Raw genomic sequence first — 115,343 nt, 5'->3', positions numbered from 1 at the left:
ATTTTGCCGCCATATTGACCTATTTCATCCGTTTGAAACAACCGGGTATTGATTACAAAATGACTTAAAACTTAAAAGGTTATTTATAGAAATATAAATAACCTTTTTTAATGATAAATTTGGATATGATTAATTAAAAATCACACTTGAGTAATTTTACGATACAGATGATGATTATATTTGATTCTTTTTTGCTTTATAGGTAACAATAGCACCAATAATAAAGGGGTAGGAATATCTTTATGGAAAACACTAAAATCGTTGCTTGTATTGATCAATCTACCTATTCTGCCTATGTTACAGATTATGCAGCTTGGATTGCTAATTCAATAAAGCAACCCTTGGAATTGCTGCATATTGGCGATTGCCCTGTACCGTCAAGTCAGATTGATGTTAATAAAAAAACACCTCGTAGAGTGCTTTTAAACACTTATTATGAACGTGCTTTGGCAACAGGAATAGACCCTTCCCTTGTCGAGATTCACGAGGAATATGGATATTTTAAAGATAAAATTATTGAGTATGAAGCCAATATAGAATTACTAATTCTGGGTCGCCGTGGAGAAGACACGCAAAAACATCAAGAGATTATTGGAAATAGTTTAACACAAATTATCCGCACACTTCACAAGCCCATTTTGACAATTGCTGAAGAATTTAAAGCACCACAAAATAGCATGTTGGCTTTTAGTGGCAGTAATATTTCTAAACGTTTGGTTCAATATTTAGCAGAAAAAAAACTGTTTTCATCTATTCCGTTGTATTTGGTTATGTCAGGAAAGCAAACTGAAGGACGCCAAGAAGAGCTCAACTGGGCACATAAAACCTTAGAACAAGCTGGATATAAAGTGATTTCCTCTTTTATCTTAGGAGGGGGAAATATTGAAGATACTGTTATTCGTACCGTACAAGAACAATGTATTGATATTTTATTTATGGGTGCATTTGAAAATCACTCTTTATATAATATGATTTTTGGCAGTAAAACAGTTGATTTACTAAAATATTTAAATATTCCTATCCTTCATATGCATTAAAGCTATATTTATCATGTTGCGTATTACTTAATAAGCAAACCACTTCTATAGTAATTCGCAACATGTTTAATAAAATCTTCCATATCTTTATTCTCTTGAACCAAACGATTAATAGAACGCCAGTCTGGTTTTTCTTTAAAATGAGCAGGAATTAAAATACTGCTTTCTGACGGATTTTCTGTAATTAAATTAATCACACCAATCCCATGCAAAGAACATAACATCCGTAATTCTTCCTCTGTATCTTTCCCCTCAATAGCAGCACAAACTAAATATCCATAATTTGCCCAACTAGAGTTACTAACACTTTGAAAAAAATCCGCTCTGATTGTTGACATTGTAATTGTCTTTTTTACTTCAAACGCCCAAAGATGCAGCATATCCCCACCCCCTGCTTGCACACAGCTTTGAACAAAATAATCCCATTGATCAGGGATAGGTTGCATTGCCACAATATCAGGATGTAACCATTTATTCGCATGCTTTCCTTTACTATTCTTAGATCTTTTTTCATCTAAACGTTTGGTAATTAATCCCATTTGCTCCAAATATTGACACAACAAAGAGTACATTTCTTTTTCAGATAATATTACCGTTTTTGATTGTAACTCCTCCTCTTGTTCTTCAACATCTTGTTCAGGAAGAGTAAATTCAACATCCGTTAAACCAAAAGAAAACCAATACTTCCTTGGTCTTGGCTGATTTTGGATTTCTATTACTGGATATTTCGACAGCATTGTTGTTGCACGAGATCCAATTTCAGCAACAATTTGATTTACGAAAGCCGCATCTGTCACAAATTTTTGGCGGCTATTTTGACGTTTCAACGTATAAAATTCAGGATATTGTGCAATTAATGCTTCGGCGATTTCTCTGGCCGTAAAACGTTGATTAGGATGTGATTTTAAGAAAGTAACAATTTTTCTAACCTGAGAAGAATTTTCCATATCTAAATCTCACCTAATTATTTACAGCTATATTTGTTGAACCATACTCATTTTATTATCTTCAAGACAAGTAATAAAATTACTTATTTTACCAATCAAAGCTACCGTAAAAAAGAACAACAGCACCAATTTTTTATATCAAATATCAGAATACTTTTTTTGTTAAACCACCATCAATTACTAAATTCGACCCTGTAATAAATTCAGCTTGTTGGCTGGCCAAGAATAAAACACTGGACGCAACGCTTTCTGCTGTAACCATTTTACCCATAGGATTTTTCTTAAGGCATTCTTGGAAGAAATCTGGATTTTCTGTTTCAATTTTATTCCAAATTCCTCCTTTAAAATAAACATTTCCAGGGGAAACCATATTCACACGCACATTGTCATTTGCTAATCTCAACGCCAGAGATTTTCCGTAATGATTTAATGCCGCTTTTAATGAACCATAAGGTTCAGAGAACCCATCTATTTCAACCGCAGAAACCGTAGAAATAATAATAATATTTCCACTTTTCTGTTTAGTTAGATAAGGAACGGTCGCATTCATCAAAGCAATATTACCAAACAAATCAATATCAGCAGCTTTTTTCCAAGTTTCCAAGTCAGAACCAGAGGCAAGAGCGCTGACATTAGAAACAACAATATCAATACCGCCCATTTCTTTATGCGCTTGATCAATCCAAGTTTTGATTTGCTTAGGGTCAGATATATCAACGACTGCTCCACGTGCTTTGTTACCCAAAGCCGCAACCGCTTCATCAATTCCTTTTTGTTGGCGTGCGCAAATATAAACTTCGGCACCCTCAGCAATAAATTGTTGTGCAATCGCAAACCCAATGCCTTTGGATCCACCGCTAATAACTATTTTTTTATTTTTTAAACCTAGATCCACAATAAATATCCTTACTTATTTATTTAAACACACAAAATAAAATATTTTCATTAAATACACTTTAAAAACAAAGCGTTTTTCTTTACAAATAATATAACTCAAGAAAAATAACTTTTCTATTTGTCATTTAAAGCTTTTATCAATGTTCACACCCATTCATGTTGCACAAACTTTACTGAAAATCCGTCAAAACAACCCTTTGATTCATAATATTACCAATATGGTTGTTATGCAGTTCACCGCGAATATATTACTATCGCTGGGGGCTTCTCCTGCAATGATTAATGCCAAGGAAGAAGTGCAAGAGTTTGTGCAGAAGGCCAAAGCATTGGTTATCAATCTTGGAACCATATCGGCTCCACAAGCCCAAGCCATATTACTTGCAGTTAAAACAGCATCTGAACATCAGATTCCATGGGTCATGGACCCTGTTGGTGTTGGGGCTTGTACATATCGTTCACAAATAGCTGTCGAACTCCTAAACTACCACCCTACGACTATTCGTGGCAATGCTTCAGAAATTATTGCTTTGTATCATTATTATACAAAACAAGTAACACATCATACTGGACATGGAGTGGATAGTAAAGACCAGCCTGAGCACGCTTTAGATGCCGCTAAAAAACTAGCATTATCCTGTCAAACCATAGTATCCATCAGTGGACAAACAGATTATATCACCAACGGTCATCAAACGATTCAAGTTAAAAATGGTCACGTCATGATGACCAAAGTCACTGGTGTTGGATGTAGTGCTTCGGCCATTACCGCTGCCTGTTTGGCAATAGAGCCTGATGCGCTGGCGGCCTCTGCACATGCCATGGTTTTAATTGGCACAGCAGGGGATATCGCCATGAAACAAGCCAAAGGACCAGGAAGTTTGCAAATCGCTTTACTTGATACGCTTTATCTTTTAAATGAAGAGCAACTGCTACATTATGCAAAAATTCAACTCGCAAAAGAAGGCTAATCTTCTTTACATTCACAAAGCGGTCAAATGTTATTTAGCACCCAAGCATTTTTAATCTTATTTTTACCATTGGTTTTGATTGCTTTTTATAATTGTGTAAAAATCAAAATTTTAAGGCAGTTGGTGTTAATTTCAGCTTCATTACTCTTTTATGGAATATGGAACTGGCATTTTGTACCTTTTCTAGTTTTGCTTACTTTTGTCAACTGGATTATTGCCTGTCAATATGGCAAGAATATACAAAAAGGCTGGCTAACGGGTGGGGTAATTTTAAACCTTGCGATGTTGGGATTCTTTAAATACGCCAATTTCTTTGCTGAAAATATCGATGATCTCTTTGGTATTCACCATACCACTTGGAATATCATCATGCCTTTAGGGATTTCCTTTTTTGTTTTTCAAAAAATTTCCTATTTAGTCGACCTTAGGCGTGGCAATAAGCATATTTATAATCTTATTGATTTTTTTGAATTTGTTACTTTCTTTCCTCAACTGATTTCTGGTCCTATCGTTCGTCATAACGAAATTATTCCTCAGTTTGAAAAGAATCCTATTAATCCTCAACTGTGGGAAAATATCAGTAAAGGTCTTTGCTTAATCCTGATTGGTTTGGTCAAAAAAGCAGGAATTGCCGAGAGTATTGCCATGACCTGCAATCCTTTATTTGATCAGGCAGCTTCGGGGCAAATCTTGAACATGACCGAAGGGTGGGTTGCAGCGATCGCTTATAGTTTACAAATCTTTTTTGATTTTTCAGGCTATTCCGATATGGCAATTGGCACCGCATTATTATTCGGATTGCAACTTCCTTATAATTTCAATGCCCCCTATCAATCACATAATTTACAAGAATTCTGGCGGCGTTGGCATATGACTTTATCACGTTTCCTAAGAGATTATCTTTATATTCCATTAGGGGGAAACCGATGTGGTCCTATTCGACAAAGTGCTAATCTTATTACCACGATGTTACTTGCTGGATTATGGCATGGTGCTGGGTGGAGTTTTGTCGCATGGGGAGGTATGCACGGCATTGGATTAACTATCAACCATGCATGGAAAAAAGTAGTACCTTTCAGTTTCCCTCGACACATTTCATGGATTATTACACTATTATTCTTATCATTTAGTTGGGTGCTCTTTCGTGCAGAAAATTTTTCAACAGCGTCCCATATCTGGCAATCTATGATTGGTATGAATGGATTTGGTACCTATAATATCCGTCATAATATCGTCTTTTATCTTGCTATCCTACTCGTATTATTTTGTCCCTCTAGTCAGAATTTAATCAATAATTACTTACGCCCTTCTAAATGGATTGCCATTATCGGAGGTATTGCTTCGGCTTATTTTATTCTTTTGATTGGGGGACGCATTCCTGATGCCTTCATCTACTTCCGTTTTTAATTCTTGGCGAAAATTTGCTTTGTTTTTCTTAGGTTTTACAATAGGGCCTATCTTTTTAATCTGGTTATTTATCATTATCGTTGATCCATGGGGGATGTTACCCTTTTCTCCTCCATTTCATCGAATTCCAATCTCAACCAATGCAAGATATAGCTTTCCTGCACTAGCAATAAACCAGGAATTTGATTCCGCAATTATTGGCACCTCTACCAGTCGCCCTTTACAACCTCAAATTCTTGATAAAGCTTTTAATACACATTTCGTCAATTTATCCATGAATGCCTCTACACCATGGGAGCAAGAAAAGATTTATAATCTTTTTTTAATGCATCATTCCCATCCAAAAATGGTTATATTTAATACTGACAATATTTGGTGTTTTGGAGATCCAGAATATGCAAGCAGGCCTTTGCCTCTTTGGATGTATGAAGGCTCACCATGGATAGGCTATTTAAAAATGGCTAACCAATACGCGCTTCAAGAAGCAGCTAATCAATTTGCTTGGCTTATTGGTTTTAAAAAACAACGTTATGGGTCAGATGGATATACCCCTTTATTACCAGCATCTTTTGTTTACGATCCTCAAAAAGTCAATAAAACCTTTTCTGAATGGGTTCAAGCTGACAACTCTTTACCTAATGGGAGGACCCCTGTTCAGCCTGCTTTGCCCAGATTACAACATATGATCAATAAACTTCCCAAAGAAACTGCTAAAATCATTATTATCCCTCCTTTCTCTGAAGAGTTTTACGGAAATTCAGGTGGATGGACAGATGTCAGTTGGAAAGCATGTAAAGCAAATTTAGGCAATCTTGCCAAAAAAACACCCAATATGATCGCTATAGATTTTGCCTTACCCAATCATTTTACACAAAAACGCACCAGCTTTTGGGATCCTATCCATTATCGTGACTTTACTGCAGAAATGGTCATGAATGGAATTCTTCAAGCCGTTTTACATCACCAAGAGCTTCCTAATAATGAAAGCAAAATTTTGGGACAGAGCCAACCCTAGTGATTTAACGCATCCAGCATATCAGGGATAGAAATAATATGTGATCCCCATGCTGGTGGCTTATTTTCAGCTTCAGAATTACTGCGTGTAATCACGCATTCATAAGATAAATCTGCAACCATAGCAATTTGTCGATAACACCATCTTAACAATGTATGAGGCATTAATTCTATAATTTTTGTACCTGGCTTACAAAAAACTGTATTCGCAAGGCCTGCACCATGAGCACCAATAATATATTCTGCATGAGCAAATAATAAGGCCTGTTCATCAAATGATAAATATTCTAACTGAATAATTGCAAAACCATTTTGTTCTAAAAAAGAAACAAGTTCATCTTCATTATGCAACTTACGATTACAAGCTTCCCTGCGATCAATATAAAAACGTTTTGGAAAAGAAATACCCTCTGTGTATAACGAAGAGGAAATTTCTCGAAAAAAAGAAATCACACCAGAATGCGTATATCCAGCAAATACACTCACCGCTTTCCAAGGGAAAATGACTTTTTCCACCTCAAAGGACTGTCCCCATTGTACTCTGACAATATCAATATTCCGATCCCCAAAAACTTGGTTAATCGCAAGCTTAAATGCACGGGATTCAACATCTGTTAAATGATAAGGGATCAGAATGCCATCCATCATTTCCGCTTCTGAGGAATTAATTTGAAAAAGCTTTCCTATATTCATAATCAAACAATGATAATAATTATCTTGATTAGAAGATAATAAGGACAGCCAACACCCTAACAACTTTTTTTTAGGTTTTAAAATCGCAATCTCTCTTTGTTTATTGGCGTATTTAAACAAGTCCAAGGCTGATTGCGCATGGTCAAAACTGTCCGCAACCATCCGTCCACTTTTCGTTTGCAATAGTCCGCTTTCAGAACTAATAACAGCATCTTTAAACAAAAAATTATAAGCGATATGTTTGCAGGGAAATTCGTTATCCCACTCATCTGGTAGCGAAAATTGTTGTAAACGACGATATGAAAACGAAAAATCTGGTTTTACCCATTCTTTATCATCATGAATTTCTCTGATCACTGTCACCTCTGAATCAAAATGAGGTGGATTCAATCGAAATATAGGTGAAAAAGGCAAGTAATCAGTCATATCATCGTCCAAAATTTAAATCCTAAATCAGACCTTCAGCTTTAAACGCTGCAATGACGCCTGAATCTTTTTCCATTCTCTCTTCAAATTTTTGCAAATTTGTCAAAGCCGATAAATCTATTTTCAAACGTTTCGCCCACGTTAATGTCATGAATAAATAAGGGTCAGCAACACTGCGAAAACCTGCAATCCACTCTTTACCATTTAATTGATCGTTCGCTTGTGTATATAATTTTTGTAAACGTGTACGTGCACCTTTATCCAAAGCAGCGATCACCGTCTCGTCAGAACTATATTTTTTTCCACCAAAAATCAGCGCAAAAGCAGGATGCACATCAGCATTTACAAATGCAAGCCAGCGCAGAGCTTCAGCTTTTTGTTTTAAACTGCCATCTCCTAATAATTTAGCTTCAGGAAAAGATTCCGCAATATAGCTTAAAATAGCAACATTTTGCGTTAAAACAAAATCTCCATCAACCAGAACGGGAATTTGCCCCATAGGATTCAACTTTAAAAATTCTGGATCTTGTAACAGTTCTGGGGTAACATTTTCAGCTTCAAATTTTGCTTTAGCCCAATATAAAGCAATATGACCAGAAGTAGAACATGCACCAGGTTTGGTATATAATTTCATTATCAGTTTTTCCTTTTTAAAAAAAGCCATCCCATCACTATAAAAAGGAATCTAACGGATTAACAAGTCATTTTTCTTGGAAAAAGAACGCTTCATCAAAAATACACCTAAACCCGCAGAGGCTATAAATAAAATCGCACTCATAACAATTTGCCCTGTATGGCCAATTCTGACCCCACCACCAAGCAACACGAAAACAATCGTTTGTGGCATACTTCCTAAAAAAGTTGCCCCTAAAAAAGGAAGCCAACCAATTCCAACTACACCCGCAGTAGTATTTAAAACAACAGACGAGCCAATAGGCATTAAACGACACATAAGCACCGCATTAAATGGGTTTTTACGAATAAAATTATTTATTTTTTTTAATTTAGAATGTGCCAAATATTTTGCGCCCCAATCTTTACCCAGCCACAAAGCCCAACTGTATGTTGTTATCGCCCCCACAATCGTAGCAATCGTAGCATATAAAAAACCCAGCCAAAATCCATAGACAACCCCAGCTGTTAAGCACACAACTTGCCGTGGAAACCCTATTGCACACATCAAAATCGCAATCAGCAAGAATATAATCTGTCCCTTGGCACCTCTTTGCAGCATATGATGGTCACTAAGAAAAAAATCCAACCCATGAAAATATCGTGCAAAAAAAGCAACCAGAGCAATTCCAACCACCATTAATACAGGTTTATAAAATTGTTTGATCAATGAAAGCTGTTTTGTTGACTGTAATTGACTATTCATGACCTATCTTTAAATTATTATTTAAAAAAGCTCGACTTGCTAAAAATTGTTTATAAGACTAAAAATCAAATAAGGATATTTTTTTATATAAACGATCTCTTATAACCCTTATGAAGATAATTCTCTAGCCATGCAATACAATAAATCCATATCAAACTGGTTATTTTTTATTTGTTTCATGCTGCTTTGCATGATTGCCCTTGGAGGATATACCCGTCTTACAGGATCAGGATTATCCATCATGGATTGGAAACCTGTTACGGGGATGTTGCCTCCATTAAGCCATTCTGAATGGGTAAGGCAATTTGAGCTCTATAAAACCATTCCGCAATATCAAATCCTAAATAATGGTTTTGGTCTAGATGGATTTAAACAGATTTTTTGGGCAGAATGGAGCCACCGTTTCCTGGGTAGGCTCATTGGATTTGTTATTCTTATCCCTTTGATTTACTTTATTATCAAAGGTGCAATCACTAAAAAACTAGCTCTATTAATGTGTCTTTTCATTGTTTTGGGTGGATTACAAGGGGGAATTGGTTGGTTTATGGTGCATTCTGGATTTGAAGCAAATAGCACCGCCGTTGAACCCGTTCGACTTGTATTACATTTATCCTGTGCTATTGCGCTATATATCGCTATTTTATGGACAGGTTTAAACGTAAGAAATCCAGAACCAGACCAAAGTCTAGATAAAATTACAACAAAATCTATTCGAACCTTATTATGGATTGATATCGTTTTAATTTGCTTCACAATTGTTGCTGGTGGATTTACCGCTGGAACACATGCTGGGCATTCTTTTAATACATTTCCACTAATGAATGGCCATCTGGTTCCAACTGATTATGCCTCTCTATCTCCATTTTTAGTTAATTTTATAGAGAATATTGCGGCTATTCAATTTAATCATCGCCTATTGGCAACGATAACTGTGATCATGATCTTTGTAACTTTGTTTATTGGCCTAAAGTCAGGATCTTCAAAATCTATTAAAGACTCGATTATGATGATGGGTTGGGCGGTTCTTATTCAATATGCTTTGGGTGTTACAACATTATTACTGGTTGTGCCTGTATGGGCGGGAACTGTACATCAAGCATTTGCAGTTATTCTATTGACAACCTTAATTATCGCCCTACATCGAACACGAGTATCAAAACAAATCTCGGCCTAATCACTCTATTCTTTTATCATAAAGGTAATCTTCATGACTGACCCTATTAATGCGCTTGCTATGACAGATGAGTTATTTTTCAATGGTTCATCCAGCCAACTGGATCGTGAGCAAACTGAAAAATCTGTTCATGACACATTAAACGGTATGGATGATGGGGAGTTATTTCTGGAATATTGTGAAAGTGAGATGATCTCTATTGATGATGGGACTATTCGCACGGCAACGACCGATATTACCTCAGGTTTTGGATTACGATCAGTTCTAGAGACAGAAACAGGCTTTGCACATTCAAATGAGCTTAATGATCAAGCCTTAAAACGTGCAGGTGAAACCGTCAGTCAACTTAAAATGGGACGCAGTGGCACAATGTCGGAAAATCCCATTGCAACAAACCAGCGTCTTTATCATCCAGAAAATCCTTTGCAACAAGGAAGCTTTTCTGCCAGAGCACATTTACTTCACGAAATTGATAATTATGCACGCAGCAAAGATAACCGTGTTGTGCAAGTCAGCGCCTCTATTTCTGGGGAATGGCAGGCTATTCAAATTATCCGTGCCAATCAATTTAGAACAGCTGATATTCGTCCGTTGGTGCGTTTAAATGTATCTGTAATTACCGAAGAAGATGGACGTAGAGAAATTGGTTCTTATGGATGTGGTGGGCGTTATGGATATGATGAAATTACCCAAGAATCTCTTTGGAAGGCCGCAGTTGATGAGGCTTTACATCAATCTTTAGTAAACCAACAAAGCAAACCTGCCCCTGCTGGGGAAATGGACGTGGTTTTAGGCGCAGGATGGCCTGGTATTTTACTTCATGAAGCCATTGGTCATGGACTGGAAGGTGATTTTAACCGCAAAGGGACCTCTGCGTTTGCTGGTCTGATGGGACAACGGATTGCTGCTCCTGGTGTAACCGTTATTGATGATGGTACAATTAATCAACGTCGTGGTAGCCTCAGCATTGATGATGAAGGCACCCCAACTCAGCGCACAACATTGATCGAGGATGGTATTTTAACAGGTTTTATTTATGATCGTTTAAATGCTCGATTAATGAATAAACAATCTACAGGCAATGGTCGCAGGCAATCTTTTGCCTATACCCCTATTCCTCGAATGACAAATACATTTATGCTGGCTGGTGATGCATCACTTGATGATATGATTTCTAACACAAAACGTGGTATTTATGCGGTTAATTTTGGTGGTGGGCAAGTCGATATTACCTCTGGTAAATTTGTGTTCTCTACATCAGAAGCCTATCTCATCGAAAATGGTAAGGTAACTCATCCCGTTAAAGGGGCAACCTTGATTGGTAATGGCCCTGATGCCTTGACTAAAATTACCATGATTGGGAATAAGATGGAACTCGATAGAGGGGTTGGTACTTGTGGTAAAGCAGGACAAGGCGTTCCTGTTGGTGTTGGTCAACCTGCATTGAAAATGTCTGGCCTAACCGTTGGTGGAACTGATCTTTAACCGTCTTCTATAATCACAGCCTGTCCCCGTGTAAGGTCTAAAACACGATCATATAATGCTACATAAGTATCTTCGGGGACAGTAATTTTCATTTCTACTTCTGCACCAAACTCTTCACTAATAATTTGGGCATCATATTCGACTATCCGCGCTTTGAGTAAAGCATGATCGGAAAAAGAACATAAAATGCTTGCTGTTTTTTGTGGAATATATTCTGCACGGGGTGCTTGCCGCAAACATTCCGCCGCTGTGCCACCATAAGCACGAATTAATCCCCCAGCCCCCAGTTTTATCCCACCAAACCATCGAATCACTAAAATCAAAACCTGATCAAAATTTTGTTTTTCAATAATTTGTAAAATAGGACGACCTGCTGTTCCAGAGGGCTCTCCATCATCATCACTGCGATATTTCTGTCCAATTCGATATGCCCAACAATTATGTGTTGCCTCTGGCACCCTCAACTTTTGCAACCACTCCTGTGCTTGTTCTTCAGACGCAACAGGAACTGCATGAGCAAGAAAGATACTTTTTTTAATCTCTTGCTCATATTGATAAGGTTCAATCAATCGATAAATCGTATTATCACTCATAATAATTTAGTAACATAGAACAAAGCAAAATAAAATGCGCTATGATATATCTATAAACTAGCTATGTCCTATGAATCGATAATATTTTTTAGTAGCTTTTCCCCAGCAAAAACATCACCTGGATATAATTGTGCATTATAAAAAGCTTGGCAAATCAGTTGATCAAAAAACTTTATACTTTCTTCTTCAGAGTGTTCTTGAGCATATATTCTTTTCATAAAGAGCTTTAATGTTTCTAACAGAATTGTATTTTCAGCTAAAGACTGATCATTACTTTTTAGCCAAAATTTCTGCCCTGCCTCATTCTCAGGGCTAGGTCCAAACAACCCACCGCCTCGTTCTAGTTGTTCATTAGTATATTGAGCAAGCTCTGTAATTTTAGTAAATTGTTTCATCTAAATTCATATATATAGTTATATTATTTTCTATATAATACTAAATATAGATATTATTGTCTATATAGTAAAATTAAACTATGATATCAATTTTACAAAAATATACCTCTCTATTTAGTTATTTTATTAATGAACATTCCTTCAAATACCCCCACTTTTAAACAACTCATCCAATATCCAGGTCTGTTAGCAGCTATTTTTGGTCGTACTTTTTCCTCTCTTGCTTTGCAAACCTTATCCGTTGCTATGGGATGGCAAATCTATGACCTGACCCACAGTGCCGCCGCCCTTGGATTCGTTGGATTGGCAATGTTTTTTCCTTTGCTGATCTTGGTTTTACCAGCAGGACATATGTCGGATCGGTTTAATCGTAAAAATATTGTCGTGATCTGCCTCATTATCGAGGCACTCTGTGCCATAATTTTAGCATGGGAGTCTTTTCATAATAAATTAACCCCGACTTTAATGTATATAATCTTGATTTTATTTGGTTGTGCACGGTCTTTTGAAATGCCGTGTCAGAAAACATTTTTAGTTAATATTGTTCCAACAAATTATTTCCCTCAAGCCACAGCTCTTTCGTCCTCTTTATTTCAAACCGCTTCGATCTTAGGCCCAGCGGTTGGAGGGATTTTATATGGATTTGGTGCTGATCTGACTTATATCGTTTGCACAGTCAGTTTTTTATTAGCTGCCATCGCAACATTTACCATTCAATTTAAACCCATCCAAAAAACACCCATGCCTTTATCTATTAAAAATCTTTTTGGAGGTATTAGTTTTATTTTTTCTCGACCTCGCGTATTAGGCGCTATCTCACTAGATTTATTTGCAGTTTTATTAGGTGGAGCCACCGCTATGCTGCCTATTTATGCCAAAGACATCCTTCATTGTGGGCCTGTTGGATTGGGGATTTTAAAAGGATCCTCTGCAATTGGTGCTTTGTTAATTGCAACTTATTTAACCAAATACCCAATCCAACGTAATGCGGGTAAAAAAATGTTTGTTGCTGTTTTTATCTTTGGCATAGCTACGATTATTTTTGGTCTTTCAACTAATTTAACTTTATCTGTTATCTGTCTAGCCGCTTTGGGGGGGGCGGATGTCATCAGCGTTGTTGTGCGTAGCACATTAATTCAACTTTTAACCCCTAATGATATGTTAGGACGTGTTTCTGCGGTTAATATGGTCTTTATTGGATCTTCTAATCAATTAGGCGAATTTGAAAGTGGAATGCTTGCTGAAGTTGTAGGCCCAGTCAATAGCGTTGTTATAGGTGGAATAGGCACCATTATCATTGCCTGTTTCTGGATAGTCTTATTTCCTTCTTTACGCAAAGTTGATCGGTTGGATAATTTAAAAACTGATTAATCTTTGAACAAATATCACAAACAAGCTTGATTTTTTACTCAGATAATTTATGGTTTTTGTAACAAGAGTTAAAAGACCATTTAAATAACTGCAGTCATTTTCAATTAAATTTTATATTAACTCATACAAATACCTTTTTTTCTTTTCCTATCAGGAAGCATATTCATGAAGCTGATTATACGTTCTTTTTTGATTATTTCGGTTATGTTGGGTATCACTAGTTTGAATTCCAGCTATGCTCAGAACACTGCAACAGATACAACAAAAAAAAATTCTTCTGCTGCTACTCCTTCTATTTTTGTTAATACTCCTGATACCACCACACAACCCCAACTCGACGCAATGACCAAAAAGCTTAGAAATATCAGCAAAACATTGCAGTCTATGGAAAAATCAGAAGATCGTAATGCGTTTAAAAATCTTTTAAGCCAAGTCCAAGATATTTCAATTACAGCAAGCGATCTGATTAAAATGTTACAGCCTCGCTTGGCTGGATATACTCAAGCTCTTCAAACGTTAAAATCTACAAATGATTCAACAACAGATGCAACCACTCCTAAACCAGATGATAAAAAAAAACCTGTTGATAACGACAACTTAGAAGTTAACAACTATCAACAATCCTTAGTTAAAAACCGCCATGACTTGCAATCAAAAATTCAACAAGCAACCATTATTCAACTCGAAGCAAATAGCCAAATTTCTCAAATACAACAATCCATAGAAAATATTCAACAAGTCCAACTTTTTACACATCTTCCGTCCCCACTATCTGGCGATTTTTGGCATCAAATAGGTCTGTATCATCAAGCTGATCAAACACGCATCTCTAATATATATACAGATTTTAGCAGTTTATTTTCCCAAACATGGAGTAATGGAACATCAAGTCGTTTACAAATGCTTGGAGGGATTTTAGGGGCATTACTCATTATCTTTTTGGCTCGCCCTCTTACCGAAAAGTTAATCACAAAACTTGTGGAAAAAATAATACCCCCTACACGCCTCAGGCGCAGTTTGATGACATTATGTGCTGCTATATTATCTTCTATTACCGCAGGTGTGTCTGCCACTGTTATTTTTACATCATTAGGGTATCAAGATAGTGTCAATCATTCTGCCTTTGAATTTTCACAGCATATTATTCACCAACTTTATTTTTGTGGATTTATTTTAGGATTATATCGTGGTTTTTTAGCTGTCAAAAGCCCTCAATGGAGATTATTGCCTATTGGCGATAAAACTGCAAAAGCCATTAATATTTTACCAATCATATATGCAGCAATCGTGTTCATGTTAGGCGTTGTTAATTATATTAATACTACCAGTGGAGTTAGTGTTTTTGCACAACAATTATGTAATGGGTTTTTCACAATTACTGCTGCATTATTATTCTTAGCTATTCCAATTAAATTGCGCCAAATAGGCTCTGAACGATTAACTACAGGAGCTAGTCCTGGGTTGGGATTTTTCTTTGTTGCTATTGCTCTGCCTATTTTTTGTATTATTTGTGTCATTACAGTACTTACAGGCTACATCTATCTTGGTTTTTCAATGGCTGTCTGGTTAAACTGGGTTGCTCTTGTATTCAGCACCTTAACCCTATTAAAAATTCTGCTCATTGATATCACGAACTTATTTTTTGATCCTGATCGTTGGGTTGGACAAAAAATACGATTATTAGGTATTAAGCCTCAAAGTATGGAGCAACTTGCAACAGTAATCACCGGGGCAATTACAGTCTTAACAGTGTTACTGATTATTGCATCATTCGTATCACCTGGAAACTTTGACCTTGTCTTATTTGCCCAACATTTATCTCTTATTTTACAAACACAACAAATAGGAAATATAACAATTTCCTTTGGCTCTATCGCTCAGGCATTTGTTATATTTATAGTAAGTATTTACTGTATTCGTCTTATCCGGAACTGGCTTAATGAGAAATTATTTCCTAAAACAACCCTAGATCATGCAACACGTAATTCAATTGATACTATTTTTAATTATTGCTGCTGGATTATTGTTGCTGTTGTTATTTTATCTACCCTAGGGGTAACAACACAAAATATTACATGGATTGTCAGTGCATTATCCGTAGGTATTGGTTTTGGTTTACAAGCTATTGTTCAAAACTTTGTTTCTGGCTTAATTTTATTAGCAGAGCGACCTGTCCGCCTTGGGGATACGGTTACCGTTGGAGGAGTTAAGGGAACGGTTAAAAGTATTAAAGTTCGTGCAACAGAAATACAACTTAGTGACTTTTCAACCCTAATTGTTCCAAATTCTCAACTTATTACAACATCAGTTCAAAATTCAACACGAAGCCGCCATATGGGACTAATTTCCATCAAACTACCTGTTATTGCTCCAAAACAGATGGAACAAGCCAAATTACTTATTTTAGATATTATGAATAATCATCCTGAAGTCGTTGAAACCCCCAAACCTAGCGTATTGGTTGACAGTATTACTGAAATTGCTTTGGTTATTTCTATTACCTGTTATGTTAATCCAACCAGCAGTACAGATGGGGTAAAAAGCGATATTTTATCAGAATATCTAAATGAAATAAGCAAAATTACCACAAAAGATCCCGTGGAGAAACCCGCACCCGAAGAATCCCTTGCATCTGAAAAAAAGTGATCTATAAGAGAAAATATTCAAGAACAACATGGAAAAATATAACCAAATAATATTTTTCCATTTTATGACATCAAAGTAAAATTATGCATCTTACTGAATCTCTTCCCTTATTACATACTTTTACAAGCGTTTCTGGCAGTTTTTTATTTGCATTTCTTGCATTAATTCCTATTGCTGATCCGCTTGGCTCTTGTCTCATTTTTTATCAAGTCACTGAAGAACGAGAGGATGCAGAACGTCGACTTTTAGCCAAAAAAATTGCAATCTATGCCTTTATGATATTAGCATTTTCAATATTTATTGGTGAATTTGCGCTTCGTTTTTTTGGAATTAGTCTTCACGCAGTTCGTATTGCTGGGGGATTAGTCATTGCAGTTCGAGCATGGTCATTACTCAATGCGCCTGAACAAAATGCCGATCGTAAACAAAAAGAAGCTGAACAGGGTGGACGTACGATGGCGTTACCTAATGGATTGGATGCGGCATTCTTTCCATTGACCATGCCTTTTACAATTGGCCCAGGCTGTATCGCAGTCGCTATTTCACTAAGCTCTTACAGACCTGCTGAAAATATTACCAAAATATTTAACTTTTACAGTGGATTGCTTTTGGCGGTTATCTTTGTATGTCTTATTATTCTTTTAGCATATACATTTTGTGATAAAATCATGAAAGTACTTGGAAAATCCAGAGCACGTATTTTATCACGATTAGCTGCACTTGTTTTACTGTGTATTGGTGTACAAATTGTTGGTACTGGCATACAAGGGTTCTTAATGCCTATTTTCCATCAACCGTAGATTCTTAAAAATGATTATCTTACAAAATTTACTATATGTATTTTTTGTAAGATAATGCTTTTACTTTAATATTTCTTTTACTTTCTGCCTCAGCGCAAATAAAATATCTTCCTGAAAATATGGATTCTTTTTTGCCCAAGCCAATGTTCTCCACGAAGGGTGAGGCAGAGGGAAAAAATCAGGTAAATAATCTTTATAATTCTTAACTCGATCAGTTACCGTGCCCTTTCCCAAAATATAATTTTGTGCATAAGAACCAACCAATAATGTTAATTTCAACTCTGGTAATTGTTGAAGTATTTTATCCCTCCATCTTGGTGCACACTCTTTTCGTGGAGGTAAATCGCCACCATTTTTGCCTTTTCCAGGATAACAAAACCCCATCGGAACAATTGCAATCAAAGCATCATTATAAAACATTTGACGATCAATCTGTAACCACTCTCTTAACCGATCTCCAGAAGGATCATTAAATGTAATGCCACTTTCATGCGCCAGTGTTCCTGGAGCTTGACCAGTAATCAATAAACGTGCTTTAGAAGATCCAACTTGAAGAATAGGTTTTGGCCCCAAAGGTAACCCTTCACAAAAATGGCAAGCTCTTACCTCTTGTAATAACTTTTCTAATGCACTCATTTACTTATCTCCCGTTAGATTTCATCCTTTAAAACTTGCTCTACAAATTGTGGTACAAGTTGTGTTGCAGGCCCCAACTTACTTTCATTAAAACATGTTGTTCCTGCCGAAGGTTCTAGGTTTAATTCTACTGTTTTTGCATGCCCCGAAGAAGCCATTTGTACAAAACCAGCTGCTGGATAGACAACCCCCGAGGTTCCAATCGATACGAAAAGATCACATGATAATAAGGCTGATTGAATTTTATCCATGTCGTAAGGCATTTCCCCAAACCATACGATATCAGGACGCAATTTTTGCTGACCACAATGTGGGCAAGGCGTATCTATAAAACAATCGTGTTGCCACTTGATTTTGGCATCACATCCTCGGCACCATAATTTATATAATTCACCATGCATATGATATAATTTTTTACTACCCGCCCTTTCATGCAAATCATCAATATTTTGTGTAATGATGATTAACTCTGCATCTATTTTCTTTTGCTCAATGGCTTTTTCTAATTCTGCCAAAGCAATATGAGCAGCATTAGGCTGCACATTGGGTAAATCATTACGTAATTTATTATAAAATTCATGTAATTTTTGAGGGTTTCTTTTAAATCCTTCTGGCGTGCAAACTTCCTCCATACTATACTTGGCCCAAATTCCATTTGCATCTCGAAAAGTATCCAAACCAGATTCTTTACTGACCCCAGCACCTGTTAAAATAACTATTTTTTTCATCATTTCCTCCACGAAAATGTCATATAATGTTATTATAATCATTTACAGATACTTAAAAAACACATTAAATAGCTTTTTAACAATTGCTGTAGCAAATAGATTTTTACTAGGACTGAGATTTGTCAAATGCGCTTTAAATTTTTTAAACGTTCAAAAAAAGTTGCCATTATAACAGGCGCAACAGGTGGTTTGGGCAAAGACCTAGTCAAGCATTTGTCGAATGAACACTATCGGATCATTATGGTCGCAAGAAATATCAAACAACTTGAACAAATTTCATTACATTATGGTAAAGAAGTTACAGGTTGTCTATGCGATATTTCACATAATAATGAAATTGCCTATTTATGTAATGATATTCGTTCTCGTTTTGGACAAATTGATGTCTTAATCCATAGTGCTGGAACCATTTGTCCAGGCCCTCTTGAAATGCAAACCGATCAAATGATTGCTGATCAAATTCAAGTTAATCTGACAGGAGCCATTCTCATTACCAAAGGGTTGCTACCTTTAATGAAACGCAATAGCTCAATTATTTTTATTAATTCTCTAGGGGGAATATTACCCCTCAAACATAGCACTTTATATTCTGCTAGTAAATTTGGCCTGCGAGGATTTGCTTTGGCTTTGTCAATGGAGCTAAGGCCCAAACGTATTTATGTGTCCTCTATTTTCCCTGGGGCAATTGAAACACAAATGCTACATCGCGAAATGAAATGTGGTGGCTCTATACTCAACTTCTGCTCTCCCCCTCTTTCAACCGAGGCTGTTTGCTTAACTGTCCTGAAAGCTATTCGGCAAAAAAAATTAGAATATTTCCTTCCAAAATGGAGTGGACTGCAAATAAAACCTTTAATGATGCAACCTTCTTTACTTAAATTTATAATGCCTTTATTAGAGAGAATTGGTCGAAAAGGTCAAAAAGCATGGCAAGAGCAACAACTTATCTCTCCTCCCAAAAAGTAAGTCTTTGTAAAAACTGATTGCGCAATTGGGGTGAACCTTTTACATGTAAAGTTTCATCCTCATTATTTTTCTAATCAAGAACGATCTTTAAAAATGAACGATACACAGCAAGAATCATTTAATCCCCCTCAAATCGATTTAAAAAAATATATTCGCTCTATTCCTGACTATCCAAAAAAAGGAATATTATTTTATGATATTTCAACATTATTAAGAAATGCAGATGCATGGCAAATTGCTGCTGCACGTATGGCCAACGGTGTTGCTAAATGGAATCCAGATTTAGTCGCTGGCATTGAATCCAGAGGATTCGTTAGTGCTTCTCCATTGGCATCTGCTCTTGGATGTGGCATGATTATGATTCGTAAACCAGGCAAACTTCCTGGAAAAACAATCTCTTTGAATTATGACTTAGAATATGGGCAAAACTGCCTTCATATCCAAGAAGATGCTGTTAAACCAGGCCAACGAGTTGTAGTTGTTGATGATTTATTAGCGACAGGTGGTACTTTACAGGCCTCTATTGAGCTATTACGCAAAGTCGGTGCCGAGGTTGTTGGTGCAGCTGCGTTAATTGAATTAAAAGGATTAAAGGGACGCGAAAAAATTGACGTCCCTTTACATTCTGTAATTATCTATGAATAATGAAGCGTAATAAGAAAGTGTTTATACTTTCTTATTTTTTTCAATAAAGTTTTCCAACCAATGAATTGTATATTCACCAGCTTGGAATTCTTTATCTGCAAGAATTCTTTGCTGTAACGGAATAGTTGTCTTTACCCCATCAATCGCAATTTCACCCAGAGCACGTTGCATACGTGCAATTGCAGAAGGGCGATCTGGAGCATGAACAATTAATTTAGCAATCATACTGTCATAATATGGTGGAATCGAATATCCAACATATAAAGCACTATCTAAACGCACCCCGAGCCCGCCAGGAGCATGAAAAACAGCAATCTTACCTGGGTTAGGTGCAAATGTTTCAGGATCCTCTGCATTGATACGACACTCAATAGAGTGCCCTTGCAATTTAATATCCTCTTGCTTCACACTCAACTTTTCACCCGCAGCAACCCGAATTTGTTCTGCCACGAGATCAACGCCAGAAATAAATTCGGTAACAGGGTGCTCTACTTGCAAACGTGTATTCATTTCAATAAAGCAAAAATGACCATCTTGGTATAAAAATTCCAAGGTTCCCGCGTTACAATATCCAAGTTCACGCATTGCATTGGCAGAAATTTCTCCAATAGATTTGCGTTGTTCATCGTTTAACGCGGGAGAAGTTGCCTCTTCTAATACTTTTTGATGTCGACGTTGTAAGGAACAATCACGCTCACCTAGATAAACAACATTACCATGTTTATCAGCCATGATTTGAATTTCAATATGACGCGGTTTATCGAGATATTTCTCCATATAAACCTCATCATTACCAAATGCCATTTTAGCTTCTGTTCGAGCAACCTGCCATGCTTCTTCCAGTTCGGCTGCAGTATGGGCAACTTTCATCCCACGTCCACCACCACCAGCTGTTGCTTTAATCAACACAGGATAGCAAATTTCTTCAGCAATATTTTTTGCCTCAGCAATATCTTTTAATGCACCAGGAGACCCAGGAACTAATGGAACATTAAATTGCTTCATCGTTGTTTTAGCTTGAATTTTATCGCCCATCGTCCGGATATGTTGTGAAGAGGGACCAATAAAAACCAACCCATGTTCTTCTACAAGCTCTGCAAAATCAGCATTTTCCGACAAAAAACCATACCCAGGGTGGATGGCTTCTGCGCCCGTTACCATTGCAGCAGACAAAATAGCGGCTTTATTTAGATAGCTTTCGCTAAGCGCAGGCGGTCCAATACAAACACTTTCATCAGCAAGACGAACATGCATTGCATCTGCATCTGCTGTTGAATGAACAGCCACTGTTTTAATACCCATCTCTCGACAGGCTCTTAAAACACGAAGCGCAATTTCACCACGATTGGCGATTAAAATTTTTGAAAACATTATTTTATTCAATTACTGCCAAAGCTTCACCATACTCAACAGGATCACCTGATGAAACAAGAATATTTGTAATCTTACCTGTTTTATGGGCTCTGATCTGATTAAATGTTTTCATTGCTTCAATTAACAAAATGACTTGTCCTGACTGCACGTGCTGGCCAACAGTCACAAAAGGAGGGGCTGATGGGTCAGGTGTTAAATACGCAACACCAATCATTGGACTTAGAACTGCACCAGGATCTTTAGATAAATCCTGAGGTTGTTGTAATGATTGTGCTGGAACATCCCCAGCAACAGATACTGCGCCAACTGGAGCAACAACAGTGTTGCCACTCAAGTTTCTTGCAACACGAATCCTTTGATCCTTTTCTGCAATTTCAATTTCACTTAAACCGGTTTCGGTTAAAATATCAGCTAGAGCACGAATAACTTCGGCATCGACGAGCAGCTTGCTCATTAATTGTCCTCTTCTAGAATAAGATCAGCCATCGCAGCCAAGGCCAGGGCATATCCTTGCAGACCTAGTCCACAGATAATTCCTGTTGCTGCATGCGAAACATAAGAATGATGTCGAAAGGATTCTCGACGATAGATATTTGAAATATGTACCTCTATAACTGGTAATTCAACAGATAGTAACGCGTCCAAAACTGCAATAGAAGTATGGCTATATGCTCCGGCATTAATAATAATCCCTTTTGCTTTACCCCTACACTCTTGTATCCAAGATACTAGCTCTCCCTCGTCGTTCGTTTGACGAAAATCAATTGCAATCTCAAGCTGCTCTGCATTTTGAATACAAATTTGCTCTACATCATCCAAGGTTGCGTTCCCATATATTTTAGGTTGGCGCATTCCCAGCATATTCAAATTTGGTCCGTTCAAAACATATACAAGCGGTAATTCCATCACCAGTTACACTTTCAGATAAATTATATCCTCACTAAATATAACGACTTCATTTAATAGGCAACTGTTAAGATTACACCAAATTAAACTTTGGTTAAACTCTATATTTTACTTTGTTTCATTATTTTTCTAACATTTTTGTAAGCTTTGATGCTGCGTTCTTTTAACAGCTTATTTATCACACTTCATAAGAACCCCCTTAACAATTCATTTTTTTGCCACTATATTGTTGTTTTATGATATAATTATAACTTTAATAAATGAATATAACAGTTTAGAAAGTTTTACTGATATAATCCTCAATAGGATTTATAAAGGTAAACAGAGAGAAAAATGCGACGACATTGTACAAAATTATTAGGTCTTTGCTTAATGACTGGAATTGGATTCCAGGCTGCACAACCGGCGCAGGCACATACAGAAAATAAACTTACCAACAAAAGTGCCTTTCGTAAAATTATTAAGCACCCGAAGAAAAAAGCTAAGACACACCGTATTCGCCATTATCAAGTTTCATCTCAAAATGATGCAAATGCTGAACCAGAATCTCAAAATAATACCTATCATTTAGATGATACTCAAGCCGAGACCGGCACTGCCAGCTGGTATGGAGGGCGTCATAACAAAACAAGAACAGCCTCCGGCAGACAATTTAATAGCAAACAAATGACCGCAGCACACCCGACACTGCCATTGGGAACCAAAGTATTAGTTCGCTCTGACGATAGTGGTAATGCTGTTGTCGTAACGATTAATGATAGAGGCCCTTATAAAGGCAATCGTATCATTGATTTATCCAAAGCGGCCGCAGCTAAAATTGGAATGGTTCATAAAGGAACTGCTCACGTAACCATAACCCCACTTGACAATACAGAAGTGGCAATGGCTCCCGAATAACCAACAATCATACTTATAAGTATGATTGCCTTTTTTTAAAACAGTCTCACCTAGTTTCCCTTAGGTTGAGGCTTTTTTAATGACATATTCCTCTATTTTTGAATTAAACTGCGCACCAAGCAAAATAACATAGCAAGAAACCCAGAACCACATCATAATAGCAGCAATAGTGCCCAAAGGACCATAAGTACTGGTAAAATTAGCTAGATGTGCAACGTAAAAAGAAAAACCAAAAGCAGATAACAACCATAAAAGAGTTGATAATATTGCCCCTGGCAAAATCCATCTCCAAAAAACCAATTTGCGACAAGGTCCAAAACGATAAAATAATGAAAATGTCCAAATTACGAAAAATATAACAACAATATTACTAACTGTTCTTGCGATATTGATTACTGGAAAGTAATCATCAAGATTAGGAAAATAATTCATAATATCGTAAAAAACATTCAACGGTAACAATTTCACAATAGCTGGGACCGCAACGACAATAGCCAAAGTCAAAGATGTTCCCAGAATCGCACAAAAGGTCAAAGATAATGCTAGAATCTGAAATTTAAAAAAATTTCTTGCCTCTTTTTGATCATAAGCCACATTTAATCCTGTAATTAACCCTTTAGTTCCTACAGCAGAGGCCCACAAAGCCAATAGAATTGAAATGCCTAATTGTATCGTTAATGTAGAATCTGTTTGATCCACAATATTATGAATCATTTGCTGTAAAAAATTATAAACTGATGGTGGCAAAAAATGTTGTAAAAACTCTAATTGTGGCTCAACGGTTTGTGGGTCAAAAACTAACCCATACATTGATATCAAACTACTAATTGTGGGAAACAATGAAAGCGTTGAAAAAAATGCACATCCTGCCGCAACCAACATAGATGGACCGTTAATCAATGTCTTAATTGTATTCACTATAATCGTATACCAACCGCGAAAAGAAATTTTCCAAGGAGAATATTGCTTTTCCCTTAGGATTTCCTCTGCTAGCGGTTTATTAAGTTCATCCATTACTTTTATTTTCCAAACTCTTAATTATCGATAAAGTGAATAACTATTAAAAATTTAATATGCAATAATTTTACACGGTTTTTCTTTTACAAACAATATCTCATAAAATAAGTATCGTAGTGCAACAACAAAGATAGTAATCTTATTGCTTTATATTTTGTTTTAAATCAAATTAATTAATTAAGTAAACAGATATACAAAACACTTAGACTTATTATTGAATAAGAAAAAATTATATTTAAAATATCTTATTAAAACCAATTGCACGCTTTAATAGAGCGTCATATATGTTTAATGACAAACCCTTTTAAATCACATCGTTAATTATGCTAAAGATGATTATGATATATTTGTTTCAATATAAAAAATATATACTATATGCCCTCATGGGGTGTATTTTGTGCCTATCTTACACCTCCTCTTATGGTCAAGTTACAGAAAAATTATATATTGGAAAAAGCCCAACAGGATCAATAGGGTATCTATTTATTCAAACGCGCCCAATCAATCAAATTTATACAGTTCTAAATATAAAAAATATTCAATGCAGCAATTTTGTCCAAGGCTATACAGAGCGACAAGCAAACAGATTTATTCTTCGTACAGACATTCCTGATCCTAGAAAAGATGATCAACATCAATGTCAGGTTATCTTTATACAAAAGAATCAAAACCTACTTGTTACAAATGAACAAAATTGCTTTAAATTACAAGAAGCAGGATGTAGCTTTACCTCAATGAGTTTTTCTCCAACTCCCCTATCGGGTCAATAAAAATAAAGCTTGCTCGCCGAAAAAGTTAGCCAACTTAACATAACGTCGCCACGGTGCACGCTCTCCTTGTTCATCAATGGCCATCCAACGTTCAATCCGATGCCCTTCGACTTCACATAAATGTACAAAATCTGTCATAGTACATGGATGAATATTAGGGGTTTCGTACCAGTATTTCCCCCAGACTGTTGTCATTGGCATCCGCCCTTTTAACAAAAGCTGCAACCTTAATGTCCAATGTCCAAAATTAGGAAAAGAAATGATCGCATGCCGACCAATCCGTAGCATTTGCTGTAAAACTTCCTTGGGATGATTCACCGCTTGTAACGTTCTGGATAACACCACATAATCAAAACCATTTGTTGGGTAATGTTGCAAATCAAAATCAGCATTCCCTTGAATAACAGGTAACCCTTTGGCAACTGTCTTAGTCACATAAGACATATCGAGCTCTATGCCCCTGGCATCACAATGATGATGACGACATAAATAATCAATCAAAGAACCATCGCCACAACCAATATCTAATACTTTTGATTGTGGCTTAATCATATCTACTATACAGCGTTGATCAAGACGCATAATTTTCTAACCGCCTTTGCTCTTCAATCCCTGATAAAAATCCTTGGATAGTTATATCCAAATCAGGCTCTTCTAATAAAAACGCATCATGACCTTTATCCGTTGCAATTTCAACAAAAGAAACTTTTGCACCTACACGATTAAGAGCTTGAACAATAGCTCTTGATCTTGAGGTCGGAAATAACCAATCCGATGATAAAGAAATCACACAAAATCTCGATTTGACATGTGCAACGGCTTTTACTAAATCCCCGTCATGCGTCTGGGATAAATCAAACCAATCCATAGCCTGGGTAATCGTCACATAAGAATTAGCATCAAAGCGCCTAACAAAATTAGAACCTTGATACTGTAGATAACTTTGAACCTGAAACATCTCCCCAAAAATTGGAGCAGAAGAATCTTTTAAACTTTCTTGCAACCTACGACCGAATTTACGACTTAATGCATCCTCGGATAAGTAGGTAATATGCGCCATCATTCTGGCAACAGCTAACCCACGATAAGGAGATACTCCATAACGCCAATACTCTCCATCCCTCCAATCGGGATCTGAGAAAATAGCCTGCCTTCCCACTTCATTAAATGCAATATTTTGCGCGGAGTGAAAAGAAGAGGTAGCAATAGGTATCACCGCATAAACTTGATCTGGGTAACTGACTGCCCATTGCAAGACCTGCATGCCCCCCATCGACCCACCAATAACTGCAAATAAACGCTCAATTCCCCACGAATCAACAAGTATCTTTTGCGTATTCACCATATCTTTGATTGTAATTGCAGGAAAATCAGAACCCCAACGCCGTGCCTGGGTTATATCCTCTCTAATAGAACGCGGTCCTGTTGTTCCTAAACAGCTTCCTAAAACATTACTACAAATAACAAAATATTTATTCGTATCAATAGGCAGCCCAGGCCCTACCATTTTGCTCCACCAACCTAGCTTTTTCGTAATTGGATGAACGCCAGCAACATATTGATCGCCTGTCAACGCATGACAGATTAAAATAGCGTTATCTTTTGCTTGAGAAAGCTGACCATAAGTCTGATAAGCAATTTCTAAAGGAGCTATTTTTTGTCCATTTTCTAATAATATACCTTCTGGAAATACCATTTTTTGAATCAATTCATCTTGATTCGTTTTGCATCCCGCCTCTTGTTTCTCTGATATAACCATAAATATTAACGATTATCCCCCTAATAACGATCAAGATAAAATGACTTTTAAAACATCATAAACTGATGACTTTATATCTTTATTTCTTGATAGAATATACATGTTAAGATAATTTATCAAAGTTAGAAACGATTTGAACCTTAATATTTCGATATTCTGTAATATTTATAAAACTTTACTGTAAATCCACGTATATTAAAGAAGTGTCGATATTTTTTAGAATGAAACATACCATGAAACACCATCGATATGCGCCTTACTCTAAATTCTTCCACTATCTTGTAATGTTTTTAGTTTCAGGATTTATATTTTCTGCTTCTGCACAAGCTGTTACCCATCATCATAAGAAAAAAACCAGCACACAACATGCACAAAAAGCACCTTTAGGCAAAGTTAAATTAACCTCTCAACCAGGAACAGCCCTAGAAAATACCGCACGGTTATTAAATCAATCAGATATGAATTTTGCTATTCAACGCAACGAACAACCTTTGTTATTAATTGGCAGTCTAAATTTATCCAGCACTAAAAAGCCCAAAACGATTTTATTCACACAGATTCAGACCGCCAGTCTGTGTGGCTCAGGGGGCTGTTCTACTACAGGATATATTAAAAGAAATAATCAATGGGTTAAAGTGTTAGATGCTGTCACTGGCGATATTACAGTTGAAAAAGCAACGCACAAAGGAATGCATGATCTCTCTGTCAGTGCTTCTGATGTATGGAGATGGAATGGAAAGACTTATATTGAAACACAAAAAGGCCCGAACTTAAAAGGTCTTAAACAATCCATTGAAAAACACCAAAAGAGCAATAATTCATTGTAAAAATGTATATTTGTTTTTCTTGATAAATATGCACATAAACGACAAAGTAATGATATTGAATTTTGTATAATCCCAGAATTCTACAATCATAAGATATATTTCTACTGCTAAGAATATTCTTTGTTTTGGAATTTTCTTAAAACTGTTGGGGATTTTAACAAAGCTTGTAATGTTATATTACAAAAAAAGGGATTATTCCTGCTATTCTGGGATAAATCCCCGCCAACAAGTTAATTGAGTATATTGATACCGTAAAAGAATATGATGCAACTGGCAAAAAAATAACTTATATTTACTTGAGACAAATATAAGTTATTTTATATTCTAATAATAAAAAATTAAACTTTCCCAATAACTTTTTCAATTTCCTCGGGTTTATCGTGAATACCAAAACGATCAATAATCGTCGCACTGGCTTCATTCATTCCCTTTATTTCAACAGGAATACCAACCTTTCTAAATTGAATAATAACTTTGTCCAAGGCCTCAACCGAGCTAATATCCCAAAAATGCGCATGGGTTACATCAATCACAATATTTTTAATATTCTCTTTATAATCAAAACTATCGATAAAACGCTTTGCACAAGCAAAGAAAACCTGTCCATTCACAAAATAGATCCGTGTTGTACCAGACAAGTCTGAACGCACCATCATAAAATGAGAAACTTTATTTGCGAATGTAAGAGATGCAACTAAAACCCCAGCAAACACGCCATATGCCAAATTTCCTGTAGCTACAACAATAACAACCGTTAATATCATGATAAAACTGGTTGATAAGGGATGCGTGCGTAAATCCAATAAAGACTGCCAAGAAAACGTACTGACTGAAACCATTATCATCACAGCAACCAAAGCTGCCATTGGAATCTTTGCAACCCAATCTTTTAAAAATACAACCAGAATTAATAAGAAAACCCCAGCAACCATTGTTGATAAACGGCCACGACCACCTGATTTAATATTAATTACTGACTGGCCAATCATCGCACACCCAGCCATACCACCAAAAAAACTGGTGATAATATTGGCAATACCTTGACCTTTACACTCACGATTTTTATCGCTGCCCGTTTCTGTAAATTCATCAACAATCGTTGCTGTCATCATCGTTTCTAGCAGCCCAACCGCAGCCAAGCCAAAAGAATAGGGTAAAATAATCCATAAAGTATCTAAGTTAAAAGGAACATTGGGAAGCAATAAAGCTGGCAATCCATCTGGCAAATGCCCTTTACTGCCCACTGTTGGAACATGCCATCCCAAACCAATTGCAATACCAGTAATAATTAAAATACAGATCAAAGGTGATGGAATCACTTTTGTTATATATGGAAACAAATAAACGATGGCTAGTCCACCAAGGGTTAATGCATAAACATGCCAACCACCACCCATAATTTCTCTCATTTGTGCCATGAAAATTAAAATAGCTAACGCATTTACAAAACCTGTCACAACAGAATGTGATACAAAACGCATTAAATTTCCAAGCTTTAAATATCCAGCGATAATTTGAAAGATCCCTGCTAAAATACCAGCAACGAGCAAATAATTAAGTCCATGATCATGAACCAATCCCCCCATCAACAATGCCATTGAGCCCGTCGAGGAAGAAATCATTGCTGGCCTACCACCAAACAAGGCTAAGACACAGGGAATACAAAACGCAGAATATAGCCCAACACTGGGGTCTACCCCAGCAAAAATAGAAAAAGCAATTGATTCAGGAATCAACGCAAGAGCAACAACAATCCCAGCCAAAACATCCGCACGAATGTTGCCCAGCCAGTCCTGTCGAGTTGAGGACAATAGCATACAAGAATCCTATATAATATTCTAAATAACCTTTTTAACAGGCTACTTTATTGGAAAAAATTTAAGTAAATACCCTCTCTCTTTTCACATAACAAAAAGAGATTATTTAATTTCGACAAAAGTCTAAATTATCTTATAAAAATCAATTTTATAATCAGGGTGGTGTAATACACATACAAATTCTAATTTCTGCGTTAAAAATAAAAGCTACTTAACAACTTTTATAATCCATAGATGTTTTTTTTATAGTAACCTATTCAACAAATATCAAGATAAATCGCGATCTTATTCATTTTATTCGCATAAAAAAGGCACCCTTTGATCTCAAGGGTGCCTCTTAATCATTCAAATGATATGAACTTACTATTTCTTCATGACAGGAGATTGAGCCGTATTTTGTGCCGTTGTAGAATTCTGGAATGCATCTTCTGCACTCCAACCTCCACCCAAGGTCCGATATAATGTTGAAAGACTTTGCATATACTGCAAACGAGATTGAATAGCTGTTACTTTAGCATTTAACAAGGTTCTTTGTGCGACCAAAGTCGGTAGGAAACTATCAATGCCATTTTTATACCGTGCCAAAGAAATATTGTAATCTTTTTGACTGGCTCTAACAGCTTCCAATTCTGCTTGCCATTTTTGCTTTAATGTTGTTCTAGCAGCAAGAGAATCTGCAACCTCTTTAAATGCCACTTGAACAACAGATTGATAATGAGCAGCTGCTGCACGTGTTTTTGCTTTTGCAGCTCTTAATTGAGCTATATTTTTACCCCAGTCCAACAAAGGTACAGTTACTGTTGGCATGACGCTCCAAGCAGCAGAAAAAGGTCCAAACATTTGTGCGAATGTAGATCCTGCAGTTCCTCCTGATGTAGTTAACTGAATAGAAGGGAAAAATGCAGAACGTGCAAAACCAACATTGGCATTCGCTTCTTTAAGCTGATGCTCTGCTAAACGAATATCAGGGCGACGTTCTAACAAATCAGAAGGCATACCCGAACCGACCTCTGGCATTGAAACAAAACGATCCAAAGAAGGATTAGGACCAGCTTGTTGTAACAAAGATTGCGGAATAGGCTGCCCAACTAATTGTGTTAAGCTGTTCATATCATTCGCAGCTGTCTTTAAATAAGTCTGCTCTTGACTTTTTGCTTCTTGCAACAACTCTACTGCCTGAGCAACAGCCTGAGCATTTTGTTGCCCATATCGATTCATTCCTTGAACTAAAGCAAGGTTTTTCTCACGATTACGAACACTTTCCTGAATGGTCTGCAAACTATTCATATCTGCAAGCCAAGCCATATAGTTATTTGCAACTTCACTAACCAAAGAAATTTGAACGGAAATCGTAGTTTCTTGTTGTGCTAAATATTGTTCTCTAGCAGCACGCGTTAAACTACGAATACGATCAAACAAGTCAATTTCATAGTTTGAAATTCCAAACCCTGTTGAAAGCTGATTGGCATGTAAATAACCACGGCCTCCACCAAAACCTGTAGTACCACCAGGAGTTGTTTGATACGAAGCACCAGCATTAGCATTAACTTGGGGGAATAACTCCCCTCTTTGTTGAATGTAACTGGCATGCGTTGCGGTAATATTTTCAATTGCTTCACGCAAATCACGGTTATTTGTCAAAGCCATAGAAATTAACTGACTTAATACAGGATCTTTAAAGAAGACTTTCCACCCAACATTATACGCCTGTGGTAATCTTGCCCCATCCATCAAAGGCGCACCATAAGCAGGCCCAATGGGCCATTCTTGCGCAACAGAAGAAGCTGGACGTTTATATTCTGGACTCAAAGTACACGCAGTAACAGAGAGCAGCATTAGCGAGGCTGCTGCTCCTTGCAAAGATCGCTTCCAAGTTTTTTTATTTTTCACGACCATTGTCCTATTCCTCTGTTTTATTCGCAGTAACAGCCTGAGGAGCTGCAGCATTGTTTTTATGAATTAAATGTGGTTTTACTCTAAAGAGCTTTAACACAACAATAAAGAAAATAGGCACAAAATATAAAGCCAATACTGTTGCAGTAATAACCCCACCAACCACAGCCACACCAATGGCAACGTGACTAGATGCACCAGCACCTGTAGCGATAGCTAAAGGGATTACCCCAAGCACAAATGCTAAAGACGTCATCAAAATAGGGCGAATACGTTCTTGCGCCGAAAGAAGTGCCGATTCCACCAATGATTTTCCGCTATCATAATGTTCCTTAGCAAATTCAACAATTAAAATAGCATTCTTTGCCGCCAAGCCAACTGTAGTTAATAATCCAACTTGAAAGTAAATATCATTATCTAACCCATGTAAATAAGTCGCTGTCGCAGCACCAATAACACCTAAAGGTACCACTAACAATACTGCAAATGGAATAGCCCAACTTTCATACAACGCCGCCAAAGACAAGAACACTGCTAAGATCGACAAAGCGTATAACTTTCCAGCTTGTCCAGAAGATTTAACCTGCTCGTAAGACATCCCTGTCCATTCATAGTCAATTCCATGAATCTCTTTGGCAATTTCGTTGGTATAACCCTCTATAATTTGCATGGCAGTACCATTACTAACGCCACGAGCACCTTGTCCCATAATTTCAAAGGAAGGATACCCATTATAGGTTTCAACTTTTTGAGGCGTGCTTTTCCATTGACCTGTAATGAAAGACGTTAAAGGTACCATTTCCCCATTATTATTACGAACAAACCAACGGCGCAAATCGTCTGGTGTCATACGTGATTTCATATTTCCTTGAACAAATACATGTTTAACACGATTACGTAAGTTAAATAATCCAGCATCACCAGATCCTAAAGCAATAGATAATGTTTGATTAATTGAATCAATACTAACACCTTGCGTATGGGCTTTATCACGATCAATATTAAAATAGTATTGAGGGGCTTCTGGCAAACCATTTAAACGGACAGCCACTAAACGTTTATCTGCTTTAGCTTTCGCTAAAAGCATATCTCTGGCTTTTCCAAAGGTAGCATTATCTAAATGTCCACGATTTAATAACTCAAAGTCAAATCCTGTTGCTGACCCCAAATCCATCACAGGAGGAGGAAGAACAGCCAACACATTTGCACCAGGGATACCCGATAATGCCTTCATTGCACGTGCAGCTATTGCCTGTGCAGAGGCTTCATAACTTCCACTACGCTGATTAAAATCTTTTAACCTAGCAACACCAAAAGACGCGCTTTGCGCTTGCCCACCAAAGTTAAATCCAATCGCAGTATAAACAAACTGAACATATTTTTTTTCATGCTTTAAAAAATACTCCGTCAGCTGTTTATTTACACCCGCCGTCATCGCAGCAGATGAACCTGGACTCAGTGATGCTTGTGTAAATATGACCCCTTGATCCTCATCAGGAAGAAACCCTTCAGGCAAAATATGAAACATTGCTAATGCTCCACCTGTTAGACCAAGATATACAATCATGACTATACGAGTATGACGAATCATTCCTTTGACACCCGCAATATACCCTGCAACCATCTTTTCAAAAGTTCTGTTAAACCATCTAAAAAACCGCCCTTTCTTGGCATTCGGATCATGAGGTTTTAACATTGTTGCACATAATGCGGGGGTAAATATCAATGCAACCACAACAGACAACGTCATTGCGGCAACGATAGAAATAGAAAATTGTCGATAAACAACACCAGCTGAGCCACTGAAAAATGCCATTGGAATAAACACAACTGATAAAACCAAAGCAATACCTACCAAGGCACCACTAATTTGATCCATTGATTTTTGTGTTGCCGTCTTTGGATCACAATGATCCTCTTCCATCACACGCTCGACATTTTCAACAACAACGATCGCATCATCCACCAACAACCCAATCGCCAATACCATCGCCAACATTGTCAATGTATTAATAGAAAAACCTGCCATTTCTAAAATCGCAAATGTCCCTAATAACACTACGGGTACAGCAATAGTCGGTACAAAGGTTGCTCTGAAGTTTTGTAAGAAAACGTACATCACAACAATGACCAGAATAATTGCTTCTACCAAAGTGTGAACGACTTCTTCCATTGATTCAATAACATAAGTCGATGTATCCAACGGATATAAATACTCTGTATTAGATGGAAAATACTTAGAAAGCTCTTGAATTTTATTATGAATTGCATCAGATAGTGCTAACTGATTAAACCCAGGAGATAATTTAACACCAAATGCGGCAACAGGTTGGTTATCTAACAGCCCAACCGGCGAGTATGACATAGGTCCTAATCCAACATCTGCAACGTCTTTTAAACGAATACGCGCACCATTTGTTTGAGTTTTAATAACAATGTTGGAAAATTCTTCTGGTGTTACTAGACGTCTAATCCCTCCAGTATAAATATCAAATCGTTGATCAGCAAGAGCAGGTAACTTACCAAATTCACCTAAAGGTTGTTCAGAGTTCTGAGCAGCAATCTCATTCATAACATCAGTTGGATTTAATTGATAATTATGAAGTTTATCAGGATCCAACCATACACGCATCGCATATTCAGACGAAAACGCTGTATAATCCCCCAAACCATTTAAACGCGTCACAGGGTTTTGCACATCACTTGCCAAATAATCCCCTAACGCTCCTTCAGTCAAAGAATTATCTGATGTTTTAATTGCAAAGATCATCATAAAACTTTTATTTGATTTAGAAATACGAATTCCTTGCAAAGCAACAGTAGAAGGTAATAAAGAACGCGCCACATCAACACGATTCAATACTTGAACCTGTGCAACATCAGGATTTGTTCCCTGACCAAAAGTCAACGTAATTGTTGCAGTACCATCAGCATTAGCAACTGTTGACAAATACTCTAAATGATCCACCCCATACAAATTCTGACTAACTGGATCAACAACCGTACGTTGCACCGTATCAGCCGTTGCGCCAGGATATGTAAAAGTTAACGTAATCGGCGGCGGAGCAATATTTGGCCACTGTGCAATAGGTAAAGTAACAATAGCAATCATTCCCATAAGCGAGATAAGAATTGCAATTACCCAAGCAAAAATCGGCCTATCAATAAAAAAACGAGATAAAGACATATAAATATTCCAAATTTTACTTTTTATTCAGGCACTTCACCAACAGGAGTACGACCTTCTTCTGATTGTACTTTTTGCCCCGGTCGGTAGGATGTGGGATTACTCACTAAGATTTTTTCACCGGCATTTATCCCTTTGGTTGTAACCCAAAAAGTTTCTTGCATTCGTTGAGTCTCAATATCACGGCGTTCTACTACATTATCTTTATTAATAATGTATAAGTATGGTTTCTCATCTAAACCACGCATAACGGCTTCTTGAGGAATTAAGAATCCCTTTTCCATACCTTCATGCATCACTGCACGAACATACATTCCAGAAAGTAAGAGTTTATCCGGATTACGCACAATAGCACGCTGAATAACAGAACCCGTTTCCTGATTGCTGACAACTTCTGTAAATAACAAATTAGCCTGCAAAGGATAACGTGAGTTATCCTCTAAAATTAAATCAACAGGCACATGAGCAGCACCACGCAAGGTCTCTAATTTTCCATTAGCCATACGGTTGCGCAAACGCAGTTGTTCTGCAGTAGGTTGAATAATATCGACAAAGACTGGATCTAATTGTGTGATAATCGCAACAGGATTCGTTTGGTTCGTTGCCATTAATGCGCCCTGTGTTTGTATAGAGCGACTGATACGACCTGAAATCGTAGCATTAATCCCTGTATATTCCAGGTTTAACTGTGCTTGTCGAACATTTGCACGGTCACTTTCTATGATGGCTTTTGTTGCTTCTTGAGCAGCTAGTGTGTCGTCATAGTCTTGACGACTAACTGCATCCATATTTTTCAAAGGCCCGTAACGTTTTAATTTTAAGGTTTGAGTTCTTAATGTTGCAAGATCACTATTTAACTTGCCTTGGGCATTATCTAATGCGGCTTGATAAGGACGAGGATCAACTTGATAAAGCTGTTGATCTTTTGTGACATCCGTTCCCTCTTCAAACAATCTTTTATAAAGATAACCATTAACCTGAGGGCGTACTTCGGATACGCGCATTGGAGTAATACGACCTGTCAGATCGACCAATAACTCTACATCCTGAGGATGTGCCAATATGAAATTAGCCTTAGCTGCTGGCTTTGGAGCCGGCTTTTGTTCTTTACACGCAGTAAGTGGTAACAATAAAACACAAAATGCGGCACATCCTTTATGCCATTTAGTAAAGAAAGAATCTGTTATTGTCACTTCTCTTCCCTATTTCCCTTAAATATATAGACAAATCTTTGCTTACAAAAACAACAAATGCTATAATAAATTACCTATTTTTGATCTTGTAAAAGAGACAGTTAAGACTCTTTATTAACGTATCATATAAATACATACACTACTGATACGCAATAGATATTTTTTTTTTTTGAAATATGTTCAATATTTATACAATAAATTTCAACATAATAAAAAGCTAATTATTCATATTAATTATAAAAATAAATAGTTTTCATGTTTTTATCTCAAAATAGATATGAATTTATTTCATATATTATTTTTGATCAAAATTATTATTATTCTATTAATTTCTGTATCTATTGATATCGTTTAAAATCAATATAAATAAAGAATTGTCTAATAAGTCCCTTTTCTTATATAAAGATCAATCAGCAAGATTGATACAAGGAAAAATATTATGCTTGAGTTATATAAACTCTTAAATTCATTACTAGAGCTCTATATGCTCATCTTACTCGCTTATTGTATCTTTAGCTTTTTACTAAGTTTTGGTGTAGTAAACCCCAGCAGCAATATCGTCCGAGGAATATATATGTTCCTTAGCCGAGCATGTGATCCTGTTCTCAATGTAATCAGACAAGCCCTTCCATCTCTTGGCACGCTAGATATAAGCCCAATTGTCGTGTTCCTAGCCATTAATTACCTAATACGACCTTTACTATTTTCCCTCCTAGTTGCACATTAAATACACTTGTTTAAGGCTTAAAACGAAAAGGCGCCCTAAAGCGCCTTTTTATTATAATTTATCTATTGAATTACTTTGTATAAACCTAAATTAAGCTGTTTGCCATTCGAATAATTTAGGCCATGGACTCGTCCCAACTCTTTTACGGTTAAACCATCCTTGTCTAAAAAATCCATAAATTTCTTTTGATCACGTTGATCAACAAGCGCTAAACCACAAGTTTGATTTTCTTTTAAAAATTGTGCTGTAAGCTCTACATTGATCAGCTTTGTCTCTTTTCCAACCAAGAATACTAAACTTGGCTCTGAATAAGAAGCCGATGCAACAACACTATTTTCACAAGGTTTTAAAAGATTAACTGTTTGCGCTACTTTCCCACTTAACCATTCCGAACTAAGCCCAGGAATCAAAATAACAAAAAGCTCTAAATAAACAATAATTGCAGCACCAATCGCAACTAACGAAGCGCGCTGCATATTATATTTTAAAATACAAACAACGGTGTAGCCTATTAAAAGTAATACACCCACAGCACCAATAATTGCTGCCCAAAACAACATACCTGTCATATAATATGCATATATAATACCACCCACAGCCAATAAAACACCAATAACAATCCAAAGCACCATATAGATATAAAACAGGCAACGCCCCCACTTGGAAGTTGGTCCATCCCATGTCTTTGAAATATTCCAAAGCGCGGCTGATGTTAAAATTGCAATTGCAGGATATGTTGGTAATACATAATGAGGCAACTTTGTTGCTATCAACTCAAAAACTAACCAATGAGGGATAATCCAACATAATAAGAAGCAAACAGATTCTGCTTTACGTTCTTTCCAAATAAAAGGTAAAGCCCAAGCGGTAAATAAAGATCCCGGCCAAAACGTAATTAAGAAAATACCCAAATATAAGCCTGGAGGAGCTCCATGTGCCTCTTTCCCCGAGGCAACTTTACCGAGGAAATTTGTTCCAATAGCATCTGTAAAAAATTTACCATCGCTAATAATCCAAATTGCTACACACCAAGGAATTACAATCAAAAGGGCTAGAACCCACCCCCATTTAGGGTGCAAATGTTTCCACCAAGTCTTGTCTTTTTTTACCCAAGCCAAAATAATCGGAGGTAATAAAGTCGGAATTAACACAACAGGACCTTTTAACATCAGCCCACAACCTATTGCCACCCAATAAATGATCCCAACAGACACAGGTAGTTTTTCAGAAGTTAACCTAACCATCCAAGATCGAGCTAAACTGCTCTGAGCAAGAAGTATGAAAAATAATAAGGTCGTATCAATCGTAGCCATCCGACCTTCACCCATCAACAAAACAGATACCGCTAAAAATAATCCTGCGAGTAGCCCGATATACGAATCAAATAATATACTACCAATTAAAACAGTTAATAAAACAGAGCCAACTGCTGCTAACAAAGAAGGAATTCTATATGCCCATACCGCTTTATCATGCAATGTTCCCGTTGCTTTAACAGCCACAGCCTCCAGCCAATAAATACCAGCAGGCTGTAAATAGCGAGGCTTGTCTTGAAAGCGAACATCAATATAGTTTTGACTTTCAATCATTTGAGAAGTCGCTTGCATATATCGTGCCTCATCACGATCAAGAGGGGGTAACGTCGCACGGCCTGGTAAAAACAACATAAAAACAAACAAGGCAAGCCATGTATATTGACTTGCCTTCATACGAAAAGACTTTTCAGGAAAAGAAGAAAGGGTCATTTTATCCCTTTGTAAAGATTAATATTTTGTAATTTTTTTAGGTAGACGAATTCGGTTAAGCAGCCATATAACGCCCAGCATATCACGAATACCAACAAGAGCTCTGTTGAAATTAGTATATTTAGAAACCCCGTGCAACCTTTGTCTATGATGAACCTCATGACAAACCAAAGGAACCCCATGATGTGCTAGTAAAGCGGGCAAAAAACGATGTAATCCCTCGAAATGAGGCAATTTCATAAAATCATCTCTAAGAAATAACTTCATCGGAGCACCTGTATCGACACAACCATCTTTGAGTAAATAACGGCGCAACCCATTCGCAAAAGTCGTTGCAAAACGACGAGAAAAATTATCATTTCTCTTTAAACGAACCCCAACCACCAACGGCTCACGCCCATTATACTGTTGGGATAACTTCCACATTGAAATTATTTCTTTGGGATCATCTTGCCCATCCCCATCCATGGTTGCAATCCAAGAGCCTTGTGCCGCAGCAATAGCTGTCAATAAAGCACTGGATTTTCCACAACAATGATTATGAGATAAAATAACCAAAGAAGGTAAAAAATTCTTTTTTACCTCTAATAATTGATTTAACGTTTGATCTTTACTGCCATCATCAACAAAGATAACTTCACACTCAGGTAGCAGAGGAATGACCGCTGCAATTTCGCGGCAGACAGGAATAATATTTTCCGCCTCGTTTAAAACCGTAACAACAATAGAGATTACACTGGCCATTGGACCCTAACGAGACGAAAAAAATTTAAGCGACGTGACGATCAGCAGCAAGAGCTTTTGGTAAGTCAGCAATTGCATTATCAATCAAAGGAGTATCTTTTTCTTCGGTTAACACAGAAGAAATCACTTCATAGGCAGCTTTAACCGCTATATCTGCTGCCTCACGGCGAACCATATTGACGGCCTCTTGCTCAGAAGCTGCTAAACGAAGGCGAACCAACTCTTCATGACGATGAGCAGCGGCATCAGCTTCTTTTTTAGCATTTTCAGCAATTCGCTCTGCAGCCTCTTTAGAGGCAGCTAACATTTTTTCAGCTTCGAACTTTGCTGCTTCATGTTCTTTTTGAGCGGCTGTATAAATCTCTTCAGCCTCACGACGTAAACGACTTGCTTCTTCAAGCTCCTGTCTTACTTGGTTTGTTCGGTTATCCATCGCCGCAGCCAATGGACGCCAAAGCTTTTTACCAAAAAAGACAAAAAATAGAACAAAAGCAACCGCAGACCAAAAATGAGGTTCTTGTAATAAATGCATTTTTCTCTCTGCCTACTAGGACTTCACTGACAAGATTTGTTGAACTTTATTATCAATGATTTCGTCTTTAACGCCCTCATTTAACAATTGTTTCACCAAACTTTGCGCGACATCTTTCGCCATTTGATCAACTTGTTTCAATGCACTATTACGTGCTTGAACAATACGAGTTTCTGCTTCACGTGTTTCATTGTCAAGACGAGCTTGCAACTCTTGCATTTGCTTTGCAGAAGAAACTCTCGTTTCATGAATGATTGTATCAATTTTTGCTTGTGCTTCTGCTGCAGCTTCACTGCGTGTTTTATTTAACGCTTCCACAGCTTTATCTGCTTGAGCTTTCGCTTGTCTAGCAGAATCCATATCTCCATCAATTTTTGAACGGCGATTATGAATAACTTGCTCAACTTGTGGAATAGAAAAATATTTTACAGCAAGATACAAACAAAAAAAGATGACTAAAACCCAGCCAATCTGAGCAATAACCAGTGGGTTTTTAAAATCCATCTGTGGCATGCCAGCAGCCATGGCATTCGTAGACAAGGCAGGCGCCAACAATATGCTAAGCGCCACCCCACCCACGAGAGACGCCACCAGACGGGGAAAACGGACTGAAAAGCGTCTCACGTAAAGACCCCCCTTACATAAAGAGAATAAGGAAAGCGATAAGAAGAGCGTAAAGCGCTACAGCTTCCGTGAGAGCAAATCCCAACATACCCAAACCAAATACATGTGGGCGAGAAGCAGGATTGCGTGCAATGCTGCTAACTAATGTTGCAAAAATATTACCAATACCGATACCAACACCAGACAATGCGATAACAGCAAGACCAGCACCAATTTGTTTTGCAGCTGTAATAAGGGTAAGATCCATTTGATTTCTTTCCTTGGATACTAGAAAATAAAGTTAATACGAAACTGAAGTTAATGCTCTATTGCTTCTTGTAAATACATACAAGTCAAAATTGCAAAAACATAGGCTTGAAGCGCACCAACCAAAAGTTCAAGTGCAACCAAAGCCATATTCAACAAAATAGGGAGAATCCCCAATGGGCCACCCAATGCCAACCCTAAGCCTGAGACTAACAAAATTGTAAAGCCTGCAAACATTTCTAACATCACATGTCCAGCAACCATATTCGCAAACAAACGAATTGAAAGGCTGATCGGTCTGGATAAGTAAGATAGAATTTCAATAGGAACAAGCAAAGGTGCCATCGCTATCGGCGCCCCTGCAGGCATAAAGTGAGCAAAAAACTTCAACCCTTGATTTTTTAACGAAACAAGAATTGATAATAAAAACACCAACAAAGCTAATGTTACAGTCACCACAATATGACTGGTAAAAGCAAATGAGAACGGCAAAAGCCCCAGATAGTTACCTGTTAATATAAAAAAGAACAATGCAAATATAAATGGGAAAAAGGCTTTGCCTTTGATCCCCATCGTCCCCATAGCCATGCCATGAATAAATTCATAACACATCTCTGTTGCGCTCTGATAACGACCAGGCACAACAGCCTTATGACGCATTCCGAAATAAATCGCAACGGGAACAATAATTGCTGCAATAACCATCATTAATTCGGACTGAGTAAAATAAATACCCAAACCTCCGAACACTGGATGCAATTCAAATTGACCGAGTGCGTCTATCTTGTGACCGGCCACTACTTTTCTCCCAACACCAAATCGAATCTTTTACGACGAAACAAAATCATTCTGATCTTATATCACCTGGTTTAACAATACGCCAGACATTAAGCACGCCCGCACCCATTCCTAACGCAGAAAATATGATAATAAATAACGGACGAGTTAACAGCCAATAATCCAATCCATACCCTACCATAACCCCAACTAGAAACGCCGAGAACAGCTCTACTCCTGACCTTAAGACAAACTTCCATAAATCATTATCGCCCCCAGTTAACTGAGAGTGATCTTGTTTTTTCGAAGGATTCAATCGCGATTCAAAATCTTGTAATTTCTTGTCAAAAGAATCGAGCTGTTTCTTTTTTGCATCTTTTTCCAAAGATACCCCCTCTTCTTCATCTGATCCATACAAGCTAACTAAGTTCGTAAAAAAGACTATTTACGCAAGAAAGGCAATATTTTTTTTAATTTTTAGCAAAGCTAATTCTTTACTTTGGCAAATAGGCAACTAATTTAGATAGCTTACAACAAAATATTATTACGTAATTATTATAATTTACTTAAAATTTCTATACAAAAACACCATTTTTTTAAAGATTATCCGAATAATCTTTCTTAAATAAAGAAATACCATAAAATTTAACCCAAACTATAATCGTAAAAATTTGGGTTATAGAACATCAGCTATTGTGGGATATAATCATAAGCAGGACTGCCAGCAGGTGCACCAAAAGGTGGCGCATTAATTTGTAACAACTCTATCATATGATTTTGTGTCTGACCAATTAACCGAGCTTGCAACGCTTTCCCCATAGACGTAGAACTGCCCATTCCCCGAACATACAAAGAGACACCCGGTTGCAACTCAAACCCCAATTTACCAATATCAGATGGACGGATATATACCACCGTGCCATCTTTAAGCACAACACCCATCACTTGGCCTTGCAAATTATGTAATAATTGCGCAATTTGTCCTTGTACAAACAAGTCTGGTCCAGTAATTGGCACAGGAGAGAACCCCGCCTCTGGGCTGTCTTCTTCGATTTTTCGGCCATTTTTATTCTCAATTAAAAACGCCTGCAACAACGGCAATTTACGCGCTTTTAACCCTCGAATAGTAACCTCTTGCCTGGGACGAACAAATGATTTTACTGCTTCACCAAACATTGTGGAAAACATAACTTGAGTGCCATCATTTAATAATAACCCTCCTAAATTTCCATAAGGTGTGGGTAAATACTGCTTTACGCTCCCTTTAACTGCTGGCAACACAGACAAATCCATAACACCAACAGAAGCGTTTTGATTATCATCATACGCAACAGCAGAAGCTGGAGCTTTTTTTTGTGTTTTAGCAGAGACATTATTGATATGCGACGTCACAAACGTTATCACCATTAAAAAATAGGCAGCACCTTGTAACCATTTATTTTTTTCTATATTAGAAAACATCTTCATCATCATAAAACTAAAAAAACTTCAAAATACTATAGTAATTCTATATTAATCTATTCATACGATATAGCTACGAATATTTAAACAAATTTATAATTGAATATTTTTCATCGTAATAAATTATTCACTTTGACTTAGGCAAATATTGTGACAACATCCCCTTCCATTAAAAAGAAAAATAGTGCTTTTTCTGTTGTCTTATTCATTGAGCTTTGGGAGCGCTTTGGTTATTACGGCATGCAAAGTATTTTAGCTTTGTTCCTTAGCCAACATATGAAATTTAGTGATTATGATGCCAATCTTTTAATCGCAGCCTTTGGCACAATGACCTATGCTGCCCCAGCTCTTGGGGGATGGATTGGCGATAAAATCTTAGGGAATCAAAGGGCTATGTTGTTTGGCAGTATTATCTTGGCCCTTGGTTACTTACTGTTGGCCTCTGCCATGCATTATACGGGTGGCATCTACATAACCATGGCGATTATCAGCACGGGAAATGGTTTATTCAAACCCAATGCAGCCACCTTGGTTCGTCGTATTTATGAAGATAATGACAGTCAACTTGATATTGCATTTACACTATATTATATGGCCGTCAATGTAGGCTCTACAGTCTCAATGCTGTTATGCCCGTATCTGAAAGATCATTACGGGTGGGATGCCGCTTTTATTGCCTGTTTTGTTGGGTTAGTGTTGGGTATTATTAACTATTCACTGACGCAAAAAAGACTTACCCCTTACGTCTCTCAAAGAGATCAATTACCGATACCTAAATTTGTTTCAAGTTGTATTTTCTTAGGCATCATCGCCTCTGTCACTTTGATTACCGTAATCCTAACATTTCCAGTGGTTGCAAAATGGTGTGTCGTTGGAGCAGTAATCTTAGTTCTAGGTTTATGGATACAAATGTATGTTAAAATGGATTTTGCCTATCGCTCTGGTTTGAAAATCGTTTATTTACTGACCTTCGAAGGCATGCTGTATTTTGTTTTTTACCAACAAATGTCGACTTCGTTAACATTTTTTGCCCTACGTAATGTAGATTTATCATTTTCAATTGGTTCATATCATCTCTTTGATTGGTCACCAGGGCAATTTCAGGCATTAAATCCTATTTGGATTATGATCCTAAGCCCTTTACTGGCCAAACTTTATGCTAGTCTTGGGCGTAAACAGAAAGATTTTTCTATCGCAACCAAATTTATTACAGGATTTTTCTTTGTCAGTATCGGATTTTTTGTGTGGTGGGCCGCCTGTTTTTACAGTAGCACCCCTTATGTATCGTCATGGGTAATGGTTAGTGGATATTTCTTTTTATCATTAGGAGAGCTGCTTACCAGTGGTCTAGGCTTGGCCGTTATCGCACGGTATGTTCCATCGTCCATGAACGGATTTATGACGGGATCTTATTTAATGGCATCTGGTACTGCTATGTATCTGGGAGGGGTTGTTGCCAATATTGCCGCACGTCCAGATATGAATCACCTTAGCCCAGATAAAACACTTGTCATTTATCAAGGGTTATTCCTGAATCTGGTCTGTTTAGCTGGTATTACATTCGTTATTTTAATGTTATTTTTACCGCTTCTTCATAAATGGAACAAAAAATACAAACAAGACATGCTTGCTTTAAAATAAAGCAAAACATTGCTTTTATTATATTGGTCTGTCCATTCGAATATTTTTGATCACAAAGAATGCGCAACAGACCGCCATAATTCCAAATGGAACAACGCCTAAAGCTTGGCCTATTAATACTCCTTGTGGGCCATAAGACATCCCAATAGACACAAAAGGGATTGTTCCCAAGGTTGCACGTCCCCAATTAAAGAATGTGGCAAACAAAGGATATCCCAAATTATTAAAAGCTGTATTAGAAACGAATAACATTCCTAAAAACAAATTATTAATAATCACCCAATGGCAGAAAAGACGCATCAATGCTTCGCCTTCTGCTTTCAGAGAAAACATCCTGACAAATAAATCTTGGCTTAAAAAGAAAATGACCCAAGCACATAAAACACATAAACAGACTAACTTCAAAGAAACGATCAGTGTTTCTTGCATCCTTTCTCTGAGCCCTGCACCGTAATTTTGAGAAATAATAGGACCTACTGATCCCGTTAACGCAAATACAAACGCAAAAGCCACAGGAATAATACGATCAATCGCAGTTTGACCAGAAATCGCATCACTACTAAAATTGGACATTGTATGAATAACAAACAACCCACCAACAGGAGTTGCTAAATTCGTTAAAATCGCTGGAAAAGAGATTTTTAAAATCTTTAACGAGTCAGGAATAAAAAAATTCCATTGTGGTTTTTCTAATAATTCATAGCGCCTTAAACTGTAAAAACCTAGTAATACAACCCCTAATCGAGAACAAACAGTACTGATTGCTGCCCCTTCTAACCCTAGATGAAAAACAAGAATAAATATAGGATCTAAAATGCCAGCAATCAACGCACCGATTATAGTCACATTCATTGAGCGTTTCGCATCTCCCATCGCTCGTAACAGGCCAGATAATACCATTCCCAAACCAATCAGGAATAAAAAAGGCGAAACAATTACTATAAAGTGACTGGCCTGATTTAAAACAATACCTCTGGCACCCAAAAGATATAAAATTTCTCGATTAAAAAATGCAACGGTTAAACCAATAAGAATCATTATAATCGTGGTAAATATTACAAAAGATGAAACCATCCGTTTGGCACGCTCATACTGACCAGCACCGATTAGGCGTGCAGTGACTACCACCGTGCCAATAGACATACCAATACAAATACCCATTTGTAGGAAACCAATAGCATTTGAAAAGCCAATAGCCGCTGTAAAATGGGAATTCCCCAGTCTTGAAATATAAAAAAGATTTAGGAAATCAACAAGAAATACAGCCATTAATCCAACCGTACCTGTTCCAGCCATTACAATCACATGCCGCATGATTGAGCCTTCACAAAAACGCGGTTTGTGAATGGCTTTTGTATCAGCAGACTTTTTCATCTTTATCCAACAATTTTATTCAATCACATAAATAATAAATTCGAGCCGACTGTATCAGCTTTTATCATCTTTTATGATCTTTTTTTGCAAATAAGGTAAATAAAGCCGTTCCAACAACCTGACAGGCAATAAATCAATTACTCTGGCCAAGATTATCATCCATACAGGAAAAATAACTCTTCTTTTATTATCAAGCACTCCTTGAACGATCAGCTTTGCTGCTTTGTCAGAGCTCATTAGCCCTGGCATAACAAACTTATGCTTGGCAGTCATGGGAGTACGAATAAATCCACAACAAATACTAGACAAATAAATGCCTAATCTTTCCAAACCTCCACCGCTGGAAACCATAAAACGATCGACTGCTGCCTTGGATGCACAATAAGAAGGTGCCCAAGCTGAATTTACCAACCCCGCGACCGAAGCAATCGCTGCAATACGACCTCGTATATTTTCCCCGTTTCGATTCTGCTGTTTCATCACCTCAATTGCAGGTAAAACTGTATTTAAAACCCCATCAATATTCGTTTGCATAATTTGGCGTACACGATAAGCACTTTCGGGTAAATTATGCTCGGCAGATTGATCTGTTGTACCAATCGATACGCCAGCACTAGCAAGAACAAAATCAAGCTGACCTACGGAATAAACCCACTCTTCCATTTCTTGCTGGTCACAAACGTCCAAAGTTTTGGTTTCTACAACAGCCCCTCTGCGAATACATTCATCTGCCACCTGCATAAGTGCATTTTGGTTTCGGCCTCCTAAATATAAACGCACTCTGGGTGCGGCAAGATATAAAGCCACAGCACGCCCTATTCCCGACGATGCTCCTGTAATCAAAATCGAGTTTAATTCGGTATAACGCATCATTTCTGCTTTAAATCAATTGTTTACTATAGAAGATATTTTCAGATTCATAATCACTTAAACTATATTTCGTATAATTTAACTCTCGATAGGTTCGAACATATAAATGCCCTCTTTCTAAATCAGAAAGACTGGTCCATTCCGTATATTCTGTTTTACCATTTAGGCCGACCGTCATATTTTTGGGTCGATCGAATTTATTCATAATGTGAGATAGTTCGATAATTGCCATATCAGAATTTTGTGCTTTTAAAGCATAAGAAGTATAAAATACCCCCCTGACGAAACGTCCAACCGATGTATCATCTGCAGGGAGTCCAGCTGTTGCATTTCCTATATCAGGCTCTTGTAAGGACAAGCCTCCCAGTTCAGTTGAGGCAATACTGTCTTTATTAGTAAGCATTGTATAATTATGCATATTGGTTAAGTGCCAAGAAAATTCTGGCGCATTGGTCAAAACCCCAGTGGGATTATCATAAATATGCAACTCACCTTTGGTATATTCCACGACAATTGACTTTCCAGTCTTGTCGTAAAAAATAAAATGAAAAGGACATTGACTATTTTCAAATAAAGGCAAAGCAGGAGACCATACAGGTTGGTTTAGCAAAGCTTGCTTAACCTCATTCACAGACTGAAAGAGTGCCAATCCCCAGCTTCCTATTTTAACCAAAGGAAGAGCTTGTTTATATTCCTCTTGTTTTAATGGCGGAGTTTGAGAAAGCGCATACATATTCGCGGAAAATGAAAGCCCTGCATTATTCATCCCTTCTATGACAGAGCGATCCTCTGATGAAAATGCAGGCATCGTAATACATAAAATATTATATTTCGCAGTATATTGAAGCCCCTGCAAACCATCCGGATCTATATTATTAAACACAGACCCTTTGGGATAATAAGTTAAATAAGAGGGATAATCCACCATAAATTCCAAAGTGCGACCATGATAAATCCGTTGATCAGCATCTTTTATTATCAGAGACGTACAAGCAAACGACATCTTTTTTTCCTTTAGGTTGCTTACTAATAATCACAATCACTTCATTATTACGTATTAAAAAAAAACTAGCATAGTTGTGATTTGCTGCAAAATTTAAAAATACTTAACGTGAAATAATGTTTTTAATTTCAGCATAAGAATGATCCGTATGAACAAATGGTCTAAAAATCAAATTAATACTGTTTTCGCCGCTGTAAGTAGTTGGGGATTAGATGCTTTTGACTTTTTCCTCCTCATTTTTGTTATCAGCGATATTGCTCACACTTTTTCTGTTACAAACAAAGAAATCTCTCTAGCTATTTTTATAACTTTAGCTTGCCGTCCAGTTGGCGCTATTTTTATTGGAAAAATGGCAGAAAAATATGGACGAAAACCCGTATTAATGGCCAATGTTGCAGCATTTTCTATTCTTAGTGGATTATCTGCCTTTGCCCCAACATTAACGATATTTCTTGCTATTCGATGTTTATATGGCATTGCAATGGGAGGAATTTGGGGCGTTGCCTCGGCATTGGCATTTGAAACCATTCCTTCCAAAGCAAAAGGCTTTGTTTCTGGATTATTCCAAGCAGGATATCCCCTTGGATATCTAAGTGCAGCTGTTGTTTACGGGTTATTTTTTGATCATGTTGGTTGGAGAAATCTGTTCTTAATTGGTACATTTCCTGTTTTCTTGGTTGCTTTTATCTATTTCTTTGTCGAGGAATCTTCTGTCTGGAAACAGGCTAAAAATGAAAAAAGACAGAATTTACCAATTATCCCCATCATGATACAAAACTGGCATATTTGTATTTTCGCCATTATCCTTATGATGTGTTTTAATTTTTTCAGCCATGGGACCCAAGATGTCTATCCTCTTTTCTTAAAAGAACAACATCATTTAAATACACATACAGTCAGTATCATAGCAATTTGCTATAATATTGCGTCTATTATTGGTGGGATTTCTTTTGGAACTTTATCTCAAAAAATTGGCCGCCCCAAAGCCATTATAATCGCTTCCTTTTTTGCACTTTGTGCAATCCCTTTATGGGCATTTTCAAGCAACCTCGTCCTCTTAGGGCTAGGCGCTGTTATGATGCAACTTATGGTACAAGGCGCATGGGGAATTATTCCAATTTACCTAACAGAGTTAATGCCTCACAATACAAGGGCTGTTTTACCTGGTGTTGCCTACCAACTTGGAAACTTACTGGCTTCTGTTAACCTTCCATTACAAGTCTATATTGCTGAAACTTATGGTGGTAATTACAGTATTGCGCTTGCTTCTATCGCCATGATGGCATCAATTTGTATTATGCTTTTAATGTTTTTTAATATAAAAAGAGCTTCATCACTGATTTCAATATAAAAGGACTCCTTAGGGTGAAATTTATAAAAACACGCGCTGCGGTTGCATGGAACGCAAAAGAACCTTTAACCATTGAAGAGGTCGATTTAATGCCTCCTCAAAAAGGCGAAATATTAATTCGTATCGTTGCAACTGGTGTTTGTCATACAGATGCCTATACATTATCTGGGACTGATCCTGAAGGAATCTTTCCGACTATTCTAGGACATGAAGGGGCTGGTATTGTTCAAGCTGTTGGTGAAGGCGTTACCAGTATTTCTGTAGGCGATCATGTTATTCCTCTTTACACCCCAGAATGTGGAAAATGTGACTATTGTCTTTCAGGTAAAACCAATTTATGCCAAGCCATTCGTATAACCCAGGGCAAAGGGCTTATGCCTGATGGAACCACACGTTTTTTTAAAGATGGTAAACCTATTTTTCATTATATGGGCACATCAACTTTCTCTGAATATACAGTCGTTCCTGAAATTGCTGTTGCTAAGATCAGCAAAGATGCACCTTTGGAAAAAGTATGTTTATTAGGCTGTGGTATCACAACAGGTATGGGGGCCGTCACCAATACTGCCAAAGTCCAACCAGGCGATTCTGTTGCTGTTTTTGGGCTGGGTGGGATTGGCTTATCCGTCATTATGGGCGCAAAAACTGCACAAGCAGGGCGTATTATTGCGATTGATATTAATACTGACAAATTCGATCTGGCTAAAAAACTTGGGGCAACAGATTGTATTAATCCAAAGGATTACCAAGACTCTATTCAAGACGTAATCATTAAATTAACCAACGGTGGGGTAGATTTTTCTTTTGAATGTATCGGTAATGTCAAAGTTATGCGCTCTGCTTTGGAATGCTGCCACAAAGGTTGGGGTGAATCTATCATCATTGGTGTTGCTGGTGCTGGCGAAGAAATATCAACCCGCCCTTTCCAACTGGTGACAGGGCGTGTATGGCGCGGCTCTGCGTTTGGAGGGGTCAAAGGACGTTCTCAATTACCAGGTATTGTAAATGACTATCTACAAGGTAAGTTTAAACTGGAGGATTTTATTACCCATGAATTACCTCTTGATGAAATAAACAAAGCGTTTGACCTCATGCATGAAGGAAAATCTATTCGTACTGTCATTCGCTACTAGCTTTATCGATCACTCATCTCCCAACAAAATGAATTGGGAGATGAAGAATAGTCTTCTAATTTTTAATAATTATTTTTAAAAAATTACCTTTATCTTCCTTATTTATGAAATAAACAATTTCTGCTATAAACAAACAGAATTGACGCTTCATGAAGGAATTTTTTATGCTAGAGCTCCCCTCTCAATCCACACAACCCTCAACTAGAGGAATTTGTTTTGTTCTTTCTGCCCCTTCTGGTGCAGGAAAATCAACGATTGCTAATGCACTTAGAGCTTCTCAGAAAAATCTTTTTCCTTCTATCTCTGTAACCACACGCCTACCTCGCCCTGGAGAAACACACGGTATACATTATCATTTTATTTCCAAGGAACAATTTGAAGATCAGGCTAAGAATGGTGAGCTTTTAGAATGGGCAACTGTTTTCGATAAAGGGTATGGCACTCCCAAAGCCGCAGTAGAACAACAATTAGCCGAAGGAAAAGACCTGATTTTTGATATTGACTGGCAAGGCCATCGTCAAATCAGAGAAGCATTACCCAATGATGTCGTCAGTATTTTTATTCTCCCTCCTTCTATTGAAGAGTTAGAAAAGCGCTTAACCAACCGAGCCTCAGACCATGTCAATGAAATTAATAAACGCATGGACGCCGCGTTAAACGAAATTTCACATTGGAGAGAGTTCGATTATGTTATTATTAACAATAAATTAGACATTGCTATTTCTGAATGTGAAACTATTCTGTCTTGTGAACGCTTAAAAACAAAACGTCAAACTTTTCTAACCAATTTTACCAACAGCTTTTCACGTTAACTCTATCTAAATAAAGAAAGTTACCAAGATGGACTTCTCCAAAATTACGATTTTATGTATTGGTGATGTCATGCTAGACCGTTTCATATATGGCAATGTTCAGCGCATATCTCCTGAAGCTCCTGTTCCTGTTTTACAATTAAATAATAAAAAGGAAATGCTAGGAGGAGCAGGAAACGTTACTAATAATATTCTATCTCTTGGAGGAAAAGCCATCTTGATCGGCCTTATTGGTCAAGATGAGTATGCAGGAAACATTAAAAGACTAACGAACGAGAAAAATATTACCGATCATTACCTCGTTAAATCTCAATACCGTCCTACCATTTGTAAATCTCGCTTTATTGCTGCCAATCAACAAGTTATTCGTGCGGATGAAGAAAGTCTAATTCCCTTACATCATGAAGAAATTGCACAACTTTTAAACTCGATTGATCAAACTATTTCACAAGCAGACGCCATCATCATTTCAGATTATGGTAAAGGTGTATGCCATCCAATTGTTATAAAACATACAATGGAACAAGCTAAACAGCATCAAATTCCTGTTTTTGTAGACCCCAAATCTTCTGATTTCTCACTTTATCAATATGCAACCTGTGTTACCCCTAATACCAAAGAGGCCAGTGCCGCTGCACAATATATTCTAGAAAATGATGAAGATTTTGAGCAGGCTGGTGAAGCATTATTAAATGCTACTCAAGGACAAGCAATCCTTATTACCAGATCAGAAAAAGGCATGACCCTTGTTGAACGAGGCAAACCCGTTACAACGATTCCGTCTCGTGCTAGAGAAGTTTTCGATGTTTCTGGTGCTGGGGATACGGTTATCGCAACCTTAACTCTGGGTTATGCTGCGGGATATAGCCTGTCCGAAGCGGTGCATATCGCGAATGCTGCAGCTGGAGTGGTCGTTGCCAAAGCAGGCACCTCTACCACCTCTATTGCAGAGGTTTTAAACGAACTCAAAGCACAAGATCCACGCAGTTTTTCTGAAACTATTGCTCCGACTTTGCTACATCCAGACCAATTGCTGGAACAAGTCAAATTATGGAAAAAACAAAATCTTGTTGTTGGATTTACGAACGGATGTTTTGATATTATTCATCCAGGTCATATCGCACTGCTTAAAAATGCACGCACCCAATGTGATCGTTTAATCGTTGCTTTAAACACTGACCGCAGTATCAAGGCTCTTAAAGGTGAGCAAAGACCTATTAATAACTTAATCAGCAGATCTCAAGTCATGGCTGCAATACGATACGTAGATGCTGTCGTTGCCTTTGATGAAGATACACCTTTTAATCTGATTCACCTTTTTAAACCTGATATCTTGGTCAAAGGGGCGGATTATTATAATAAAGAAGTGGTTGGTCGCGACATCGTTGAACAAAATGGCGGAAAAGTTATCTTGGCAGATTTACAAGAAGGCTTTTCTACAACCAATATTATTGATAAGATTGCTGGTTCTTAGGGCTTTTGACGTTTATACATCATGGAAAAAAAATGAGCATTCCCCATCATATTCGTTATCAACATGACCTTTTTACTCGTTGGTTATTTGATTCTGCTCTTCCTTATTGGGGAACAATTGGTGGGGATGGCTCTTCACACAAACCATTTCAATGGGGAGCACATGAACAGCTACAAATGGATGGCTCTCCTGATTTTCCTGGGTATAAACGTCTCCGTGTTCAGGCTCGTCAATTATATAGCTTTACCCAAGGTGCCTTAATGGGTTGGACACAAGCAAATTCTATTACCGAGCAAATCTATAACTTTATGCAAAATGCTCAATTAGGCGAAGGCCATTGGGCCAAGACCTTAACTCGTGAAGGAAAAGTTCTAGATTCATCCTCTGATTTATACGATCTAGCTTTTACTATTTTTTCTTTGGCTTGGTATGCTCGTCTCAGCAATAATCAACGCCCTATCCAACAAGCCCGTCAAACAATTCAGTGGATTGAACGTTTTATGTCATACCCTCAAGGGGGATATAAAAATATTATTCCTCTAACTCACGGATATAGGCAACAAAACCCACATATGCATTTACTAGAAGCTGCTTTGGCACTGTATGAAACAACAGGTGCAGAGCAAGACCTTATTATGGCGCATAAACTCATCCATCTATTTAAAACTAAATTCTTTAATCATCAATCTGGTGTTTTAGAGGAATATTTTGTTGAGAACTGGGCTCCAGTTCCTTGCCCACCCGCAACAGAGGTCGAACCAGGCCATCAGTATGAATGGATATGGCTTTTGTCTGAATATAAACGATTAACTGGTATCAACCATGACGCGGAAATGCAGAGAATGTATTATTTTAACGAGCATTATGCGGTTGATCAAGTAACAGGGCTAGTTGCAGATAAGGTTCAAAAAGATGGTACTTCTGTTAATAAATCTGCGCGTCTTTGGGTGCAAACCGAAGCTATTCGTGCTACCAGTTTAATGCATGACGAAAAAAGTTATCAACACCTCTCTAAAATCATAGATAACTTACTTCGTCGCTATTTTAAAAACTGTCCAAATGGCACGTGGCAAGACCAACTAACCCATTGTTATGATTATAAAAATAATAAAATTCCAACCAGCTCTTTTTATCATATTGTCAGTGGGTACGTGCAACTGCATCACACTTTACAATAATCCACATTATCCACAGATTTCCCCACAATTCACAGCCGACAATAATTCCAAAAAGTGATAATATAAAAACGTGAAAAATATAGAATCGAAATCAGAGTCTCCTTTTTCCCTACTAGGCATTTCTCAACGCCTTCCTCCTGCGAATATTCAAGCAGAACAGTCATTACTAGGGGCGTTACTTACCAATAATAAAGCCTATGAAAAAGTTGCTGAATTTTTAATTAGCGAACATTTTGCAGATCCCATTAATGGAAAAATCTATGATGCCATTGTTCGTCGCATTGAGGCTGGACAAATTGCTGATGCTGTTACGCTGAAAGCTGAATTTGAACATGCAGGCATTCTTGATGAGGTCGGTGGGATTGCCTATCTAGGACAGCTTTTAAAATCTATGGTGGGTATTATTAATGCCAAAGACTATGGGAAAACCATTCATGATGCATGGATCAGAAGACAGTTAATCGATATTGGTGAAGAAATCGTCAATGGTGCATTTGAATCCAATATAGAAGCGACTGGGTCTGATCAAATCTCTATTGGTGAAGAAAAACTTTTTAAGCTTGCTACTCATAAAGGGCAAGAAGGTGGGTTTGTTTCTTTTGAAAATGCACTAACTGAGGCCATCAACATTGCCAATCATGCTTTTTCGAATACAAGTGGTGTGGCAGGACTATCTTCAGGATTAAAAGCTCTTGACCAAAAAACAGGTGGTTTACATCCTGCTGATCTGATTATCCTCGCTGGTCGTCCTGCTATGGGCAAAACGGCTTTGGCAACAAAGATTGCATTTAATGCAGCCAAAAGCCTGTTACGAAATGCTGAAACACAACAAAATGCCAATAAACCTGTTGGTACAGTCGCTATTTTTTCTTTGGAAATGTCCTCTGAACAATTAGCCACTCGACTTTTATCCGAAGAATCTAGGGTTTCTAGCGAGCGTATTCGTCGTGGAGAAATTGGACAAAAAGAATTCGATAAATTTGTACTCGTAAGTCGTGAACTCTCACAACTGCCTTTATATATTGATGATACCCCAGCAATCAGCTTATCCGTTATGCGCACACGATGCCGAAGGTTGGCACGAACCAGAGGGCTAAACCTCATTGTCGTCGATTACCTTCAATTAATGCGTCCATCGGTTGGCAGCCGCCCAGAAAGCCGCGTATTAGAGATTTCTCAAATTACCCAAGGGTTGAAAGCTCTTGCCAAAGAGTTTGAAATTCCTGTCATTGCCTTATCTCAACTTTCTCGACAAGTTGAAAACAGAGAAGATAAACGCCCTCAGCTGTCTGATCTTCGTGAATCTGGATCAATTGAGCAAGATGCAGATGCCGTAATGTTTGTGTATCGTGATGAATATTACCTGCAGCAACGCATGCCTAAACCCATAGCTTTTGAAAGCACAGACAAATACCAAATTGCCTATGAAAAATGGCAAGCCGACATGGATCAAGTACATAATAAAGCAGAATTAATCCTAGAAAAACAACGTCATGGCCCTACTGGTAAAGTTGACCTCTTCTTCGAAGGAGAATTTACACGCTTTAGCGATCTTGATGATATTCATGATTTTTAGAAGAAATAAAAATAAATCAAACATGAACAAAGTAGAGCTTGATTTATATATACTATAATTTCAGGAGCTAGATTATTACAAAACACTGTATCATTGCTGACTTTTAATAATTCATTTTGTAATCTGCACGTCAAAAAAATTTCTAACTTAATACCCTTTACAAACATCATTTTTACAAGATGAATTTAATGGTTCACCATTTTCTTTTAATCTACCAGTTGGAATATCATAAATAATAGTTGTTGCTTGTAATTTGACCTGGGTAGATATCAGTGTATGTTCCGGAAATGAAGCAATAATACTCTTATCCTGGTATAATTTTTAATGAATTGTGAACCAAATCTACACAATTTCCAAAAAATCCGTGGGAATGGCTCTAAACTTTGTAACCTTAACAATAGAATACGAAGCTGGGCAACGACTTCCTCCACCTGATGTAAGTATAAGATAGTCAGCGCCTTTAGTTTGTGTAACTTTATCAACAAGCAAAAAGAAATTTCCACTAACAGAAGGTTTTACAGGTATTTTGTCAATAACCAAAGAATGATCTTTGTTAATATATGCTAATCCAAATCGAGTTTGAATCTGGTGATGATTATCCTCTGCATAGGTTAAAGAAATAATTGGTATGAACAATAATAATAAACAAACAAGTATGAATTTATTCATTTAAACGATTCGAAAATTGTTGTTTGACTCTCTTCAATTCTTAAAAGAGTAGTTTTATAATTTTTAATCTAAAGACTTGGAATTCTTATCATCAATAAAACATATTTGAAATAGATTAAAATTTATTTTAATTATTTTTATATATAAATGAATTAAGTCAATTACTCTATTTTCGATAACGTTAACACTTTCTTACCTTTTTCTGATAACCCTAACTTTTGTAATGATGTCTCTTAAGATTGATTGTACGAAAATAAATGCGGGTTTTTTAAATAAGCCTCTAATGATTCAACAAAAAAGGTTAAGATATATCTTCAAAAAGATTATCATTATCGCCCTCTTATTCTATATCTTTATGAAATACGCCCTCTAAAAATTGTTCAAATGTATCTGCTAGCAGCACTAAATCAACATTGTGTGGTAGATAAGTATTTGGTTGCTTTAAATCCAAATATAAATCATTTACCTCATGATCCCAATAATAAATCTTTCCACTGGAATGAAACAAAGCCAATCACTCTCATTCACCAATGCAATAGCCATAACATCTTCTGGAATTTTATCTTGATAATCATAATTGACAGAATATAAATCCTCTTGTTCATCCTTAGAAGACCCTAAAAACATATCAATCGATACATCGCTTTCCCCAGCTATAAGGTTTTCTTTTAAGAGAAATGCAAAATCCTCATTACATTCTACCACATTAAATTTTTTGAGAAAATTTACATATGGACTCTCAAAAATCATTCCAAAGTCTTTTTCTAACTTTTTAATTTTCTTCTCTATGGCACGAGAAACTTTATACTTAGTTTGAAACATATTTGATATTCATTATCAAAAGACAATCCATATTGGAAGTTGGTGATTATAAACTTTACTAAGAACGGAGTTATTCATCATCTATATCATTTTTCTACAAAATATATTTGAATATCGTTGTTATTTTGACAAAAACGTAAGTTATGTTTCATTTAAATTATCTCTATTTGTGAAAGCATTATCTTATGAAAATTATGCATATTGATACAAGTGCTAAAATTGCCGAAAAATCTAACTCTCGAATGTTAGGTCAATTTTTTTTAAAACAGTTACAACAACAAAATATTGATCTTGATATAGATTATTTAGACCTTACAAAAGATGTTCAACCACATCTGACATCAGAGTTTGTTGTCGCAACTTACAAACCTGCAAACGAGCGCACGACTGAAATGAAACAAGTCCTTGCTGCTTCTGATGTTATGTGCCAACGTGTTATCGATGCCGATGCATTGGTATGTGCCATGCCTATGTATAATTGGACAATTCCTGCAACTTTTAAAACATTTATCGATACCATTATCAGAACAGGAGTTACCTACGACCTATTTCCTGATGGCACAACACAAGGGAAACTAACAAATAAGAAAGTTTTGTTTATTACCACCCGTGGTGCTGATTTACGTTCAGGTGATTTCCAACATATGGATGCAATGACCCCTGTATTAAAAGCCTCTTTTGGATTTTTAGGCGTAGAAAATCCTCAGTTTGTAAATGCACAGCCTTTACAATTTGCTGATCAAGAAGCTCGCACCCAAGCACTGGCAAGAGCAAAAGAAGAGCTTACATATATTGCACATAAGTGGGCATCAAAACTATAAAATAAACGATTCTATATGAATACAATATGTTATATTTCATTGAAAAGGATCAAAACTTAATTATTAAGCTGATAAAAAGGAATGGTTATGGTTAAAGAAAATTTTTCTGAGCCTCCTCGAAAAAAAAGTCGCGTACAGAGTAAAAGCTTTGATTACTCTTTAGATTTTGAAAAAATTAATTTTAAAGAACACCCAGAGCTTTATCGTATAGGTAAAGGAGAACAGGGCGTTTTATCTGTTGAACCTTATAAATCAGAAATACTGCCTTATTGGCGTTTTGCGACTGTTGAAAAGGCAGAAGAAAGTAGTAATAAGATCTACGATTTATTTTTGGAATATATTAAAAATCAAGATTTTGTTGGTGCTGATATGGCCAGAAAATTTTTACAAATGGGTTATACGCGCGCTCGACGTTACGCGAACCATAAAGGGGGGAAAAAATATGATGGCCCCGTACCAACAGACAAAAAAGGTCTAAGTGGTTCCCATGGTCGTCAAGAACTCCCCAGAACTTCCGAAGATAAGATAAAGGCAGAAGCTGCACGTATTTTCAAACAAAAATGGGACGATGCACGCGCAAATCCCGATTATCTTGCTTTAAAGGAAGTTTTTCTGAGACGATTTACAGAAAACAAATCAGAATGCACGATTATTAGTGCGAATACTTCATAGCGTTCATGATAATATTCTTAGATAATTTTTAAAAGAATAATAATTTCGTATTCTTTTATATATGATAACTAACAAATACGAAATACGCTATAATTCAATAGAAAATTAATGCTCTTCTACATCGCCTTGCACTAATTGAACTGAATTTACTTTTCCCGCAGTTATACTGACAATACGATATAAAATACCATTACCCTGACCAGCGGCATTCGTTAAATCAGATGACTTGTCATAAGAAGAGTAATCCTCTTTATTTTTAACCACAGGGATATTCATGACAAAAATCCATTTTCCCTCTGGTAGTCCTGTTAGTTTAAAATCTCCATTTACATCACAAGGCACTTTAAAAGCATAGTCATTCATACGAGAATCAAAGTTCTTAATTTTTTTGATATCTCGTATCTTCGTTTGTAAAGATTCTATAATATAGGGATCATAAGGGTAATAAGTAATTTGTTGTCCCGCACAGCTTTTCATCGTTCCATCAACTTCCCGATAAATTCCCATACCAGCAACCATCGCAGTGCCAGAACCTTTAGACCATTGCACCATTGATGGGGTAAATTGGCTTGTAAATTTATATTCTTTGGCCTTTACAGAATGACCGACAAATACAGAAGCTAATAAAACAATAAAAAACATGCGTTTCATAAGTTTATATCCAAAAATTAATGACGGAAGTGACGCATAGACGTAAAGACCATTGCGATTCCAGCTTCGTCCGCTGCCGCAATCACTTCATCATCGCGCATAGATCCACCAGGCTGAATCACTGCCGTTGCACCCGCAGCAATCGCTGCTTGTAATCCATCTGCGAATGGAAAAAATGCATCAGAAGCAACCACACTGCCTTTGCTCAACGGTTCGGACAATCCAGCTGCCTCAGCAGCTTCGGCACTTTTATGTGCAGCAATACGTGCAGAATCAACACGGCTCATTTGACCAGCGCCCACCCCAACCGTTGCTTTATCTTTTACGTACACGATCGCATTGGACTTTACATGTTTACCCACACGGAAAGCAAAAATCATATCTTCCATTTCTTGGGCTGTAGGTTGTCTTTTAGTCACTACCTTGAAATCAGAAGGGCGACCATTATCACGATTTTGCAATAAAAACCCACCAGCCAATGTTTTAACCATCACCCCTTGTGCCAATGAATCAGGCATTGATCCAGTTTCCAGCACGCGAACATTTTTCTTTTTGGATAAAATGGCTAATGCATCTGCATTCACTTTCGGTGCAATAATCACTTCACTAAAGATCGATACAATTTTACCAGCTAGCTCTGCATCCAAAGGACGATTCATCGCAATGATGCCACCAAAAGCAGATACTGGATCACAACGCAAAGCCAGATCCCATGCCTCGGACAAAGTTTTGGCACTGGCAACACCACAAGGATTGGCATGTTTCACAATCACAATCGAAGGTTCATCAAACTCTGCCACCGCTTCAAATGCAGCATCTGTATCATTTAAATTATTATAAGAAAGCTCTTTGCCTTGTAATTGCTTTGCCGTTGCAACGCCTGGTCGGTTTTCATCATTTGTATAAAACGCTGCTTGTTGATGAGGATTTTCACCATAACGTAACACTTCTTTACGTTGACCACTAAAGACAACACGTTCTGGGAATTGCTCTTGGGCTTCTCTGGCAAACCATGCAGAAATCGCTGCATCATAAGCACCCGTTCTGGCATAAGCTGCTTGTGCCCATGCGCGACGTTGTGCAAAAGTTGATCCACCTGTTTTAGTTAAACTCTCAATAAAAGGTCCATATTGTGCTGCATCGGTAAGCACTGCAACATGACTATGATTTTTAGAAGCTGCCCGAATAAGGGCTGGTCCACCAATATCAATATTTTCAATCACATCTTCTTCACCCGCACCAGAAGAAACCGTTGCTTCGAACGGGTATAAATTCACGCATAATAGATCAATTGGTAGAATACCATGTGCTTTCATTTGATCTTGATGATCTTGCAAATCTCTGCGTCCCAATAAACCACCATGGATTTGAGGAACTAAAGTTTTCACACGCCCGTCCAAAATTTCAGGAAAACCTGTAAAATCAGAAACCTCTATCACTCTAATTCCAGCATCACGAATAGACTTAGCCGTTCCACCCGTAGATAGAATCTCTACATTTTGCGCAGCCAAAGCTTTGGCCAACTCAAGTAAACCTGTTTTGTCAGAAACGGAAATTAACGCACGGCGAACAGGAATAACTTTTTGATCCATTACTCAATCCCTAAAATATTTTATTAATAATTAAAAAAACTTATATTACTTGCTCTTGTGGACGAGCAACCCACCGCCAAGTTTGAACGCCTTGACGTGCTAACTCACGATGCATCACCAAAACAGGTAAACCCGCTTGACCCTTTTTAGGATAAGCAAGGCGTTCTGCTAAATCCTCGACAATGGTTACAGACCGATGCCGCCCCCCAGAACATCCAACTGCAATCGTGGCATATTTTTTACCCTCTAAAACAAAACGAGGGAAAATTAAATTGAACATTTCGTCAATCTGATGAACATATTTTTGATAATCTGGATCTTTCTCTACATATTCCTGAACATCTTTATCCAGTCCAGTCTTTTTAGATAATTCTGGAATATAATATGGATTATGCAAAAACCTAGCATCAAAAACCATATCTGCTTCACGTGGAACACCACTTGGAAATGCAAAAGACATCAAAGTTAAGGTCAGAAGTCCCTGATTTTTATCTCGCCCTAGACTGTAACGTGTTTCTACCAGTAACCTTAATTCAAATGGAGGCAAATCTGATGTATCAATCACTAAATCAGCCACTTGCCTTAACGGCTCCATCAATATAATTTCAGCTTCAATGCCTTCTTTGACCGTTCCACCAGCTGCCATTGGATGACGCCTGCGTGTAGCGGTATAACGGCGTAATAACACGTCCGTTTCAGAAGTGGCGTAAATTAATTGAATATGCAAAGAGGGATTTAATCGTAATCTGGTTAATAACTCTATAACGGTAGCAGCCTCAAAGCCATTTGTTCTGGAATCAAGGCCAATAACAATGGGTCCCTCGACCTTGCCAACTATATCGCTGATGACCTGCACAGGGGCATTATCAACCAGCTCATACCCTAAATCCTCTAAAGCACGAAGAATGGTCGATTTCCCAGCACCAGACAAACCCGTTACGAAAACTACGGGCTGTTTAATTATATTTGTATTTAGCACATCATCTTGCATCAGAAAAAATCGATCTTGGTAACACATCAATAAAATGTAATATTAAGCAACAATACGTCCTGATACAATAGAATAGTTATAAAATATCAGTTGAAAAAACTTTAATTAAACACTTCGTAACGAATATCAGCTTTTTCTAATGACGTTGAGTTTCCTCTCTTAATTGAACTATGCTGTAATCATAGAAACACAGCATAAGAACGTAAGTAACAGAAATCTAATTTGTATTTACCACTCATGTGGATATTTGGGATGATCTTGTTTACAGGTTCGATTGGAATGGGCTACGAACTCTTTGGTTAATCGATCCAAATCGTCACTATGTTACAAATCCATACATTTAAATATATATAATTTTGATTTTGGATGCATTTGTGATCTATAAGTTTGTTTTAGATAGTTTTCAATTAATTTGTCTAGCTTGCCCTGTATTTTAATGGGCTGCCCAAAATTATAATCCATCCACAATTCTAAAAAAAACCCCATTGTTGCTTTTGCGTCCTCGTTTAAAATAGGATCGCGACTTCCAAATGCTTTTTGAAAACAAAGAGTCATAGCATAATCTTTAAAATTAGAGCCATAGGCACGATACCCAATATCTGCTTTGTCATAATGAATTTGGATTATTTTTTCTTCTCTTAAGCTCCCAAAATAATACTTAGTTAATTAGTTTTATTTTCTTATAAAAAGATAAATTTTTACTGAATAATAAGGAAACCAAATAGACCACAAAGCTTAATAAGCTAATCCAAAAAGAAACAGGATAATCCGTAATCCAAGCGATGATAATCCCTCCCCATGCTTCTGCAACCGCCAGAAAAATCGACAAAAATACCCCTCGCCAAACCGTCGTGCTCAACTGACGTGCAACCGCCGCTGGCCCCACCATCAAGGAAAATGTTAATAAGATCCCTGTAACTTGCACACATGCAGCCGTTACACACGCAACCAACGCTAAAAATAAAATAGAAACACAGCGCAAAGAAACGCCTTTTGCTTCGGCCAAATCTGGCTGCAAAGATGCAAATAACAGAGGGCGCATAAAAAAAAGCATAACGATACAACAAATAATACTTAGAATAATTAATCCATATAACGTTTGTGTATTAACAGCAAAGATATTACCAAAAAGTAACCCCGTTACTTGAGAGGCATATCGCGTGTAAAAATGCAAAAACAATAGCCCGAGCCCCATCGAAGTTGATAAGACTAATCCAATAGCAATATCTCTATCTTTTAATTTCGGACCAATGGCTCCAATTAATCCACCTGCACACAGACTGAATAACAATAATCCCAGAAATGGTGATAACCCGACTAGGCTTGCTCCCGTTGCGCCTGCAAATCCAACATGAGACAATGCATGCCCAGCAAAGGCTTCTCTGCGAATTAATAAAAAATATCCAATCAAACCACAAATAATCGCAACAATACCAGATGCAATAAATGCAGTTTGCATAAACTCAAGAGAAAACATCCTCGAACAAACTTTCAAATGAATAAATTAGCAGGATGTTGTTACAAAAAGATGCTGATCCGTTTTAACAACCTCAATAGGAAACCCATAAAGTCCACTTAATACCTCAGAAGTCATCACACGATCAACATCCCCCAAGACCGCCTGTTGATTACCAATGCAAATGACTTGATCCATAATTTTCATTAATGGGTTTAAATCATGCGTTGACAGTAAAATGGTTAATTTTCTTTGTGCTTGCAATTCTTTGATAAGAGATAAAATAAGTTTCACCCACTTGGGGTCAAGATTACTAAAAGGTTCATCCATAATAATAAGCTTAGGATTACCTAATAATGCTTGTGCCAACAAAAGGCGTTGCCTTTGCCCCCCAGACATTTCAGAAAGCGGCGTAAAAGCCAGGTCTCTGGCATGAACCTGGTCGAGAACATTATCAATTTGATATAAATCTTTTTTAGTTAAAAAGGGCAACCCCAATTTATGCCCGTGAATACTTGTAGCAATAAAATCCTTTCCCTTTAAACGAAAAGATTCCATCTCGCGATATTGAGGAATATATCCAATTTGTTTCCTAGCTTTTACAGGTGTTTTACCAAGAATTTTAATCTTATTCTCGGAACACGGGATAATACCTAATAACGCTTTCATAAAAGTCGTCTTTCCCGATCCATTCGGGCCAAAAATACCAACAAACTGATTTTCTTGTATCTGCAGATTAAGCCTAGATAAAATTAAATGTGTCCCTAATCGAATATCAAGATTTTGACATTCAATGACATTCATGGATGTTTACTTTTTAAAGCAGCCTCTACTTTATCCAAAACCTGATTCATCCATTGCTGATAGGTCAAATTCGCTGGCATTGTTTCTGAAACTCCAACCACAGCAACGCCTGCTTCCATAGCAATCTTTTTTAACTGTTGCGTTGCAGGGGTAACCACTTGCTCATTATAAAACAAAATTTGGATTTGATGTGTTTTTAAATCCTGAATAAACCCAGCAACCTGCTTTGGTGTTGGCTCGCCACCGTTCATTACGACCCATTGATAGGGTTCTTCTAACATCTCAAAGCCTAACTTTTGCGCCATTAGCCCAAAAACAGGTTCTGTTGCTGCTACTTTGATATGAACGTGTTTTTGCTTAATAGTCTCAATACGCTCTTTGATTTTGTTTAAATCAGTTTGAAAAGAACTTAATTTGCTTTCAAAAACCAACTTTTCATGTGGTTCAAGTTTTACATAAAGCTGCTCTAATCGCCCAGACAAGGCATCAATTGCATCAACATCATACCATAAATGGGGATTATCACCTTCTTTACGGTTTAATAAAGCTTGCACGGAAACAATATCTTGATGATTAAAATGATATTTTGTTAATAAACGATTCATCCAAGAATCATAACCTAACCCATTCACAATAATCAAATCAGCATCAGCAATTTTCTTGCCTATACTGGGGGTTAATTCAAACAAATGAGGATCTTGATCTGGATTGTTTAAAATAGAATCAACTTGTACATATTTGCCCCCCAGTTGCTGAGCAATATCCCCATACATATTCTCTGCTGCAATCACATGAAGCACTTTAGATACTGGTTCAGCATAAGCAGCTGTACAGCTGCTATATATTATAATTCCTGCCAGAATACTTTTTCGATACTGAGAAAAAAACATATTACTTAAACTTTGACTTCAAATTAACTGTTTAGGTTCCATGCACCCCACATCATTAAACCAAGAACAACTATCAATATTCCATGCAAAATCAAAAGCCATTTAATATTAATAACAGGTACATAATATTTATCCTTTGGTATTTCTAGTTCCCATTTCATAATGAATATCCTTATTAATTTTATCTGGTTAAACTATTCTTATTATTATTTTCAAATACTTTTTTTTAAACTAAAAAAGTATTTGAATTAAATTATCTAGCTTTTAAAGCTGCCTCTAATTGAGGTAAAATTTCAAAAAGATCACCTACAATACCATAGTCTGATACTTTGAACATAGGGGCTTCTGGATCTTTATTAATCGAAACAACGATTTTGCTATCTTTCATTCCAGCAAGATGCTGAATGGCACCAGAAATCGCCACGGCAATATAAAGCTCTGGCGCTACAATCTTACCTGTTTGGCCAACTTGGAAATCATTACTGACAAATCCTGCATCAACAGCTGCTCTGGAAGCACCAATCGCACCTTCTAATTGATCGGCAATTTTTTCAAGCAATACAAAATTTTCAGCACTTTGCATTCCACGGCCACCAGAAACAACAACGCGCGCACCTTCAAGCTCAGGTCTATCGGATTGAGAAAGTTTTAACTCTTTAAATATTGAAAGTTGCTTTTCAGAAAGTGGTAAATTTTCAATTTTTTCAACTACAGCACTGCCACCTGTTTCTGCAACAGCTTCGAAAGTCGTTCCACGAACGGATAAAAGTTTCTTAGCATCTTTAGAAGCTACTGTCGCAAGTATACTGCCTGCATAGATAGGACGTACAAACGTTGACGTATCAATAATTTCTACAACATCAGAAATCGGTTGGACATCCAATAAACCTGCCAAACGAGGAAGAATATCTTTTCCTTCTGCGTTTGCTGGTGCAATAATAAACTCATAAGATTCAGCTATTGAAGCAATCAAATTTGCCACAGGTTCTGCTGGCATATGCGCATATGCAGAATGTTCTGCAACAAGCAATTTTTGCACACCATTTAACTGAGATGCTTTTTGAGATAAGATTTCTAGATTTTCACCAACAAGCAGTGCATGTACTTCTGTATCCAACTGAGTTGCAGCAGCAATCGCAGAACGGCTAATCGGGCGGATTTTATCGCCTTTTTCATAACTTAATAAAACTAAAACAGCCATTTTTAAATTACCTTTGCTTCATTTTGAAGTTTATCCATAAGCTCTTCAACAGAACTAACAATAACACCTTCACGAACAGAAGAAGATTCCGCTACAGATTTTACTTCTAGACGAACAGCTGTATCAATTCCAAGGTCAGCAAGAGCAACGGTCTCGATAGGTTTCTTTTTTGCTTTCATAATATTCGGCAAAGATGCAAAACGTGGCTCATTTAAGCGTAAATCAGTTGTAATTACAGCTGGTAATACAAGCTCTAAAATTTCTTGGCCATCATCGATTTCACGCGTAATTTGCGCTTTACCTTCAGACAGCTCTAATTTACTAACAAACGTTCCTTGAGCCCACCCAAGTTTCGCTGCCAAGATCTGACCAGTCGCATTCATATCATCATCAGATGCTTGCTTACCCATTAAAACAATATCAGGTTGTTCTTTGGTAACAAAATGCTGTAAAATTTTCGCAACACTCAAAGATTCTAGCGCATCTTCAGAAGTAACTAAAACACCTCTATCCGCACCCATTGCCATCGCTGTACGCAAAGTGTCTTGGCTTTTGGCTTCTCCAATAGAGATAACAACAACTTCAGAAACAATTTTTTGTTCTTTCAGGCGAACTGCTTCTTCAACTGCAGTTTCATCAAAAGGATTCATGGACATTTTAACGCCACCAACCTCTACACCAGAATTGTCGGACTTTACCAACGGTTTAATATTAGAATCAACAACCCGTTTCACCGGAACTAATATTTTCATAACACCCTTTCGTTACGATATTATTAACTAAATTAAAATCTTACATTCCACCTGGATAATTCGGACCACTGCCACCTTCTGGCGTTTCCCAATCTATATTTTGTGTGGGGTCTTTAATATCACAAGTTTTACAATGAATACAATTCTGAGAATTAATTTGCAATTTAGGTTCTTTATCAATATCTACTGCCTCATATACGCCTGCAGGGCAATATCTTGATTCAGGAGATTTAAAAGTCTCCCAATTCACTGTTTTCCAAATTGACATATTTTTTAATTTTAAGTGTAATGGCTGATTATCCCGATGATCAATATTAGCCAAAAATACTGATGATTCACGGGTAAATGTTAATTCATCATCTGATTTAGGATACTCAATTTTTTGACATAAAGAGGCTGCCTTTAGTTTTTCATAATCCCCTAAACCATGATGAAACGTCCAAGGAACCTTACCACGAACCATAGAATCAAAACCTGTATATAATGTCGCAATTTTTGCGCCAAACTTAGCAAAAGCAGGACGAATATTACGGACTTGATGTAACTCTTTGTAAACCCATGATTTTCGCATACGAAACTGGTAAGAGATTGGCTCTATTTCTTGTGTAGTCAATGCTTCAACAATCGCTTCTGCTGCAACCATTCCAGACTTCATAGACGTATGTGTACCCTTGATTTTAGGTACATTTAAGAAACCAGCTGCATCACCAACCAGCAATCCCCCTGGAAAAGAGAGTTTAGGAACGGATTGTAATCCTCCTTCAGATAATGCACGAGCAGAATAACTGATCCTTCTTCCTCCCTCTAGATGATATTTAATCACAGGATGGTTTTTAGAACGTTGCATTTCTTCAAATGGAGATAACCAAGGATTACTATAATCAAGCCCAACGACAAAACCAAAGGAAACAAGATTATCACCAAAATGATACAACCAAGACCCACCATAAGTACGATCATCTAATGGCCAACCAAAACTATGTTGTATATACCCTGGTTTGTGCTTGTGTGCAGGAATTTCCCATAACTCTTTAATCCCAATTCCATAGGTTTGAGGGTCAACAGATTGTCTTAATTTAAATTGATCCATTAATTTTTTTGATAAAGATCCCCGACATCCTTCTGCAAAAATCGTATATTTAGCCCTCAATTCCATTCCTGGTTCAAAATTCGATCCTTGACTACCGTCTTTCTCAAGGCCCATATCCCCTGTAATGACACCAACAACTTTGTCATCTTCAATAATAAGTTCCCGGCCAGAAAATCCAGGAAAGACCTCAACCCCTAATTCCTCTGCCTGAGCGGCAAGCCAACGACAAAAATCACCCAAACTTACGATAAAATTACCATGATTATTCATCGCTGGCATCAATGGTTTAATAATAGGTATGGCTGTCGATTTCTCTTCATTAGATAAGTAAAACATACGCTCATGATTAACTGGTGTATCTAATGGAGCATTTCTTTGTTTCCAATCTGGAAATAATTCATTTAACGCGGTTGGTTCAAGAACAGCGCCCGAAACAATGTGCGCACCAATTTCAGAAGCTTTCTCAATCAAGCAAATTTCAACAGACGGTGCCAATTGTTTTAATCGAATAGCCGCAGATAGTCCTGCTGGGCCACCCCCGATAATTAAAACATCAAACTCCATTTGTTCACGTGCGATATTACTCATGCTTCTTTATCCTATTTTCTGCCATAACCATAAATATTATAGGAATTTATGACACAACTTTTAATATAAATATAAAAAAAAACTAATAAAAATATAAATTATTTCTAAAATCAATAATTAAATGCAAGCTCATGCTTGGCTCGCCAGCTTTGAGATACATAATTTATAATCAAAGTACGACGAATACCACTCATAGGGCGCTTTTGATACCCATGCCATGTATCTTTTCCTGGAATAAAAAGAAAGGCTGAGTTGAATTTGCCAGAGCTTCGAGCTAATGAATCTCCTTGAGCATTCATAATATCAGTACCCCAACTTTCAGCATCTTCTCCTAAAGATAAAGAAACCAGAAAAGTTAGTTTCTTGGCACCAATATCTGTATGATGCTCCAACCAAAACCCCTCTTTATCCAAACAAAGCTCTAGCCTTAACCAAGTATCAGTAAGATCAGCCCCTGTCATTTGCGTAAAAAGATCTCTTGTTTCTTGAGCTTCAAAAGCTTGTGCTAATGCTGCACAACGTTGATCCTCTTTCTGCTTTTGTGAATTTACAAACACACGGTTTTGATTGTTATTTTCACGTCGCCCCTGAATATCCCCCGATACAGCCTTGGCATCAGGCATCCATTCAACCAAAGAATCACAAACATAATCAGGCAATACATCCTTTAATAACCAGTGTTTATAAGGTTTTGTATATTCTGATGCTTGTCCAATAGAATGGCGCACAAACTGACCAGCATCGCTATTTTGAATACTCATTTAAACATCCCTTTGAACTTATATTGCTTGGGCATGGCGTTGTGGAGCAACACGGTAATAAGTATCAAAAACAACCGCTATATTTCTCAAGAAACAGCGCCCCTCTTCTGTTACTATAATCTTATAGCCCGAGATTTTTACTAAAGCATCTTCTTCAAATGGTTTTAATTTGGCAATTGCTTCATCAAAAAAATGCTCTGGTTTATTATATTGCCGCGTTACTAATTCTAAATCAATATGCAAATCACACATTAATCTTTCTATAACGTGCCAACGCAGCAAATCCTCTTCATCACGCTTCAAGCCACGCGCTACAGGAAGCCCCTCTTGGGTCATTGCTTTTTGATACATCGCTACTGCTGAATGATTTTGCACAATCCCCTGAGGAACAATCGATACTGATGAGGCCCCAACACCTAATAAAGCAGGTGCATCATCAACTGTATATCCTTGGAAATTACGATGCAAAGTGCCTTTATCAGCAGCTATACTCATCGAGTCGTGAGGTAAAGCATAATGATCCAAACCAATCACTTGATACCCTGCCCCTTGCAAAATTTCATCAATAACTTGACGCTGTTGAAAACGCTCAACACTATCAGGTAGCACGTCACCTTCCAATAATGTTTGTCGCTTAAATTTCCATGGCACATGAGCATACCCAAAAACAGCCAATCGATCTGGTTTCAACTCCACAACTGATCGAATCGTTGCCCGCAAGCTTTCAACTGTTTGATTAGGCAATCCATATATCAAGTCAACATTCACAGACTGAATATTATTCTGACGTACAACCTTAATACAATGCGCGGTTAACTCTTTACTTTGAATACGTCCACAGGCTTTTTGCACTTTGGGATCTAAATCCTGCACACCAAAACTGACTCTGGTAAACCCCAAAGGATGCAACATAGAAAAATACTCGACAGAAACATGCCTAGGATCAAGTTCAATTGAAATATCAGCATTTTTTTGAATGTCGAATAAAGAATATATTGTTTGCATTACCTTTTTCATTGCATTCATAGGTAATGTTGTCGGAGTTCCGCCCCCGAAATGAATAAAACTTACTGAACGACGCGCTTGAAGCAACTCCGCCAGTCGTTTCAGCTCTTCACACAACAAATCACCATAAGCACTACGCACCAACTCTTGATGAACGACTTGTGTGTTACAAGCACAAAATTTACATAGCTCATCACAAAAAGGAACATGTAAATACAACGAAACAGGCTCCCCCTCTGGAAGAGCCTGTAACCATTCTTTATATTGGTTAAATCCAACAGCTTCTGTAAACTGTACAGCTGTTGGATAACTTGTATATCGCGGTAGATTTCCTTCGTACCGCGCAAGACGGTCAAAGGAAACACCCTTTGTCATTCCGAACTCCGCAAATGGTTAAAAGCGATACCCAATACCCCCACTAACCACTGTAGGGTTCAAAGAAGTACGAGCATCAATTCTGCCTGGACTGTCATTAAGATGCGCACGTTGATTTAACAACATTTGTTTTGCATCGACATTAAAGAACCAGTTTCCAACAAGTTGATAGTCAAACCCTACATTGAAAGATGGTCCAACCGTGGTTTCCATGCCCAATTTTTGAACAATGCCACCACCTGGTTTAATATTATGCCAGAAAGCAACCGTTAAGCCAACACCAACATATGGATTAAATGCTTTATGTGGACGAAAATGCCATTGTGCAGTAAGTGTAGGAGGAAGAACCCATGCTTTACCAACATGAACATCTCCAGCAGCTGTTCCTTTGGCCCAGATACTGTGGCGAGTACTAGATGCAATCAATTCAAAAGCTAAGTTATCAGTAACAAAGTAATTTGCACTTAATTCTGCCATTACGCCGTTAGATGCTGTAACACGTCCACCAACTGAAGTCCGGCTGCTTGTGTTATTAGCAATTGTTGCTAATGCGCCTAAACGTACAATAAAGTCACCCTTTCCAAGACCAATTTTAGTTACACCAGGACAAGTTTGAAACACACCGCAATGTGGCTTTGGTGCTTTTGGTGTTTTATACATTGGAACATCACGATATTGGACTTTTCCACTCCAACCTGATGCCCAAATTTCTTCTCTCACCATTGGCACTGATGCTGAATTTTGTGCTTGGTTAACAGCTGGACCCAAATTTGTATTTGAGTAATTTTGCGCATAACCTGCTGCAGGAGCAAGCATAGCAGCAGCTATAGCGATACGACTTAATGACTTTTTCATATTCGAAAAACCTTACTGACTTAGCAAAGGAACTATACCTCTTTTTAATAAAATCTAGTCGCTATCTAATCAATCAAAAAAACTCATATTCAGCTTCAACAAAAAAACATGTTGCTTAAAAACAACTGTTTTTCAAGCTTAGAAAAACTACTTTCCTAGAGCACCCCTTGAAAACTGCAAAAAAAACAAAAAAAATCAATTTTTTAAAGCATTTTTAATGCATGTTTTCAAAATATATAAAGCGCAAAACGAATCGAAAAAAATGTATCCTATTTACACCATTAACCCACATTGTATCGTGATATATTTATCATATCACCCTAGGCAAAGAAACAATAAAACGAGCACCAACAATTTTTCCTTGCTCATCATGTTGATTGTGCGCCTGAATCGTTCCTTTTAATGCAACAACAATTTGTCTACAAATAGAAAGCCCCAACCCTGAATGTTGTCCAAAATTTTCACCCTCTGGACGTTCTGTATAAAACCGTTCAAAAATACTATTTAATTTATTTTCTGGAATACCAGGCCCCTGATCACTTACAATCAACTCAACCCGATCCTTAGTTGCTTTAACTGACAAAGAAATCAAACCATTAGGAGGGGAAAACGAGATTGCGTTTCCAATAAGATTACGCAAAACTTGTACTAATCGGTCTTCCACTGCTAATACTTTTAAATTTTGCTGATGAGGATCGGAATCTATTTCAACGATAATATGGGGATCATTTGGTTTATATGTTGCCTCATATAACTCGGATAATAATTTATAAATTGGCATCACTTCAACAGCCTCTGGAGTCGTACGAGACATTTCTGTTTCAATACGACTAGAACTGGCAATATCTGTAATTAAACGATCTAATCTACTCACATCATCACGAACCACATAAAATAAACGCTTTTTATGCTCTGGATCAGAAATTCTGGGTAATAACTCTATAGCAGATCGAATCGAAGATAGAGGGTTTTTTAACTCATGACTGACATCTGCTGCAAATCGTTCAATAGCCCCCATTCTAGTCCATAAGGCCTTAGCACTATCCTGTAATGCCCTGGCCAAATCACCAATTTCATCCTTTCGACTTAACAGCTGCTGAGGAACCATACCTGTTGGACGAACAGAATCGCGCATTCTGTGCGTTGCAATAGCCAAAACCAATAAAGGCCTAGCGATCGTTAGCGACAAATACCAAGACATTAAAACAGTAATGATTAAGGCAAGTAAAAATAAAACTAAAATTGAAGAGCGAACTGCAAATAAAGCCTTATCTACATTGGTTGCCTCTCTGGTTAACTGGATAATTCCAACCGTTTTTCCTTGATGTACAATAGGCTCTGAAATCGTAATTAATAAACGATGATCCACAGCCCTACGAATATAAGGGGGCATTTCTTGACTATTAGGATCATTTGTAAATTGTAAATATTTTTTTACAGCATTGGGTACAGCCTCTGGGTCAGCATTCACTGACAAATTCTTAATTTTCCGCTCTCCAGAATAGGGCATCCAACTTAATAAATGAGTATAAACCTTTTCCAACACAGTATCATATCGTGTATTAATTACCTTCTCATTCTCTGTATTTACCTTATGAAATTCATTTTTATATTTTTTATTATAAGAGGGTAAAGATGATTGCGCTCCCTGTTTATATAAATATTGTTTCTCCTTACCTTCAACACCACTATCAACAACTAACTGACCATCTGGGGCATAAACGCGTGCACGGACATTAGGGCTCGGCTCTGTCAAGCTTAACAACAGAGGCTGTGCCAATTCAACAGATAAAAAATGAATATCTATTGGTTTTTGGGTAAACATCACCTCAAAACCACCCTCAGAGATCATTTGATCTTTAATTTTACGCGTTGCACTTTGTCCCAAGGCACCAGCATAAATCTTCGCTTGCTCTCGCAATGCTGTAACTTCTGTTTCCAAAAGGCTATTTTGAAATTGATTTAAATAAAGGAGTGTTGCTACTAAAACGACCAATGGCAGAGCATTAACCAATAAAATGCGCCGCATTAAAAGGGATGAAAAGCGTGCTTTATAATTTATTTTAGAGGTTAAATCCGCTTTATCACGCCTTAAACAGGAAAAAATATGCTTCATCTTTAATTAAAGTGACCTGACCTATCGATCAGTCTTCCTTATATCGATATCCAATACCGTATAATGTTTCTATTTTATTAAACTCAGAATCAACCTGACGAAACTTCTTACGAATCCGTTTAATATGACTGTCTATGGTCCGATCATCAACATAAATATTCTCACCATAAGCAGCATCAATCAACTGGTCTCTTGACTTAACCAAACCAGGACGCATCGCCAGCGCTTTGGTTAACAAAAACTCGGTAACGGTTAATTGGATATCTTCGTTATTCCAACGACATTGATGACGCAAATCATCCAAAGTCAAAGATCCGCGCACCACCATCCCATTGGCAGCCCCCCCTCCTTCTACTTCTATTTTATTTACATCATTACGCCTTAATAACGCTCGGATACGTTCCAATAATAAACGTTGTGAAAAAGGTTTGGTAATATAATCATCAGCACCCAAACGCAAACCCATTAGCTGATCTATTTCTTCATCTTTAGAAGACAACATAATCACTGGCATTTGAGAACGATTACGAAGTCTTTGTAAAAGTTCAATTCCATCCATACGAGGCATTTTAATATCTAGGACGGCCAAATCTACAGGGCGTGACAATAACCCCTGCAAAGCACTTTCACCATCTGTATATGTTTGCACAGCAAAACCATCAGCTTCTAACATCATAAAGACAGAGGTTAAAATATTGCGATCATCATCTACTAACGCAATCACATATTTTCCTGCTTCCATATCGATTACTCCATTCATGAAAATCAAAATTATATATACAAACCAATAATGGCAAAAAATACGCATTACGCCCTAATTACCATATATATTTAAAATAAAAACCATTTAACTTGGTCAGCATATTGTAATTCTTATTTGAATTCCTTGTTATCTTTTATAAATTTTATTAAAATAGAAGTATGATAGTTTTAGATTCTAAATTATCTGCAAGTTTGTTATGAAAAATAAGAGCTTGTTTTTATCATAAATGTTAACAACAAAAGTACATAAATTATTATGACACAACAAGAACATGAAAAAAATGAAACAGAGGCTAGCAATGGCTCTGTACAAGAAGATGTGTCCTCTGGACATGAAAGCATTTTTAATCAAACCTCCACAGAAACAAAAAACGCTGCCGAGGATGTTGCTGTTGAAATAGATCCAGTTGAAAAACTGCAAACTGAATTACAAGAAGCCAAAGACAGCTGGTTGCGTTCAGAAGCAGAAAACCAAAATCTCCGCAACCGCCATAAAAAAGAGCTCGAAGATACACGTTTATACGCAGTGCAGAAATTCGCTCGTGACGTTGTTGAGGCAGCTGAAAATCTACGCCGTGGCATCGATAGCCTTCCTCCAAAATCGGAAGATGAAGATCCAATTCTTACCAAAATGCGTGAAGGTTTTGAAAGCACAGAACGTTCATTTCTTCAAGTCCTAGAAAAAAATGGTATTAAATATGAAGATCCAACTGGGGCTGCATTCGATGCCAACAAACATCAAGCTATGGCAGAACAACCTTCTGATGAGCATCCCGCGGGAACTGTTATACAAAGCTGGACGCCTACATGGACATTAAATAACCGTCTATTAAAACCCGCAATGGTTATTGTATCCAAAGCAGGCGAGAAAAAAGAATAAAAACTGATATTAACTTTGATTAAGTTGCTGACTTAATGAAAGTTTTATGTATAATATAGTATTAGATAATTTTTCCTTGAATCAAAACTCAAGGATACATATTTATAGTTTATATCACTCCTGTGGCTTAGCCAAAATTGGGAGATCATAGTAGTGATAATATTTTAAAAAAAAGGACTTTTGCAAGACGCTTCGGGTCTTATAAAAGTTGCTAAAAGGAGCTTATTAATGAGTAAAGTTATTGGTATCGATTTAGGTACAACAAACTCTTGTATTTCAATCCGTGAAGGGAATGAAACAAAAGTTATCGAAAACAGCGAAGGCGCACGTACAACCCCATCAATGGTTGCTTTCACTGAAGGTGACGAAATGTTGGTTGGTCAATCTGCAAAAAGACAAGCTGTAACCAATCCTACAAACACTTTATATGCTGTAAAAAGATTAATTGGTCGTCGTTATGACGATAAACTAGTAGAACGCGATAAAAAACTCGTTGCTTATGACATTGTCAAAGGCGACAATGGCGACGCATGGGTTGAAGCACGCGGCAAAAAATATGCACCATCACAAATATCTGCATTCATTCTTGGAAAAATGAAAGAAACAGCAGAATCTTATCTTGGTGAAAAAGTTACACAAGCTGTTATTACCGTTCCTGCTTACTTTAACGATGCACAACGTCAAGCAACCAAAGATGCTGGCAGAATCGCAGGACTAGAAGTTCTTCGTATTATTAACGAACCAACAGCTGCTGCATTGGCTTATGGGTTAGAAAAGAAAAACAGTGGCACCATTGCAGTGTATGACTTGGGTGGTGGTACTTTTGATATTTCTGTTTTGGAAATCTCTGACGGTGTGATCGAAGTTAAATCAACCAACGGTGACACATTCCTTGGGGGTGAAGATTTCGATTCTCGTATTATTGAATTCCTTGCAGATGAATTCAAAAAAGAACAAGGAATTGATCTTCGTGGCGACAAACTCGCACTTCAACGTTTAAAAGAAGCTGCTGAAAAAGCTAAAATTGAACTATCTTCATCTAAAGAAACCGAAATCAACCTTCCATTTATCACTGCTGATGCTTCTGGACCAAAACATTTGGTACTTAAACTAAGCCGTGCAAAATTAGAAAGCTTGGTTGAAGATTTAATCAAAAGAACACTTGATCCTTGTAAAGCTGCATTGAAAGATGCTGCATTATCTGCTGGTGGTATTGACGAAGTAATCTTGGTGGGTGGTATGACCCGTATGCCTAAGGTTATTGAAACCGTTAAAGAATTCTTTGGTAAAGAACCTGCACGTAACGTAAACCCTGATGAAGTTGTTGCTATTGGAGCTGCTATTCAAGGTGCGGTATTAAAAGGTGATGTTAAAGACGTTCTTTTATTAGACGTTACCCCACTATCTTTGGGTATTGAAACTTTGGGTGGTGTATTTACCCGTTTAATCGACAGAAATACAACGATTCCAACAAAGAAAAGCCAAACTTTCTCTACTGCTGAAGACAACCAAAGCGCTGTTACCATTCGCGTATGTCAAGGCGAACGTGAAATGGCCGCCGACAATAAATTGCTAGGTAACTTCGACTTAACAGGTATTGCCCCTGCACCTCGTGGCGTTCCTCAGATTGAAGTAACATTTGATATTGATGCGAACGGTATTGTTTCTGTATCTGCAAAAGACAAAGCAACAGGTAAAGAACAACAAATTAAAATCCAAGCTTCTGGTGGTTTATCAGATGCGGATATTGAAACCATGGTTAAAGATGCAGAAGCAAATGCTGATGCAGACAAAGCCAAAAAAGAAATGGTTGAAACCCGAAATCAAGCAGATTCATTGGTTGCTCAAGTAGAGAAAAATCTACAAGAACATGGTGATAAACTTGATGACGCAACAAAAACAGAAATTGAAACTGCTGTTGCTGATGTTAAAGGCAAAAAAGAAAGCAATGATGTCGCTGAACTTAAAGCAGCAACAGAAAAGCTTTCTCAACTATTAATGAAAATTGGTGAAACAATTTACAAAGCAACTGGCGGTGCTGATGCTGCGGGTTCAGCAGGCAACCAAGAAAATTCTGAAAAACCTGAAGAAAATGTTGTTGATGCAGACTTTGAAGATGTCAGCAATAACGATAAAAAGTCTACCTGATCATTTCGCAGGTATCTAAATAAATAAGATATATAGCTATATATCTTAAATTAATTTGAGGCCCGCGCTTCTTTCCGAAGGCGGGCTAATTTATTATACACCAAAATAAGTTGTTTTGAGAGTATCAATGTCTAAACGTGATTATTATGAAGTGCTGAAAATCAGCCGCACTGCGACCCAAGTAGAAATAAAACAGGCCTATCGTAAAAAGGCAATGAAATATCATCCCGATCGTAACCAAGGGGATCCAGAAGCAGAAGCTAAGTTTAAAGAGATTAACGAAGCCTATGACATTTTAAAAGACGAGCAAAAAAAGGCTGCCTATGACCAATATGGTCATGATGCTTTCCAAAATGGTGGACCTGGTGCTGGTGGTTTTGGCGCGGGTGGTTTTGGTGATATCTTTGATATGTTTGGCGACATGATGGGGATGCGCCGTGGTGGTCAAGGACAAAGACGCACTGGGGCAGATATTCAAGTTCAAACAGAAATTCAACTGACTGAAGCTTTTTCAGGTATAAAGAAAACAGTTAAATATCAAAGCAAGAAATCTTGTTCAAGCTGTGATGGATCGGGTTCAGAAGATAAAAATCAAGGTAGTAAAACATGTCCGACATGTCATGGTGCTGGGAAAATCAGGTCTCAACAAGGTTTCTTCCTTGTGGAACGCCCATGTCATACCTGTCATGGATCAGGTCAAGTCATCAGCAACCCTTGTAAAAAGTGTCAAGGTACTGGCTTGGAAAGTCAAGAAAAAGAGCTTGAAATTGATATTCCAGCAGGAATTGAAGATGGAACCCGAATCCGCATCGCTGGTGAAGGTGAAGCCGGCAGCAATGGCACCCCACCTGGTGATTTATACGTTCATGTGAGTGTATTACCGCATGAAATATTTCAACGTGATGGTGGAACAATTTTCTGTCGTATTCCTGTAAGAATGACCCAAGCAGCATTGGGGGCAGAAATTGAAGTTCCCATTATTGACGGCGGCAGAACCAAAGTTAAAATTCCAACAGGAACACAATCTGGCAAACAATTTCGCCTCCGTGGCAAAGGGTTCTCTGTATTAAGATCTTCTTCTCGTGGTGATATGTATATTGAGGTCAAAGTTGAAACGCCTCAAAACCTTACGAAACGTCAAAAAGAACTTCTTGAAGAATTTGAAAATGAATCTCAAGACGGACACGATCACGGCAGCCCAGAAACATCAGGATTCTTTAGCAAGGTTAGAGATTTCTTTGAGGGTAAATCTTAATTCTATTTCTTAATATGAAAGTTTTAAAATGACATCATCTCCTTTACGAATTGGTATTGCTGGTATTACTGGGCGTGTTGGGCGTTTATTAGTAGAAGAAGTCCAACAACAAGAAAACGCAATTTTATCAGGTGGGACATCTTTATCCAAAGATATCAAAAATGCATCTGATACCATTCCAGTCTTTGATACTATTGATGCGCTGATCCAAGTAAGTGATGTCATTATTGACTTTACCAATGCAGCGATTACTGCAACTCATGCCAAAGCCTTTAAAAACAGCGATGTTGCATGGGTTTTGGGAACAACTGGAATTGATGAAGAAACTCAACGATTAATTCGTGAAGCCGCAAGCACAATACCTGTGATACAAGCCGCGAATTTTTCACCAGGTGTAACATTAATGATGCGCCTTGCAGGTGAATTGGCAAAGGCATTACCTGCCAATCAATATGATGCCGAAATTATTGAAACCCATCATCGTCAAAAAGTGGATGCCCCTTCTGGTACAGCTTTGGCTATTGGGGAATCTATTGCCAAAGCAAGAAATGTGCAACTTAAAGATGTAAAAGAATCTGGGCGTGACGGTGTGACTGGCGCCCGTAAAGAAGGTGCCATCGGATTTGCAGCCCTTCGTGGTGGACAAATTGTGGGGGAACATAGTGCTCTTTTCTTGTCTGATGTCGAAGAAATTAGCCTGACTCATAAAGCATTTGATCGTCGTATTTTTGCCAAAGGGGCTGTTCGTTCTGCTTTTTGGAGTGCAGGAAAACCAGCAAATTTATATGGTATGACCCATGTTTTGGGACTTGATCCTGTGCAATAAACAAAGTTTTTTTTACTTTTGCTCTTGACGTAGAGGTCACAAAAGGGTCTGTTAACAAATTCGTTTTTTTACATTTAATTAGATGGGATAGCAGAAAAATTATGCGAAACAATAGCGATTTTCTGTTCGCTTCTGAATCAGTATCTGAAGGACATCCAGACAAAGTTGCTGATCGTATCAGTGATGCCGTATTGGATACATATCTTGCAGCCGATCCAGAAGCTCGCGTAGCTTGTGAAACTCTTGTCACCACAAACCAAATTATTTTGGCTGGTGAAGTTCGTGGCCCAGAAAGCATTACCAAAGAATTGCTTATTGAAAAGGCTCGTGAAACCGTAAAAGAAATCGGTTACGATCAAGAGGGCTTTTCATGGAGAAATGCTAGTGCCTTAAACCTTCTTCATGCACAGTCTGCTCATATTGCTATGGGTGTGGACAGTGGGGAAGGTAAAGATGAAGGTGCTGGTGACCAAGGGATCATGTTTGGGTATGCTACCACAGAAACAGACAGCTTAATGCCTGCACCAATTTACTATGCTCATAAGATTTTACAAAATCTAAATGATCTTCGTAAATCCAGTGATCCAAAAGGAAAAGGTTTCCTTCCTGACGCAAAAAGCCAAGTTACTTTACAATATGTAAATGGTAAACCTGTTAAGGCGACTTCTATTGTGTTGTCAACTCAACATGAAGAAGCCATGAAACAAAGTGATATTCGTGATACATTACGTGAACTAATCACCAATACACTTCCTGAAGGCTGGATGTGTCCTGAAGATGAATTTTATGTCAACCCAACAGGCCTATTCATTATTGGTGGCCCAGATGGAGATTGTGGATTAACAGGGCGTAAAATCATTGTTGATACATATGGTGGGGCTGCACCGCATGGTGGTGGGGCGTTCTCTGGTAAAGATCCAACCAAGGTTGATCGTTCTGCAGCATATGCCTGTCGTTACCTAGCAAAAAATATTGTTGCAGCAGGTCTTGCCGATAGCTGTACGTTACAGATTTCATATGCTATTGGTGTTTCTCATCCTTTATCTGTTTATGTTGATTTACATAATAGTGGTAAAGATATTAATGAAGAAAAACTCGAAAAAGTTCTTCGTGAAGTGATGGATTTATCTCCAAGGGGGATTCGTAAGCATTTACGCTTGAACCGTCCAATTTACAGAGAAACTGCAGCTTATGGTCATTTTGGTCGTACGCCTGATCTCAAGAAAGATAATTTTACTTGGGAACAGGCTGACCTTGTTGACACTTTACGTAATGCGTTCAATCGTTAATTTGTAAAGACTGGTTGTTATGAATACTACAAAGAAAAGCTCCTCTGAGAAGGAGCTTCTCTTTTCATTAGAAAATGAAAAGCCCGCAACTGAACGTTTATATGGTCGCCGCCGTGGTCATCCACTTCGTGATCGTCAACAACGTTTATATGATGATTATCTACCCAGAATAAAATTTCCACAATCTGCTTTGAAAAATCCGAAAGATGCCTTTGGTCAAATACCCGAAGAAGTCTGGATGGAAGTTGGCTTTGGTGGTGGGGAACACAGTATTGCCCGACACCGTGCAAATCCTGATGTTGGTTATATTGCCTGTGAAGTTTTTGAAAATGGAGTTTGTTCGCTTTTATCGAACCTATTAGATGAAACTGACGATGAAAAAACAGCACCCATTCCAGATATGCTACGGCTTTGGAATGAAGATGCACGTATTTTAATTCGTGAATTTCCAGATCAATCTATTGATAAACTCTTTTTAATGTTTCCAGATCCTTGGCCAAAAGCTCGTCATTCTAAACGACGTTTTGTGCATCCTGATCGTATTCCTTTGTTACATCGGATTTTACGTCCTGGTGCGCATTGGCATGTTGCCAGTGATGATCCTACTTACCAAGAATGGGTATTGGAGGTCATGGGAAATCAGTCTTATTTCGAAAAAGTTTTAGAAACGTCTGAACGCCCATCTAATTGGCCATCTACGCGATACGAACAAAAAGCATATCAAGCAGGTAGACAGCCTATTTTTTGGATATTTAAAAAAGTCTAATTATTTATACTATGATCTAACTCGGCAGACTCACGCTCAGCTTCTTTCTGAGCGTGTTCAATTAATCTCTTTTCATTTTTATGAATAAACCAGATAAATGAGAGTAAAATAACACCCCCAATAACCCCTAATATAATTCCGATAGTTCCTTCAAGCTGTAAAATTTGTTTACCAAGGAAATAGGAAATATAGCTATATCCGCCAGCCCATGCTATGCCACCCAAGGCATTATAGAACATAAATCCCCTCCAAGGCATTTTATTAGCACCAGCTAATAGCGCTGTAAATAAACGCAACAGCACCATAAAACGTCCAATAAAAACAACTTTACCGCCATGATGCTTAAATAAATATTGACCAAGTAATAAACGCTCTGGGGTTAATTTAAATTTAGGGCCATATTTTTTTAAAAGACGATATCCAATCTTATGCCCAATTAAATATCCAAAGTTATCCCCCATAATCGCGCCAATAATTGCAGAAAGTGCAATTAAATTAATATTTAAACCACTTTGATGAGAGGCTGCATAAATAGAAGCAGCAATCAATAATGTCTCGGCAGGAAGCAACAGCCCCATACTTTCCAACATAATCACCAAACCAACAAGCAAATATCCGTAATAACTATAATCACGGATAAAATCCATAAATTGTTCTACCAGTGTTCTATACCCATCAATATATTATAGAGTTATTTAAAATAGCTTTACCTCATTATTTGTCTTTATGAAACCAAAAACTACATATCTACGACATACAAAAGGTTCTATTAAAATTCTTTTACCTCATCAAACCATTCCTTCACTTGATCCTCTGAAATATCCAAATGACACTCTTTTACCAATTGGTAGACAGCATTCCTCGTATCTTCTCGTTCAGTTGTTTCAATATATGGTAATGTATTTATAAATTGACTGAATTCAAAAAATAACATCTTTTACTTCATTGTTGGCGTTAGCTGCTTCCCTAGCAGCTAATTTATAAGCTATAGATGCTTTTTTTCATTTTCCACAGACCAACCCGAAAATAAACATCAGTCTCTGTCATAAACCATAATTTACTTTTTAATTTACTGACCGAGAAATAAATATCATCTGTATCAGGTAACTCCTTACAAATTATTTTTATGATATAGTATTATTTCAATAGTAACAGATAATTTAAAGATACTTGTAAAGGTTGTATTGATGACTGATTTGAAAACACCAAGCTTATGCGGCAGCTGGATATCTTCCTTTACCCCTCAAATTGTTAACGGAAAAAATATTATATTTTCAGAACTAACCAGGGATCATCATGATATTTACTGGCTCGAACGTCGCCCAGCAGAGCAAGGTCGAACCGTGTTGGTTAAATGGAATAAGCAAGAGGGGATTAAAGATATCACACTTTCTCCATTTTCAGTGGGTAGCCAAGTGCATGAATATGGTGGAGGGGCATATCATGTTCATAATCACCAAATTGTTTTTAGCGATCAAAAGACAGGATCTGTTTGGTTTATTGATAACAAGCAAGAGCCTGTTCTTATTTTTCAAAATGATCAATATCGCTTTGCCGATTTTCAAATCAAAGGCCAGTATATTCTATGTGTGGCTGAACGTCATCAACAAAAGCAGGTCAAAAATAGTCTTGTTGCTTTGTCTATATCTACACCTCAGCAAATAACAATAATAACAGAAGGTGCAGATTTTTACAGCTTCCCTCGTCTTTCCCCAGACCAACAACATCTAGCATGGATTGAATGGGATCATCCCCATATGCCTTGGGAAGCAACCCGTTTATGTATCGCACATATCAATCAAGCATCTCACTTAGAAAATAAAAGAATCGTTGCTGGTATTGATCAAGAAGAATCTTTAATCCAACCCGGTTGGACATCTGATAATCAGTTAATTGTTTGTAGTGATCGCAATAATTATTGGAATTTATACCAAGTTGACAGAATTAATCTTCAATTAACCCCTATTGCCCCTATGGAGGCTGAAATTGGCTTACCTGCATGGGTGTTTGGACAACAAAGCTGGTATTTCATCCAAAATAATCATTTTATTGCACAAAAAATTACCAATGGCTGTGCTGAAACAATTCTTATCAACAACAATAAAATTACCCCTATTGATTTAGATTATCCCAATACTTGCCCTGTTCCTTTGCAAGATCAAAACAGTTTTGCTTGGATTAATAACTCACCTTATCGGCCCGCACAAATCATGATGCAAGATTCAGCTGGCAAGCAGCATATATTAGCTCAAGCAACCTCTATTAAATTCGACCAAAAAGATATCTCTTATGGTCAGCCTATTTGTTTTTCCACGCAAGACCGTCAAAAAGCCCATGCCTTCTTTTATCCTCCGACCAATAAAGACTATTGCTCTATCCAAGGAGAACTCCCTCCTTTACTCGTACTAGCTCATGGTGGACCAACAGGACAGACAACCAATGCTTTTTCACCACGCATTCAATTTTGGACCAGTCGAGGATTTAGCGTTATTGATGTAAATTATCGAGGCTCTACAGGGTTTGGTAAAGAATATCGTAATGCTTTACAAAAAAATTGGGGCATTCTTGATGTGCAAGATTGTATTGATGCATGCCAATATCTGATTGACCGAGGCAAAGTCGACCCCAAACGAATTGTAATCAGGGGCAGCAGTGCGGGTGGTTTTACCGTTTTAACTGCTTTAATTCAATCCCAATTATTTGCTGCTGGTTCTTGTCTTTATGGTGTAGGCGATTTAACCGCCATGGCCGAGGATACGCATAAATTCGAAGCACGATATCTTGATGGATTAATTGGAAAGTATCCTGAAGAAAAACATATTTATAAAGAACGCTCTCCCCTCAATCATATCCACAACATCAAATCTCCCTCAATTATTTTTCAGGGGTTAAAAGATAAAGTTGTTCCTCCATCTCAAGCCGAAGCAATTATCAACGCATTAAAAGAAAATCATATCCCTTATGCCTATTATACATTTCCAGAAGAAGGACATGGTTTTCGACAAGAGGAAACTTTAACAAAAGTATTAGAAATGGAACTTTCCTTTTTTGGTAAAATCCTTGGGTTTATCCCTGCTAATTTAAACGAAGAAGTTAGTATTTATCGAAAGAGTTAATAAAATAAAAGCACTCTAGACATCACTGAACTTCTCATTAAATTACAAGGATATTTAATTACCAACATTATTGCTTTGGATAAGTGTATATTAACTAATGGTGTCATTTTGGGTTATGTTAATCCTTGACCTATAACGCATCAAATTTGACAAGTTACAGCAATGATCTCAGCAATAACTCATTAATATTGAACTTACTTGCACAGATCCATAGCAACACCGTCAAATAAAAGAGGAAAGTGATATTCCAGAACATATTCAACCTAACTCGAATAATATTATGAATAGAAAATATATCCCATGGCATCATGCAGTCATCAAGAAAATTCAACCTCATATTTGCCATAAAAATAGTTAAATATTTGTAAAATAAACCTTATGAGTATTATTGTCATACTCTTATGTAAAAGATTAAAAATATGAACCGTCGTGATTTTTTAAAACTAACATCTCTCTTAGGTATGGCTGGAACAGGGCTTTTCCCCTATCATCCTGCATTGGCAACACAAGATAGAACAATTTTGCCTATTCCACCGCTATTACATCCTGACGCACAGGGTAATATAAACCTTACTTTACAAGAGGGCAGCAGCCAATTTATCAATGGTAAACGGACAAAAACATGGGGAATCAATCAAGCTTTTCTGGGTCCTGCATTGATATTAGATGTTAATCAAAAAATCTCTGTCACAATTAATAACCAACTACCCGATCCAACTACCCTTCATTGGCATGGATTAATTATTCCCGGATCTTCTGACGGTGGCCCCCAAGATTTAATTCCATCCAAACAAAGCCAAACCGTTCACTTTATCCTTCAACAACCAGCATCGACTTGTTGGGTACACCCACATCTTCATGGACAAACTGGCAAGCAAGTTACGATGGGCTTGGCAGGATTAGTCTTAATACAAGATGAACAAAGCAAAAAACTGCCTTTACCTACAAATTGGGGCAAAGATGATATCCCTGTTATCTTACAAGACCGACAATTTAATACTCAAGGACAATTTGAATACAAGCTGGATATTATGAGTGCTGCTTTGGGATGGTTTGGTAATCATATGCTTACCAACGGCGCATCCTATCCCCGACACATTGCACCCAAAGGATGGTTACGCCTGAGATTCTTAAATGGGTGTAATGCACGAACGTTAAATCTTGCTACTAGTGATGGCAGACCTTTTTATGTAATCGCCAGCGATGGTGGTTTTTTACCACAACCTGTCCAATTAGATCATCTTCCCCTTTGGATGGGAGAGCGTTTTGAAGTGTTAGTCAATACTTCAGATGGCAAAGCATTTGATATTATCACAACACCTACGAACCAAATGGGAATGACACTTGCTCCATTCAATCAAGCTGTTCCTGTTTTAACTATACAGCCTTCTTCGGAAAGTCATCATACAAAACTTCCAGATCATTTAATGAATATATCTGTAATTCCAGAGTTGAGCCATATTCCCGAACGCAAACTACATCTCATGATGAACCCCAAACTCGATATATTGGGCATGCAGGCTTTCTCAAATCGTTATGGCCAACACTCCATGCATCACATGGATATGGCACATGATATGCATTCTGTATCCCAACATTCAGATCAACCATTTAATTTCCACGCTGGAAATATGATTAATGGCGTTCCCTATCATATGAATCAACCTCTTTTTAATGTAAAGCAAGGACAATATGAAAGATGGGTTATATCAGGAAAAGGGGATATGATGGTTCATCCTTTCCATATTCATGGCACTCAGTTCCGTATTTTATCAGAAAATGATGCCCCCCCTGCGCCACACAGAGCTGGGTGGAAAGATGTTGTTCACGTCGAAGGAAAGACTAGTGAGGTCTTAGTTAAATTTGATCATTTAGCTGATCAAAAAAGAGCCTATATGGCACATTGTCACTTGCTGGAGCATGAAGATACAGGCATGATGTGCGGTTTTACAGTGAGTGCCTAGCTTATTTAGATAAAGAATGATCTCTTCGGTATAAAGCCCATTCTTCTATTAGTTCACCACTGGGCAATTTACAATTTGCATATTGCCCCTGTGGATTATTCATCAATATTGATTTTCCATGTAATTCTACACAATAAACAGATGCTGGGTTTGGCATACCAATCACCTTATTATTTTCTGAATGGTGACATCCGCTTATTGCTAGAAAAAGAAAGATTGGATATATAACTCTAAAATTCATAATGACTAACTTTTACTTATAATACTATATATAGCATAATTTTGAACTAAATATTGGGCAAAAACACTTAAAAATCGAAATGACACACATTTTTCTCAAATTGTCAGAAATCTTGTTTGTCATAGAGACAGAATAACTAATGCTATACATAATGGCTCATTATATTATGACCCTATGTATGAAATAATCTTTATAAAGTAACTTAGCTAATTCAAATCAAAATAAAGACTAGCACAGTCTTTGTTCTAATTGTGTTAATCTAGCTTATATTTTCGATTTTCATGACGGCCATATAAATAATAATGCTTAGCAGGATCAACACCAGCTGCCTTAACATCTGGATACATATTTAGATAAAATTCACGATCGAAATCCTTTAAAATCTCCCATTCTGGTATTGTAATTCTATGCCCAAAATCTTTAAACTCAGATAAAAATTCATGTCGTTGTTGTTCGTTAAACCAGGGTTGGCGATATAAAGATTCTTGATTAAGGCCATATAATAAATGCTCATTCTTCTTAGCCTCATCTGGACTACCATTTGAAGGAAGCAGACTTAATTCCAAACCACTATTCATTACCGCATATAATATTGAATTATCTTCTCGGATAAGACCTCCAAATCCAGCTTTAATAAAACGATTAGTATATTCTGTATGTTCGTGACCATAACGACCAAAACGGCTATCCATATAGCCTATCAGAGGGAAGCTCTCTTTACTAATTCCAATAGCAGGCCCCTGTAACGCAGGGCATAATCCTGGGCTTTGAGCTATACATTGACCAAATGACACCTGAGGTTTTACAAAATCAGAAACATAATTAATATGCCCATGAAGTAATGTTCCTTGACACCACTCGACGTCCCATCCGTACATACATGGTAAAATATCATCGTCAAGTAATAAAAAAGCATCTGAAGATGTATAATTAGCTAAATAATACAAACCTCTATTTTTATTCCAAGCAACTCCTTTATTTACACCTGAAATATACGGAATATTTTCCTTTTCTAAGAGATCAAGCGTATTATCAGACGACCCATCATCACAAACAATTATTTCATACTCATTCAAAGAAAATTTGCGAATAAGGCGAATTTGTTTGATTATATGCTCGGCTCTATTAAACGTAGTAATAGCAATTCCAAGTTTCATTTTTACACTTCAAAATTGATTTTTGATTAAAGTCAAATTATATCATAAAAAAATATTATATCTCTAATATTTTCATTAAGTAAATATTAATAATTAATTATTTTTTAGAATAAATAATCAATCTTATCCCTTTTTTTTTCTAAAATATTTATTATCTAAAGTATTATAAATAACAATTACATCTAATTTAAAAATCAAATAGGAAATTACGTAATGATAAAACCAATATTATTCTTAGCTGCATGCATTTTATCTATCGGAACAGTAACTACTGCAAATGCTATAGAAAAAAAACAAGAAGTAAAACCGGTTGGGCAATTAACCTGCCAAGATTTTTTGATGTTAGATGACAGTTTTAAACCAACAGCTGTCGCGTTTGCTGAGGGTGTGACAAAAAATGATAAAATTGTAGATCCTACATTAGATGTACAAGGAATTGCCAAAGTCGTTCCTGTTTTAGTTCAAGAGTGTACGAATACCCCAAAAGATAATTTTGTACATAAAGTCAAAACTCATCTGAATAATAAAAAATAATAACCTGATACATAAACTTTACCTGTATTTTAACCTGATTACTTTTCGTCAGGTTATTTTTTACACATCACAACAGTGTGATAGGCAAAAAAACATTACTGTCTATCACGAAATTGTCATATAGTTTAAGTCATACTAATTTTACTTTTAAAAAGATTTAAGAACATGACAAATATATGGATGCATATTGGTGCTGGATCATTTCATCGTGCTCACCAAGCTTGGTACTTACACCGTTTATTACAAGAGGTTTCCTCAGCAGATCAGTGGAAAATTGCCATAGGTGGTATTCGCAATGATGTTGTACCGCTTCTTACCGCTCTTTCACAACAAAATAACGAATATATTTTAGAAACCGTTACTCCACAAGGTGTACGTAAATACGAAAAAATCACCTCAATTGCTAAAGTTCTACATTGGGATGAAAAAATGACTTCCTTGATTGAACAAGGTGCAAAAACAGAAACTAAAGTCATCGGATTTACAGTAACCGAAGGTGGGTATTATTTAGATACAAGTCACAATTTAGACCCCAACAGTGCTGATATTCAAACAGAACTCAGCGGTAAAATTTGTACAATTTATGGCGCTTTACGAGCAATTTTAAAAGAACGTATTAAACAAAATGGTAATCCTGTTACCTTGTTAAGCTGCGATAATTTACGTCATAATGGGGATCGTTTTCGACATGGATTCCTACAATTTCTTGAACTTTGCAAAGATCAAGAATTACTTGAATGGGTAAAGAAAAACACCACATCTCCGAATGATATGGTTGATCGTATTGTTCCGCGTCCTGCTGCTGACCTTGCTCCTCGTGTAAAAAAAGAAACAGGTGTTGATGATAAAGCCCCTGTTATGGGTGAAGCTTTCATTCAATGGGTTATTGAAGACAGATTTATCGATGGCCGCCCAGATCTTGAAAAGGTCGGTGCAGAAATGGTTAAAGATGTTCAACCTTATGAAGAAGCAAAAATTCGCATCTTAAATGCTAGCCACAGTTGTATTGCTTGGGCAGGAACCTTAGTTGGATTGAATTATATTCATGAAGGTACGCAAACCCCTGAAATTAAACAATTGGCATGGAATTATGTTACTGAAGATGTCATTCCCTGTTTAACGCCATGCCCATTAGATCTTGAAAAATATCGAGATGTAGTATTAGAACGTTTCAGTAACCCAGATATTCAAGATACTAATCAACGTGTTGCAGCTGATGGATTATCTAAACTTCCAGGGTTTATTACCCCAACGCTTGTAGAATGTTACGAACGTGGTGCTGAACCAAAAGCAACAGCTGTACTTCCAGCTTTATTCTATGTGTTCCTAGAAGAGTGGCACAAAGGAAATATTCCTTATGAATACCAAGACGGCATCCTAGATGCAAAAGCAATGCACACAATGCTTGATAGTAAAGATCCAATTGCACAGTTTGCAGGGGATAAAGCATTATTTGGCAGCATCGCTGGGAAACCAGAATTTGTCTCTTTGATGCGTCAAACAATTGAAAAAATGAGAAATTGGAAAAATAACTTTAAAAAGTAATTTTTAATAATGCTCATAAGGCAACACAGATTAAGTGTTGCCTTTTTTTACGCATGAATTTGCTAATTTTTCTAATGGACTTCATCTGTCAAAGAGCATCTTATGAACTCACAAAAAATCTTATTTGGTTTTATGCCTGCAACATTAATTTGGGGCTATATTGCCATTGCCATTTTTATGGCGGGAGACGGTTTTGAACTGGCTTTCCTATCCAAATATATTACGAATATGGGTTTTTCCCAAGAGCAAGCAACCTTTGTTTTTACCGTCTATGCTTTTGCTGCCGCAATTGCTGCGTGGAGCTCTGGAGTTATTGCAGAGATCATTACACCTCAAAAAGCAATGTTCACAGGCTTTGCAATATGGGTTATTTTCCATATTCTATTTATGACTCTTGGAATAGGTCTGCATAGCTATCCATTAATCGTTATTTTTTATGGATTACGTGGATTTGGATATCCTTTATTTATCTATTCTTTTATTATTTTACTTATACACAACCTTCCAGCAAGTAAGATTTCCACAGCAATGGGTTGGTTTTGGGCCGCGTATTCAATTGGTCTAGGAACAATTGGTGGGTTACTTCCTGGATTTACCAATACATCAATTGGTGAACATGGCACGTTATGGCTAGCATTAATTTGGGTTGCCGTTGGTGGGTTGCTGGCACTTTTCACATTACGCAAAGTTAAAATATCTGAGGATAAGGCCAATTTATCCACTTCGGAAAAATTACACGAACTTACCAAGGCAATCACAATTTTATTTACCAATAAATATATTTTTATGTCTGCGTTAATTCGAATTATTAATACAATTCCTTTATTTGGTGTTGCAATTATTATGCCTTGGTTCTTGGAAGGTGATCCAAAACATAACATTGCTGGCCTTGGATTTTCAAATGAAGAATGGCAACAAATTTGGGCATTATTTTTAACCATTACCATTTTCACCAATATCTTATGGGGAATTATGGGGGATCATATTGGTTGGTTAAAACAAGTTCGTTGGGTTGGATGTTTTTGTGGTATATTCTCCTGCTTATCATTCTATTATGTACCTATTTATTTTGGTCATAATTATTATGCAGCCATGATTCCTGCTGTTCTATTAGGTATCACTGTCGCAGCCTTCGTACCAATGACAGCCGTTTTCACAACTCTTGAACCTAATCACCAAGGAGCCGCAGTCTCTATTTATAACTTATCAGCCTCTCTAAGCCAAAGCGTTGCTGCTATTATAGCAGGACTCGTTATTGGTATTTGGGGAGTTTCAGGTGTGTTATGGACATATGCCGCTTTGTATGTTTTTGCAGCAATTTTGACTTACTTTATCAAAGTTGAACAACCGAAAATTACAAAACTTGCTAAAAACTAAACTAAACATTTTAAACCCCCTGTAAAGGGGGTTTATTTTATTCATCACGCATAGGCATATAAGGGATAATAAACAAATCATTACATCGTTCATCTTTACAACCAAAATATTTTATTCCTTTTCCCTTGTGTCAAGTTGCCGTTTTGCACCACCATTAATATAAAAATCCCATTTTTCCCATTTCGAACTTAATTCAATTACATAGGCAAAATACATAAAAACAATAATAAAGAATAATATTTTATTAAGATAGAATAAAAAGCCTACTTTAATATGATTATTTCTATTTTTATTATAAAAACTCTTGTCTTTTTCTTTTTTTCCACTGTAAACAGAAAAGAGTGATTCCAAGGAGAGCCTTCATGAATAAATATGCGTTATATTTAGCTTCCATAATAACTATGTCTTGTATTTCATTTGCACAAGCAAAGGATAATGATCCTCTATTTATTAAACAAGATAAATATGATTCTTGGTTATTATCAGAATATTATAATGCGGTTACGCTAACTAGTGATAAAGGAGCTTCTCCAATCACAGTAGAAATTAAACCCTATGGATACTCTCTTATAATTAACGTTACTCTTGATCAAAAACAAAATAACTTCCCTGCAACTATAGAATTAGATGTTGGAGATTTTACAACAGAACTAAAAAGAGTAAGTCAAACAAATAACTATAATACTACATTAGAACCTATGCCTGCTTTGACTTTAATCAACAGTTTAAAAGAAAATAAGAATATTATTCTCTATACCGATAATAATGATCAAACCATAAATATCCCTTTAAACGGTATTAACAAAGCTATGGACGTTATGGATGGTTTCGCCAAAGATCATTATATTCCACTACCTCAACCCTTTTCATCAAAAATAGATATCTACGCAACCATGTCTATCCCTGATTTTATTCCTTTTGATCTTTATCCTGTTGTTCGTCAACAAAGCTATTATTATGATATTTGTAATGAAAAGGATGAAAAGAAAAGTAAGGGCCAAAATAAACAAGAAGCTTGTAAACAAGATAAACTATTAGTTGATATTTTGAATAAAAAAGGATTTTGTATAAAAGAAAATATTCAGCTTCCACAAAGCTTTATGCAAACTTCTAAAGTCTCCTATGAGTGGGTTGAATGCTCCAAAAAATAATTTTGTGTAGATAGAGTGTTAAAAAACGACCTATAACAGGTCGTTAATAAATTTAACAATTACATAATAGATATGATGTCTTCTCTACATATTTAGTTCGAAATTTTAATTAATCAACGAAGATAATCCACAAAATTTTTATTCACAAACTAACTGATACAAAACCGTATGACGTGACTTACAATCCTCTAACTCTAATGTTGTAGGAATATCATAAGTACATACTGGGTTCAGCTCTTTTTTAGGTAGATAGCTTCGCCCTGGGTCAGCAATAAACACAGTTGCACCTTGTTGTGCACATTGCTTTAACCATGGCCAGATATACTGGGTCATCGGGGCCTCATAACAGACATCTCCACAAAAAATTATATCCCATTCACAAAGCTGCCCTACGACATCATTGGAATTTTTATCAAGTAAGACATGATTAACTTTGGCATTTAAAGCACAGACCTTTTGTGCCAAAGGGTCAATATCTGCAACCTCTATATACGCAGCCTCGCATTTAGCTGCAGCAATTGCTGCAATTCCACATCCTGCAGCAAAATCAAGAATTTTTTTCCCTTTAACCATTTTTGGATTATCCAAAATATAGCGTGCCAGTGCTTTTCCCCCAGGCCAAGCAAAAGCCCAAAAAGGAGGCTCAATATTTTGATGATTTAACCAAGCCTCTGTAACTTGCCAAATAGGCGTAATTTCACTGGCTTGGTAAAGAGTAATCTCTGGAACAAAATCGGTTTTTTCTAAAATTGTATATTCTGTAATTAAGTTCTCGAACTGGGAAAAATTATTCATTAAATTAAATTGCCTATAAGAAGAGCCAAGGCAATTAGAAGCCCTGCGTCCCTGTTAGATTTAAATAAAGTTAAGCAAATTTTAGGATCGTGTAAATCAAATTTTATAATCTGCCATACGAAATGAATAACAGGAAACAATAAAGCCAACATTGCTATGGATGAATTATGATTTAAAATACTAGTAATCAACAAACAAGCAATACACAGTCCATAATTAACTGCTACAAATTGTTTACCAGCTTCGCCAGCCCAGCGCGCTGTTGATTTTACACCAACACGTTGATCGTCCTCTATGTCTTGATAGCCATATATTGTATCAAATCCGATTTGCCAAAAAATCGTGGCTGAATATAAAGCAGCTTGTGTCCATGATAAATATCCTGTTGCTGCAGCATATCCCAAGGGGGCTCCGAACCCAAAAGTAAATCCTAGTACTAATTGAGGCCACCAAGTAATTCTTTTTGCCCCTGGGTAAAGTGCTACCAAAATCAATGAAGAAGCCCCTAAAACCCATGATAAAGGATTAAGTTGTAATAATATTACGAACCCAATCATCAATAAAAAAAACAAAAATATAAGTGCTTGCTTAACTGAAATCGTGCCATTTGCGATGGGACGCTGTTGAGTACGTGCAACTTGTCGGTCAATATCCCGATCCCAAATATCATTTACCACACATCCTGCACTACGCATGACGACACTGCCAATAGCAAATAGGATAATCAATTTTATACGTGTCATTATGGGAATATCATGAGGCAACAAAATACCCCACATTCCAGGTAAAAACAGTAGCCAACTACCAATCGGGCGATCTATACGAGACAGTAACGCGTAGGGTTGCAAAGATTGAGGAAGAAAACGCACCCAAGACAAATTAATATCTGAACGTGATGAAGACTGATTCACAACAAATCCTGATAAAATAAAAAGAACAATAGAAAACAAGAATACAAGTTTTTATTCTTATAGTAATATCAAATTGTTTTCATTCTTTTTATGACCCAGATTCGATTGAGATTATATGTCTTTTACTCCGCGACTTTACCTTGACCCTTGTGATTTTGAAGCTTTGGCAACAGAAAAAATATTTCCTATTCCCACTGCAACAGCTCATTATTTGGGAAATGTTTTACGCTTAAGACCCTCAGATCAAGTCATTTTCTTTAATGAACGTGATGGTGAGTGGCATTGCGAGATTAGTCAAATAACCAAAAATAAAGGAACTATCACGGCTCAAAAGCAACTGCGTCAACCAATTATCCTTTGTGGCCCAACACTCGTTTTTGCACCTTTAAAACGAGATGCTACGGATTTGGCTGTTCGTATGGCGACTGAACTAGGGGTGCAAACCATTCAGCCTGTCAAAACGCTGCGCACCAATACGATTAAAATTAAAGAAGAACGTTTACGCACCATTACCATTGAAGCCGCCGAACAAAGTAATCGATTAACCATTCCACAAATAAGATCATTACAATCTTTGTTTGATTTTTGTGAGACTTGGCCAAAAAATAAGACCTTGTGGGTCGCAATAGAACGTTGTGTTGATTATCAAATACCCATTGATAAGGCACAAGAATATCGCAGGGATGATGGAATTTTAATTGGACCCGAAGGGGGCTTTGATCCTAATGAAATAAAAAATTTACTTCTTTATGATTTTGTGCGACCTTTATCTCTTGGAAGTTTAGTATTAAAAGCAGAAACTGCTATAGTTGCTGGGTTATCTCGGTTTACTGAGCAGATTTGTGCTTAAGACACTAAATTTTTTTATTTTTTATACATAGACCAGAATAGATCGTTTTTTAAATGTCCAGTATTTTAGATCAAGACCAAACACCAATTACCTCAACCACTCAGTTAGCCGAACATTTAGCTGAAGGCTGTAAGCCCACTTCAAAATGGCGCATTGGTACTGAGCACGAAAAATTCGGCTTTATTCTTAATCAAGAAAATGAACGCTATTTATTGCCTCCAGCTTATGAACCTAATGGAATCAATGCCATTCTAACGTCTATGCAAAGACGCAACTCTGAATGGAAAGGAATCTATGACCAAGGTAACCTTATTGGGTTTGATACGGATCGGGGTGCTATTTCATTAGAACCTGCGGGACAATTTGAACTGTCTGGCGCACCTGTTAATGATATCCATGCAGCAAAACAAGAAATCGAATTGCATTTTCAAGATGTGCACCAAGCTGCTGATCCTTTGAATATTGGTTTTGCACCCATAGGATTCCATCCTTTTGCAACGCGTGCACAAATGCCTTGGATGCCAAAAGAACGTTATAAAATCATGAAAGCCTATATGCCAAAAGTCGGCACTTTAGGTCTAGATATGATGACCAGAACTTGCACAGTCCAAGTCAATCTTGATTTTTCTTCTGAAGAAGACATGGCACGTAAAATGCGTGTTTCTTTGGCTTTACAACCACTGGCCACGGCACTTTTTGCCAATTCTCCTTTTTATGAAGGCAAGCCCAGTGGATATCAATCAACACGTGCTCATATTTGGACTGATACAGATAATAACCGTTCAGGAATGCCACCCGCTTTCTTTGAGGAAGGTTTTGGATTTGAGCAATATGTAGAATGGTTGATTGACGTTCCCATGTATTTTGTTATTCGTGATGGCAAAATGATTGATGTAGCTGGAGAATCTTTTCGAAATTGGTTAAACGGTAAAGCCCCCAATGGGTTCGAAAATCAACCTGTAACGATGGGCGATTTTAAAAACCATATTACGACAGCGTTTCCAGATGTGCGGTTAAAGCAATATATCGAAATGCGCGGTGCTGATGCAGGCTCGCAAGAAATGATGTTAGCAATGTCTGCATTTTGGACAGGATTATTATATGATTCAGCAACATTGATCGCAGCAGAAAAGCTGGTTAAAGAATATTCTTGGCAAGAATATATTGAACTGCGCCCTCAGGTTATCAAAAGTGGTTTATCCGTTTTATTAGGTAAAGAAAATTTACGCCATTTTGGTAAGCGTATCTTAGCTTTGGCAATGGATGGGTTAAAAGCTCGTCACCTTCAGAACCTTCAGGGACAAGATGAGCGTATTTTCTTGGCACCATTAGAAGAAATCGTTCATGGCGGTCCTTGCCAAGCAGAATACTGGTTACAACGTTATGCCACCGTTTGGCAAGGCAACGTAAAACATATATTAGACGAAGCTAAAATATAGTTTATTCTTCACAAAAATTAATAAAGTGGAGAGTGTAAGAGATGCATATATTAAAATATTTTTTATTAATTACTACTTGCACCGCTTATTTTTTTCCACAGACTTTTGCTGTTGAAGTTACTAAAGTAAACATTACCAAGTTAGAGCATAGAGCAAACCAAGACTCGGCAGAAGATCAATATAATCTTGGCCAATTATATGAAAAGACAAATAACCAAGGTATAACTCAAGATTATTTCAAAGCAATCGAATGGTATACAAAAGCAGCTAATCAAGGACTAGCTAAAGCTCAATATAGTCTTGGAAAACTATATGAAAAAAGTCAAGGTGTCCCCCAAGATTATGCTAAAGCAGTTGAATTGTATACAAAAGCAGCCAATCAAGGGCTAGTTGATGCACAATATAGCCTTGGGCAACTATATGAAAAAAAATATCAAAATATGCCTCAAGATTATACCAAAGCAATCGAATGGTATACAAAAGCCGCTAACCAAAAAATTATATTGAATAAAAACAATATAGCTTCTTATGCTATTCCCAGAAACTCTTATTATAGGATTGTTAACTTAATATCATCTGCAGATTTTAAGAAATCACAAAATATACCAATTATTAAAGAGTTTTTTTAAACAAGACTGTTTAAAACAACATCAAAATTCTTGTGATTTTTATAAAAAGCTAAATAATTAAATCTGCTATAAGAGAAATACTATTCCAATAACAAAGAATCCAACTCCAACCCTTCAATCTCTTGTAAAGATTGTCCAACTATGCCTTGTAAATCACCATACATACCAATAGTAGACTCCATCACTCGGTTAATTTGCTCTTCGCGCTTGGACCATTGCTTGGTAATCACTTTTTTCTCTTTATTTAAATCATCTTGCATTGAGTTAAACGCTTCAACAATTGCCTCTACACGTTGGCGAAAACGAGTTCCTGTCAGATAATCATAGATCATACCAGCTTTGGTTTCTTGGCCTTTGGCGGTTTGGCGTGCAAAGTAAATCTGGATCAAAGACTCTCTGAGTAACGACGCAACAGGAAGAATCACTTTGGGATGAATAACCCATACCCCATCAATGCACTCAAAAGATTCAACATTCTGGGGCAAAGCATGACTGACCATAATGGCAATATCTGCCTTAGCTGTACGTTGATCATCTTTCAGTTTGCTTAACCACTCATTATTCCAATGTTTAGTTCGTTTAGCCTCCCAAATTAGCAACCCACAATTCACACCTTGGGGATTAAAAACTCGTTGCAATATATCCCCACCAAACTCACCTTTGGGCACAGGGGAAATTTGGTCCATGTAAAATTGAGATTGCAAAGTTTGTTCCAACAACAGCTCTTGCACCTCACCTTGTGATTGCTGAGAACCTTGTTCTGCCTTTTGTTTCAACTCTTCAATTTTACGCTGCATTGATTGCATTTTTAATTCATTTTCAGAAATTTTATATTGAAAACTTTCTTCTATTTCCTTGCGGGCTTTCTCATGAATAGCTTGCACATTCTCTTGAACACGTTTTTCAACGGTTAATTCTAATTCTCGTTTTTGATCCTCTAATTCCCGTTGCTTTTTCATAAAATCTGCTTGAGTTTGTTGTGCCTCTTGCAATTTTTTATCATTTGTTTCTAAGACCGCTTGCAACTCTTTGATTTCAACGGACTTGCGATGCAGTTCATCCGCATTTTCTTTTTGTAATTTTTGTTTAGCTTCTTCAATAAGCTTTAATCTCTCACCCTCCAACGAAGCTGCAACTTTATCTCTTATTTCTTCAGCCATCTTTTGTTGATTTTGTTGCAGTTCATTTTCTTTAGACAATAAGAACTGTTCACGCTCTGACATGCTCTTGATCAATTGAGATTTTTTCTGCTCATATTCTTTCTTTACTTCAGTCACCAAAGGTGCAGCAAGAGATTCCGTTAACAAAATATCTGTATGACAATGTGGGCAAGTAATTACGGGTTCAGTCATTAAAAAAGCCTTAGTTTATATAAATTATTAAAATATCAGCATTATATAAAGATTATATCATCATATAATTTAACAATTATTTTCACAGATCAATTACATTCTTATCGAAACTTATCGTAGATTAATGAATATATTGGTTTTAGACGAGCAAATATTGTGTAACATTATATACCATTAAAGGCCCCTCAAGAAAAACCGTTTAATAAGACACCAAACAGAGATTAACCACACAAATTTTCATACTGGTTCAATTAAAATTTCCTTGGCCATGCTATATATAGTCAGGTCAAGATAAATTAACGCATCCCAAAACGTTTTTTCCAAAAAACACTCAATATCACCTTGGCAAAAGGTCATTCAACTGTATATGCTATATACAGAGTATTAAAAGCTATAAATTAAGCTATAAATCTTGATTATACAAAAACCATCATTCCTTTTAATATATGTATAATGCAATGATTTATGCCCCAAAGGAAAAAATAATGAAAATTTGTGTATTGGGTGGAGCTGGCTTTATAGGATCTCATATCGTCAGTGCGTTAATAAAGAATAATCATCAAGTCATTATTGGTTGTCGAGATACTGAAAGAGCTAAAAGTATTTTTCCTAATATACAAGCAATTAAAATTATTGCTGGGGCATCTGACCAAAATCTTATTAATGCTTTGCAAGAATGTGACGTTGTCATTAATACCATTGGTGTCTTGGGAAAACCTGGAACTTCGATTGCCAATGATGCGCATATCGGATTAGTGCAAGAGTTAATAAAAGCATGCCAACAAACCAATACAAAGCGTATTATCCATATTTCTGCTTTGTCTCTAGAGGAAAACCTAACCAGTGAATATGCAGATACAAAGTTAAAGGGCGAGCAAATTTTATGTAATTCAAGCATTGAAACTATTATTTTACGGGCTTCTTTTGTATATTCAACAGGAAGTTACGGTGGCAGTAGTGCTCTACGAGGATTGTGCGCAATGCCTTTCATTGCTTTTTTACCCAATGGAGGCAAACAAAAATTCCAACCTCTTTGGGCATATGATCTTGCAAAAGTTGTATTACAAGCTTGTCGCTCGCCTCTTCCAGCTGACAAAAATTATCAAATTGCGCATGTTGTTGGACCTGAAACGTTGGGTTTTGGTGAAATTATGCAAAAAACTCGTCGTTGGTTAGGAATGAAATCCTGCAAGATTTTTGAGATGCCTATGTTTGCAGTAAAGTTAATGGGAAGGATTGGGGATTATTTTCCTTTATGGGGATTTTCTGCAGGAGTAGTCAGCCAACTGAATACTGATTTTATTGTTCCAGAGGATAAAGTGAATACGCTGGGCATTACGATGCGTTCAATGGATCAAGTTTACCATACACATCCATCTTTTGTACAAGATCGGTGGCATAGTAAACTATTCCTAGCCAGACCTATACTCGCATTATTTTTAGCAATTATTTGGCTAGGCTCTGGCATTGCAGGATTTTTTACCTCAACAGAAACTTTAAAAACCATTTTGCCATCTTTTTTGGCAACAAGTTCAATATCACCTTTTCTGGTATATTTATGCTCTGTAATAGATCTGTATTTTGCCGGCATGATTTTACTTGGTAAATGGTCCAATAAATTATGGCTTTCCCAAATTGCACTCGTTGTCGTTTACACAATTGGATTAACGATATTTGCTCCTGTTTTATGGTTGGATTTATTAGGTTCGCTTTTGAAGAACTTTGCCGTTATTGGGCTAATTACAACTATGTTGTTTATAGCGGATGATCGATAAATGATTGGTTTGTTAAAAACCTTACATGTTCTATGTGCCGTGATGGTAACAGGCATGGGATTTGGAGTATTTATACATACTATCTTATTGATAAAACAAGGACAAAAAAGACAAAGCTTACAACTGCAAATCGTTGCTTTATGCTCCAGCTTTATTTTATTTTTCCCTGCCTTAATTGCGTTAATTCTTTCAGGCTTTTACCTAAGCTATCTTAGCCAATTTTTGATAACAGAGCCTTGGATTATTCTTGCTATCATCATCGGTATAATCTTTGGCACACTATGCTTGTCCATTGCTTATTTCTGTCTTGCATTACCGTTTCAAAAAAAGTCTTTTTTTTTAAAAATAGCCAGTGTTTTTAGTTGTATTGGCTGGATAGGGTTTACTTTTGCAATGGCTGCAATGATTTTAAAACAACCTTTAATAGGATAATTACATGAGCTATTTTCCTATTATTGTGTTTATCCATGTGCTCAGTGCAACCATTTTATTTGCCTCAGGCATTATCACTGCAATAGTGATGATTGAAGCATTTATCAGAAAACATCCCAAAGATATGGCTTTATCTTCACAACGTGTCGTTAGGGCAGATTGGTATATGACCTTACCAAGTGCAATAACTCAAGCCGCTACTGGGATAATTTTAGTCCATCTCATGAACATTCCCTTTTCAACCTTGTGGGTTGTCTGGACAATTATTTTATATAGTTTTTCCATCATTTTATGGGTTATTGTCGTACAATTACAAATCCATATTGCCGAACTTGCCCAAATCTCGTGGTATCAAAAAACACCTTTTCCAAAAGTCGGATGGACTTATTTTAAATGGTGGGTTGTTTTAGGGTGGCCAACTTTTTTTTGTTTTCTTATTATTTTTTGGTTAATGGTTACTCGTCCGATATAACCATAATACATAAATAAATTAACAACCTTAACTGAACTCCGAAATACTCATATCGGCACGATTCCACCAACACTGGTCTGATGGGCGACAATTAGGTATGAACTCAGACGGATTACCCATAAAGCGCACCGTATTTGTCGGTGTTTCCATGATTTCAATTTGGTGACAATATAACCCTGATTGTTCAGCAGATAAGAAACAATTAAGCTTACTCATAAATAAACATGCCAAAAGCTCTGTTGTAGGGTCACCTGGCGTAATTAATAATCTGGGTAAACGCTTTGGCTCATGTTGCTTGAACCACTCAACTAAAGGGTCATTTTCGGCCAATTGAAAGGCGTGATCGACAGACTGATCAATAAAGCGATGCCACGTTGTTTTGGCTTGTTGAAAAGGTACAACCACATTCATTTTGCCATCGAGGGCTTTGAAATTTTGAGATTTCAGATAAACTTTAACCTCTTCATTATGGCCATGCGGGGTGGCACAAATCTCGCTAGACCCATGAATTAATCGATGTGCCATTGCAAAACGACGTGTAAAAACAAGCTCTAACACTTATTGCTCCTTTTGCTGCACATAATTGTTCCATCCTGCACGACGCAATTCACAAGCAGGACATTCACCACAACCATAGCCCCATTCATGATAATGAGAGCGATCCCCCAAATAGCAGCTATGTGTATCTTTATTGATAAGCTCTATCAAAGACATACCGCCTAGTTGTTCAGCCATTTGCCATTCTTGGGCTTTATCTAACCACATCAAAGGTGTTTGCAATACAAAACGATTACTCATCCCAAGATTGATCGCCACTTGTAAAGCCTTGATTGTATCATCCCTGCAATCAGGATAGCCTGAATAATCTGTCTCGCACATCCCCCCTACAATATGTTTCAAGTGGCGACGATCAGCAATAATGGCAGCATAAGTTAAAAAGAGTAAATTACGCCCAGGAACAAAGGTAGAAGGCAGCCCTTGTTTATCCCACTCTATTGCTGTTTCACGTGTTAAAGCTGTATCAGAAATCGCCCCAAGGTCAGAAAGATTCATAACATGGTCTTCACCCAAACGTCTTTGCCATAAAGGATTGATTCGTTGGATTTTTTTACGAATCTCATGCCGACATTCCATCTCAATACTGTGGCGTTGTCCATAATTAAAACCTAAAGTCTCAACCTTTTGAAATCTCTGCAATGCCCATGCAAGACAAGTCGTTGAATCTTGCCCGCCAGAAAATAAAACCAAAGCACTATTGGAAAATAAGGGATTTACTATTTCTGTCATTATGGAATTCCTATAAGCTTATGGGTTTGAAGAGAAAGATGCCACAAAGGGTGTTCCTGACAATATTTAATTGCTTTTTTTATATGCTCTGTCTTGTTCATATCATCTTTGGGTTGCAAACGAAAAGTAGTAAAATCTAATGATGTAAAACGATGAGGATCTAGACCTTCCTGAGGATATATTAATTTAAGCTCATCTCCAGAAATTTGTATTAATTCCGCGCCTGCTTTGGGACTGACACAAATCCAGTCCACACCTTGAGGAACAGGCAGAGTGCCATTAGTCTCAACAGCTATGTAAAACCCTTTTTGCTTTATAGCTTCGATCAAAACCTTATCTAGCTGTAATAAGGGTTCCCCCCCTGTAAAGACAACAAAACGTTGTTTAGGGTCACGTATTGTCCCCCAACAAGCTTCTATTGCATTTGCCAAGGATTGAGCATCAGGAAAACGGCCACCATTTTCACCGTCCATTCCAACGAAATTCGTATCACAAAATTGGCAAACTGCGTCCTTGCGATCAGCCTCTTGACCAGACCATAAATTACACCCTGTAAAACGACAAAATACGGACGTACGTCCTATTTGCCCACCTTCACCTTGAAGCGTTAAAAATATTTCTTTGACTGCGTAACTCATGAAATTGATATCCAGAAAATCCTATAAAGCATAAGCTTATTTAAAATCACTTATGATGAATGTCTTTAATATTAAGCTTATCCAATATCTTTTCAATATCATCGAATAGTAAATTGATCTATATTTTAAACACTCAATCTATAATACCTCTTGATAACGATAATCATAAATAAGATCAAGTTGCTTGCTTTTAAATTGGCTGGCAGGGGTTACTGTGAGACGTTTCCAAGGAATAAAACCAAAGAACCATATTTTCCAAAAGCGCAGACCATATTCAGGGTTTTTAGACAGTAATTTTTGAAAACTTTCCACTGCTCCTACTTCAATATTTGCGGCCTCTTTTATTACTTCATATACAAACCGAGAGCAAAACTGACCCCGTGAATTAAAATTAAATCCTGTATCATAAATAATATTCATACGTGTTTTACTAGCACGCACAAGAGCCTTTTTTTGCTCGTTACTTAAAGGCTGCTTTAAGCGTGCAATCACAAGAGACTTCTCTTTGGATCTACTGATAAATTTAGATAATGATGTTATTTTTGAAAAAGGAATCGTGCTCTCTGCGACCCAATATTGATTATTTTTAAAACCAACAATCACTCCAACATGATTAACCCAAGAGGAAGTTGCCGTAGCAACATTATTAAAAATAAAATTATCAATACGGATAAAAACAACATCCCCAATTTGTAAATTATCAGGGTCATATCGCATTTGAGTATTTTTCATTAAAAAACAGGCCTATATTAAAATATATACCTGTTAGCTTATCATACTCTGATGATTTGAATATCTTTAGTTTCTAACAAAGATCTATTCGTTATCACCGAAATCCATCTTAAATAATTTATTTTTAACAGAAACACCTGGCTGTAAATCATATAAATCAACCATCGTCGTGCGCCCTTGAGCATCCAGAACACGCCAAGCTTTTAACATGATTGGATTTTGATTGAAGATCAAGGTTAAACTGCCATCAGAAGGCGAGGCTGTACGCACAACCGTAATCTGAAACAATCCATTATTAGGAGGTGTAAAATTAGTAACTGTCACATCTCCAGAAAAGCTGAGCTGTGGCTTTAATAATAACCCTAAAGGACTTTGATCAAGAGGAATAGTCGTTGTTTGTCCTACCTCAGCATCATGAAAAACCATTTTACCATCATTGGCCACCAACAATAATTCGCTGGGTTTATTATATTCAAAACGAATACGGCCTGGTTTTTTAATCCATACGACGCCTGTGCTGCGTTGTCCATCAGGGGCAATTTGTTGAAATTTGGCCTGAAGGGTCGTTAATTGATTTATCCAAGTTTGCGCTTGATCAGATAATACTTGATCTTGTGCAGAAATCTGCAATGCCCCATTACCAGGGGCACTGGTAGATACAACAACATCTGCCAACGCTTGATTACTGGAACCTGTTATTCCAAGACAAGCCATTCCTAATAAACTAATACAGCCATAAATAAGACGTATAGACTTCATAAACAGGTTCCTTTTCCTCTATAATGACTTTTCTTTATAGAGGTTTTTTATATTAAAGACTAGCCTCAACAATGCGACGACTAACTTCTAAAGTAATATCCCCGTTTTCTCCTAGAGCTGTTAAGTTATGACGCTTTAATTGCTCAACAACTTTCTCAACAGCAGAGCTATCAACATCATATTCTTTTAAATGAGTTTTGATACCGATACTTTCAAAGAATGTTCGGGTTTTAGCAATGGCTTCATCAATGATCTTTTCTTCATCACTACCCTGTAACCCCCATACTCTGCGACCATATTGTATCAATTTCTCACGTTTTTCTTTGCGCATTTCATTCAACAAAGAAGGTAATAAAATTGATAATGTACGACCATGGTCAATTCCATATAAAATAGTCAATTCATGACCAATCATATGGGTTGCCCAATCCTGTGGAACACCGGCTCCAATTAAGCCATTTAACGCCATCGTCGCAGCCCAGATAAAATTAGCACGAGATTCATAATCTTGTGGATTTTTTAAAGTTTTAGGGCCTTCTTCAATAAGGGTTAGTAATAACCCTTCAGCAAAGCGATCTTGCACCGCAGCATGAACAGAGTAAGTAAGATATTGTTCCATCACATGTACAAATGCATCAGCAACCCCATTGGCAACTTGCCGTTCTGGTAAACTGTATGTCTTGGTTGGGTCGATAACAGAGAATAAAGGAGAAAAAAGTGGGTTAGCAATCCCAATTTTATCAAAAGTCGTTTTGCGAGAAATCACTGCGTTTGTATTCATTTCTGAACCTGTTGCAGGTAATGTTGGAACAAATCCAAAAGGTATAACTTGATTGACCTTTTTACCCTTGCTCGTAATAATTTCCCATGTATCCCCAGAATATTTCACAGCACCTGCAATAAATTTAGTGGCATCCATTACAGATCCACCACCAACACCAAGAACAAAATTGAAATTGTCATGGCGAATTTTTTCAACTGCTTGCATAGAAGTTTCAAATGTTGGATTGGCTTCGATACCTTCAAAAACATCAAAATGGCGTTTACCTAATGCTGTTTCCACTTCTGATAATGTTCCATTTTTTCGAACACTACCACCACCAATAATAATTAAAACCTTAGCGTCTTGAGGAATTAAATCATTTAATCTTTGAATTGTTTCTTTACCAAAAATAATACGCGTTGGATTACAAAAGTCAAAATTTTGAACTGACATCATATACCTCGTTTAATGTAAATTATTTACAATGAATATAACACATCTTGTATTCAATTAGAGATGAAAAATATTCATAATTATGATTAGTATTTATAATTAAAAATCGATATTTACCAATAATATTATTTTAGAACTAAACAAAAAAAGAGGGAATCTCTTCCCTCTTTTATAATTAATTACAATATGTTATCTAATAATAATTAAAACTAGCTATTTGTAGAACCTGCTGCAGGCTTAATAACAGAAGGTGTAGAAATTATTTTTCCACCACCAGAAGGTTGAATTTGAAAAATTTGTAAATCACGTTTTACATGTCCATCAGGCTGTAAAACAAATAAACCATCAACCCCATCAAATCCATCAGCACGAGTTAAATTCTTCGTCGTGTATCCGCCAATTTTACTAAGAGAATTAGCCAAGGCCGCAGTATCATAGGTTAAATCAGCCAAAGGCTTGGGTGTAACCCCGTATTTTACTCGATATTGTTGTGCAAAGAATTTTCTTTTTTGAGGATCTGGCGAAGCATACCACGCGCCCTGCAATTTACCCAATTTAGATGCGAAAGCCCCCCATAATCCAGGACCCATAATTCTGACTTTATCAGAGGAAACTTGTGTTTCCCCTAACGCATCAATTACTGATTGTAACTGTAAACCTGTATCAGATAATAATAATGCATCAAATGGAGGGGCACCCAAATTTATTTTTTCAACAGCCTTTGCACCATCAGTAGGTTTTGCTTCAGAGGGTGCTAATTCATCTAACAAATTACTATCATTACTAGCAGTATCAGTTGGTGTTTTTGATATATTTTGTGATGCAGGGTTACTTTTCGCGGCTTGTACACGGGCATCATAATTTGATAAATTTTTCAATTGTTGAGTAATATCATCCTTAGAAGCCGTATGATACGTAATCGTAGGTACCATTAACCCTAAATCAGCACAAGCTTTGGTTAATGCAGCCCCCATTGCTTTTCCCATTGGATTTTCAGGCAATAAAGCTGCAAATTTTGTTCTTCCTTCATTTTTTGCAGCACGCACCATCGTTAATACTTGTTGTTCAGGGGTCACTCCAAAAGCCCAAACATTCGGGCCCGCCACAGAAACATCACTGGTATAAGCAATCACAGGCACATTTTGAGATGCGGTTACAGATGCAACTTCAGTAGTATTTGTTGCTGTTAATGGGCCTAGGATAATACCATCCCCAGCAGCAATTGCTTTGCGTGCAGCTTCCGCAGCACCACCTGCTTGTTCGGTATCAAATACATCAAGTTTGGGTGCAGTGGGATCACTGAGTGCTAGCTTAGCCGCTTGCATCATATTTGTACCCAAAGGTCCATTACGGCCACTAAGCGGTAATAATAATCCAATTTGTTTATTTGTATTTTCACTGTTTGAAATTACCGGTTTATTACCACCATTTCCATCAGAGGAACAAGCTGCTATGATCAATATCGGAACACAAGCACTTAATTTTAATAATTTTGACACGATATCCATTTGATTAAAAATCCCTTGCTTTACAGGATTAAGGCTCTTATTCAATACTTTTGCTCCTTGATGTAACCGAACTCATATAAATTTAGATTGCTATTATTATGAAACAAGAAAAACCTATGTCATCAAATACTTCCTTACCCTTTCCAGATCAACAAAATTCTAGAAATTCAATGATAAATATAGGTGAATTTATTCTTGTTTCTACCCCTATTGGTAATTTAAATGATTTCAGCCTCAGAGCAAAGCAAACTCTTCAAGAAGTCGATATTTTACTCTGCGAAGATACACGTGTTACAGCCAAGCTGCTTGCAGCCTATGGAATTTCTGTGCATATGGAAAGTGTTCATGAACATAACGAGGGCAAACGTATCCAACAAATTATTTCCTGGATGCAACAAGGAAAAAAAATAGCACTTGTTTCTGATGCAGGTACGCCATTACTTTCTGATCCTGGATATCGTGTAACCCGAGCTATTATCGAGGCTGATCTGCCAATTACAGCTATTCCTGGCCCCAATGCAGCTTTAACCGCGTTAACACTTTCTGGATTACCCCCTCATCCTTATATGTTTATTGGATTTCCCCCACCAAAATCTCAAGCCAGACAAAATAACTTTGCCATTCTAAAGGCCTCTGAGCGTGCGGGGCTTAAAGCAACCTTTATTTGGCACGAGGCACCCCACCGCTTGCTTGATATGTTAATCGATTTAAAATTTATTTTTGGTGATAATCGCCCTGCAGCTGTTGCCAGAGAGCTCACTAAAAAATTTGAAGAACTTCAACGCAACTCTATCCAAGGACTAATTGAGCATTTTACCCATACCCCTCCTAGAGGAGAAATTACGGTTTTGCTCGGCCCTGCTCTTGAAGAGGAAGAAGTTAGCGAAGATGATTTAGACCAACAGCTTCAAGGTGCTTTAAAGACAATGTCCGTCAAGGATGCTGCTGCATTGGTTGCTACTGCTGTTCATTTACCTAAAAAAATTGTTTATCAACGTGCTTTGGAACTTAGTAAAAAATAGGTTTTTCCAGTTTGTTTAAATTAACTGGGAGAAAATCAAGCATCCAATCAGTCCACAAACAGAAATAATGGTTTCCAGTACTGACCAAGAACGAATGGTTTCTCCAATAGTTAAATTAAAATACTCTTTGAATAACCAAAAACCTGGGTCATTGACATGAGAAAAAATAACACTGCCAGATCCTATAGCGATCACCATTAATTCTGGACTTACACCTGCTGTTAAAATTAATGGAGCAACAATCCCGCCAGCTGTCATTGCGGCAACCGTTGCTGAACCTAACGCAATCCTTAACAAAGCAGCAATAAGCCATGCCATTAATAAAGGAGATAAATGACTATTATGCATCATATTGGTAATATAGTGATCAATATGACTATCTACCAAGATTTGCTTAAACGCTCCACCACCCCCAATAATTAGCAAAATCATGGCTATTACTTTGATTGCGACGGTCATCGTGTCTGAAATTTCACTCATCGTTCTACCGCGATGAAGACCGAAGGTAAAAATAGCAATCAACACCGCCATTAACGTCGCAATAATTGGATTTCCCAAAAAATCTGCATAAGCAAGCAAAAAATGATTATGAGGTAAAACCATCTCTGCTACTGCACGTAAAGCCATCAAAAAAACAGGAACCAAGGCTGTTAAAATACTAATTGCAAATCCTGGCATTTCTTCTTCAGCAAATTCCTTATGAGAATACAATCCTGGTGGAACAGGTTTATCAATATTCTTTAAAAAATGTGCATAAACAGGCCCCGCCAAAATGACTGTTGGGATAGCAATGCATATACCATATAAAAGTGTTTTACCCATATCTGCGTGAAAAATTGCCGCAATTGCTGTGGGGGCGGGGTGAGGCGGTAAAAATCCATGCGTTACCGATAACGCTGCTGCCATAGGGGCACCTACATATAAAATCGGAATGCGTGCAGATACCGCAATAGTACAAACCAGAGGCAACAATAATACAAACCCAACCTCATAAAACAGCGCAAACCCTAATATAAATCCTGTTAAAACTACTGCCCATTGAATATATTTATATCCAAAAATAGTAATCAAAGTTGTTGCGATACGTTGAGCACCTCCACAATCAGCCAATAGTTTTCCTAATATCGCACCAAAACCGATAATCAGTGCCAGTTCCCCAAGCGTATTACCAACCCCTGTTTTAATAGATGAAATTACCTGCATAACAGGCATGCCCTCTAAGACACCCACAAACAAAGAAACAATAATCAAAGAAAGAAAGCCGTTTAACTTTAACTGAGTTACTAAAATCAGTAACAGAATAATCCCAAAGAATACGATTAATAATGGCATATTATTCTCGATATGTTTTATAGTTTTAAAAAGCATACAATCAAATATGTTAAAATTGAAACATTTAAATAATAACAAGAATGGAGCAACAAATGACAATTTATAAAAATCTAGTTAATACAGTTATTCAAGAAAATCTTGAAACATTACTTGCTGTCGATCCAAAACAAATTCAAAATCTTATCAGCGAAATCAAACAAGCAAAAACTATCCAACTTTACGGAATGGGCAGGATGCAATTATCGGTGCGTGGATTTGCGATGCGTTTAAAACATATGGGATTTGACAGTTACGTTGTTTATGATACGACCACACCCTGCATTGGCAAAGGAGACTTGTTGATCGTGCATTGTGCCGTTACCAATGCTGAGCTTAATGTTATTCAACTGGCCAAAAATGCAGGGGCAAAAATTGTTTTATTAACAGCACATCCAGAAAATAAACATGGGCAATATGCTGATCTATGCGTAAGAGTGCCCGGACAAATTTTTGGAACAAATACCGAAATTCACTCTATTCAACCCATGTCTACTTTACTGGAACAGTCCTTATTTTTATTTACCGATATTATCACCTTAATGTTGATGAAAGAATGTAATATTTCACTCGAAAAAATGAAAAATAAGCATACAAACCTTGAAGGACTTCCTGGCGATTTTGCCTAAGCAATATTGATTTTATTAGAGATACTATTTGTATAGTAACATTATCTCTGTTTTTTATAATGCCGTTATAAAAGCAATTAAACCAAACAAAATTCCTGGTGCATTTGATGCAACAACAGGCCAGATTTTTGCTTTGGTTCCATAAATAACCCAAAGTAGGCAATTTGCAACAGCCGCCGCAGGTTGCCAGGGTTGTGTAACGTGCCCGTGTAAATTATCTATGATTTGAGGAATATAAAAAACATACATACAACAAGCAGTAAACGTTCCGATCCATCCAATCCACTGAACATATTTTGGAAGCTCTGAATTTTCCATAGTGCACCTTAAAAAACTTAAAAATTATCTAAATTTATAAAAAATCAGTAGAAGTAAGCTTTTATCTATTTTAGCTTAGAAACAATCATATCACGTTTTTGTGTAATAATGAAATTTACCTTTAATATGTTTATTCCTTTATTTGACCATTTTTCTATTTTTTACTAGTTTTAGTAAAACCATAAAAGTTAGTGAGATCAAAATGAATAAAAAAACTATTTTGTTTTATGGAGACAGCAATACTTATGGTACAAAACCTATGTCTAGTTTTGGTAAAAGTGAACGTTTTAACCAAAATGAACGATGGATAGGAATACTACGCGAACAATTAAAAGATAATTATTTTCTTATCGAAGAAGGTTTACCTGCACGAACAACTGTTCATAATGATCCTATTGAAGGTATCCACAAAAATGGATTGACCTATCTACAACCCTGTTTAGAAAGTCATTCCCCAATTAATATATTTGTTTTAATGCTGGGGACAAATGATTTAAAAACACGTTTTTCAGTAACACCTGCTGATATTGCTTTTTCTGTTGATCAATTAATCTTAATGGTTAAATCCTGCAAAATTGGACCCAATCAAACTTGCCCTAAACTGGTTTTATTGTGTCCCCCTCCTATCAAAGAAGTCATAGGGAGTTTAGGAGATATTTTTGTTGGAGGTGAAGAAAAATCTAAAATGCTGGGGCATTATTATAAGCAAGTTGCTCAAAAGCATCATGCTGCCTTTTTAGACCTTGCTTCTATCGTTACCGTCAGTGATATAGACGGGATTCATTATGATAAAGATCAACACTTAATATTGGCACAATCCGTAAAAAAAATAATAGAAAACTTATAAAATATTGCCATATTTTCTTTTTCACTTCTATTTAGGACTAAATATTCAGGAGGATAAAAATGCTGAAATCCATCATAAAGATAAGCTGCCTTTCGACAATATTCATTGCGACTGTTCCTGCTTTTGCTGATGACTATTATCATTTTGAAACATGTAAAGAAAAAGTAACTGAAATAGAACAAAAAATCACTTACGAAAAACAACAGCAAAAGCAATATAAGGTTGAGCAATTAGAAAAGAAGCTAAGTTATATAAAAACAAAATGCCAGGATACAGAGCTGCAAAAAGGGTATCAGTTGAAAGTTAATCACAAACAAGTAAAAGTAACAGAAAGAACTAAAGAGCTCAAACAAGCCCAACAAGATGGAAAAACAACGAAAATTAGAGAAAAAGAAGCAAAACTACATGAGGCACAAACTGAGTTAAAGGCGGCTCAAGACGCACTTGAAAGCTTTAAAAAGAATGTAAATTCTAATTAAATTATTATATTCAATATTATAACTAATGTAATAGGTTTATTAAGAAAATTCTTGATAAACCTATCTATTTTCGCAAATGACTAATTACAATGTAATATATGCACGCTTATTTTTAATATTTTCTAATAACATTAATTATTTCATCATGGTTAAAACAAGTAATCGAATACGATTTTCCACATCTTGATTAGTCCCACCTAATCTGGAATCTAATCCTAATACAACAATACCATGAACTGCTTCATACATAGTTCTGGCCAGCATAATATTTTTCTCTTTATCTTGCATATCTTTTGAAAATAAAGTGGTAATTTTTAATAATAAATTACCACGAACCTCCAAATATTCAGTAGGTAAATCCCCTTGAGAAAAACGAAAAGCAAAAAGAGCTTCCCACTGATTAAAATATTCTCTAGCATAAGTTAAATAAGCAACAGCTAAAGCAGTTAAACGATCAACCACTTCTTCCCTTTGTTCTGCTTGGGCTTGTTCAAACATATACTCACCCATTTCTCTTAGCGTTCGCGTGTTTACCGCCAGAACCACGTCATCCAAGCCAGTAAATAAATAGCCCAATGCACCAAGTGCACAACCCGCTTTTTTAGTAATGGCACGTACCGTACATTTTCTCAGCCCTTCTGTTGCGATAATATTCTGAGCAACATCAATGATTTTTTGACGTAGCTCTTCTGGATCTCTACCTTTACGTCCCATTAATTCCTCTGTGTTTACTGATTATTATTTAGTTATGCACTTTATAAGTCAAAAACAAAAGAAGTAAATTTTATTGAACAACGTTCAAAAAGTTCTTGATTTTATCCTCCAAATGTATTTAATGAACATTGTTCAATTAACAGAAAAGGAATCGAAAATGATAAAACAATCAAACACTACAACAACAAACAGCTGGATTATATTTACATGGGTTAACTTTACTATCTCCATCATTGCGATCGCTTTTGCCGTTTTTTATATGCCAATAAATGATTGGCTCAGAGCTTGTCTGGGCCTATCAAGCTTGTTCTTAATTCAATCATCAATCTCTTTATCCAAAACATTACGTGATCAAGCAGAATATCAATCAGAACATTAAAATAAAACATATAACAAATAAGGCAAACCTATTATGCCAAAAACATCCAATTCATCCCAACGCTCTTTATGGTTTTTATGTTTGGCACAATCTTGCGGTGTACTAAATGAAAACATGATTAAAAATGCTATGCTCGTTATGGCACTATTTGTTATGGGGTATGAAAATACAGGAATAGCAGCAATCGCTGGAGGATTATTTATTCTACCTTATGCATGTTTCTCTGCAACCGCTGGACAAATTGCAGACAAATTCTCAAAACAACGTTTAATGATCGCCGTTAAAATTGTACAAATTCTCCTTATACCAGTTTCTTTTACAGGATTTATCCATCAACATATCCCTCTTTTATTGGGATGCATATTTTTACTGGGTACAGCCGAAGCTTTTTACTGCCCATTAAAGTACAGTATTATCCCTGAAATTGTCGAAAAGAAAAAAATCCTTTTTGGAAATAGCTTAATCGAAACCTCTACTTTTGTTTCCGTATTAATCGGGATGTTAATTGGTGGATCTGTAATTTTATTGCCTGGTGGTTTATATTGGGTTTGTGGGTCTGCTTTTATCTTATCTATCCTAAGTTTAATTTCAGTTTTAAAAATCAATAAAGTTGCACCAGCAGATCAAAACCTCATATTAAATATTAATATTATTCAAGAAACTTACAGAACAATTCTGTTATCTAATAAAAATCGTAGTATCTGGTTATGTATCTTGGGTATATCTTGGTTTTGGACAATCGGATCTATGGTTGGCGCTGGTATCTTTGATCTCTCTGCACAAATTATTCACCATAATGGTCATTATTTAACCAATTTGTTTATCAGCTGTTTCTCTTTAGGCGTTGCTGGAGGGTCTATCTTGTGCTCTCGTTTACTTAGAGGAAATATTTCTGCACGATTTGTTCCTGTCGCTGCGATTGGAATTTCTCTATTTTGTTTCGATTTTGGTTATGCAATCATATCTATTCAAACAGTGTCTTCTTTATCCTTTTTCGTCTCCTCATTTACAGGAATACGTATTCTTGTTGATTTAACCTTGATGGCAATCTGTTGTGGTATTTACTCAGTTCCACTTTATGCCATTATACAAGAAAAATCCCCTAAAAGCAGTAAAGCTAGAATTATTGCTGGTAACAACATTATTAATGCCATCATGATGGTCATAGGCGCTTTTATCTGGGCAAAAGCAAGCTCTTTTGGAGTTTCTTCTGCATCTCTATTCATATCTCTTTCAATCATTAATATATTTGTGGCTGTATATATCATGCGTTTTTTTACTTCCAAAATTCTTCAATTTATATTCAAAATCTATTTCAAAATTTTTCATAAAGTAACTGTCACAGGAATTGAAAACTTTCATCAAGCAGGCGATAAGGTTGTCATTGTTTGCAATCATACCTCTTTTGCTGATGCCAGCTTGTTATCTTGTCTTCTTCCTGAACAGCCTGCTTTTGCTATTTATACTAAAACAGCACAAAAATGGTGGGCTCGTCCTTTCTTGGCATTTGTAAAAACATTTACCGTAGATATTCAATCCCCATATACCATTAAAGAAATGGTTCAAGCTGTTCGTGATAAAAACCAAAAACTAGTTATTTTCCCCGAAGGGCGCCTGACTAAAACGGGAAATTTGATGAAATTATATGAAGGTGCAGGCATCGTTTCTTATAACGCAAACGCAAAGATATTGCCTATTTACATAAATGGATTACAATTCAGTATTTTGGGACGCATGAAAGGCAAGTTACCACTCCGATTATTCCCTCGAGTATCCATAACCATTAGACCACCAGTTGACTTAAACGACCACCTTAACCACAATCTTTCTCATCAAGAGAACAGAAATTATATTGGTAATATTCTAGAACAAATTATGATTAACACTTCCTTTGCTGCAAAAAACACTGAAAAAACACTTTTTAAGGCACTGATTGATGCAAAGGATCTCTATGGCAAAAAAAGAGAAATTATTGAAGATATCAAACGTGAACCTTTTACTTATGATCGTTTATGTATAGGGGCGATTTTATTCGGTCGAAAATTAGAAAAAGAAACTACTTTAAGTGAGTGTATTGGCTTATTACTTCCTAACTCTTGTGGTGCTATTGTCTCATTTATGGCTCTTTCTGCTTTTGGTCGCGTGCCACACCCAATCAACATCTCGACTGGCGCAGAAAATATTTTGAATATATTTCAAACTGCACAAATCAAGACCATTATTTCAAGCCATCTATTTATCGACAAAGGAGGGTTACAAGAGTTAGAAGCAAAACTTTTACAAAAAGTTAAAATTATTTACATAGAAGATATTATCAAAAATCTTACCTTATCAGATAAAGCCAAAGCAAAATTAGATTTATTACGTCCAGAAAACCTTCCCGGAATGAAGGCTTCTTATCAGTCACCCGCAGTTATTTTGTCGACCTCTGGCTCGGAAGGCCACCCAAAAGCTGTTGTATTAAGCCATCACAATATTTTAACCAACTGCCAACAAGTAGCCTCAGTAATTGACTTTAGCTGTGCAGATCATGTCTTTAACGCCATGCCTTTTTTC

114 protein-coding genes (2 of these 114 running past the window's edge) are annotated in these 115,343 nt (G+C 36.9%); 49 read left to right on the top strand and 65 right to left on the bottom strand.

The window, feature by feature from the left end; genetic code table 11:
• Positions 1-68 carry the end of an MFS transporter gene (locus COMX_RS08615; protein WP_034339969.1) on the top strand. It extends 1,219 nt beyond the left edge of the window, so the window shows 68 of its 1,287 coding nt (coding positions 1,220-1,287); its start codon lies off the left edge, out of view; it ends in the stop codon at positions 66-68.
• 174 nt (positions 69-242) lie between these two features.
• Positions 243-1,037, top strand: coding sequence for a universal stress protein (locus tag COMX_RS08610; protein WP_034339966.1), 795 nt, complete (start codon positions 243-245; stop codon positions 1,035-1,037).
• A gap of 23 nt (positions 1,038-1,060) precedes the next feature.
• Here COMX_RS08610 and COMX_RS08605 read toward each other — a convergent pair whose 3' ends face one another.
• Together COMX_RS08605 and COMX_RS08600 are read right to left on the bottom strand one after the other, a co-directional pair.
• Positions 1,061-1,984 (bottom strand): COG2958 family protein, encoded by a 924-nt coding sequence (locus tag COMX_RS08605; protein WP_034339963.1) that lies wholly within the window; start codon positions 1,982-1,984, stop codon positions 1,061-1,063.
• Positions 1,985-2,129: 145 nt separating this feature from the next.
• Positions 2,130-2,879 carry an SDR family NAD(P)-dependent oxidoreductase gene (locus COMX_RS08600; RefSeq protein ID WP_034339960.1) on the bottom strand — a complete coding sequence of 250 codons (750 nt, stop codon included), beginning with the start codon at positions 2,877-2,879 and terminating at the stop codon, positions 2,130-2,132.
• 142 nt (positions 2,880-3,021) lie between these two features.
• Between COMX_RS08600 and thiM the strand changes: the two genes are divergently transcribed.
• From thiM to COMX_RS08585, 3 genes are read left to right on the top strand one after another with little or no spacing between them, the layout of a single operon-like run.
• The gene (gene thiM / locus COMX_RS08595) at positions 3,022-3,849 is read left to right on the top strand and encodes a hydroxyethylthiazole kinase (protein WP_034339957.1); all 828 of its coding nucleotides are present in this window, start codon (positions 3,022-3,024) and stop codon (positions 3,847-3,849) included.
• Between the two features lie 27 nt (positions 3,850-3,876).
• The gene (locus COMX_RS08590; protein WP_034339954.1) at positions 3,877-5,256 is read left to right on the top strand and encodes an MBOAT family O-acyltransferase; all 1,380 of its coding nucleotides are present in this window, start codon (positions 3,877-3,879) and stop codon (positions 5,254-5,256) included.
• Positions 5,231-6,271, top strand: a complete 1,041-nt coding sequence (locus tag COMX_RS08585) for a hypothetical protein (protein WP_034339951.1) — start codon at positions 5,231-5,233, stop codon at positions 6,269-6,271. Before COMX_RS08590 ends, COMX_RS08585 begins: the two co-directional genes overlap by 26 nt.
• Here COMX_RS08585 and COMX_RS08580 read toward each other — a convergent pair.
• From COMX_RS08580 to COMX_RS11390, 4 genes are all read right to left on the bottom strand, one after another.
• The gene (locus COMX_RS08580; protein WP_152534198.1) at positions 6,268-7,389 is read right to left on the bottom strand and encodes a glycosyltransferase family 61 protein; all 1,122 of its coding nucleotides are present in this window, start codon (positions 7,387-7,389) and stop codon (positions 6,268-6,270) included. The two genes, COMX_RS08585 and COMX_RS08580, sit on opposite strands and share 4 nt — an antisense overlap.
• Positions 7,390-7,411: 22 nt before the next feature.
• Positions 7,412-8,023: a glutathione S-transferase family protein gene (locus tag COMX_RS08575; RefSeq protein ID WP_034339944.1), complete on the bottom strand. Its 612-nt coding sequence runs from the start codon at positions 8,021-8,023 to the stop codon at positions 7,412-7,414.
• Between the two features lie 51 nt (positions 8,024-8,074).
• Positions 8,075-8,767 carry a TVP38/TMEM64 family protein gene (locus tag COMX_RS08570; RefSeq protein ID WP_051462043.1) on the bottom strand — a complete coding sequence of 231 codons (693 nt, stop codon included), beginning with the start codon at positions 8,765-8,767 and terminating at the stop codon, positions 8,075-8,077.
• A gap of 108 nt (positions 8,768-8,875) precedes the next feature.
• A complete protein-coding gene (locus COMX_RS11390; protein WP_255343292.1) occupies positions 8,876-9,010 on the bottom strand; it encodes a hypothetical protein in 135 nt (44 codons plus the stop codon).
• Between COMX_RS11390 and COMX_RS08565 the strand changes: the two genes are divergently transcribed.
• Together COMX_RS08565 and tldD are read left to right on the top strand one after the other, a co-directional pair.
• On the top strand, positions 8,946-9,941 hold the full coding sequence (locus COMX_RS08565) for a COX15/CtaA family protein (protein WP_235176848.1): 996 nt from the start codon (positions 8,946-8,948) through the stop codon (positions 9,939-9,941). The two genes, COMX_RS11390 and COMX_RS08565, sit on opposite strands and share 65 nt — an antisense overlap.
• 33 nt (positions 9,942-9,974) lie before the next feature.
• Positions 9,975-11,426, top strand: a complete 1,452-nt coding sequence (gene tldD, locus COMX_RS08560) for a metalloprotease TldD (RefSeq protein WP_034339940.1) — start codon at positions 9,975-9,977, stop codon at positions 11,424-11,426.
• On the opposite strand, the gene COMX_RS08555 is transcribed toward tldD, so the two are convergent.
• The gene (locus tag COMX_RS08555) at positions 11,423-12,019 is read right to left on the bottom strand and encodes an IMPACT family protein (RefSeq protein ID WP_034339937.1); all 597 of its coding nucleotides are present in this window, start codon (positions 12,017-12,019) and stop codon (positions 11,423-11,425) included. The two genes, tldD and COMX_RS08555, sit on opposite strands and share 4 nt — an antisense overlap.
• A 68-nt stretch (positions 12,020-12,087) precedes the next feature.
• The gene (locus COMX_RS08550) at positions 12,088-12,414 is read right to left on the bottom strand and encodes a hypothetical protein (RefSeq protein ID WP_034339934.1); all 327 of its coding nucleotides are present in this window, start codon (positions 12,412-12,414) and stop codon (positions 12,088-12,090) included.
• 129 nt (positions 12,415-12,543) lie between these two features.
• On the opposite strand from COMX_RS08550, the gene COMX_RS08545 reads away from it, so the two are divergent.
• From COMX_RS08545 to COMX_RS08535, 3 genes are all read left to right on the top strand, one after another.
• The gene (locus COMX_RS08545; protein ID WP_051462042.1) at positions 12,544-13,785 is read left to right on the top strand and encodes an MFS transporter; all 1,242 of its coding nucleotides are present in this window, start codon (positions 12,544-12,546) and stop codon (positions 13,783-13,785) included.
• Between the two features lie 165 nt (positions 13,786-13,950).
• Entirely contained in the window at positions 13,951-16,431 is a 2,481-nt protein-coding gene (locus tag COMX_RS08540) for a mechanosensitive ion channel family protein (RefSeq protein ID WP_034339930.1), read from the top strand.
• 83 nt (positions 16,432-16,514) lie between these two features.
• The gene (locus COMX_RS08535) at positions 16,515-17,231 is read left to right on the top strand and encodes a MarC family protein (protein WP_034339927.1); all 717 of its coding nucleotides are present in this window, start codon (positions 16,515-16,517) and stop codon (positions 17,229-17,231) included.
• A 60-nt stretch (positions 17,232-17,291) separates the two neighbouring features.
• On the opposite strand, the gene COMX_RS08530 is transcribed toward COMX_RS08535, so the two are convergent.
• Together COMX_RS08530 and COMX_RS08525 are read right to left on the bottom strand one after the other, a co-directional pair.
• A complete protein-coding gene (locus COMX_RS08530) occupies positions 17,292-17,867 on the bottom strand; it encodes a uracil-DNA glycosylase family protein (RefSeq protein ID WP_034339924.1) in 576 nt (191 codons plus the stop codon).
• A gap of 14 nt (positions 17,868-17,881) precedes the next feature.
• On the bottom strand, positions 17,882-18,595 hold the full coding sequence (locus COMX_RS08525) for an NAD-dependent deacylase (protein WP_034339921.1): 714 nt from the start codon (positions 18,593-18,595) through the stop codon (positions 17,882-17,884).
• A gap of 126 nt (positions 18,596-18,721) precedes the next feature.
• On the opposite strand from COMX_RS08525, the gene COMX_RS08520 reads away from it, so the two are divergent.
• Positions 18,722-19,561: an SDR family NAD(P)-dependent oxidoreductase gene (locus COMX_RS08520; protein ID WP_051462041.1), complete on the top strand. Its 840-nt coding sequence runs from the start codon at positions 18,722-18,724 to the stop codon at positions 19,559-19,561.
• Positions 19,562-19,654: 93 nt separating this feature from the next.
• The gene (locus tag COMX_RS08515) at positions 19,655-20,206 is read left to right on the top strand and encodes an adenine phosphoribosyltransferase (RefSeq protein ID WP_051462040.1); all 552 of its coding nucleotides are present in this window, start codon (positions 19,655-19,657) and stop codon (positions 20,204-20,206) included.
• A gap of 21 nt (positions 20,207-20,227) precedes the next feature.
• On the opposite strand, the gene accC is transcribed toward COMX_RS08515, so the two are convergent.
• The 3 genes from accC to aroQ are packed head-to-tail and all read right to left on the bottom strand — an operon-like array spanning position 20,228 to position 22,486.
• Positions 20,228-21,577, bottom strand: a complete 1,350-nt coding sequence (accC, locus tag COMX_RS08510) for an acetyl-CoA carboxylase biotin carboxylase subunit (RefSeq protein ID WP_034339919.1) — start codon at positions 21,575-21,577, stop codon at positions 20,228-20,230.
• Between the two features lie 4 nt (positions 21,578-21,581).
• Entirely contained in the window at positions 21,582-22,034 is a 453-nt protein-coding gene (locus COMX_RS08505; RefSeq protein ID WP_034339916.1) for an acetyl-CoA carboxylase biotin carboxyl carrier protein, read from the bottom strand.
• The gene (gene aroQ / locus COMX_RS08500; RefSeq protein ID WP_034339913.1) at positions 22,034-22,486 is read right to left on the bottom strand and encodes a type II 3-dehydroquinate dehydratase; all 453 of its coding nucleotides are present in this window, start codon (positions 22,484-22,486) and stop codon (positions 22,034-22,036) included. The genes COMX_RS08505 and aroQ overlap by 1 nt, the downstream gene beginning before the upstream one ends.
• Before the next feature lie 333 nt (positions 22,487-22,819).
• On the opposite strand from aroQ, the gene COMX_RS08495 reads away from it, so the two are divergent.
• The gene (locus COMX_RS08495; RefSeq protein WP_235176839.1) at positions 22,820-23,383 is read left to right on the top strand and encodes a septal ring lytic transglycosylase RlpA family protein; all 564 of its coding nucleotides are present in this window, start codon (positions 22,820-22,822) and stop codon (positions 23,381-23,383) included.
• Positions 23,384-23,443: 60 nt separating this feature from the next.
• On the opposite strand, the gene COMX_RS08490 is transcribed toward COMX_RS08495, so the two are convergent.
• Complete coding sequence (locus COMX_RS08490) at positions 23,444-24,397, bottom strand: YihY/virulence factor BrkB family protein (RefSeq protein WP_034339912.1); 954 nt, start codon at positions 24,395-24,397, stop codon at positions 23,444-23,446.
• A 398-nt stretch (positions 24,398-24,795) separates the two neighbouring features.
• On the opposite strand from COMX_RS08490, the gene COMX_RS08485 reads away from it, so the two are divergent.
• Positions 24,796-25,170 (top strand): hypothetical protein, encoded by a 375-nt coding sequence (locus COMX_RS08485; RefSeq protein WP_152534197.1) that lies wholly within the window; start codon positions 24,796-24,798, stop codon positions 25,168-25,170.
• On the opposite strand, the gene metW is transcribed toward COMX_RS08485, so the two are convergent.
• Together metW and metX are read right to left on the bottom strand one after the other, a co-directional pair.
• Entirely contained in the window at positions 25,156-25,752 is a 597-nt protein-coding gene (metW, locus tag COMX_RS08480; protein WP_034339910.1) for a methionine biosynthesis protein MetW, read from the bottom strand. The two genes, COMX_RS08485 and metW, sit on opposite strands and share 15 nt — an antisense overlap.
• Entirely contained in the window at positions 25,742-26,929 is a 1,188-nt protein-coding gene (gene metX, locus COMX_RS08475) for a homoserine O-acetyltransferase MetX (protein WP_034339909.1), read from the bottom strand. Before metX ends, metW begins: the two co-directional genes overlap by 11 nt.
• Positions 26,930-27,162: 233 nt before the next feature.
• Between metX and COMX_RS08470 the strand changes: the two genes are divergently transcribed.
• Positions 27,163-27,756: a hypothetical protein gene (locus tag COMX_RS08470; RefSeq protein ID WP_152534196.1), complete on the top strand. Its 594-nt coding sequence runs from the start codon at positions 27,163-27,165 to the stop codon at positions 27,754-27,756.
• Positions 27,757-28,094: 338 nt separating this feature from the next.
• Here COMX_RS08470 and COMX_RS08465 read toward each other — a convergent pair whose 3' ends face one another.
• From COMX_RS08465 to COMX_RS08450, 4 genes are all read right to left on the bottom strand, one after another.
• Positions 28,095-29,573, bottom strand: coding sequence for a SulP family inorganic anion transporter (locus COMX_RS08465; protein WP_034339904.1), 1,479 nt, complete (start codon positions 29,571-29,573; stop codon positions 28,095-28,097).
• A 363-nt stretch (positions 29,574-29,936) separates the two neighbouring features.
• Positions 29,937-31,463 carry an efflux transporter outer membrane subunit gene (locus COMX_RS08460; RefSeq protein ID WP_161631861.1) on the bottom strand — a complete coding sequence of 509 codons (1,527 nt, stop codon included), beginning with the start codon at positions 31,461-31,463 and terminating at the stop codon, positions 29,937-29,939.
• A 10-nt stretch (positions 31,464-31,473) separates the two neighbouring features.
• Positions 31,474-34,653, bottom strand: coding sequence for an efflux RND transporter permease subunit (locus COMX_RS08455; RefSeq protein ID WP_084051577.1), 3,180 nt, complete (start codon positions 34,651-34,653; stop codon positions 31,474-31,476).
• A 23-nt stretch (positions 34,654-34,676) separates the two neighbouring features.
• On the bottom strand, positions 34,677-35,846 hold the full coding sequence (locus COMX_RS08450; RefSeq protein WP_051462038.1) for an efflux RND transporter periplasmic adaptor subunit: 1,170 nt from the start codon (positions 35,844-35,846) through the stop codon (positions 34,677-34,679).
• A gap of 439 nt (positions 35,847-36,285) precedes the next feature.
• Between COMX_RS08450 and COMX_RS10920 the strand changes: the two genes are divergently transcribed.
• Positions 36,286-36,573, top strand: coding sequence for a YggT family protein (locus tag COMX_RS10920; protein ID WP_084051576.1), 288 nt, complete (start codon positions 36,286-36,288; stop codon positions 36,571-36,573).
• Positions 36,574-36,635: 62 nt separating this feature from the next.
• Here the strand turns inward: COMX_RS10920 and COMX_RS08445 are convergent, their stop codons facing one another.
• The 8 genes from COMX_RS08445 to COMX_RS08410 form a co-directional block, all read right to left on the bottom strand.
• Positions 36,636-38,318 (bottom strand): ArnT family glycosyltransferase, encoded by a 1,683-nt coding sequence (locus COMX_RS08445; RefSeq protein ID WP_084051575.1) that lies wholly within the window; start codon positions 38,316-38,318, stop codon positions 36,636-36,638.
• Positions 38,319-38,336: 18 nt separating this feature from the next.
• Positions 38,337-39,062, bottom strand: coding sequence for a glycosyltransferase family 2 protein (locus COMX_RS08440; RefSeq protein ID WP_034339899.1), 726 nt, complete (start codon positions 39,060-39,062; stop codon positions 38,337-38,339).
• Between the two features lie 25 nt (positions 39,063-39,087).
• Positions 39,088-39,594, bottom strand: a complete 507-nt coding sequence (gene atpF / locus COMX_RS08435; protein ID WP_034339896.1) for a F0F1 ATP synthase subunit B — start codon at positions 39,592-39,594, stop codon at positions 39,088-39,090.
• Positions 39,595-39,609: 15 nt separating this feature from the next.
• On the bottom strand, positions 39,610-40,218 hold the full coding sequence (locus COMX_RS08430; protein ID WP_051462037.1) for a F0F1 ATP synthase subunit B family protein: 609 nt from the start codon (positions 40,216-40,218) through the stop codon (positions 39,610-39,612).
• 13 nt (positions 40,219-40,231) lie between these two features.
• Positions 40,232-40,465, bottom strand: coding sequence for an ATP synthase subunit C family protein (locus COMX_RS08425; RefSeq protein WP_034339894.1), 234 nt, complete (start codon positions 40,463-40,465; stop codon positions 40,232-40,234).
• 50 nt (positions 40,466-40,515) lie between these two features.
• The gene (locus tag COMX_RS08420) at positions 40,516-41,262 is read right to left on the bottom strand and encodes a F0F1 ATP synthase subunit A (RefSeq protein WP_200867629.1); all 747 of its coding nucleotides are present in this window, start codon (positions 41,260-41,262) and stop codon (positions 40,516-40,518) included.
• Positions 41,263-41,308: 46 nt separating this feature from the next.
• Positions 41,309-41,659 carry an AtpZ/AtpI family protein gene (locus tag COMX_RS10915; protein WP_235176838.1) on the bottom strand — a complete coding sequence of 117 codons (351 nt, stop codon included), beginning with the start codon at positions 41,657-41,659 and terminating at the stop codon, positions 41,309-41,311.
• A gap of 272 nt (positions 41,660-41,931) precedes the next feature.
• A complete protein-coding gene (locus COMX_RS08410) occupies positions 41,932-42,702 on the bottom strand; it encodes a hypothetical protein (protein ID WP_051462036.1) in 771 nt (256 codons plus the stop codon).
• Between the two features lie 150 nt (positions 42,703-42,852).
• Here COMX_RS08410 and COMX_RS08405 point away from each other — a divergent pair, with 150 nt between their 5' ends.
• Complete coding sequence (locus tag COMX_RS08405) at positions 42,853-44,343, top strand: peptide MFS transporter (RefSeq protein ID WP_235176837.1); 1,491 nt, start codon at positions 42,853-42,855, stop codon at positions 44,341-44,343.
• 18 nt (positions 44,344-44,361) lie between these two features.
• On the opposite strand, the gene COMX_RS08400 is transcribed toward COMX_RS08405, so the two are convergent.
• The 3 genes from COMX_RS08400 to COMX_RS08390 are packed head-to-tail and all read right to left on the bottom strand — an operon-like array spanning position 44,362 to position 47,590.
• Entirely contained in the window at positions 44,362-45,717 is a 1,356-nt protein-coding gene (locus tag COMX_RS08400; protein WP_034339888.1) for an MATE family efflux transporter, read from the bottom strand.
• 54 nt (positions 45,718-45,771) lie between these two features.
• Positions 45,772-46,587 carry an SDR family NAD(P)-dependent oxidoreductase gene (locus COMX_RS08395; protein WP_034339886.1) on the bottom strand — a complete coding sequence of 272 codons (816 nt, stop codon included), beginning with the start codon at positions 46,585-46,587 and terminating at the stop codon, positions 45,772-45,774.
• A 10-nt stretch (positions 46,588-46,597) separates the two neighbouring features.
• A complete protein-coding gene (locus COMX_RS08390; protein WP_034339883.1) occupies positions 46,598-47,590 on the bottom strand; it encodes a linear amide C-N hydrolase in 993 nt (330 codons plus the stop codon).
• A 148-nt stretch (positions 47,591-47,738) separates the two neighbouring features.
• On the opposite strand from COMX_RS08390, the gene COMX_RS08385 reads away from it, so the two are divergent.
• From COMX_RS08385 to COMX_RS08360, 6 genes are all read left to right on the top strand, one after another.
• On the top strand, positions 47,739-48,941 hold the full coding sequence (locus tag COMX_RS08385) for an MFS transporter (protein ID WP_034339880.1): 1,203 nt from the start codon (positions 47,739-47,741) through the stop codon (positions 48,939-48,941).
• Positions 48,942-48,964: 23 nt separating this feature from the next.
• Positions 48,965-50,074: an S-(hydroxymethyl)glutathione dehydrogenase/class III alcohol dehydrogenase gene (locus COMX_RS08380; protein WP_200867637.1), complete on the top strand. Its 1,110-nt coding sequence runs from the start codon at positions 48,965-48,967 to the stop codon at positions 50,072-50,074.
• Positions 50,075-50,238: 164 nt separating this feature from the next.
• Positions 50,239-50,886, top strand: a complete 648-nt coding sequence (gmk, locus tag COMX_RS08375; protein WP_034339875.1) for a guanylate kinase — start codon at positions 50,239-50,241, stop codon at positions 50,884-50,886.
• 28 nt (positions 50,887-50,914) lie between these two features.
• Positions 50,915-52,360, top strand: a complete 1,446-nt coding sequence (gene rfaE1 / locus COMX_RS08370; protein WP_034339866.1) for a D-glycero-beta-D-manno-heptose-7-phosphate kinase — start codon at positions 50,915-50,917, stop codon at positions 52,358-52,360.
• A gap of 32 nt (positions 52,361-52,392) precedes the next feature.
• The gene (locus COMX_RS08365; protein ID WP_051462034.1) at positions 52,393-53,538 is read left to right on the top strand and encodes an AGE family epimerase/isomerase; all 1,146 of its coding nucleotides are present in this window, start codon (positions 52,393-52,395) and stop codon (positions 53,536-53,538) included.
• A 70-nt stretch (positions 53,539-53,608) separates the two neighbouring features.
• Complete coding sequence (locus COMX_RS08360; RefSeq protein WP_034339864.1) at positions 53,609-55,114, top strand: replicative DNA helicase; 1,506 nt, start codon at positions 53,609-53,611, stop codon at positions 55,112-55,114.
• Positions 55,115-55,456: 342 nt separating this feature from the next.
• Here the strand turns inward: COMX_RS08360 and COMX_RS08355 are convergent, their stop codons facing one another.
• Together COMX_RS08355 and COMX_RS08350 are read right to left on the bottom strand one after the other, a co-directional pair.
• A complete protein-coding gene (locus tag COMX_RS08355; protein ID WP_034339861.1) occupies positions 55,457-55,783 on the bottom strand; it encodes a hypothetical protein in 327 nt (108 codons plus the stop codon).
• 462 nt (positions 55,784-56,245) lie between these two features.
• Positions 56,246-56,605, bottom strand: a complete 360-nt coding sequence (locus COMX_RS08350) for an SMI1/KNR4 family protein (RefSeq protein ID WP_034339858.1) — start codon at positions 56,603-56,605, stop codon at positions 56,246-56,248.
• 185 nt (positions 56,606-56,790) lie between these two features.
• On the opposite strand from COMX_RS08350, the gene COMX_RS08345 reads away from it, so the two are divergent.
• Together COMX_RS08345 and COMX_RS08340 are read left to right on the top strand one after the other, a co-directional pair.
• Positions 56,791-57,426 carry an FMN-dependent NADH-azoreductase gene (locus tag COMX_RS08345; protein ID WP_034339855.1) on the top strand — a complete coding sequence of 212 codons (636 nt, stop codon included), beginning with the start codon at positions 56,791-56,793 and terminating at the stop codon, positions 57,424-57,426.
• Between the two features lie 87 nt (positions 57,427-57,513).
• Positions 57,514-58,098, top strand: a complete 585-nt coding sequence (locus tag COMX_RS08340; protein ID WP_034339852.1) for a DUF4385 domain-containing protein — start codon at positions 57,514-57,516, stop codon at positions 58,096-58,098.
• A 105-nt stretch (positions 58,099-58,203) separates the two neighbouring features.
• Here COMX_RS08340 and COMX_RS08335 read toward each other — a convergent pair whose 3' ends face one another.
• The 15 genes from COMX_RS08335 to COMX_RS08265 form a co-directional block, all read right to left on the bottom strand.
• Positions 58,204-58,749 carry a hypothetical protein gene (locus tag COMX_RS08335; RefSeq protein WP_034339849.1) on the bottom strand — a complete coding sequence of 182 codons (546 nt, stop codon included), beginning with the start codon at positions 58,747-58,749 and terminating at the stop codon, positions 58,204-58,206.
• 17 nt (positions 58,750-58,766) lie between these two features.
• Positions 58,767-60,341: a bifunctional phosphoribosylaminoimidazolecarboxamide formyltransferase/IMP cyclohydrolase gene (gene purH / locus COMX_RS08330; RefSeq protein ID WP_034339846.1), complete on the bottom strand. Its 1,575-nt coding sequence runs from the start codon at positions 60,339-60,341 to the stop codon at positions 58,767-58,769.
• Positions 60,342-60,381: 40 nt separating this feature from the next.
• Positions 60,382-61,332, bottom strand: coding sequence for an RNase adapter RapZ (rapZ, locus tag COMX_RS08325; RefSeq protein ID WP_051462033.1), 951 nt, complete (start codon positions 61,330-61,332; stop codon positions 60,382-60,384).
• Positions 61,333-61,656: 324 nt separating this feature from the next.
• Positions 61,657-61,929 carry a T6SS amidase immunity protein Tai4 family protein gene (locus COMX_RS08320; protein WP_255343291.1) on the bottom strand — a complete coding sequence of 91 codons (273 nt, stop codon included), beginning with the start codon at positions 61,927-61,929 and terminating at the stop codon, positions 61,657-61,659.
• Between the two features lie 61 nt (positions 61,930-61,990).
• A complete protein-coding gene (locus COMX_RS08315; protein WP_034339840.1) occupies positions 61,991-62,809 on the bottom strand; it encodes a metal ABC transporter permease in 819 nt (272 codons plus the stop codon).
• A gap of 27 nt (positions 62,810-62,836) precedes the next feature.
• Complete coding sequence (locus COMX_RS08310; RefSeq protein WP_051462032.1) at positions 62,837-63,592, bottom strand: metal ABC transporter ATP-binding protein; 756 nt, start codon at positions 63,590-63,592, stop codon at positions 62,837-62,839.
• Positions 63,589-64,482 carry a metal ABC transporter solute-binding protein, Zn/Mn family gene (locus COMX_RS08305; RefSeq protein ID WP_034339837.1) on the bottom strand — a complete coding sequence of 298 codons (894 nt, stop codon included), beginning with the start codon at positions 64,480-64,482 and terminating at the stop codon, positions 63,589-63,591. The genes COMX_RS08310 and COMX_RS08305 overlap by 4 nt, the downstream gene beginning before the upstream one ends.
• A 253-nt stretch (positions 64,483-64,735) precedes the next feature.
• Entirely contained in the window at positions 64,736-65,683 is a 948-nt protein-coding gene (locus tag COMX_RS08300) for an electron transfer flavoprotein subunit alpha/FixB family protein (RefSeq protein WP_034339835.1), read from the bottom strand.
• Positions 65,684-65,685: 2 nt separating this feature from the next.
• Positions 65,686-66,435 (bottom strand): electron transfer flavoprotein subunit beta/FixA family protein, encoded by a 750-nt coding sequence (locus COMX_RS08295; protein WP_034339832.1) that lies wholly within the window; start codon positions 66,433-66,435, stop codon positions 65,686-65,688.
• Positions 66,436-66,475: 40 nt separating this feature from the next.
• Positions 66,476-68,113 (bottom strand): electron transfer flavoprotein-ubiquinone oxidoreductase, encoded by a 1,638-nt coding sequence (locus COMX_RS08290; RefSeq protein WP_034339829.1) that lies wholly within the window; start codon positions 68,111-68,113, stop codon positions 66,476-66,478.
• 110 nt (positions 68,114-68,223) lie between these two features.
• Complete coding sequence (locus COMX_RS08285) at positions 68,224-68,874, bottom strand: hypothetical protein (protein ID WP_034339826.1); 651 nt, start codon at positions 68,872-68,874, stop codon at positions 68,224-68,226.
• An 18-nt stretch (positions 68,875-68,892) separates the two neighbouring features.
• Complete coding sequence (gene hemN / locus COMX_RS08280; protein ID WP_034339824.1) at positions 68,893-70,254, bottom strand: oxygen-independent coproporphyrinogen III oxidase; 1,362 nt, start codon at positions 70,252-70,254, stop codon at positions 68,893-68,895.
• A gap of 18 nt (positions 70,255-70,272) precedes the next feature.
• Positions 70,273-71,109: an OmpW/AlkL family protein gene (locus COMX_RS08275; protein ID WP_034339822.1), complete on the bottom strand. Its 837-nt coding sequence runs from the start codon at positions 71,107-71,109 to the stop codon at positions 70,273-70,275.
• Between the two features lie 310 nt (positions 71,110-71,419).
• Positions 71,420-73,138: a stimulus-sensing domain-containing protein gene (locus tag COMX_RS08270; RefSeq protein WP_371827980.1), complete on the bottom strand. Its 1,719-nt coding sequence runs from the start codon at positions 73,136-73,138 to the stop codon at positions 71,420-71,422.
• Between the two features lie 115 nt (positions 73,139-73,253).
• Positions 73,254-73,967: a response regulator transcription factor gene (locus COMX_RS08265; RefSeq protein WP_034339818.1), complete on the bottom strand. Its 714-nt coding sequence runs from the start codon at positions 73,965-73,967 to the stop codon at positions 73,254-73,256.
• A gap of 276 nt (positions 73,968-74,243) precedes the next feature.
• Between COMX_RS08265 and grpE the strand changes: the two genes are divergently transcribed.
• The 6 genes from grpE (at position 74,244) to trmB (ending at position 81,151) form a co-directional block, all read left to right on the top strand.
• Positions 74,244-74,867 carry a nucleotide exchange factor GrpE gene (gene grpE / locus COMX_RS08260; protein ID WP_034339815.1) on the top strand — a complete coding sequence of 208 codons (624 nt, stop codon included), beginning with the start codon at positions 74,244-74,246 and terminating at the stop codon, positions 74,865-74,867.
• Between the two features lie 228 nt (positions 74,868-75,095).
• Positions 75,096-77,015 carry a molecular chaperone DnaK gene (dnaK, locus tag COMX_RS08255; RefSeq protein WP_034339813.1) on the top strand — a complete coding sequence of 640 codons (1,920 nt, stop codon included), beginning with the start codon at positions 75,096-75,098 and terminating at the stop codon, positions 77,013-77,015.
• Between the two features lie 127 nt (positions 77,016-77,142).
• Positions 77,143-78,270, top strand: coding sequence for a molecular chaperone DnaJ (gene dnaJ / locus COMX_RS08250; RefSeq protein ID WP_034339810.1), 1,128 nt, complete (start codon positions 77,143-77,145; stop codon positions 78,268-78,270).
• Positions 78,271-78,298: 28 nt separating this feature from the next.
• The gene (gene dapB, locus COMX_RS08245) at positions 78,299-79,096 is read left to right on the top strand and encodes a 4-hydroxy-tetrahydrodipicolinate reductase (RefSeq protein ID WP_034339807.1); all 798 of its coding nucleotides are present in this window, start codon (positions 78,299-78,301) and stop codon (positions 79,094-79,096) included.
• A gap of 101 nt (positions 79,097-79,197) precedes the next feature.
• Positions 79,198-80,385 (top strand): methionine adenosyltransferase, encoded by a 1,188-nt coding sequence (gene metK, locus COMX_RS08240; protein ID WP_034339804.1) that lies wholly within the window; start codon positions 79,198-79,200, stop codon positions 80,383-80,385.
• A 19-nt stretch (positions 80,386-80,404) separates the two neighbouring features.
• Complete coding sequence (gene trmB / locus COMX_RS08235; protein WP_034339802.1) at positions 80,405-81,151, top strand: tRNA (guanine(46)-N(7))-methyltransferase TrmB; 747 nt, start codon at positions 80,405-80,407, stop codon at positions 81,149-81,151.
• On the opposite strand, the gene COMX_RS08230 is transcribed toward trmB, so the two are convergent.
• The gene (locus COMX_RS08230) at positions 81,148-81,798 is read right to left on the bottom strand and encodes a DedA family protein (RefSeq protein ID WP_084051572.1); all 651 of its coding nucleotides are present in this window, start codon (positions 81,796-81,798) and stop codon (positions 81,148-81,150) included. The two genes, trmB and COMX_RS08230, sit on opposite strands and share 4 nt — an antisense overlap.
• Before the next feature lie 540 nt (positions 81,799-82,338).
• Here COMX_RS08230 and COMX_RS08225 point away from each other — a divergent pair.
• Both COMX_RS08225 and cueO read left to right on the top strand, forming a co-directional pair.
• Entirely contained in the window at positions 82,339-84,267 is a 1,929-nt protein-coding gene (locus COMX_RS08225) for an alpha/beta hydrolase family protein (protein WP_034339799.1), read from the top strand.
• Between the two features lie 419 nt (positions 84,268-84,686).
• A complete protein-coding gene (gene cueO / locus COMX_RS08220) occupies positions 84,687-86,231 on the top strand; it encodes a multicopper oxidase CueO (protein ID WP_034339797.1) in 1,545 nt (514 codons plus the stop codon).
• 1 nt (position 86,232) lies between these two features.
• Here the strand turns inward: cueO and COMX_RS08215 are convergent, their stop codons facing one another.
• Both COMX_RS08215 and COMX_RS08210 read right to left on the bottom strand, forming a co-directional pair.
• The gene (locus COMX_RS08215; RefSeq protein WP_282024191.1) at positions 86,233-86,388 is read right to left on the bottom strand and encodes a putative hemolysin; all 156 of its coding nucleotides are present in this window, start codon (positions 86,386-86,388) and stop codon (positions 86,233-86,235) included.
• Between the two features lie 338 nt (positions 86,389-86,726).
• Positions 86,727-87,629, bottom strand: a complete 903-nt coding sequence (locus COMX_RS08210) for a glycosyltransferase family 2 protein (RefSeq protein ID WP_034339791.1) — start codon at positions 87,627-87,629, stop codon at positions 86,727-86,729.
• 213 nt (positions 87,630-87,842) lie between these two features.
• Here COMX_RS08210 and hdeA point away from each other — a divergent pair, with 213 nt between their 5' ends.
• The 3 genes from hdeA (at position 87,843) to COMX_RS08195 (ending at position 91,085) form a co-directional block, all read left to right on the top strand.
• A complete protein-coding gene (gene hdeA / locus COMX_RS08205) occupies positions 87,843-88,163 on the top strand; it encodes an acid-activated periplasmic chaperone HdeA (RefSeq protein ID WP_034339789.1) in 321 nt (106 codons plus the stop codon).
• A gap of 165 nt (positions 88,164-88,328) precedes the next feature.
• Positions 88,329-89,708, top strand: coding sequence for a D-arabinitol 4-dehydrogenase (gene dalD, locus COMX_RS08200; RefSeq protein ID WP_034339786.1), 1,380 nt, complete (start codon positions 88,329-88,331; stop codon positions 89,706-89,708).
• Between the two features lie 102 nt (positions 89,709-89,810).
• Positions 89,811-91,085, top strand: coding sequence for an MFS transporter (locus COMX_RS08195; protein WP_034339782.1), 1,275 nt, complete (start codon positions 89,811-89,813; stop codon positions 91,083-91,085).
• A 111-nt stretch (positions 91,086-91,196) separates the two neighbouring features.
• Here COMX_RS08195 and COMX_RS08190 read toward each other — a convergent pair whose 3' ends face one another.
• The gene (locus COMX_RS08190; RefSeq protein ID WP_034339779.1) at positions 91,197-91,436 is read right to left on the bottom strand and encodes a hypothetical protein; all 240 of its coding nucleotides are present in this window, start codon (positions 91,434-91,436) and stop codon (positions 91,197-91,199) included.
• Between the two features lie 11 nt (positions 91,437-91,447).
• On the opposite strand from COMX_RS08190, the gene COMX_RS08185 reads away from it, so the two are divergent.
• Entirely contained in the window at positions 91,448-92,236 is a 789-nt protein-coding gene (locus tag COMX_RS08185) for a hypothetical protein (RefSeq protein ID WP_034339777.1), read from the top strand.
• A gap of 138 nt (positions 92,237-92,374) precedes the next feature.
• Here COMX_RS08185 and COMX_RS08180 read toward each other — a convergent pair whose 3' ends face one another.
• Both COMX_RS08180 and ubiA read right to left on the bottom strand, forming a co-directional pair.
• A complete protein-coding gene (locus tag COMX_RS08180) occupies positions 92,375-93,031 on the bottom strand; it encodes a class I SAM-dependent methyltransferase (RefSeq protein ID WP_034339773.1) in 657 nt (218 codons plus the stop codon).
• Positions 93,031-93,942: a 4-hydroxybenzoate octaprenyltransferase gene (ubiA, locus tag COMX_RS08175; RefSeq protein WP_034340186.1), complete on the bottom strand. Its 912-nt coding sequence runs from the start codon at positions 93,940-93,942 to the stop codon at positions 93,031-93,033. The genes COMX_RS08180 and ubiA overlap by 1 nt, the downstream gene beginning before the upstream one ends.
• A gap of 115 nt (positions 93,943-94,057) precedes the next feature.
• On the opposite strand from ubiA, the gene COMX_RS08170 reads away from it, so the two are divergent.
• Genes COMX_RS08170 through COMX_RS10750 form a run of 3 tightly spaced genes read left to right on the top strand, consistent with a single transcriptional unit; the run spans position 94,058 to position 96,860 of the window.
• Complete coding sequence (locus COMX_RS08170) at positions 94,058-94,792, top strand: RsmE family RNA methyltransferase (protein WP_034339771.1); 735 nt, start codon at positions 94,058-94,060, stop codon at positions 94,790-94,792.
• A 53-nt stretch (positions 94,793-94,845) separates the two neighbouring features.
• Positions 94,846-96,231, top strand: a complete 1,386-nt coding sequence (locus COMX_RS08165) for a glutamate--cysteine ligase (protein WP_034339769.1) — start codon at positions 94,846-94,848, stop codon at positions 96,229-96,231.
• Positions 96,232-96,272: 41 nt separating this feature from the next.
• Complete coding sequence (locus COMX_RS10750) at positions 96,273-96,860, top strand: tetratricopeptide repeat protein (RefSeq protein ID WP_051462031.1); 588 nt, start codon at positions 96,273-96,275, stop codon at positions 96,858-96,860.
• A gap of 80 nt (positions 96,861-96,940) precedes the next feature.
• On the opposite strand, the gene COMX_RS08155 is transcribed toward COMX_RS10750, so the two are convergent.
• Complete coding sequence (locus COMX_RS08155; protein ID WP_034339767.1) at positions 96,941-98,212, bottom strand: DUF2130 domain-containing protein; 1,272 nt, start codon at positions 98,210-98,212, stop codon at positions 96,941-96,943.
• Positions 98,213-98,697: 485 nt separating this feature from the next.
• On the opposite strand from COMX_RS08155, the gene COMX_RS08150 reads away from it, so the two are divergent.
• The 3 genes from COMX_RS08150 to COMX_RS08140 are packed head-to-tail and all read left to right on the top strand — an operon-like array spanning position 98,698 to position 100,891.
• Entirely contained in the window at positions 98,698-99,987 is a 1,290-nt protein-coding gene (locus COMX_RS08150) for an NAD(P)H-binding protein (RefSeq protein WP_034339765.1), read from the top strand.
• Positions 99,988-100,419 carry a DUF2269 family protein gene (locus tag COMX_RS08145; protein ID WP_034339762.1) on the top strand — a complete coding sequence of 144 codons (432 nt, stop codon included), beginning with the start codon at positions 99,988-99,990 and terminating at the stop codon, positions 100,417-100,419. It begins immediately after the preceding gene.
• A gap of 4 nt (positions 100,420-100,423) precedes the next feature.
• Positions 100,424-100,891: a DUF2269 family protein gene (locus COMX_RS08140; RefSeq protein ID WP_034339759.1), complete on the top strand. Its 468-nt coding sequence runs from the start codon at positions 100,424-100,426 to the stop codon at positions 100,889-100,891.
• Between the two features lie 27 nt (positions 100,892-100,918).
• Here COMX_RS08140 and COMX_RS08135 read toward each other — a convergent pair whose 3' ends face one another.
• The 7 genes from COMX_RS08135 to COMX_RS08105 all read right to left on the bottom strand — a co-directional run bounded on the left by COMX_RS08135 (position 100,919) and on the right by COMX_RS08105 (position 107,076).
• Positions 100,919-101,449, bottom strand: coding sequence for a 6-pyruvoyl trahydropterin synthase family protein (locus COMX_RS08135; protein ID WP_034339757.1), 531 nt, complete (start codon positions 101,447-101,449; stop codon positions 100,919-100,921).
• Positions 101,450-102,178, bottom strand: coding sequence for a 7-cyano-7-deazaguanine synthase QueC (gene queC, locus COMX_RS08130; protein ID WP_034339754.1), 729 nt, complete (start codon positions 102,176-102,178; stop codon positions 101,450-101,452). It abuts the gene before it with no gap.
• Positions 102,178-102,816 (bottom strand): 7-carboxy-7-deazaguanine synthase, encoded by a 639-nt coding sequence (queE, locus tag COMX_RS08125; protein WP_034339753.1) that lies wholly within the window; start codon positions 102,814-102,816, stop codon positions 102,178-102,180. The genes queC and queE overlap by 1 nt, the downstream gene beginning before the upstream one ends.
• 138 nt (positions 102,817-102,954) lie before the next feature.
• Positions 102,955-103,548 carry a YebB family permuted papain-like enzyme gene (locus COMX_RS08120; RefSeq protein ID WP_051462030.1) on the bottom strand — a complete coding sequence of 198 codons (594 nt, stop codon included), beginning with the start codon at positions 103,546-103,548 and terminating at the stop codon, positions 102,955-102,957.
• Between the two features lie 84 nt (positions 103,549-103,632).
• On the bottom strand, positions 103,633-104,307 hold the full coding sequence (locus COMX_RS08115; protein ID WP_034339752.1) for a LolA family protein: 675 nt from the start codon (positions 104,305-104,307) through the stop codon (positions 103,633-103,635).
• Between the two features lie 52 nt (positions 104,308-104,359).
• On the bottom strand, positions 104,360-105,523 hold the full coding sequence (locus tag COMX_RS08110; RefSeq protein ID WP_034339749.1) for an iron-containing alcohol dehydrogenase: 1,164 nt from the start codon (positions 105,521-105,523) through the stop codon (positions 104,360-104,362).
• A 209-nt stretch (positions 105,524-105,732) separates the two neighbouring features.
• Positions 105,733-107,076, bottom strand: coding sequence for a penicillin-binding protein activator (locus COMX_RS08105; protein ID WP_051462029.1), 1,344 nt, complete (start codon positions 107,074-107,076; stop codon positions 105,733-105,735).
• Positions 107,077-107,201: 125 nt separating this feature from the next.
• Here COMX_RS08105 and rsmI point away from each other — a divergent pair, with 125 nt between their 5' ends.
• Entirely contained in the window at positions 107,202-108,053 is an 852-nt protein-coding gene (rsmI, locus tag COMX_RS08100) for a 16S rRNA (cytidine(1402)-2'-O)-methyltransferase (protein WP_235176846.1), read from the top strand.
• A 15-nt stretch (positions 108,054-108,068) separates the two neighbouring features.
• Here rsmI and gntT read toward each other — a convergent pair whose 3' ends face one another.
• Positions 108,069-109,385: a gluconate transporter gene (gene gntT, locus COMX_RS08095; RefSeq protein ID WP_034339746.1), complete on the bottom strand. Its 1,317-nt coding sequence runs from the start codon at positions 109,383-109,385 to the stop codon at positions 108,069-108,071.
• Positions 109,386-109,477: 92 nt separating this feature from the next.
• Between gntT and COMX_RS08090 the strand changes: the two genes are divergently transcribed.
• Positions 109,478-110,050 carry an SIS domain-containing protein gene (locus COMX_RS08090; protein WP_034339744.1) on the top strand — a complete coding sequence of 191 codons (573 nt, stop codon included), beginning with the start codon at positions 109,478-109,480 and terminating at the stop codon, positions 110,048-110,050.
• 54 nt (positions 110,051-110,104) lie between these two features.
• Here COMX_RS08090 and COMX_RS08085 read toward each other — a convergent pair whose 3' ends face one another.
• Entirely contained in the window at positions 110,105-110,368 is a 264-nt protein-coding gene (locus COMX_RS08085; RefSeq protein WP_034339743.1) for a hypothetical protein, read from the bottom strand.
• A 202-nt stretch (positions 110,369-110,570) separates the two neighbouring features.
• Between COMX_RS08085 and COMX_RS08080 the strand changes: the two genes are divergently transcribed.
• Both COMX_RS08080 and COMX_RS08075 read left to right on the top strand, forming a co-directional pair.
• A complete protein-coding gene (locus COMX_RS08080; RefSeq protein WP_034339742.1) occupies positions 110,571-111,215 on the top strand; it encodes an SGNH/GDSL hydrolase family protein in 645 nt (214 codons plus the stop codon).
• Between the two features lie 59 nt (positions 111,216-111,274).
• Positions 111,275-111,694, top strand: a complete 420-nt coding sequence (locus COMX_RS08075) for a DUF1090 domain-containing protein (RefSeq protein WP_034339741.1) — start codon at positions 111,275-111,277, stop codon at positions 111,692-111,694.
• Positions 111,695-111,829: 135 nt separating this feature from the next.
• On the opposite strand, the gene COMX_RS08070 is transcribed toward COMX_RS08075, so the two are convergent.
• Positions 111,830-112,408, bottom strand: coding sequence for a TetR/AcrR family transcriptional regulator (locus COMX_RS08070; protein ID WP_034339738.1), 579 nt, complete (start codon positions 112,406-112,408; stop codon positions 111,830-111,832).
• Between the two features lie 157 nt (positions 112,409-112,565).
• Here COMX_RS08070 and COMX_RS08065 point away from each other — a divergent pair, with 157 nt between their 5' ends.
• Complete coding sequence (locus COMX_RS08065) at positions 112,566-112,787, top strand: YiaA/YiaB family inner membrane protein (protein ID WP_034339736.1); 222 nt, start codon at positions 112,566-112,568, stop codon at positions 112,785-112,787.
• Positions 112,788-112,820: 33 nt separating this feature from the next.
• Positions 112,821-115,343, top strand: the 5' portion of a protein-coding gene (locus COMX_RS08060; protein WP_034339733.1) for an MFS transporter. 891 nt of this gene lie beyond the right edge of the window; 2,523 of the gene's 3,414 nt are visible here — the first part of the coding sequence; the start codon lies at positions 112,821-112,823; its stop codon lies off the right edge, out of view.

Origin of the sequence: Commensalibacter papalotli (ex Servin-Garciduenas et al. 2014) (assembly GCF_000527695.1) — a bacterium.
In the GTDB taxonomy this organism is placed as follows: domain Bacteria; phylum Pseudomonadota; class Alphaproteobacteria; order Acetobacterales; family Acetobacteraceae; genus Commensalibacter; species Commensalibacter papalotli.
This window is presented reverse-complemented; position numbering and strand designations above follow the sequence as displayed.

Coding starts and splice junctions, on each gene's coding strand:
- COMX_RS08065 (WP_034339736.1), top strand. CDS start 112,566: ATGATAAAACAATCAAACACTACAACAACAAACAGCTGGATTATATTT.
- COMX_RS08440 (WP_034339899.1), bottom strand. CDS start 39,062: ATGGCCAGTGTAATCTCTATTGTTGTTACGGTTTTAAACGAGGCGGAA.
- COMX_RS08075 (WP_034339741.1), top strand. CDS start 111,275: ATGCTGAAATCCATCATAAAGATAAGCTGCCTTTCGACAATATTCATT.
- COMX_RS08285 (WP_034339826.1), bottom strand. CDS start 68,874: ATGAGTATTCAAAATAGCGATGCTGGTCAGTTTGTGCGCCATTCTATT.
- COMX_RS08490 (WP_034339912.1), bottom strand. CDS start 24,397: ATGGATGAACTTAATAAACCGCTAGCAGAGGAAATCCTAAGGGAAAAG.
- metX (WP_034339909.1), bottom strand. CDS start 26,929: ATGGTTATATCAGAGAAACAAGAGGCGGGATGCAAAACGAATCAAGAT.
- COMX_RS08295 (WP_034339832.1), bottom strand. CDS start 66,435: ATGAAAATATTAGTTCCGGTGAAACGGGTTGTTGATTCTAATATTAAA.
- COMX_RS08565 (WP_235176848.1), top strand. CDS start 8,946: ATGCTGCTTTGCATGATTGCCCTTGGAGGATATACCCGTCTTACAGGA.
- COMX_RS08305 (WP_034339837.1), bottom strand. CDS start 64,482: ATGTTTTTTTCTCAGTATCGAAAAAGTATTCTGGCAGGAATTATAATA.
- COMX_RS08545 (WP_051462042.1), top strand. CDS start 12,544: ATGAACATTCCTTCAAATACCCCCACTTTTAAACAACTCATCCAATAT.
- COMX_RS08085 (WP_034339743.1), bottom strand. CDS start 110,368: ATGGAAAATTCAGAGCTTCCAAAATATGTTCAGTGGATTGGATGGATC.
- COMX_RS08315 (WP_034339840.1), bottom strand. CDS start 62,809: ATGTTTTCTCTTGAGTTTATGCAAACTGCATTTATTGCATCTGGTATT.
- COMX_RS10920 (WP_084051576.1), top strand. CDS start 36,286: ATGCTTGAGTTATATAAACTCTTAAATTCATTACTAGAGCTCTATATG.
- COMX_RS08410 (WP_051462036.1), bottom strand. CDS start 42,702: ATGTTTTCTAATATAGAAAAAAATAAATGGTTACAAGGTGCTGCCTAT.
- COMX_RS08270 (WP_371827980.1), bottom strand. CDS start 73,138: ATGCGGCGCATTTTATTGGTTAATGCTCTGCCATTGGTCGTTTTAGTA.
- COMX_RS08140 (WP_034339759.1), top strand. CDS start 100,424: ATGAGCTATTTTCCTATTATTGTGTTTATCCATGTGCTCAGTGCAACC.
- COMX_RS11390 (WP_255343292.1), bottom strand. CDS start 9,010: ATGATGGATAATCCTGATCCTGTAAGACGGGTATATCCTCCAAGGGCA.
- COMX_RS08355 (WP_034339861.1), bottom strand. CDS start 55,783: ATGAATAAATTCATACTTGTTTGTTTATTATTATTGTTCATACCAATT.
- COMX_RS08390 (WP_034339883.1), bottom strand. CDS start 47,590: ATGTCGTTTGCTTGTACGTCTCTGATAATAAAAGATGCTGATCAACGG.
- COMX_RS08540 (WP_034339930.1), top strand. CDS start 13,951: ATGAAGCTGATTATACGTTCTTTTTTGATTATTTCGGTTATGTTGGGT.
- COMX_RS08570 (WP_051462043.1), bottom strand. CDS start 8,767: ATGAATAGTCAATTACAGTCAACAAAACAGCTTTCATTGATCAAACAA.
- queC (WP_034339754.1), bottom strand. CDS start 102,178: ATGACAGAAATAGTAAATCCCTTATTTTCCAATAGTGCTTTGGTTTTA.
- COMX_RS08210 (WP_034339791.1), bottom strand. CDS start 87,629: ATGAAACTTGGAATTGCTATTACTACGTTTAATAGAGCCGAGCATATA.
- COMX_RS08535 (WP_034339927.1), top strand. CDS start 16,515: ATGCATCTTACTGAATCTCTTCCCTTATTACATACTTTTACAAGCGTT.
- gmk (WP_034339875.1), top strand. CDS start 50,239: ATGCTAGAGCTCCCCTCTCAATCCACACAACCCTCAACTAGAGGAATT.
- COMX_RS08120 (WP_051462030.1), bottom strand. CDS start 103,548: ATGAAAAATACTCAAATGCGATATGACCCTGATAATTTACAAATTGGG.
- hdeA (WP_034339789.1), top strand. CDS start 87,843: ATGATAAAACCAATATTATTCTTAGCTGCATGCATTTTATCTATCGGA.
- queE (WP_034339753.1), bottom strand. CDS start 102,816: ATGAGTTACGCAGTCAAAGAAATATTTTTAACGCTTCAAGGTGAAGGT.
- COMX_RS08180 (WP_034339773.1), bottom strand. CDS start 93,031: ATGAATAATTTTTCCCAGTTCGAGAACTTAATTACAGAATATACAATT.
- COMX_RS08515 (WP_051462040.1), top strand. CDS start 19,655: ATGAACGATACACAGCAAGAATCATTTAATCCCCCTCAAATCGATTTA.
- COMX_RS08310 (WP_051462032.1), bottom strand. CDS start 63,592: ATGAATGTCATTGAATGTCAAAATCTTGATATTCGATTAGGGACACAT.
- purH (WP_034339846.1), bottom strand. CDS start 60,341: ATGGATCAAAAAGTTATTCCTGTTCGCCGTGCGTTAATTTCCGTTTCT.
- COMX_RS08605 (WP_034339963.1), bottom strand. CDS start 1,984: ATGGAAAATTCTTCTCAGGTTAGAAAAATTGTTACTTTCTTAAAATCA.
- COMX_RS08170 (WP_034339771.1), top strand. CDS start 94,058: ATGTCTTTTACTCCGCGACTTTACCTTGACCCTTGTGATTTTGAAGCT.
- COMX_RS08275 (WP_034339822.1), bottom strand. CDS start 71,109: ATGAAAAAGTCATTAAGTCGTATCGCTATAGCTGCTGCTATGCTTGCT.
- grpE (WP_034339815.1), top strand. CDS start 74,244: ATGACACAACAAGAACATGAAAAAAATGAAACAGAGGCTAGCAATGGC.
- COMX_RS10750 (WP_051462031.1), top strand. CDS start 96,273: ATGCATATATTAAAATATTTTTTATTAATTACTACTTGCACCGCTTAT.
- COMX_RS08385 (WP_034339880.1), top strand. CDS start 47,739: ATGAACAAATGGTCTAAAAATCAAATTAATACTGTTTTCGCCGCTGTA.
- COMX_RS08365 (WP_051462034.1), top strand. CDS start 52,393: ATGAGCATTCCCCATCATATTCGTTATCAACATGACCTTTTTACTCGT.
- COMX_RS08505 (WP_034339916.1), bottom strand. CDS start 22,034: ATGAGCAAGCTGCTCGTCGATGCCGAAGTTATTCGTGCTCTAGCTGAT.
- hemN (WP_034339824.1), bottom strand. CDS start 70,254: ATGACAAAGGGTGTTTCCTTTGACCGTCTTGCGCGGTACGAAGGAAAT.
- COMX_RS08350 (WP_034339858.1), bottom strand. CDS start 56,605: ATGTTTCAAACTAAGTATAAAGTTTCTCGTGCCATAGAGAAGAAAATT.
- COMX_RS08145 (WP_034339762.1), top strand. CDS start 99,988: ATGATTGGTTTGTTAAAAACCTTACATGTTCTATGTGCCGTGATGGTA.
- tldD (WP_034339940.1), top strand. CDS start 9,975: ATGACTGACCCTATTAATGCGCTTGCTATGACAGATGAGTTATTTTTC.
- COMX_RS08150 (WP_034339765.1), top strand. CDS start 98,698: ATGAAAATTTGTGTATTGGGTGGAGCTGGCTTTATAGGATCTCATATC.
- metK (WP_034339804.1), top strand. CDS start 79,198: ATGCGAAACAATAGCGATTTTCTGTTCGCTTCTGAATCAGTATCTGAA.
- COMX_RS08080 (WP_034339742.1), top strand. CDS start 110,571: ATGAATAAAAAAACTATTTTGTTTTATGGAGACAGCAATACTTATGGT.
- dalD (WP_034339786.1), top strand. CDS start 88,329: ATGACAAATATATGGATGCATATTGGTGCTGGATCATTTCATCGTGCT.
- aroQ (WP_034339913.1), bottom strand. CDS start 22,486: ATGGAATTACCGCTTGTATATGTTTTGAACGGACCAAATTTGAATATG.
- COMX_RS08395 (WP_034339886.1), bottom strand. CDS start 46,587: ATGCGTTATACCGAATTAAACTCGATTTTGATTACAGGAGCATCGTCG.
- COMX_RS08265 (WP_034339818.1), bottom strand. CDS start 73,967: ATGGAAGCAGGAAAATATGTGATTGCGTTAGTAGATGATGATCGCAAT.
- dapB (WP_034339807.1), top strand. CDS start 78,299: ATGACATCATCTCCTTTACGAATTGGTATTGCTGGTATTACTGGGCGT.
- COMX_RS08110 (WP_034339749.1), bottom strand. CDS start 105,523: ATGTCAGTTCAAAATTTTGACTTTTGTAATCCAACGCGTATTATTTTT.
- COMX_RS08185 (WP_034339777.1), top strand. CDS start 91,448: ATGAATAAATATGCGTTATATTTAGCTTCCATAATAACTATGTCTTGT.
- COMX_RS08165 (WP_034339769.1), top strand. CDS start 94,846: ATGTCCAGTATTTTAGATCAAGACCAAACACCAATTACCTCAACCACT.
- COMX_RS08585 (WP_034339951.1), top strand. CDS start 5,231: ATGCCTTCATCTACTTCCGTTTTTAATTCTTGGCGAAAATTTGCTTTG.
- COMX_RS08400 (WP_034339888.1), bottom strand. CDS start 45,717: ATGAAAAAGTCTGCTGATACAAAAGCCATTCACAAACCGCGTTTTTGT.
- COMX_RS08070 (WP_034339738.1), bottom strand. CDS start 112,408: ATGGGACGTAAAGGTAGAGATCCAGAAGAGCTACGTCAAAAAATCATT.
- thiM (WP_034339957.1), top strand. CDS start 3,022: ATGTTCACACCCATTCATGTTGCACAAACTTTACTGAAAATCCGTCAA.
- COMX_RS08525 (WP_034339921.1), bottom strand. CDS start 18,595: ATGAAAAAAATAGTTATTTTAACAGGTGCTGGGGTCAGTAAAGAATCT.
- COMX_RS08230 (WP_084051572.1), bottom strand. CDS start 81,798: ATGGATTTTATCCGTGATTATAGTTATTACGGATATTTGCTTGTTGGT.
- rsmI (WP_235176846.1), top strand. CDS start 107,202: ATGATAAATATAGGTGAATTTATTCTTGTTTCTACCCCTATTGGTAAT.
- COMX_RS08520 (WP_051462041.1), top strand. CDS start 18,722: ATGCGCTTTAAATTTTTTAAACGTTCAAAAAAAGTTGCCATTATAACA.
- COMX_RS08445 (WP_084051575.1), bottom strand. CDS start 38,318: ATGACCCTTTCTTCTTTTCCTGAAAAGTCTTTTCGTATGAAGGCAAGT.
- dnaK (WP_034339813.1), top strand. CDS start 75,096: ATGAGTAAAGTTATTGGTATCGATTTAGGTACAACAAACTCTTGTATT.
- COMX_RS08090 (WP_034339744.1), top strand. CDS start 109,478: ATGACAATTTATAAAAATCTAGTTAATACAGTTATTCAAGAAAATCTT.
- COMX_RS08425 (WP_034339894.1), bottom strand. CDS start 40,465: ATGGATCTTACCCTTATTACAGCTGCAAAACAAATTGGTGCTGGTCTT.
- COMX_RS08555 (WP_034339937.1), bottom strand. CDS start 12,019: ATGAGTGATAATACGATTTATCGATTGATTGAACCTTATCAATATGAG.
- COMX_RS08495 (WP_235176839.1), top strand. CDS start 22,820: ATGCGACGACATTGTACAAAATTATTAGGTCTTTGCTTAATGACTGGA.
- COMX_RS08550 (WP_034339934.1), bottom strand. CDS start 12,414: ATGAAACAATTTACTAAAATTACAGAGCTTGCTCAATATACTAATGAA.
- COMX_RS08195 (WP_034339782.1), top strand. CDS start 89,811: ATGAACTCACAAAAAATCTTATTTGGTTTTATGCCTGCAACATTAATT.
- dnaJ (WP_034339810.1), top strand. CDS start 77,143: ATGTCTAAACGTGATTATTATGAAGTGCTGAAAATCAGCCGCACTGCG.
- accC (WP_034339919.1), bottom strand. CDS start 21,577: ATGTTTTCAAAAATTTTAATCGCCAATCGTGGTGAAATTGCGCTTCGT.
- COMX_RS08155 (WP_034339767.1), bottom strand. CDS start 98,212: ATGACTGAACCCGTAATTACTTGCCCACATTGTCATACAGATATTTTG.
- COMX_RS08300 (WP_034339835.1), bottom strand. CDS start 65,683: ATGGCTGTTTTAGTTTTATTAAGTTATGAAAAAGGCGATAAAATCCGC.
- cueO (WP_034339797.1), top strand. CDS start 84,687: ATGAACCGTCGTGATTTTTTAAAACTAACATCTCTCTTAGGTATGGCT.
- COMX_RS08455 (WP_084051577.1), bottom strand. CDS start 34,653: ATGTCTTTATCTCGTTTTTTTATTGATAGGCCGATTTTTGCTTGGGTA.
- COMX_RS08290 (WP_034339829.1), bottom strand. CDS start 68,113: ATGAGTAATATCGCACGTGAACAAATGGAGTTTGATGTTTTAATTATC.
- COMX_RS08340 (WP_034339852.1), top strand. CDS start 57,514: ATGGTTAAAGAAAATTTTTCTGAGCCTCCTCGAAAAAAAAGTCGCGTA.
- COMX_RS08590 (WP_034339954.1), top strand. CDS start 3,877: ATGTTATTTAGCACCCAAGCATTTTTAATCTTATTTTTACCATTGGTT.
- rapZ (WP_051462033.1), bottom strand. CDS start 61,332: ATGCAAGATGATGTGCTAAATACAAATATAATTAAACAGCCCGTAGTT.
- COMX_RS08225 (WP_034339799.1), top strand. CDS start 82,339: ATGACTGATTTGAAAACACCAAGCTTATGCGGCAGCTGGATATCTTCC.
- COMX_RS08335 (WP_034339849.1), bottom strand. CDS start 58,749: ATGAAACGCATGTTTTTTATTGTTTTATTAGCTTCTGTATTTGTCGGT.
- COMX_RS08530 (WP_034339924.1), bottom strand. CDS start 17,867: ATGAGTGCATTAGAAAAGTTATTACAAGAGGTAAGAGCTTGCCATTTT.
- COMX_RS08610 (WP_034339966.1), top strand. CDS start 243: ATGGAAAACACTAAAATCGTTGCTTGTATTGATCAATCTACCTATTCT.
- COMX_RS08465 (WP_034339904.1), bottom strand. CDS start 29,573: ATGCTATTGTCCTCAACTCGACAGGACTGGCTGGGCAACATTCGTGCG.
- COMX_RS08115 (WP_034339752.1), bottom strand. CDS start 104,307: ATGAAGTCTATACGTCTTATTTATGGCTGTATTAGTTTATTAGGAATG.
- COMX_RS08580 (WP_152534198.1), bottom strand. CDS start 7,389: ATGACTGATTACTTGCCTTTTTCACCTATATTTCGATTGAATCCACCT.
- COMX_RS08345 (WP_034339855.1), top strand. CDS start 56,791: ATGAAAATTATGCATATTGATACAAGTGCTAAAATTGCCGAAAAATCT.
- trmB (WP_034339802.1), top strand. CDS start 80,405: ATGAATACTACAAAGAAAAGCTCCTCTGAGAAGGAGCTTCTCTTTTCA.
- COMX_RS08215 (WP_282024191.1), bottom strand. CDS start 86,388: ATGCCAAACCCAGCATCTGTTTATTGTGTAGAATTACATGGAAAATCA.
- atpF (WP_034339896.1), bottom strand. CDS start 39,594: ATGCATTTATTACAAGAACCTCATTTTTGGTCTGCGGTTGCTTTTGTT.
- metW (WP_034339910.1), bottom strand. CDS start 25,752: ATGCGTCTTGATCAACGCTGTATAGTAGATATGATTAAGCCACAATCA.
- gntT (WP_034339746.1), bottom strand. CDS start 109,385: ATGCCATTATTAATCGTATTCTTTGGGATTATTCTGTTACTGATTTTA.
- COMX_RS08575 (WP_034339944.1), bottom strand. CDS start 8,023: ATGAAATTATATACCAAACCTGGTGCATGTTCTACTTCTGGTCATATT.
- COMX_RS08470 (WP_152534196.1), top strand. CDS start 27,163: ATGAAACACCATCGATATGCGCCTTACTCTAAATTCTTCCACTATCTT.
- rfaE1 (WP_034339866.1), top strand. CDS start 50,915: ATGGACTTCTCCAAAATTACGATTTTATGTATTGGTGATGTCATGCTA.